The sequence below is a fragment of the Enterococcus cecorum DSM 20682 = ATCC 43198 genome (assembly GCF_000407565.1).
Lineage (GTDB): Bacteria > Bacillota > Bacilli > Lactobacillales > Enterococcaceae > Enterococcus_E > Enterococcus_E cecorum.
This window is the reverse complement of the sequence record NZ_ASWI01000006.1, coordinates 1-86,745: the sequence shown is the minus strand read 5'-3', so window position 1 is coordinate 86,745 and position 86,745 is coordinate 1. Positions and strand designations below refer to the sequence as shown.

General features: G+C 35.8%; 85 protein-coding genes, 6 tRNA genes, 3 pseudogenes and 1 riboswitch. Of the genes and pseudogenes, 16 read left to right on the top strand and 78 right to left on the bottom strand.

Annotation, left to right across the window (positions count from 1 at the left end; genetic code table 11):
• Window positions 1–225: transposase (locus I567_RS12585; protein WP_162138524.1), on the top strand; the 225-nt coding region annotated here is incomplete at its 5' end.
• A 579-nt stretch (window positions 226–804) separates the two neighbouring features.
• Here I567_RS12585 and I567_RS12190 read toward each other — a convergent pair.
• A complete protein-coding gene (locus I567_RS12190) occupies window positions 805–1,170 on the bottom strand; it encodes a hypothetical protein (RefSeq protein WP_010709778.1) in 366 nt (121 codons plus the stop codon).
• 17 nt (window positions 1,171–1,187) lie between these two features.
• Window positions 1,188–1,418 (bottom strand): sporulation initiation factor Spo0A C-terminal domain-containing protein, encoded by a 231-nt coding sequence (locus I567_RS12185; protein WP_010709779.1) that lies wholly within the window; start codon window positions 1,416–1,418, stop codon window positions 1,188–1,190.
• A gap of 147 nt (window positions 1,419–1,565) precedes the next feature.
• Here I567_RS12185 and I567_RS12180 point away from each other — a divergent pair, with 147 nt between their 5' ends.
• Window positions 1,566–1,934 (top strand): helix-turn-helix domain-containing protein, encoded by a 369-nt coding sequence (locus tag I567_RS12180; RefSeq protein WP_010709780.1) that lies wholly within the window; start codon window positions 1,566–1,568, stop codon window positions 1,932–1,934.
• Between the two features lie 37 nt (window positions 1,935–1,971).
• Here I567_RS12180 and I567_RS12175 read toward each other — a convergent pair whose 3' ends face one another.
• From I567_RS12175 to I567_RS12150, 6 genes and pseudogenes are all read right to left on the bottom strand, one after another.
• Window positions 1,972–2,403: a winged helix-turn-helix domain-containing protein gene (locus tag I567_RS12175; RefSeq protein ID WP_010709781.1), complete on the bottom strand. Its 432-nt coding sequence runs from the start codon at window positions 2,401–2,403 to the stop codon at window positions 1,972–1,974.
• A 36-nt stretch (window positions 2,404–2,439) separates the two neighbouring features.
• Window positions 2,440–3,099, bottom strand: coding sequence for an ABC-2 transporter permease (locus tag I567_RS12170; RefSeq protein ID WP_016252505.1), 660 nt, complete (start codon window positions 3,097–3,099; stop codon window positions 2,440–2,442).
• 15 nt (window positions 3,100–3,114) lie between these two features.
• Window positions 3,115–3,960 (bottom strand): ABC transporter ATP-binding protein, encoded by an 846-nt coding sequence (locus tag I567_RS12165; protein ID WP_016252504.1) that lies wholly within the window; start codon window positions 3,958–3,960, stop codon window positions 3,115–3,117.
• Window positions 3,950–4,336 carry a GntR family transcriptional regulator gene (locus I567_RS12160; RefSeq protein WP_010709784.1) on the bottom strand — a complete coding sequence of 129 codons (387 nt, stop codon included), beginning with the start codon at window positions 4,334–4,336 and terminating at the stop codon, window positions 3,950–3,952. Before I567_RS12160 ends, I567_RS12165 begins: the two co-directional genes overlap by 11 nt.
• Window positions 4,337–4,482: 146 nt before the next feature.
• Window positions 4,483–4,797, bottom strand: a pseudogene (locus I567_RS12155) (conjugal transfer protein); the annotation flags it as partial.
• A gap of 24 nt (window positions 4,798–4,821) precedes the next feature.
• A pseudogene (locus I567_RS12150) lies at window positions 4,822–5,292 on the bottom strand (Cys-Gln thioester bond-forming surface protein); the annotation flags it as partial.
• Window positions 5,293–5,402: 110 nt separating this feature from the next.
• Between I567_RS12150 and I567_RS12145 the strand changes: the two are divergent.
• Genes I567_RS12145 through tnpC form a run of 4 tightly spaced genes read left to right on the top strand, consistent with a single transcriptional unit; the run spans window position 5,403 to window position 7,522 of the window.
• Entirely contained in the window at window positions 5,403–5,597 is a 195-nt protein-coding gene (locus I567_RS12145; protein ID WP_016252502.1) for a hypothetical protein, read from the top strand.
• Window positions 5,578–5,928 carry an IS66 family insertion sequence element accessory protein TnpB gene (gene tnpB / locus I567_RS12140; RefSeq protein WP_016252501.1) on the top strand — a complete coding sequence of 117 codons (351 nt, stop codon included), beginning with the start codon at window positions 5,578–5,580 and terminating at the stop codon, window positions 5,926–5,928. Before I567_RS12145 ends, tnpB begins: the two co-directional genes overlap by 20 nt.
• Window positions 5,929–5,982: 54 nt before the next feature.
• Window positions 5,983–6,210, top strand: coding sequence for an IS66 family transposase (locus tag I567_RS12135; protein ID WP_016252500.1), 228 nt, complete (start codon window positions 5,983–5,985; stop codon window positions 6,208–6,210).
• The gene (gene tnpC, locus I567_RS12130) at window positions 6,167–7,522 is read left to right on the top strand and encodes an IS66 family transposase (RefSeq protein WP_016252499.1); all 1,356 of its coding nucleotides are present in this window, start codon (window positions 6,167–6,169) and stop codon (window positions 7,520–7,522) included. Before I567_RS12135 ends, tnpC begins: the two co-directional genes overlap by 44 nt.
• A gap of 253 nt (window positions 7,523–7,775) precedes the next feature.
• Here tnpC and I567_RS12125 read toward each other — a convergent pair whose 3' ends face one another.
• The 24 genes from I567_RS12125 to I567_RS12010 all read right to left on the bottom strand — a co-directional run bounded on the left by I567_RS12125 (window position 7,776) and on the right by I567_RS12010 (window position 37,242).
• Window positions 7,776–9,671, bottom strand: coding sequence for a DUF7657 domain-containing protein (locus I567_RS12125; protein ID WP_231482433.1), 1,896 nt, complete (start codon window positions 9,669–9,671; stop codon window positions 7,776–7,778).
• Window positions 9,649–11,796, bottom strand: coding sequence for a glycosyltransferase family 2 protein (locus I567_RS12120; protein ID WP_016252497.1), 2,148 nt, complete (start codon window positions 11,794–11,796; stop codon window positions 9,649–9,651). Before I567_RS12120 ends, I567_RS12125 begins: the two co-directional genes overlap by 23 nt.
• A gap of 10 nt (window positions 11,797–11,806) precedes the next feature.
• Window positions 11,807–15,070 carry a glycosyltransferase gene (locus I567_RS12115; protein ID WP_016252496.1) on the bottom strand — a complete coding sequence of 1,088 codons (3,264 nt, stop codon included), beginning with the start codon at window positions 15,068–15,070 and terminating at the stop codon, window positions 11,807–11,809.
• A complete protein-coding gene (locus tag I567_RS12110) occupies window positions 15,071–16,276 on the bottom strand; it encodes an ABC transporter ATP-binding protein (RefSeq protein WP_016252495.1) in 1,206 nt (401 codons plus the stop codon).
• Between the two features lie 11 nt (window positions 16,277–16,287).
• Window positions 16,288–17,094 carry an ABC transporter permease gene (locus I567_RS12105; RefSeq protein ID WP_016252494.1) on the bottom strand — a complete coding sequence of 269 codons (807 nt, stop codon included), beginning with the start codon at window positions 17,092–17,094 and terminating at the stop codon, window positions 16,288–16,290.
• A gap of 193 nt (window positions 17,095–17,287) precedes the next feature.
• A complete protein-coding gene (locus I567_RS12100; RefSeq protein ID WP_016252493.1) occupies window positions 17,288–18,223 on the bottom strand; it encodes a glycosyltransferase family 2 protein in 936 nt (311 codons plus the stop codon).
• Window positions 18,224–18,248: 25 nt separating this feature from the next.
• Window positions 18,249–21,242 (bottom strand): GBS Bsp-like repeat-containing protein, encoded by a 2,994-nt coding sequence (locus I567_RS12095; RefSeq protein ID WP_248636738.1) that lies wholly within the window; start codon window positions 21,240–21,242, stop codon window positions 18,249–18,251.
• A gap of 51 nt (window positions 21,243–21,293) precedes the next feature.
• The gene (rfbD, locus tag I567_RS12090; RefSeq protein ID WP_016252491.1) at window positions 21,294–22,142 is read right to left on the bottom strand and encodes a dTDP-4-dehydrorhamnose reductase; all 849 of its coding nucleotides are present in this window, start codon (window positions 22,140–22,142) and stop codon (window positions 21,294–21,296) included.
• 124 nt (window positions 22,143–22,266) lie between these two features.
• Entirely contained in the window at window positions 22,267–23,295 is a 1,029-nt protein-coding gene (gene rfbB, locus I567_RS12085; RefSeq protein WP_016252490.1) for a dTDP-glucose 4,6-dehydratase, read from the bottom strand.
• A gap of 10 nt (window positions 23,296–23,305) precedes the next feature.
• Entirely contained in the window at window positions 23,306–23,878 is a 573-nt protein-coding gene (gene rfbC / locus I567_RS12080; protein ID WP_016252489.1) for a dTDP-4-dehydrorhamnose 3,5-epimerase, read from the bottom strand.
• 11 nt (window positions 23,879–23,889) lie between these two features.
• Complete coding sequence (gene rfbA, locus I567_RS12075; RefSeq protein ID WP_016252488.1) at window positions 23,890–24,759, bottom strand: glucose-1-phosphate thymidylyltransferase RfbA; 870 nt, start codon at window positions 24,757–24,759, stop codon at window positions 23,890–23,892.
• A gap of 103 nt (window positions 24,760–24,862) precedes the next feature.
• The gene (locus I567_RS12070) at window positions 24,863–25,570 is read right to left on the bottom strand and encodes a glycosyltransferase family 2 protein (RefSeq protein ID WP_016252487.1); all 708 of its coding nucleotides are present in this window, start codon (window positions 25,568–25,570) and stop codon (window positions 24,863–24,865) included.
• 2 nt (window positions 25,571–25,572) lie between these two features.
• Window positions 25,573–26,400: a glycosyltransferase gene (locus tag I567_RS12065; protein ID WP_016252486.1), complete on the bottom strand. Its 828-nt coding sequence runs from the start codon at window positions 26,398–26,400 to the stop codon at window positions 25,573–25,575.
• On the bottom strand, window positions 26,391–27,164 hold the full coding sequence (locus I567_RS12060; RefSeq protein WP_016252485.1) for a glycosyltransferase family 2 protein: 774 nt from the start codon (window positions 27,162–27,164) through the stop codon (window positions 26,391–26,393). The genes I567_RS12065 and I567_RS12060 overlap by 10 nt, the downstream gene beginning before the upstream one ends.
• Window positions 27,165–27,173: 9 nt before the next feature.
• Window positions 27,174–28,193, bottom strand: a complete 1,020-nt coding sequence (gene tsaD / locus I567_RS12055) for a tRNA (adenosine(37)-N6)-threonylcarbamoyltransferase complex transferase subunit TsaD (protein ID WP_016252484.1) — start codon at window positions 28,191–28,193, stop codon at window positions 27,174–27,176.
• Window positions 28,194–28,200: 7 nt separating this feature from the next.
• Entirely contained in the window at window positions 28,201–28,677 is a 477-nt protein-coding gene (gene rimI, locus I567_RS12050) for a ribosomal protein S18-alanine N-acetyltransferase (RefSeq protein WP_016252483.1), read from the bottom strand.
• Window positions 28,670–29,212, bottom strand: a complete 543-nt coding sequence (gene rimI, locus I567_RS12045; RefSeq protein WP_016252482.1) for a ribosomal protein S18-alanine N-acetyltransferase — start codon at window positions 29,210–29,212, stop codon at window positions 28,670–28,672. The genes rimI (I567_RS12050) and rimI (I567_RS12045) overlap by 8 nt, the downstream gene beginning before the upstream one ends.
• Window positions 29,196–29,918 carry a tRNA (adenosine(37)-N6)-threonylcarbamoyltransferase complex dimerization subunit type 1 TsaB gene (gene tsaB, locus I567_RS12040; RefSeq protein WP_016252481.1) on the bottom strand — a complete coding sequence of 241 codons (723 nt, stop codon included), beginning with the start codon at window positions 29,916–29,918 and terminating at the stop codon, window positions 29,196–29,198. Before tsaB ends, rimI (I567_RS12045) begins: the two co-directional genes overlap by 17 nt.
• A 195-nt stretch (window positions 29,919–30,113) precedes the next feature.
• On the bottom strand, window positions 30,114–31,664 hold the full coding sequence (locus I567_RS12035; protein ID WP_016252480.1) for a hypothetical protein: 1,551 nt from the start codon (window positions 31,662–31,664) through the stop codon (window positions 30,114–30,116).
• Entirely contained in the window at window positions 31,657–32,397 is a 741-nt protein-coding gene (locus I567_RS12030; RefSeq protein WP_016252479.1) for an ABC transporter ATP-binding protein, read from the bottom strand. Before I567_RS12030 ends, I567_RS12035 begins: the two co-directional genes overlap by 8 nt.
• Window positions 32,398–32,526: 129 nt before the next feature.
• Window positions 32,527–33,510 (bottom strand): LacI family DNA-binding transcriptional regulator, encoded by a 984-nt coding sequence (locus I567_RS12025; protein ID WP_016252478.1) that lies wholly within the window; start codon window positions 33,508–33,510, stop codon window positions 32,527–32,529.
• A gap of 11 nt (window positions 33,511–33,521) precedes the next feature.
• Window positions 33,522–35,003 carry a UDP-glucose--hexose-1-phosphate uridylyltransferase gene (galT, locus tag I567_RS12020; protein ID WP_016252477.1) on the bottom strand — a complete coding sequence of 494 codons (1,482 nt, stop codon included), beginning with the start codon at window positions 35,001–35,003 and terminating at the stop codon, window positions 33,522–33,524.
• Between the two features lie 58 nt (window positions 35,004–35,061).
• The gene (galE, locus tag I567_RS12015; protein ID WP_016252476.1) at window positions 35,062–36,057 is read right to left on the bottom strand and encodes a UDP-glucose 4-epimerase GalE; all 996 of its coding nucleotides are present in this window, start codon (window positions 36,055–36,057) and stop codon (window positions 35,062–35,064) included.
• Between the two features lie 18 nt (window positions 36,058–36,075).
• A complete protein-coding gene (locus I567_RS12010) occupies window positions 36,076–37,242 on the bottom strand; it encodes a galactokinase (RefSeq protein ID WP_016252475.1) in 1,167 nt (388 codons plus the stop codon).
• 182 nt (window positions 37,243–37,424) lie between these two features.
• Between I567_RS12010 and I567_RS12580 the strand changes: the two genes are divergently transcribed.
• Window positions 37,425–37,592 (top strand): DUF3042 family protein, encoded by a 168-nt coding sequence (locus I567_RS12580; protein ID WP_016252474.1) that lies wholly within the window; start codon window positions 37,425–37,427, stop codon window positions 37,590–37,592.
• 323 nt (window positions 37,593–37,915) lie between these two features.
• Here the strand turns inward: I567_RS12580 and I567_RS12005 are convergent, their stop codons facing one another.
• From I567_RS12005 to I567_RS11965, 9 genes are all read right to left on the bottom strand, one after another.
• The gene (locus I567_RS12005; protein ID WP_016252473.1) at window positions 37,916–38,317 is read right to left on the bottom strand and encodes a rhodanese-like domain-containing protein; all 402 of its coding nucleotides are present in this window, start codon (window positions 38,315–38,317) and stop codon (window positions 37,916–37,918) included.
• Window positions 38,318–38,320: 3 nt separating this feature from the next.
• Window positions 38,321–39,301: an ROK family glucokinase gene (locus I567_RS12000; RefSeq protein ID WP_016252472.1), complete on the bottom strand. Its 981-nt coding sequence runs from the start codon at window positions 39,299–39,301 to the stop codon at window positions 38,321–38,323.
• Window positions 39,286–39,510: a YqgQ family protein gene (locus I567_RS11995; protein WP_018345378.1), complete on the bottom strand. Its 225-nt coding sequence runs from the start codon at window positions 39,508–39,510 to the stop codon at window positions 39,286–39,288. The genes I567_RS12000 and I567_RS11995 overlap by 16 nt, the downstream gene beginning before the upstream one ends.
• Before the next feature lie 19 nt (window positions 39,511–39,529).
• Window positions 39,530–40,198 (bottom strand): rhomboid family intramembrane serine protease, encoded by a 669-nt coding sequence (locus tag I567_RS11990; protein WP_016252470.1) that lies wholly within the window; start codon window positions 40,196–40,198, stop codon window positions 39,530–39,532.
• Window positions 40,199–40,209: 11 nt separating this feature from the next.
• Window positions 40,210–40,749: a 5-formyltetrahydrofolate cyclo-ligase gene (locus I567_RS11985; RefSeq protein WP_016252469.1), complete on the bottom strand. Its 540-nt coding sequence runs from the start codon at window positions 40,747–40,749 to the stop codon at window positions 40,210–40,212.
• An 83-nt stretch (window positions 40,750–40,832) separates the two neighbouring features.
• A complete protein-coding gene (rpmG, locus tag I567_RS11980) occupies window positions 40,833–40,982 on the bottom strand; it encodes a 50S ribosomal protein L33 (protein ID WP_002296119.1) in 150 nt (49 codons plus the stop codon).
• A 128-nt stretch (window positions 40,983–41,110) separates the two neighbouring features.
• On the bottom strand, window positions 41,111–41,839 hold the full coding sequence (locus I567_RS11975; RefSeq protein ID WP_016252468.1) for a DNA/RNA non-specific endonuclease: 729 nt from the start codon (window positions 41,837–41,839) through the stop codon (window positions 41,111–41,113).
• A 125-nt stretch (window positions 41,840–41,964) separates the two neighbouring features.
• Complete coding sequence (locus tag I567_RS11970) at window positions 41,965–42,417, bottom strand: hypothetical protein (RefSeq protein ID WP_016252467.1); 453 nt, start codon at window positions 42,415–42,417, stop codon at window positions 41,965–41,967.
• A 237-nt stretch (window positions 42,418–42,654) separates the two neighbouring features.
• Window positions 42,655–43,881: a CCA tRNA nucleotidyltransferase gene (locus I567_RS11965; protein WP_016252466.1), complete on the bottom strand. Its 1,227-nt coding sequence runs from the start codon at window positions 43,879–43,881 to the stop codon at window positions 42,655–42,657.
• A gap of 205 nt (window positions 43,882–44,086) precedes the next feature.
• Here I567_RS11965 and I567_RS11960 point away from each other — a divergent pair, with 205 nt between their 5' ends.
• Entirely contained in the window at window positions 44,087–44,974 is an 888-nt protein-coding gene (locus I567_RS11960; RefSeq protein ID WP_016252465.1) for a YitT family protein, read from the top strand.
• A gap of 41 nt (window positions 44,975–45,015) precedes the next feature.
• Here the strand turns inward: I567_RS11960 and I567_RS11955 are convergent, their stop codons facing one another.
• The 15 genes and pseudogenes from I567_RS11955 to I567_RS11885 all read right to left on the bottom strand — a co-directional run bounded on the left by I567_RS11955 (window position 45,016) and on the right by I567_RS11885 (window position 61,493).
• Entirely contained in the window at window positions 45,016–45,549 is a 534-nt protein-coding gene (locus tag I567_RS11955; RefSeq protein ID WP_016252464.1) for a ReoY family proteolytic degradation factor, read from the bottom strand.
• A 17-nt stretch (window positions 45,550–45,566) separates the two neighbouring features.
• Window positions 45,567–46,838, bottom strand: coding sequence for a tetratricopeptide repeat protein (locus tag I567_RS11950; RefSeq protein WP_016252463.1), 1,272 nt, complete (start codon window positions 46,836–46,838; stop codon window positions 45,567–45,569).
• Window positions 46,839–46,975: 137 nt separating this feature from the next.
• A complete protein-coding gene (gene ilvA / locus I567_RS11945) occupies window positions 46,976–48,232 on the bottom strand; it encodes a threonine ammonia-lyase IlvA (RefSeq protein ID WP_016252462.1) in 1,257 nt (418 codons plus the stop codon).
• A 20-nt stretch (window positions 48,233–48,252) separates the two neighbouring features.
• Window positions 48,253–49,251 (bottom strand): ketol-acid reductoisomerase, encoded by a 999-nt coding sequence (ilvC, locus tag I567_RS11940; protein ID WP_016252461.1) that lies wholly within the window; start codon window positions 49,249–49,251, stop codon window positions 48,253–48,255.
• Window positions 49,252–49,307: 56 nt separating this feature from the next.
• Window positions 49,308–49,784: an acetolactate synthase small subunit gene (ilvN, locus tag I567_RS11935; protein WP_016252460.1), complete on the bottom strand. Its 477-nt coding sequence runs from the start codon at window positions 49,782–49,784 to the stop codon at window positions 49,308–49,310.
• Window positions 49,785–51,470 (bottom strand): biosynthetic-type acetolactate synthase large subunit, encoded by a 1,686-nt coding sequence (gene ilvB / locus I567_RS11930; RefSeq protein WP_016252459.1) that lies wholly within the window; start codon window positions 51,468–51,470, stop codon window positions 49,785–49,787.
• Between the two features lie 22 nt (window positions 51,471–51,492).
• Window positions 51,493–53,172, bottom strand: a complete 1,680-nt coding sequence (gene ilvD, locus I567_RS11925) for a dihydroxy-acid dehydratase (protein WP_016252458.1) — start codon at window positions 53,170–53,172, stop codon at window positions 51,493–51,495.
• 463 nt (window positions 53,173–53,635) lie between these two features.
• Window positions 53,636–54,345, bottom strand: a pseudogene (locus I567_RS11920) (DUF554 domain-containing protein).
• Window positions 54,346–54,413: 68 nt separating this feature from the next.
• Window positions 54,414–54,689 carry an HU family DNA-binding protein gene (locus I567_RS11915; protein ID WP_016252455.1) on the bottom strand — a complete coding sequence of 92 codons (276 nt, stop codon included), beginning with the start codon at window positions 54,687–54,689 and terminating at the stop codon, window positions 54,414–54,416.
• 213 nt (window positions 54,690–54,902) lie between these two features.
• Window positions 54,903–56,213 carry a ribosome biogenesis GTPase Der gene (gene der, locus I567_RS11910; RefSeq protein WP_016252454.1) on the bottom strand — a complete coding sequence of 437 codons (1,311 nt, stop codon included), beginning with the start codon at window positions 56,211–56,213 and terminating at the stop codon, window positions 54,903–54,905.
• A gap of 161 nt (window positions 56,214–56,374) precedes the next feature.
• On the bottom strand, window positions 56,375–57,574 hold the full coding sequence (gene rpsA / locus I567_RS11905) for a 30S ribosomal protein S1 (protein ID WP_016252453.1): 1,200 nt from the start codon (window positions 57,572–57,574) through the stop codon (window positions 56,375–56,377).
• A gap of 99 nt (window positions 57,575–57,673) precedes the next feature.
• A complete protein-coding gene (gene cmk / locus I567_RS11900; protein ID WP_016252452.1) occupies window positions 57,674–58,354 on the bottom strand; it encodes a (d)CMP kinase in 681 nt (226 codons plus the stop codon).
• Between the two features lie 72 nt (window positions 58,355–58,426).
• Window positions 58,427–59,035, bottom strand: coding sequence for a LysM peptidoglycan-binding domain-containing protein (locus tag I567_RS11895; protein WP_016252451.1), 609 nt, complete (start codon window positions 59,033–59,035; stop codon window positions 58,427–58,429).
• Between the two features lie 84 nt (window positions 59,036–59,119).
• Window positions 59,120–60,514, bottom strand: a complete 1,395-nt coding sequence (locus I567_RS11890; RefSeq protein WP_016252450.1) for a RecQ family ATP-dependent DNA helicase — start codon at window positions 60,512–60,514, stop codon at window positions 59,120–59,122.
• On the bottom strand, window positions 60,507–61,493 hold the full coding sequence (locus I567_RS11885) for a helix-turn-helix domain-containing protein (protein ID WP_016252449.1): 987 nt from the start codon (window positions 61,491–61,493) through the stop codon (window positions 60,507–60,509). The genes I567_RS11890 and I567_RS11885 overlap by 8 nt, the downstream gene beginning before the upstream one ends.
• 26 nt (window positions 61,494–61,519) lie before the next feature.
• Between I567_RS11885 and I567_RS11880 the strand changes: the two genes are divergently transcribed.
• A complete protein-coding gene (locus tag I567_RS11880; RefSeq protein ID WP_016252448.1) occupies window positions 61,520–61,738 on the top strand; it encodes a ferredoxin in 219 nt (72 codons plus the stop codon).
• A gap of 74 nt (window positions 61,739–61,812) precedes the next feature.
• Here I567_RS11880 and I567_RS11875 read toward each other — a convergent pair whose 3' ends face one another.
• The 15 genes from I567_RS11875 to I567_RS11800 form a co-directional block, all read right to left on the bottom strand.
• Window positions 61,813–62,817, bottom strand: coding sequence for a helix-turn-helix transcriptional regulator (locus I567_RS11875; protein ID WP_016252447.1), 1,005 nt, complete (start codon window positions 62,815–62,817; stop codon window positions 61,813–61,815).
• Between the two features lie 366 nt (window positions 62,818–63,183).
• A complete protein-coding gene (locus I567_RS11870; RefSeq protein ID WP_016252446.1) occupies window positions 63,184–63,786 on the bottom strand; it encodes an ECF transporter S component in 603 nt (200 codons plus the stop codon).
• Window positions 63,787–64,122: 336 nt separating this feature from the next.
• Window positions 64,123–64,257: riboswitch (FMN riboswitch) on the bottom strand.
• A 96-nt stretch (window positions 64,258–64,353) separates the two neighbouring features.
• On the bottom strand, window positions 64,354–65,070 hold the full coding sequence (locus I567_RS11860; RefSeq protein WP_016252444.1) for a pseudouridine synthase: 717 nt from the start codon (window positions 65,068–65,070) through the stop codon (window positions 64,354–64,356).
• Window positions 65,071–65,087: 17 nt separating this feature from the next.
• On the bottom strand, window positions 65,088–65,687 hold the full coding sequence (gene scpB / locus I567_RS11855) for an SMC-Scp complex subunit ScpB (RefSeq protein ID WP_174362045.1): 600 nt from the start codon (window positions 65,685–65,687) through the stop codon (window positions 65,088–65,090).
• Window positions 65,687–66,427 (bottom strand): segregation/condensation protein A, encoded by a 741-nt coding sequence (locus I567_RS11850; RefSeq protein ID WP_016252442.1) that lies wholly within the window; start codon window positions 66,425–66,427, stop codon window positions 65,687–65,689. The genes scpB and I567_RS11850 overlap by 1 nt, the downstream gene beginning before the upstream one ends.
• A 15-nt stretch (window positions 66,428–66,442) precedes the next feature.
• The gene (gene xerD, locus I567_RS11845; protein WP_016252441.1) at window positions 66,443–67,330 is read right to left on the bottom strand and encodes a site-specific tyrosine recombinase XerD; all 888 of its coding nucleotides are present in this window, start codon (window positions 67,328–67,330) and stop codon (window positions 66,443–66,445) included.
• Window positions 67,331–67,378: 48 nt separating this feature from the next.
• Entirely contained in the window at window positions 67,379–67,846 is a 468-nt protein-coding gene (gene fur / locus I567_RS11840) for a ferric iron uptake transcriptional regulator (protein WP_016252440.1), read from the bottom strand.
• A gap of 44 nt (window positions 67,847–67,890) precedes the next feature.
• Window positions 67,891–68,742: a CvfB family protein gene (locus I567_RS11835; protein WP_016252439.1), complete on the bottom strand. Its 852-nt coding sequence runs from the start codon at window positions 68,740–68,742 to the stop codon at window positions 67,891–67,893.
• Between the two features lie 10 nt (window positions 68,743–68,752).
• The gene (locus tag I567_RS11830) at window positions 68,753–69,073 is read right to left on the bottom strand and encodes an AzlD domain-containing protein (protein ID WP_016252438.1); all 321 of its coding nucleotides are present in this window, start codon (window positions 69,071–69,073) and stop codon (window positions 68,753–68,755) included.
• Complete coding sequence (locus I567_RS11825; RefSeq protein ID WP_016252437.1) at window positions 69,063–69,761, bottom strand: AzlC family ABC transporter permease; 699 nt, start codon at window positions 69,759–69,761, stop codon at window positions 69,063–69,065. Before I567_RS11825 ends, I567_RS11830 begins: the two co-directional genes overlap by 11 nt.
• A gap of 81 nt (window positions 69,762–69,842) precedes the next feature.
• Complete coding sequence (locus I567_RS11820) at window positions 69,843–71,711, bottom strand: cell division site-positioning protein MapZ family protein (RefSeq protein WP_016252436.1); 1,869 nt, start codon at window positions 71,709–71,711, stop codon at window positions 69,843–69,845.
• A 198-nt stretch (window positions 71,712–71,909) separates the two neighbouring features.
• Entirely contained in the window at window positions 71,910–73,022 is a 1,113-nt protein-coding gene (rpoD, locus tag I567_RS11815) for an RNA polymerase sigma factor RpoD (protein WP_018345375.1), read from the bottom strand.
• An 18-nt stretch (window positions 73,023–73,040) separates the two neighbouring features.
• Entirely contained in the window at window positions 73,041–74,891 is a 1,851-nt protein-coding gene (dnaG, locus tag I567_RS11810) for a DNA primase (protein WP_016252434.1), read from the bottom strand.
• A gap of 302 nt (window positions 74,892–75,193) precedes the next feature.
• Window positions 75,194–75,823 (bottom strand): lysozyme family protein, encoded by a 630-nt coding sequence (locus I567_RS11805; RefSeq protein ID WP_016252433.1) that lies wholly within the window; start codon window positions 75,821–75,823, stop codon window positions 75,194–75,196.
• A gap of 37 nt (window positions 75,824–75,860) precedes the next feature.
• Window positions 75,861–76,862, bottom strand: coding sequence for a nucleoid-associated protein (locus I567_RS11800; RefSeq protein WP_016252432.1), 1,002 nt, complete (start codon window positions 76,860–76,862; stop codon window positions 75,861–75,863).
• Window positions 76,863–77,061: 199 nt separating this feature from the next.
• On the opposite strand from I567_RS11800, the gene I567_RS11795 reads away from it, so the two are divergent.
• Window positions 77,062–77,346, top strand: coding sequence for a hypothetical protein (locus I567_RS11795; RefSeq protein ID WP_016252431.1), 285 nt, complete (start codon window positions 77,062–77,064; stop codon window positions 77,344–77,346).
• A gap of 29 nt (window positions 77,347–77,375) precedes the next feature.
• Window positions 77,376–78,083: a hypothetical protein gene (locus I567_RS11790; RefSeq protein WP_016252430.1), complete on the top strand. Its 708-nt coding sequence runs from the start codon at window positions 77,376–77,378 to the stop codon at window positions 78,081–78,083.
• A 49-nt stretch (window positions 78,084–78,132) separates the two neighbouring features.
• On the opposite strand, the gene I567_RS12575 is transcribed toward I567_RS11790, so the two are convergent.
• Window positions 78,133–80,562, bottom strand: coding sequence for a hydroxymethylglutaryl-CoA reductase, degradative (locus I567_RS12575; RefSeq protein ID WP_016252429.1), 2,430 nt, complete (start codon window positions 80,560–80,562; stop codon window positions 78,133–78,135).
• 167 nt (window positions 80,563–80,729) lie between these two features.
• On the opposite strand from I567_RS12575, the gene I567_RS11780 reads away from it, so the two are divergent.
• The 4 genes from I567_RS11780 (at window position 80,730) to I567_RS11765 (ending at window position 84,973) form a co-directional block, all read left to right on the top strand.
• Window positions 80,730–81,881 carry a hydroxymethylglutaryl-CoA synthase gene (locus I567_RS11780; RefSeq protein ID WP_016252428.1) on the top strand — a complete coding sequence of 384 codons (1,152 nt, stop codon included), beginning with the start codon at window positions 80,730–80,732 and terminating at the stop codon, window positions 81,879–81,881.
• 387 nt (window positions 81,882–82,268) lie between these two features.
• Entirely contained in the window at window positions 82,269–83,237 is a 969-nt protein-coding gene (locus I567_RS11775) for an ABC transporter substrate-binding protein (RefSeq protein ID WP_016252427.1), read from the top strand.
• Window positions 83,238–83,252: 15 nt separating this feature from the next.
• The gene (locus I567_RS11770) at window positions 83,253–84,167 is read left to right on the top strand and encodes an ABC transporter permease (protein ID WP_016252426.1); all 915 of its coding nucleotides are present in this window, start codon (window positions 83,253–83,255) and stop codon (window positions 84,165–84,167) included.
• Complete coding sequence (locus I567_RS11765) at window positions 84,167–84,973, top strand: ABC transporter ATP-binding protein (protein WP_016252425.1); 807 nt, start codon at window positions 84,167–84,169, stop codon at window positions 84,971–84,973. The genes I567_RS11770 and I567_RS11765 overlap by 1 nt, the downstream gene beginning before the upstream one ends.
• A gap of 98 nt (window positions 84,974–85,071) precedes the next feature.
• Here I567_RS11765 and I567_RS11760 read toward each other — a convergent pair.
• Window positions 85,072–85,143: transfer RNA gene (locus I567_RS11760), tRNA-Gln, on the bottom strand.
• Window positions 85,144–85,150: 7 nt separating this feature from the next.
• Window positions 85,151–85,223 (bottom strand) — tRNA-His (locus I567_RS11755).
• Window positions 85,224–85,355: 132 nt separating this feature from the next.
• Between I567_RS11755 and I567_RS11750 the strand changes: the two genes are divergently transcribed.
• A complete protein-coding gene (locus tag I567_RS11750; protein ID WP_016252424.1) occupies window positions 85,356–86,162 on the top strand; it encodes a C39 family peptidase in 807 nt (268 codons plus the stop codon).
• Window positions 86,163–86,413: 251 nt separating this feature from the next.
• Here the strand turns inward: I567_RS11750 and I567_RS11745 are convergent.
• The 4 genes from I567_RS11745 to I567_RS11730 form a co-directional block, all read right to left on the bottom strand.
• A tRNA-Leu gene (locus I567_RS11745) sits at window positions 86,414–86,498 on the bottom strand.
• Window positions 86,499–86,503: 5 nt separating this feature from the next.
• Window positions 86,504–86,574 (bottom strand) — tRNA-Cys (locus tag I567_RS11740).
• A gap of 16 nt (window positions 86,575–86,590) precedes the next feature.
• Window positions 86,591–86,662: transfer RNA gene (locus I567_RS11735), tRNA-Gln, on the bottom strand.
• Window positions 86,663–86,669: 7 nt separating this feature from the next.
• A tRNA-His gene (locus I567_RS11730) sits at window positions 86,670–86,742 on the bottom strand.
• Window positions 86,743–86,745: the final 3 nt, after the last annotated feature.

The window sequence follows — 86,745 nt, the reverse complement described above, 5'->3', positions numbered from 1 at the left end:
ACAATTTCATCTACGTTACCTCAGTCGTTTAAAAAGAAATTCACGATCTTCCATCGCTACCAATCGGGTATTTCAAATGCCTTTAAGGTGTCCCACTCAAACGGCGTCACTGAGGGGCTGAATAACAAGATCAAGCTGATTAAACGAATTGCGTTTGGTTATCGCAACTTTTATAACTTTCGGGCACGGATCTATTTACAACAAGGTCTGATCTTTGAAAACTAAAAAAATATGCGGCGCACAGAACGCGCCGCATATCGGACTAAGTTTTATTCAAATTTGTCTTCACCAACACGATTTGACAAAGAGCCAATAAGTTACTATAAAAAAGAAAAGACTGTAGACCTTATCCATAAATTGGATTTTGTCTACAGTCTGTAACGAAGTTCAACTTCGTTCTTTTCTTTTGGATTTTTTATAAGAAAAACAGCTATAACTTTCTGATTTTTATCACATTTACGTTTACATGAAAGCGATGTACATCTCAAAAATCAGATTAAAACTTTGATTAGAAGAGAGTATTTTTTTTTGAATCTTTCCGATAAAATTCTACACGGTTTTTAGTGCAAAGCCCCTTTCTGTGTGGAATGATTTTTTTAACTGTTATGTAGCAATGTTTGTCTTTTGTAATTTCTTCCCATGATATGACCTCCCATGTAGAAAATGCCAGATATGAAAAGGCAATTTTCCACTTCAAAATCATAAAGGAAAAATCCGTCTTAATTCCGTCAATAATATTGTTTTTTAGCAGGATATAGAAAAAGGTTATTGCAGGTCAGCATACGCTGGAGCAATAACCCTTTGTTATCTCAAATCTGTTTGTGCGTTTAATTTATCCCGATAATACTTTTGTTTGTCAGCAGGGATATGGTTGCAGAAGTCATCAATCCATCTCTGGCACTTCTCAAATACCTGTTCGTCAAGGTAGTAATTGGGGTAGTCTGCCAGTATTTCATGCTCCCTGTCAATCTGCTCTGTCAGTTGGATTGTAAAATCCATATACTGCTTGTGCAGGTTGTGTGCATATACGGAAAAACCCAGTGTCATAATAAGATAGGTTATCCGCTCAAAATCCTGCAATGTCATTTCCGCACGTCCTGTCAGCAAATCACGGTCATGCGGACTACATAACGATAAAAACGTGCTTTCCTCTTTTTCCAACAACTCCATATATTGCCTCCGCAATATTATACTTTGCTTTTTAGTTTCTTTGTCACCACATAAATAAATTCTTCTGGGGTAGGTGTCCTGTCCCCAAAGTATCTACTGAACTCTGCCTGTTTTTCTGGGTCTGGATTGCTCCGTGCTTCATCAATGGTTTTCTGCATTTGTGCCCTTACTTCCTTGACGGAAATACCATGTTGACGGGCAATAGTTTTTAACAGGTCTTTTGTATCTCTTTTCTTAAAGCCAATCATATACATACCTCATTTCTTATATACATTTCAGTTATAGCATTCGTCACTATAACTCATGGAATGATTTATTTTATGACACCATTATAATACATTTTTACAAAGGTTACAATATAGAGGAATACTTTTAATGAAAGGAGTGTGCCAGCTATGGAGCTTGACTTTAAAGCCATAGGAAAAAGAATAAAAATAGCGAGAATAAACCAGAACATGACACAGGAAACCGTTGCTGACAAAATAGGTGTCACTCCACAACACGTCAGTAATATCGAAACTGGAAATTCCAGTGTCAGTCTAACAACACTTGTTGCGATTGCAAATCTTCTGAAAGTGTCAGCTGATGAATTGCTATGTGATACAACCTTAATGTCAAAGCCAGTCTTTGAAAAGGAAGCAAAAGAATTGTTCAGCGATTGCAACGAATATGAAATACGTGTTCTGGTGGACGTGATGAAAGCAACAAAGGCTTCCATGCGAACTGTGAAGCTGTTTGAAAACATAATAAACAAGAGCGAATAAAACCGTAGCGTGTAGATCACATGAATGTGAATTACAGCTACGGTTTTTCTTCGTTGAATTTATAGCCCACACCCCAGACAGTTAATATGTACTGCGGATTGTCTGGAAACGGCTCTATCTTCTTTCTTAGTTTCCGTATGAATGATGTGAGATTGCTTCCCTCTGGGGCATTGTGGAAGCCCCAGACATTTTCATATAGTTGGTCTTTCGTAAATACCTGCCCTTTGTGGCAAAAGAGAAAATATAACAGGTCAAATTCTTTTGAAGTTAGATATATAGATTTTCCATGTTCATTTGTAAAAGTACGTGTATACACATCTATATCAAAACCAGTTACTCTTTTCTCAATAAGTATAGGATTACTTTCAAATTTAGAAGATAGCCATTTAACAGTTTGCTGAAACAAGTGTTCTTCATTATCATCAAACGAAACTACTAATAACTTCCCATAAATACCACCGCCTCTCACTATATAAATAATTCTTTTTATATCTTCATAAATAAATCAAAATTCTTTTTTTTGTATTTTTTTTGATAACAGATAAGAACTCATTATCAAGACAAGAGAAAGCGTAAGCACCATTAAAATTAGAACCACTGTATTTGATTGGAAATAACTTATGACTTCCATTACATTCTCATAAAAAACCAGATTTTTCATTAGTTGATTTATAAGAGGAATACCAATGGCAAAGCAAGCAATATACGGTAATATAGCCATAACACTACCTTTAATATAATCAAATTTATAATAAAACGGATATTGAATACTGATAAAAAATATTGCTATAAATATTGAAAGTGATAAATATTGAATGCCATATAACCAATTAATATTTCCTTTAATAAGAATAGAAAGTACAGTAAAGATAATAAAGGACACAATAGCTGTTATCCCTATAATAATAAGAGAAAATAAATATCGACTTAGAATATGAGCTGATTTTTTTATTGGTAAAGTTCCATACAACTTATTAAAATTACTCCGCTCTGTAATTGAAAATAAAACATTCAGCATAAAGGCTACAAAAGTAAGAGTTACCATAATACTTGTTCCTAAGTCTGCTACTATTCCTAAAATAATTGGAACAAGCAAAAACGGAAACATAAATTTGGATAATGGTTTCATTGCGTAAAAATCTAAGTTTATTAATTGTTTTGTCATTTTAATCATACTCCTTTATTTGTTAATATGAATTAGGATTTCATCAAGTGTAGCTTTTTCTACAATCATACTATCGGAAATATATTTCATATTTACCACATTTAATAATGCTGTAAATCCTGTTTTACCTTTTTGAATCCCTATTAATTTTGTTTCTATATTAGGTGTTAAATCCTCAATCCCACCTTTAACTATACAATATTTGTCGAATAGTTCATCTTTCACACCAGTATAAAATATTTTACCGTCATTCATAACAGTAAGATAATCAGCGATTTTATCTAAATCAGAAGTGATATGTGTAGAAAAAAGGATACTATTATTTTCATTTTCTATATACTCTAGTAAAATATCTAGTAATTCATCACGAGCAACAGGGTCTAAACCGCTTGTTGGTTCATCTAAGATTAATAATCTAGCTTGATGGGAAAGTGCTACTGCAAGATTTAATTTCATCTTCATTCCTTTTGATAATTCCTTTATTTTTTTATTCATACTGATATTAAATTTATTTAAATAAGTATGAAAAGATTTTGTGTCCCACTTTGAATAAAAAGGTGAAACTGCTTTTTCTATATCAGAAATTTTCCAATCCTCTACGAAAAATAAATCATCAAACACAACAGCAATATCTTGTTTATAATTATGACCATTTTTAGTATCATTTCCAAATACCTTTACCACACCATTTTCCTTTTCCAATAGGTCAAAAATCAGTTTTATGGTAGTTGTTTTTCCTGCACCATTTTCTCCAACCAGACCCATTATAAAGCCTACTGGTAAAGTAAATGAAACATTATCTAATTTGAAATCTTTAAATGTTTTTGTTAAATTGCAAATTTCTAAAGCTTTAGTTTTCATTATTTAATTCCTCCGTTAAAGTTTTGATAATTTCAAATAATTCTTCATTAGATTTACCCAACATTTTTGCACATTTCCATATTTCCGTGAAATGTTCTTCAATAATTGATAATACTTTTTCCTCAAGTATATCTCGATTAATTTCTTTTACAAAACAGCCTTTACCTTGAACAATCATAATATATCCATCATTCTCCAAATCAGTATAAGCTCTTGTTGTTGTAATCACACTAACCTTTAATTCTTTTGATAATTGTCTTATTGAAGGAAGTATTTCTCCCTGTGCAATCTTACCTGCAAGTATTTCTTCTTTTAATTGTTCATATATTTGTTGATAAATGGGTACTTCAGATGAATTTTGTATAATAATTTTCAATTTACCACCCCCTAACATTCTAGTGTTCATATTCACTATAAACAGTATAATCAATTTTTTTGTATTTGTCAATCATACGTATATGTAATTAGAACTGGCTTGCAAAAATGACAGTTTAATATTTTGCAAGCCTTAATTATCTAAAGTTATCCTATAATCTTCCAATTACTATCTTTATGAAGTACAAGCTCAAACTGTGAAATCTGTGTAGCCTTTGTTTGATTGTCAAGGAATTTCACTGACACGCTCACTTTCACATTTTCCCCATCCTGCGTGAATATAGGGTTTATCAACTCTGAATACAGATAGTCGCCGTTTATCGGTTCAAGGGCATTCCCAGCCACGTAATAGGCAAGTTCCTTTTCCGTAGCGGTTGGATAGAGCTTGAAGAACGTTTCCAGAAATGCCGTTGTGTCTGTCATGGTTTCAGCGTCCACCGTTCCGTCTGCTTCCTGTGCCTTTGCCCCAGCATAGACTTCATCTTACACGGCTTTTGAGATTTCATCATAGGAAGCTCTGACGTTATCACACTGCCAGCCCAGATGAACGCTTAACCTCTGCCACACAACGCATTGTTCCAGCAAGTAAAGCTGTTTATGGTTCAGCCCCTTATGGCCTGCCCCATACTGCTTGACGTATTCAAGGGACAGGGCAACATCCGCTATCTGGTCGGCACTCATGCGTGAGCTTGCGTCAGAACGTGTTTTATAACCATTTTCAAAAGAGGTGTTGATGTCGATACAGTAAGCCGTTTCGCCCTCCACCTGCATAATGCTTTCATGGAATGTAGAACCGATACTGCCGTCATTCATAACCTTTTCTACATATCCTGCCTTTTCCTCTGCGTCCGTCCAGTATTGCTTTTCTGACGCATGGACTGCCGAAGCTGGCAGGGCGGTAAATACGGTTGCAAGGGTAAGCATACCTGTAAGCAATCGCTTTAATTTCTTATTCATATTTCTTAATGCTCCTTTCATTTGGGTAAGCGTCCAATAACAAGGTGTATAGCATCCCTCCAGTCCTCCAGTTATACTGTATTCAAACAGAAGATTGGAGAGGATTTTTTATGACGAAACAACCAATTGTCCCTTTAGAGATCTCCAAAAATGAAAGGAATCACTTCAAGCAACGAAGCAAAAATGAGCTCTTGCTTCGTTGTAAAGTGGGGTCACTTGAACTCAGCTTTTTCTCATCACTTGACGCATCTCAACGAAATGAAATTTTAGAAAAGGTGTTCTCTTATGGGGCTAAACTTGAGTGAGCTGGGTCCTGTCTACATTGTTTGTGGAAAAACGGATTTACGAAAAGGGATCGATTCACTGGCTTACCTTATTCAATCACAATTTGATTTAGACCCTTTTTCAAAATCCGTCTTTCTTTTTTGTGGTGGAAAAAGTGATCGATTTAAAGCCCTCTACTGGGATGGTGAAGGTTTCTGGTTGCTTTATAAACGTTTTGAAAATGGACAGTTAGCTTGGCCAAGAAGTACTACGGAGGTTCAGGCTTTAACGCCTGAACAAGTCGAATGGTTAATGAAAGGATTCTCTATTACACCGAAAATTTTAGAGAGTCAAAGTCGACATTTCTATTGAAATATCGGCTTTTTTTCGCGTATAATAAAGAAAAATCTTGAGGAGTTAACGAAGATGTCATCATCAGAAAAAACGATTGAAAGACTGACAAAAACAATTGAAACACAAGTAAAAATAATTGAAGCAATGTCTAATGAACTTGCGCTTTTGCGCGAACAAGTCGCTTACCTTACCAAAAAACTTTATGGTAAATCCTCTGAAAAGCGTGACTATAATCAGAATCAATTGAGCCTGTTTGATGACATGGAACTTCCTGAAGAAGAAAGTGACTGTCCCAGGTAAATCAGAAGAAGAAACCATTACTTATCGCCGGAAAAAAGCGAAAGGCAAACGGCAAGCCATTTTTCAACAATTTAAACCAGAAGTCATCCACCATGAATTGACGGGAGAAGCTTGTACTTGTCCAGATTGTCATGAAAAGTTAAAAGAGATCGGTTCGTGTGTGCAACGACAAGAATTAGTCTATGTTCCTGCACAGTTAAAACGAGTGGATCATATTCAGCACGCCTATAAATGTGTTGCTTGTAGCAAGAAAAATGCGACAGATAAAATCATCAAGGCCCCTATACCTAAGGCGCCCTTGGCGCATAGTCTGGGTTCAGCTTCTGTTATTGCGCACACCATTCATCAGAAATTCACACTGAAAGTGCCAAACTATCGACAAGAAGCGGATTGGCAGAAAATGGGGCTACCGATTAGTCGTAAAGAGATGGCTAATTGGCATATCAAGTCTAGTCAGTATTATTTCGAACTACTCTATGAATTACTGCGTGAAAAGTTATTAACACAAAGCCTTCTTCATGCGGATGAGACAGCCTATAGAGTTTTAGAGAATGATACCTCTTTGACCTATTACTGGACATTCCTTTCAGGAAAACAAACAGTACAGCCAATTACACTCTATCATCATGATCGGCGCAGAAGCGGTTTGGCTGTTCAAGAATTTCTTGGTGAATATGAAGGCTATGTTCACTGTGATATGTGGTCAGCGTATCGCCAACTACCTAAAGCAAAGTTAGTAGGTTGTTGGGCACATGTACGTCGAAAATTTTTTGAAGCAACGCCGAAACAAGCAGATAAGCAGTCATTGGGACGCAAGGGATTAGATTATTGTGACCAGATGTTTTCACTAGAAGCCTCTTGGGCTGAACTGCCTTCAGATGAAAGATTGAGCAAACGTAAAGAAAGATTAGCCCCTCTAATGATGTCTTTCTTTGATTGGTGTCGCAATCAATCAGTACTCCCAGGATCAAAGTTAGGTAGTGCGATTACCTATGCGTTGAAATATGAGGAAACATTCAAAACAGTTTTAGCGGATGGCTCATTAGTATTATCCAATAATCTAGCTGAGCGTGCGATTAAAGGTTTAGTCCTGGGACGGAAGAATTGGCTTTTCTCTCAAAGCTTTGAAGGAGCCAAGTCTAGTGCAATCATCCTGTCTCTTTTAGAAACTGCCAAACGAAATGGCTTAGACTCAGAGAAATATCTTACCTATCTTTTGGAGAAGTTGCCAAATGAGGAGTCTTTCGCAAAAAAAGCAGTTCTAGAAGCTTATTTGCCATGGTCAGAAACTGTACAAGCAAATTGTAAATAAAGAAAAGAATCTCCAAAGTCGAGTGACTTTGGAGATTTTCAATATACCTCGTTATTGGGCGCTTACTTCTGTTTTAAAATTGAGCAAACAAAAAACTCTGTATAAGGTTGCTTACACAGAGTTTTTAATCATTGTTATTTAATTTTTTGAGAGAATTCCAATTATTAGAAATTTCTAATTTAACGGTTGGCATTCAGGTAAAAATTAGACACTTACACATAATTTTTATTTATATCCAATTTGGCATATAAAATTATTTAAGCTTGTATATCCTAATGCCATTTTTATCTGGGCCATATTCTAACTTAAATTTTTTAGAGATTTTACCTAAATCCTTATCACTCATAACATAATTAATTTTTAATTTTCTCAAATCTTGAATATTCATTTTAATTAATATATTATCCGGAGCAATAAGTTCGAAAACTGTATTTTTTTCTTTTGTAATTTCAATACTTCTTCGATGATATCTATTATATATTTGTTCATCTCTCTGAATATTTTCTGATATCGAATTTAATTCTTTCATATCAGGATAAAATCTAACAGAACTAAATGTATTCGCACCTGAGGCGGTTAATATTCCATCCCCAAAAGTTGTCTCACTTACCCATCTTGCATTTTTATCATGTTTATTTATATTTTTTATTTCTTTAACAATTTTTAGATTATCAATTTGGCCAGTTCCTATTACTATTGGATTAACTATCATTCCAGATATGATAACCAAGCAGAATATCATAGCAATGGCTATTTTCTGATAAGATAAAAGCATATACATAAATACACCTAACAACACTAATAAAATACAAAATAATGATTTACCAAAGTAAGTATTGTATCCAGAAAGAACTGTTAAGGAACCCCAAAATAGTACAAACAATAGGGTGACAACTATCTTATTCCTAGTATCAATATTCTTAAGTATCACTAAATTATTTAACAACATTATTGTACATAGCAATGATACAAAATGAATAATTGTAGCTAATCTTGTATCAATTGTAAAATTCAATAGTAAAATTTTTGATGCAATGTGTGGTAAACCAACAACTAAGAAACAGAACATATATATTAAATAAACATAAAAGATAAAGATATACTTATCTACTTTATCATAATCTCTTTTATTCCAAAGCAGAATTGGTACAAATGGCATTAAACTAAAAAATGCAGCTGACTCACAATTATTTGAAATATTAGAAATAGATTTAACAGGTAATAGAATATTTGAAATTGGGTCCGCAAAATCTATTAAACTAAAAGAACCACCACTATATGTTCTCGCACCAGGATAAATTGTATTTAACAATAGTTTGAGTGCATCAGCAGAAACTACATAAAAATGATAGCAAACCATACTTATAGCAAAAATAGAACCAAGTATTATAGCTAATTTTGTTACACTAAACTTAGGAGTCTCTATAATTACTATTCCTATTAGCCAAAATAAAATAAGATATGCTAAAGGAACTTGAAATGCAGGATAAATTACTAAAATAAACCCTATAGAAAATATTGTTAATCCTATAGCAAGCAAAACATCTTTCCACAACTCTTTATTTACTGCTAAAAAATAATATAACATTGTCATAATACCTAAAGTAAACAGAATTAAGTCGCCCAAATGCTGCATAAACCACCATTGGACACCTGGAGAAAATGTAATAATTAATGCACTAAATAGCGACAATTTTTTGTTCCTTTTGAGAATTATCATACAAAATTCAAAACTTACCAAAAATAGAATCACTAGTTTAGACATCCAATAAAATGAGTATGCCCTATCTTTTGGTAAAAAAAGAAAACCCCAATTGAATGGCTTACCAATAATTGTAATATCCTTAACAGGTGCATTATACATAATTATCGCATTTTCATTTATTTTATCATTTAAAACCTGATAATTATCCTCAGACTGAGAAAAATAAAATGGTGTTTGTACTAACCATTCATCACTTCTTATTTCTCTAGGAACACCAATCATTGTAGTAGATTCATCTGAATCATTGTAGACAGAATTAAAAACTCCAATCGAACTCATATTTATATTAAATAATACACCCAGTACAACAATAATACATCCAATAATATATCTGAATCTATACAGCATTGATTTCTCCTTATTATTCTTCAATTCTAACCCCAAAATGGCCACCTACACGAGATAAATTTGGATTGTAAAATGGGTCGTTTTCTATATATTTCGCCCATCGACTCTCCATAAATTTTGTTTCCTTATTAAATCTTTCTTGTTTTTCAGGTGTATTCTCATACCCTCTAGATTGAGACTCATAATGATATAATTCCACACCATGTAACCAAACATTATCATGACCAGTTTCATATTCACGTAAACATAAATCAACATCATTGAAAGCAACAGTAAGTTCTTCTTCAAATCCGCCTAATAGTTCAAAATCAGCCTTACGAATCATACAGCATGCAGCCGTAACTGCAAGATAATTGACATTAATCTCCAATTTACCAAAATAGCCAAAATCACCCTTGGGATATGTATGATGACAATGTCCTGCAGCTCCTCCTAATCCAACAATGACACCTGCATGTTGAATAGTTTGATTTGGATAATAAAGTTTTGCTCCTACAATTCCAATTCGCTCAAATTGAGCAAATGAGACCATCTTTGTAATCCAATCAGGAGTTATCACCTCTGTATCATTATTTAAGAATAATAAATATTTACCATTTGCTTTTTGAGCTGCTAAATTATTGATTCTAGAGTAGTTAAATGGAATATTAATCGACTCTACTCTGAAGCGTTCACCTAGCTGTCCCTTAAAATTCGCATACAACTTTTCCATCCGTTCATCAGTACTACCGTTATCTGCCACTATAATTTCATAATTTTGATAGCTTGTTTTGGATACAATAGAAGATAAACAACGTAACATATCATCATAACCATCACGTGTCGGAATAATGATACTTACCAAATCTTCACTTAAAATAGCATAATCAACATCATAAAGCCCGTTTCCTGCAGCATGATGAGCAGTACCCTTAATACCACGCCTAACCAGAGCTTCTTGAACAGCTTTCAAACCAGCTTCAAACGCATAACCCTTAGTAGATTGATTGGCCGCGGTTGAGGTTGGTAAAATACGCCAATAATAAAGGATTTTTGTAATATGATGAATTCTTCGAGCTGTTGTTTGTTCTGTAAATCTTAATACTAAATCATAATCTTGTGAACCTTCAAACCCTGGTCTAAAGCCACCAATTTCATTCATGATTGTACGTCGATATACTCCTAAATGAGAAATGTAATTGGTGCCTAATAATAAATCCGGTGACCAATCTGGCTTAAAGGAAGGATCAAATCGATTGCCTTTCGTATCAATTTTATCCTCATCACTATAAATTAAATCTAACTCGGGATTCTCATTTAAGGCTTTCACCACTTCATAAAATGCAATAGGTGCAAGTTCATCGTCATTATCTAATAGTGCCACAAATTCACCCGTAGCAATTTCTAAAGCAGAATTAGTTGCTCTACTAATATGCCCATTTTCATCACGAAATACAACCTTAATTCTTTCATCACTTGCTGCATATTTTTCTAATGTTGACCTAACACTCGAATCCGTCGAACAGTCATCTGCCATACATAATTCCCAATTTGAATAGAACTGATTTTGTACAGATTGAATGCATTTTTCTAACCATTTCTGTTCAACATTATAAACCGGCATTAAAATGGAAATTTTGGGCTGATACTTAAAATTCTGAATTTCTGCCTGAATTGCTTCAACATCCCAGTTCTCATTTTGTGAAATCCAAACTTGATAATCTTGTACACTCTTTCCCGGTGATTGATCCATTTTTAATCTTCGTAGAGTAGACATTAGACCATTCCTACGAAAATAACCCAAACCACATTTAATTTTTTTCAATCCTTGGACTATCTTTCCTTCTGTCCCGGGAACAAGTGGAAATTTTTGGTTCAAATTTACTTCTTTTTTTGTTGTATGATTATTTCCTTCAAAAACTAATTGGATTACATTACTATGATTATGATTTCCGTCTAATTCAACTTGAAAACCTGCAGAAACATTCGAGGCTAACTTGTGTAATGCATTTACATCTCCGCGATAAACATATGAAATTTGGACAATACCATCAAATCCTTCAACATGAATGGAAGGGACGGTTTTCGTTTCTTCATTCAAAGCCCAACCGCTAATGACAATGCTATTATTGTTCCCATTGCGTAAAATACTGTCAATGTAAATTGTATATTGATCTGCCATTTTTTCACTCCTAACCTAGCTTATTGGGATTTTGATAGTAATCTGCTAAAATTTGTGATTGATGCGTATCGATAAAGTTTTCTTTTGCTTTTCTTTCGATTTGACGATTGATATTCGTTTGTTCTACTAATGTTGCATACGGTGTAAAGATGACTTTCTTACCTAAATCCTGTACTTTCAAGCTTAAATCAATCCCCTGAAGCTGATTCGCTAAAGTAAAATCAAAGCCGCCAATTCTTTGATAATCTTCTTTACTAATCATCAAGCAATCCTCAGTTGCTGTATAAATTTCCCGAGGTAAAACTGGGCGGAAATAATAACCAATTGTTTTATTAGAAACCCCAGCTTGTTCGTATTGGATTTCTTTTGCTTGAGCATCCACTACTACACCGATATTCATTACGAAATCATCCTGATTCACAATCTTACCAGTCACTAACCCAGCATGTTTTTGTTTCATGAAGTTCATCATTTCTTCTAACCAACGATAATCAGCCGGTAGTAATCTTGCATCAATGAACACAAAATATTCACCTGTAGCAGCTTCAATCAATTGTTCCACTGAAGTTGCTGATGTTAATGTCAATCGTGGATTTTTAAGGTCAGCTACCTTGGCTGGCAAGAGTAATTCACAATTCGAATAATTAGTCTTTTCCAACAACGCCTTCGCCCAGGTCGCATCCACCAATTCCGGATTGGTAGGAATAATAGAAATCTTAGCCTTATCACCATGATCAAAATCAATCTTGTAAGCCCCATAGTTTTTCGTCATCGTAACTTTGCCACGTTGATTCATTCGTAAAATATGATCTTCTAAGGCTCTTCTACCTGCCACATAAGCATATTCCTTTGTTTGCGGATCAAGTGCCGTAGAAGTCTCAACGGTACGCCAATGATATAAAATCTTGGCAATGTGATGAATTTTTTTGGCTTTTTGGGTTGCACGCAAGACAAAATCGTAATCTTGGCTACCATTATATTCTTTTCTTAAGCCGCCCACTTCACGCAAGACTAGATCATTTTTAACCACAACAAAGTGCGTAATATAATTATGTCCTAGTAACAAAGTCTCATTCCAATTTGGTTTAAAGAATGGATCAAAACGTTTGCCACGGGTCGTAATCTTATCTTCATCCGTATAAATAAATTCGATAGCTCGGTCTTCATTCAAAGCTTTGACCACTTCATATAGGGCATTTGGCGCTAGTTCATCATCATTATCCATGAACCCAATGTAATCTCCAGTACAGATGCCTAAAGCTGAATTGGTGGCTTCGGAAATATGACCATTTTCACTACGGAATACAACTTTAATTCTTTCATCTTCCGCCATCATCCCTTCAAGTAGCGGACGAATATAACTTTGTGTTGAAGCATCATCTGCGATACACAATTCCCAGTTCGAATAGTATTGATTTTTAAGGGAATCTACACAAGCTCTTAGCCATTTTTCTTCTACGTTGTACACTGGCACCGCAATTGAGATTTTTGGTTGATAACTAAATGTAGCAATTTCCTGCTTGATTTGATTGATATCATACGACTCATTTTCTTCAATCCAACGATCATAGGCATCTTGATTATTCTTACGTTGTTTAATGTGCTGAATCGTTCCTTTAATTCCTAAATGGCGCATCATACCAAGTAAATAGCGCACACGTCGATACACAGAAGCATTGGATAAATTATGACGATCAATTAAGACTGGAATCTGCTCCCCATTAATTGTTTGCACGTAGAGATGTACATTGCCTTGATTTTCAAAATGTTCTACTTCGATAATAAAACCATATTTTTTCTTATCAGGTAGTTTTAAAGCATCATTGACGTCTTTACGATATAAGGGGGTCACTTTATAAAAGCAGCCTTCGTCGTACTGTAATTGATAATTCAGCGGCTCGTGGTCTACTTTGGAATATCCCCACCCTTTAATAATCGTAGTGTGTAATTCACTGTCTACTTCCACTGATTCGATATTTAGATGAATCAGCTCATCGCGTAATTTTTTATGACTGCGATTGGCAAATAATTGATCACGAAACTGTTTGAACTTTCGATGACGTTGCCATGCTTTGGATTCTACCACTTGATTATAGCGTAAAGCCATTGATTCATAGCGAGCTTGTACTTGTTTTTCATATTCAGCTCGTTGTTGTTCGATACGCATTTTTTCCAAGCGATGACGTTTAAAATCATTCAAAATGACATGCTGAATTTCACTGAATTCTCCGTCAAATAAATATTCCAATTCAATACTCAATGTCTTGTTTGCGACCCCTTTGCCAGAAAAAACAAAATGATTTTCTGACTCGGTATTTGAAAATAGATAGATACCATCTTTATTCCACATGGCTTTTTGCGTAAAGCGTCGATAAGGTTGGTTATTGATGTAGGCTTTAAAACTCACAATGCCATCCCCACGTAATGGCTCGACATACACATTTTGCACATCTTCTGCCACTTGTAGGTCATAGCGACGATTTTCACCTGTACGATTATTCATCGTGTAAGTAAGCGAAGTAATGCCTGAAGGTGTCTCAAAATATATATTCACATGTTTCACAAAGCTTGAATTCTCTGGCTGTTCCAAAATTGGCTGTGCAACCGGAGATTTTTGTAAAGCAAAGAAATACTGATAGACCTCACCAAATAAGCGATTTTTAAAAGCAAATTGAACATCTAAAGGTAAGTCTTCGTAATGTGAATCAATTTCATTTTGCCCAACTTGTGAATAAGTAAAGTCCTCAATTGCGACATTTAAGCCCACCCGTTGAAATAAATCTAAAAACCCTTTTTCTGTAAAGAAGCTGTGGTGAGTGGCATCTAATAATCCATACTGATTCCAATTTAGTTGATTATTAAATAAATCTATCAATACCGAATTATGTGCCAGATTAGGAAAAGTAATTAAAACCTGTCCATCCTCTTTTAAGAAAGGCACGACTTGCTTTAACACTTCTTCAGGATTGGTTAAATGTTCTAAAACATCAGCAAAAACAACTGCATCATATTTTTGACCTTTAAACTTTTCAACCCAATGATAATCTTCAATATTGCCATAAACACCATCTTTAGCAAAAGTCATGACAAAATCAAATAACTCTTTGTCAAACTCAACAATAGAAACTTCACAATGTAACACATCTATTAGATATCTCGTCATTCTCCCATTGCCGGGACCAAATTCCAAGACATTACTATGAGGTTTAATCTGTTTAACTATTTTTCCTAAACTTGTGTGCTCATCTAAAGAAAGCTCAAAATCGTATTTCATCTAAATCGATTCCTTCCATTCATGATCAAGGACCACAATTCCTTCACCAACATATTTCCCTGTAATAAACATGGTGACGTATTTGGTTTTATAAACAAATGGGACGGTGGCATTTTCCTCAAAGAAGGCCACATCAAAGTAATATTCACCACTTAGTAAAGACATATTTGGATATTTGATGTAAAAAACATTTTTCCCTTTTTTCCATGGAATAACCGTTTTATCTAGCAGCGTATTTAAGCCACAGACATAATGATTTTGCACTGTACGAATGGCCACACCTAATACGGGATTTTTCGGACTTTCATCTTTAACCGTATATTCAACTTTGACATAAACGGTCGAATTTTGTTCCACAATATCTACTGGTTCAAGATTTCCATCTAAAAGTGTTGCTGAATCAACCGTTACGATTTCTGGTGCACTATGTTCTTCTACTACACTCTTTTCACGATCGACCGTTTTTAATGATTTACGTTTTAAGAAGTTCTCATATTCTTCAGTCACTTCCATTGTTTCGCCTTCATTTTCAACAACGCCATTTTTCAACCAATACACCCGGTCACAAAAACGACGAACCGCATTTACATCATGAGAAACAAAGAGAATCGTCTTACCTGCATTTCGAAACTCAGTAAATTTCTCCATACATTTTAACTGAAACTCTAAATCGCCCACCGCTAAGGCCTCATCGACAATTAAGATTTCCGGATCAACATTAATCGCCACTGCAAAAGCTAGACGGACAAACATCCCACTTGAGTAGGTTTTCACTGGTTGGTATAGATGATCGCCAATATCAGCAAAACTAATGATATCATCTACCATTCCATCCACTTGTTCTTTGGTAAATCCAAGTACCATCCCGTTTAGATAAATATTATCATAACCGGAATATTCAGGATTAAAACCAGAACCTAATTCTAGTAAGGCAGCAATATTCCCATTAATTTGCATTTCACCACTTGTTGGCGTCAAAACACCCGTAATAATCTTTAACAAAGTTGATTTGCCAGATCCATTTTCACCGATGAAGCCAATCATTTCGCCTTTTTTGATATGAATATTCACATCATTTAAGGCATAGAAAATGTCATGATAAGATCTACGACGAAAATCAAGTGCCTCTTTTAATCGGTCAGTTGGCTTTGCATACATCGCATAGGTTTTTGTTATATGTTTTAATTCAATTGCATATTCACTCATAGAAACTCTCCTTATAATACATCAGAAAAATGTGGTTTCAAGCGTTTAAAGACGACACTACCAATTAACAGTAACGCAAGTGTCCAAACCCAAAAATAAATGCTTAAAGCGGGATGTTGCCAGAACCAACCTTCACTAAAGAATGCATTACGGTATCCTTGAATCACATAAAATAGTGGATTTAATTTTAAAATAGTTTGAACAACTGGTGGAAAAGCACTCACACTCCAAAGTACCGGACTTCCCCACATCAAAGTTTGCATGATGACACCAATAAATTGATTGATATCAGGGAAAAATGGTTGAATAGAGGCTGTAATCCAAGTCAAGCCAGTTAAGAACATCATCATACAAAAGCCATAATAGATTACTTGAATCGTTTGGATACTAGGAATAAAGCCATTCAAAATCGTTACTAGAAATGCAATTGCCAAGAAAAAAATGTGCATATATAAATTAGAAATCAGCTTTGAAGTCGGCAAAATTCGAATATTAAAGACAACTTTTTTAACTAAATAACTGTATTCTCTAAAAACATTGGTTGCTGAACCCAAGACATCAGAAAAATAAAACCATGGGACAATCCCTGTCAGTAAGTAACAGATAAACGGATATTTTCCATCTGTTAATCCTGATTTCAAACCAACATCAAAAACAAACCAATAAGTCAACACCGTTACGATTGGATTGACAAATGCCCAAAAAATACCTAACGTAGAACTCGCATATCTCGAACGAAAATCATTATACGAAAATTGCATTAATAATTTTTTGTTAGTCAAAACATCTTTAAAAATAGAAAACAAATCTTTTATCATCCTTATATTCCTTTCGAAGTCATTCAGTATATTAAAAAAAAGTAAGATAATTAACAGTCCTATTTTACATAATGAAAATACTAATAGCAAGGTAATTAGCAAAAATGTAACCAAGTTTAAATAATACGCAACAATTTAAGAAAAAATGCCTAAGAATAATAATTTGTTAAACAAATATTCTTAGGCGATAATATTATTTTTTATAATTAGCGTAAAAACCTTGTAGTTGTAACTCGTAGTCTTTTTTTTGATTCATTACTACAGTATCAAGTATTAAACCAGTAAATAATGATAAAAAAGATATTATCATTAATCCAGTTGCCAATAGTGCAGAAGGAACCTTAGTTATAAATCCTGTTTCCATAAACTCATAAATTACTGGCCCCCCAATAAATAAACCTAAAATGAAAAACAATAGGAAAAAAAATCCAAAAAATAATAGCGGTTTGTAATCTTTAAACATTTTTAAGATTGTAAAGACTACTTTTAATCCATCTGAGTAAGTATTTAGTTTCGACTCACTTCCTTCCGGCCGATCCCTATACTCTATCGGAATCTCTAGAAGTTTAAATCTCTTATCCAATGCATGAATTGTGAATTCTGTCTCAATTTGAAAACCAGAACTCATTACTGGAAATGATTTCACAAAAATTTTATTAAATGCTCGATATCCAGTCATAACATCTTTAATACTACTTTTGTATAAACTATTAATAGAATCTCTTACAAAATTATTTCCTAAATCATGAAAAGCTCGTTTATTCTCAGAATAATATGTGCCATTAGATAACCTATCTCCAATTACCATATCATATCCTTCTTTTAATCCTTCAATTAATGAATGACAAGCTTCTGCTGGATAAGTATCATCTCCATCAACCATTATATAATAATCAGCCTCAATATCAAAAAACATCTGTCGAATAACATTTCCCTTACCTTGACGGGGCTCCTTTTTTACAATCGCACCTTCTTCTACAGCAATTGAGTAAGTTGCATCTGTAGAATTGTTGTCATAAACATAAATACTCGCCTGAGGAAGTTCTCTTTGAAAATCGTTTATTACTTTTTTAATCGTTAATTCCTCATTAAAACACGGAATCATTATAGCAATCTTATTATCTTCCATTAACTTTTTCCTTTCTGTCCTATAACTAAAAGAAGTAATCAAAATTTTTATTAACTAATCTTGAAATATCTAAATTATATCCATAGCCATTTATTTTACCGTTAGAAGTGTATTGATGTAAGTCATATACGTTTGTACTGGTAGGATTATACCCTTGATAGAGACCGTTATCTAATCCATAAGTTGGAATCCAAATACCTTGAAATTTGCTTGTATCCACATTGTATAATTTATACTTATCATTACCGATATATAAACCTATTTTTTTAGCACCCAAGTTCGATAACGTTGACCTATATAACTCAACGCCACTTCTAACATTATTATTAGCTTGAGTCATTAACCCTGGTTCCTCCACGTCTAACCACCAAAAAGAAGGATTAAACTCCTTTGCTCTGTTATAAAACAATTTTGCTTCATTGACCATTTGATTATAGTCCTGACCCCTAACCCAAGCATATACTGCTACTGGAATATTACGTTTCTTTAATTCTGTAATATGTTTCTTATAATGCATATCAACATAATTTTGACCATATTGAATACGAACGATAACTCCTCTAATATGCTTTGCTAATTCATCGTAATTGATTAAATCAGGTTTTTGATGTTCAGAAATATCTATTATCTTATATGGTTTCGATAGATTAATACTCCCTGCAGGTAAACCAATTGGGTTCTTTACTCCGAACTGATAAATATATACATCAGATTTATATATTCCTGATAGAAGCTGATGATCCATGACAGAAATATGAGCTTTATAATAGCCATTTCCAATGTTTTTCGCTTCATGCCATATAATATCTGATTGATCAATACTTGACCACGTTGGAACCAAGATTTTACTCACATTTAACTTATTATCAACTTTTACTAATACATCATAATTTCCATTATCGAAGTCTACATTAACAATTCGCGCAGAATTCCCACTTGATTTTGAAATATCACTTAGTACGGTTTGCCCTAAATTCAAAAACTCAAATTTGCCATTATTCATATACATATAAACATGTGTATAAAATGCCCCGGAATTAAAATTATGATTTGCAGCTTGCATGTGAACATGCCATTTTCCATCTGCACCCTCTTCAGCTTTGTACCACTTTATATCACTTTGATCATTTCTAGACCAAATTGGAATTAAAATTTCACGAATACCAGAATTTGAAAAAGCATCGATGACAACATCATAACTACTATTTGTTTGATTAACATTTATTATTTTCCCACTTAATGTATTAGGTATATTTTTTATTTCAACATTGCCAACCACAATACCATGTTGTTTTCCGTTGTTACTATACATGTAAACATGTGTTGTATACGTCCCGCGATTATATTTATGGTTCGCAATATTCATATGCACAACATAACTACCATCAACCTGTTTTTCAGCTTTGTACCATTTGATATCATTTTGGTCTTTTGCCGACCAAATTGGTACTAATATTTCTTTAATACCTGAATCTATTTGGCCATTAATAACTACGTCATAGCTACCTTCAGCTTGATTGACATTCTTAATTTCAGCCTCTAATTTTGAATGAACATCAGGTAAAATTGTATTTCCTACAACCATTCCATGTTGCTTTCCGTTATTACCATACATATATACATGTGTCGTATAAGTGCCACGATTGTATTTATGGTTCGCAATATTCATATGCACAATATAGCTATCATCAGCTTGTTTACTTGCTTTGTACCATTTGATATCTTTTTGATTTTTATCAGACCAAATTGGTACCAGGATTTCTCTTACGCCAGAATCAATCTGACCTTTGATGACAACGTCATAACTACCCTTGTCTTTATTAACATGTTTAATTTCGGCATCCAATTTCGTATTAACATCTGGTAGAGCTGTATTACCTACAACCATTCCGTGTTGTTTTCCATTATTACCATACATATATACATGTGTTGTATAGGTGCCACGATTATATTTATGATTGGCAATATTCATGTGCACAACATAAGATCCATCAGATTGCTTACTTGCTTTGTACCACTTGATATCCTTCTGATTTTCATCAGACCAGATTGGTACTAAAATTTCTCTTACACCTGAATCAATTTGCCCCTTAATTATTACATCGTATGAGCCATTTGAAATATTTACATTCGTAATTCTCGCATCTAATTTCGTATTATTGGTTTCTGGCAAATTAGTATCATTAACTACAATCGCTCTGCCTGAATGGTCATTATTATACATATATACATGGGTATGATAAACTCCATGATGATATTTATGATTAGCAATATTCATATGAACTAAATAACTACCATCAGGTTGTTTAACTGCATCATACCATTTAATGTCACTCTGATCTTTTGAAGACCAAATTGGAACTTTTACATGATGAATGCCCGAACTACTACTTCCATAAATGACAACATCATAACTTCCTTTTGATGTATTTACATTCTGAATTTTAGCACTCAGTTTTGTTTCACGAGATTCAATAGTAGTATCATTTAAAACAGTGCCAATATTATGCTTGTTATCGTTTGAGTACACATAGACATGGGTATGAAAAGTTGCTCGATGATACTGATGTTCAGAAAAATTCATATGAACAATCCACGTACCATCATCTTGTAATTTTGCTTCATACCATTTGATATCTTTTTGTTGTGCATCTGACCAGATTGGAACTAATACTTGTTTAATACCTGACTGCACATTTTCATTCACTTTTACAACAACATCATAGGTACCATTTTCTTGGTTCACATTCTTGATAGTACCTTCGATTGGTTTAACTGACTGAACAGCGGCTTGGACGGCTACCTCAGAAGTCGTATTGGCAGTGTTTGGCGTAATAGAAATTGTTTCCTCAGATTTGGTAACTGAGGTTGTGGAAGTTGTAGTCGAAGTTTCATTTAATGTATTCGTTGTGCTCGTTGATTGCGTATCATCGGCATGTACAGATTGAAAAGTCGGATATATCCCTGTTAGCATTGAAAGTGTTGTGACACAAACGCCTAAAGTCATCCATTTTTTCATTTTCATAAGCCCTTTTCTCCTCCCAATATCATTTTCCCATTCTCGAATTTTTTATTCGCCTTGTGCAACTGCTGCTAGCATGCCTTGAAGTGCTTCTTGCCATGTAGGAATATGGAATCCAAGTGCTTTAGTTTTAGATAAGTCCATAACTGAATATTGTGGGCGAGTTGCTTTTTGTGGAAATTGTTCTGAAGTGACTGGTGAAACTTTAACATCCGTATCTTTCAAAATTTCCTTAGCAAACTCATACCATGAACAAGCGTTGTCATTTGATAAGTGATAAATGCCAAATGGCGCTTTTTGATCAATCACAAAATACATAAATTCAGCTAATGTACGTGTCCAAGTTGGGCGGCCGAATTGGTCATTAACGATTGTGAGTTCATCACGCGTTTCAGCCAATTTTTGCATCGTAAAGACAAAATTGTGACCATACTTACCAAATACCCAAGAAGTGCGGATAATGTAGTAATCATCCATTATTTCTTGAACCGCTTTTTCTCCTAAAGCTTTGGTACGTCCATATTCATTTAATGGATTGATTGGGGCATCTACTGCATATTCGCCATCCTTTAATTTTCCGTCAAATACATAGTCCGTACTGATATAAACTAATGTAGCACCTACTTCTTTAGCTGCTAGTGCAACATTACGTGTACCATCCACATTGATTTTTTCATCTAATGCTTTTCCTTCATCTTCTGCCTTATCTACTGCAGTATAAGCAGCACAATGATAGATAACAGTTGGTTTTAGATTAGTGATATAATCCATTGTCGCTTGAGCATCCGTAATATCCATTTCCTTGGCATCAGTAGAGACATACTTCACTCCTTTTTCATCAAGTAAATGACGTAATTCGGTACCTAATTGACCAGTTCCACCAGTTAATAAAATCATATTTTTCTCTCCTTTAAAAATCTTTTAAATGACTTTATGCTTTAAATCGTTGAAAAAGGCTGCTCAGAATGATTCGAGCGAGCCTTTTAAAAGTTTTTATTGAGTTTTTTATCAGTCAGATTGCTTATTGGCCGTTTTTTGCATAGTTTGCTTCCACAGCTTGTTTTTCAGCTTCCCACCAACCGCGATTTTCTTGATACCATTTAATTGTATCAGCTAAACCATCTTTGAAGTTAGTGAATTGTGGTTGCCAACCTAATTCTTCACGAAGTTTGGTTGAATCGATGGCATAACGTAAATCATGCCCTGGACGATCATTGACGTGGTCATAATCTTTTGAATCTTGACCCATCAATTCAAGAATCAATTCGATAACTTCTTTATTATTCTTCTCACCATCAGCTCCAATTAAGTAAGTTTCACCAATACGGCCTTTGGTAAGAATCGCCCATACAGCTGATGAATGATCATTGGTATGAATCCAGTCACGTACATTTTTACCATCACCATATAATTTTGGACGAATGCCACTTAAAATATTGGTAATTTGACGTGGAATGAATTTTTCAATATGTTGGTAAGGACCATAGTTATTTGAGCAGTTTGAGATTGTTGCTTGTAAACCAAAAGAACGAACCCAAGCTTTTACTAAAAGGTCTGAACCAGCTTTAGTTGAAGAATATGGGCTTGAAGGATTATAAGGTGTTTTATCAGTGAATTTTTCGCCCTCTCCTTCACCATGACCTGGTAAATCTTCGCGCAATGGTAAATCACCATATACTTCATCAGTTGAAACATGATGGAAACGTACATTGTGTTTGCGACATGCTTCAATCAAAGTATACGTACCGATTAAGTTGGTTTGCACAAATGGGAATGGATCTTTTAAGGAATTATCATTATGTGATTCAGCAGCATAATGAACAACTGCATCTGTATCCTTCACCAATTCATCGACTAATTTCGCATCCGCAATATCACCAACTACCAATTGTACACGGTCTTCAGGTAGTCCTGCTAAGTTTGCTTTATTCCCAGCATAGGTTAATTTATCCAAAACAGTGACATGCACTTCTGGATGATTATTGACAACATAATGTACAAAGTTTGAACCGATAAATCCGGCTCCTCCAGTTACGATAATTTTTTTCATAAGTCTCTCCTTAAATTTCACCATATACAAATGGGTTTTCTGCTTCAAATTCTTTCAAAGTAGGATGTTTTTTGTCCTTATCAGATAGAATCGCTTTAGAAATATCGATTGGCCAGTTAATTGCTAAATCTGGATCATCAAAAGCAATTCCACCATCTGCAGGGGCATTATAATAATTATCACATTTATATAAGAAATTCACATTATCAGTTAAAGTCACGAAACCATGCGCAAAGCCTTTTGGTACAAGTAATTGACGATGGTTGTGTTCTGAAAGGATATAACCTTCCCATTGTCCATAAGTTGGGCTACCTTTACGAATATCCACAATCACATCTAATACAGCACCAGTGACGACACGAATTAATTTAGTTTGTGCTGCTTCTCCTTTTTGGAAATGTAGGCCACGTAAGACACCCGCTTGTGAAGATAAGGAATGATTATCTTGCACAAAATCATAGTCTAAACCATGTTCTAAAAATTTGGCTCTTGAATAACTTTCTGTAAAGAAACCACGATGATCTCCAAAGACGTCCATTTCAATGATTTTTACGTCTTGTAGCTTTGTATCATAAACTTTCACAACAAATCCTCCTAGTTTTGCGCAGCTAATCGTAATAAATATTGTCCATATTGATTTTTTTTCAACGGTTGTGCTAATTCAACCAATTGTTCTTTTCCGATATACCCCATACGATAAGCAATTTCTTCTAAACATGCGACTTTTAAGTTTTGACGTTTTTCAATGGTTTCGATAAAGGTAGAAGCTTCTAATAAAGATTCGTGTGTGCCTGTATCTAACCATGCAAAACCACGACCCATCACTTCAACAGATAATTTACCGCGTTCTAGATATACTTTATTGACATCAGTAATTTCTAGTTCACCACGCGCAGATGGTTTAATATTTTTAGCAATTTCAACCACATCATTATCGTAGAAGTAAAGACCTGTTACTGCATAATTTGATTTTGGATGTTCTGGTTTTTCTTCAATTGAGATAGCTGTCATATTTTCGTCAAATTCAACCACACCAAAACGTTCTGGATCGTTGACATGATAGCCAAAGACCGTCGCACCTTCTGTTTTGCTAGCAGCACGTTGCAACATTTTTGATAAACCGCCACCATAATAAATATTATCTCCTAAAACAAGGCAGACACTATCATCACCGATAAATTCTTCACCGATAATGAAGGCTTGTGCTAATCCATCTGGACTTGGTTGTACAGCATATTCAATATGAATTCCTAGCTCATGACCGTCACCGAATAATTCTTCAAATCGTGGTGTATCTTGAGGGGTAGAAATAATCAAGATTTCCTTAATTCCTGCCAACATCAAAGTAGACATTGGATAATAAATCATTGGTTTGTCATAAATTGGCATTAATTGTTTTGAAGTTGCACGAGTTAATGGATATAGACGTGTGCCACTTCCGCCAGCTAGAATAATTCCTTTCATAAGTAAAAATCTCCTTCAACTTTTATTTACTATCTGATTATCTCATTTTACCAAACATTTGTCACAAGTTTCTAGATTTTGATAAAAAAATGTAAAAAAATTTTTATTTTCTAATGAATTTCTTGTAAATAATGGCCCAAATCAGATTCACACGCCAGATAAGTTGCTGTAATTTGGACGATTTGGTTTGTAATTGGCTCGCATTGTCCTCGTGACGACGATAATCGGTCAAAACTTCTGGTAAAAGCGCAACATTTGGTTCAGCCATAATTCCGATAAACATATCATGCATCGGTACATGTTTAGGAATGGGTAGAATTTCGTGCTTTAAGTCTGCGCGAAAGGCCATCCCTGCACCGATATAGCGATTGCGAATAATATTGGCAATCGTTCCTGTTTTAACCTTTTTATACTTAAAATAAGAAGCATGCACAAGTTTTAAATCAGAATCGACAATGGCTAAATCACTTAAAATCAACTTGGTTTGTGGATGCAGTTGAAATAAAGCTAATATTTTTTCTACCTTATCTGCATGCCAGACATCATCTTGATCCGCTAAAAAGATAAAATCTCCTTTACTTTGAGAGATGCAGTAGTTGAAATTAGCAATAACGCCTTTTCTTGGCCCCTGTAACAAGCGAATTTGTGGGTATTTATTTTGAAATTCTTGAATAATTGCAATCGTGTAATCAGTGGAGCCATCATCAGAGATTAAACACTCATCATCATAAGAAAGCTGACTGAGGATACTTGATAACTGTGCTTTTAAATATTTTTCTCCATTATAAGTCGTCATACAGACCGAAATCATAGTTACTTCCCTCGTTTCAACTCAAAATAACTTCGTAAAGTCATCTTCCAAATTTGGCGATTTTTAACCTTCACCCATTGTTTGAGTGTTCGTTTTAATAATTGTTTGCGATGATTGTCAAGTTGTTGTGTTTCATAATTTTGATAATAATTTTTTTCTGCTTGTAAAATAGATTGGTAGCGTTTGGTTGTCATGCTTTCATAATGCATGACTGATAATTCATGCTGTAGTTTAGATTCAAGGACATAAACTGATTTTTGTTGCTGAAAAATTTCGAAAAATAGCCAATGATCCAAAAAATCTAGTGGAAATAGTGTATTAAATCCCCCGAGTTGCAAAAGAAAAGACTTACGAAAAACAGTCGCAGAATTAACAGCCATAACTCTTTGCTGATATAGTCCGGGAGTTAATGTTTGAAAATGGCGATTAATATATTGATTTGCTTGAATGGGTGAGATTTGACGCTTTTCTTCAAAGACTTGTGGACAAAGCGCGACACAATCTTGTGGTACGTGTTGGCTTTGTTGAAAAACTTCTTGAAAATAGTCACTTGTAATCGCGGTATCATGATCTAGTAAGATAAGCCATTGCGCATCCCCCATCCTCTCAAGGGCTATATTATATGCTTGGGCTAATCCGGTATTTTCAGGGCGATGAATATACGTAATCGGTAAATCAGCCGGTATTTTTTGCGCAACTGAACTATGATCAATCAATAAATAGCCGCTAATCGTTTGACCGACTTGTTGGGCTGTTTCTTTGATATTTGGTATGTCTTGCCAATTTTTTTCGTAACAAACTTGCACCAGATAAGGTAATGTTAAAACCATCGCCATCCCCACTTATTGAAAAATTTTGCCATTGATTGCATAAAGACCATAAATAATTTTCGACTACGATGTGCACCCTTACCATATAAATGAATCACCGTATCAAATGGTGAATACAAAATATGATTGCCCGTTTGATTCAGGCGTAAACAAAAATCATTATCTTCAAAATACATAAAGAAGCGTTCATCATAGCCTTGAATTTGTTTAAATACATCGACATCTATTAGCATGAAGCAGCCCGAGCCCATTGTAATAATACTACTTCTATCATCAGGTAAATTGCGACACTCATAATCCGCTAGCCGCGCGTCAAATAGCTTTTTGACAAATTGAAAAGGCACAAAGCGTAAAAAATAATCGAAAACCGTTAACTTATGCCGTACCAAATGTTGGGTCGTACCATCTTCATTTAAGACTTTTGGACTCACGGCAGCAATTTTATCTCTTTGAATCAACGTCAACATATGTGTCAATACTTCTTTTGTCACAATGATATCTGGATTGCAGATAAACGCATATTTACTTGAGGTATTTAGCAAGACTTGGTTATGTCCGTGACCAAAACCTAGATTTTCCGATGCTTCAATTAAGCGGATAAACGGATATTTTCGTAATTTTTCACGATAGCTTTCCTCTGAGGCATTATCATAAACGACCACTTCAAACCGCTCATCTTGACCCACTTCTCTTTGTAGACAATCAAGCGTCCGAAATATATCGCTACTATTATGACTGACAATGCTTATCAATACTTTTTCCATAAATTCTTCCTATTCTTCTCTTTCAAAAGCCAATGATGGTTTCGCATTAAGACTTAAATCAGCAAAATCGCCTTTTTTCATAGCAGTAAAAGCGTAACTAGCCACCATCGCAGCATTATCTCCACATAATTTTAATGGTGGAATTAATAAGGTCACTTCTGGTAATGCTTCGGTCATGGCTTCTCGTAGTGCTTCTCTTAGTCCTTGATTAGCAGCCACACCTCCTGCAACGATTAATTGTTTCACAGGATATTCTTGGCAAGCACGAATGGTCTTCGTTACTAGTACTTCGACGACACTTGCTTGAAAACTTGCGGCTAAATCTTCTTGAATAAGGCTTTCATTACGCTGTTTGGCATTATGTACCAAATTGATAAAGGCACTCTTTAAGCCACTAAAACTAAAATCAAAATTATCTTCATGAATCATCGCTCTTGGAAAATGATAAGTATCTTTCCCACGATGAGCTAATTCATCAATTTCCTTCCCACTTGGATAGCTTAAGCCCATCACACGACCGACTTTATCATAGGCTTCTCCAGCGGCATCATCACGGGTTTCGCCAATAATCTCAAATTCACCATCTGCTTGCATATAGACTAATTCTGTATGACCGCCACTAACCAATAAAGCCATTAAGGGAAACTCTAGTGGTTGCACAAACTTGGCGGCATAAATATGTCCTGCCATGTGATTGACTGGAATTAAAGGTAGTCCATGCGCCCAGGCAAAAGCTTTAGCCGCTGACAAACCAATGAGTAACGAACCTACTAAGCCTGGTCCAAACGTTACGGCCACCGCTTTTAACTCACTGGGTTTCACGTTTGCCTCACTTAATGCTTCATTGATACATAAGGTGATTTGCTCGACGTGATGGCGACTGGCTACTTCAGGCACAACCCCTCCAAAACGACGATGACTTTTTATCTGAGAAGCAATCACATTACTTAATATTTCATCCTCACTAGAAACCACAGCCACTGAAGTTTCGTCACAAGAACTTTCAATAGCTAAGATTAATTCTTTCATGTTGTTACTAATCCTCTCTTTGATATTGATAAATCCAAGCATCTTCTACTGGATGTTGATAATAATTTTTACGTTTAGCTATTTGTTTAAACCCACATTTTTCATATAGCGCAATGGCTGGCAGATTACTTTGACGGACTTCTAAAAAAATAGTTTGCCCTTGTTTTTCAAAAGACTCTTGTAGAAATTTTTGCATCAATTGATAGCCAAAGCCCAGATGTTGAAACTCTTTGAAAATTAGGACTTCATCAATTTCGATTTCATCAAGAATTTGACGATAACTAACAAAGCCAACCAATTTTGCTTGTATTTCCAAAAACAAATAATTGGTCTCTGTACTATTCAAATCAGCCATAAACTGTTCCAACGTCCAAGGTGCCCCATGCGTAAAGGCTTGATTCATTTTTTGATAGATTTGAATGATTTGTTCTTCTAAAAATTGTATCTTGCTAACTGTATTTTTTTCATCAATTTTGCTAATCATCTAACATTTTCACCATTTCTAAGGCATCTTCATGATTTTTATCATAATAACGTGGTAAGCGCCGTCTGGAAATAAATCCAAATTTGCGATATAAGCGTTGGGCATCTAAGTTGGTCACACGAACTTCTAAACTCATTTGCATACAGACATTTTTCCGGGCAAATTTCTCCACTTCTCCTAATAAAAAAGAAGCAATCCCCTGTTTTTGATATTGTGGTAAAACCGCTAAATTGGTCACATGTCCATCATAAATATCTACACGCATCCCGATAAAAGCGACTAATTGACGCTTATCAAACACGCCAAGATATAAGTGTGGCTTTTTCGAATAGAGCTCAGACAAGAAAATACTTCTCGTCCATGGTAAATCACCTTCATACACCACACGTTCAATCCGTAATAATTCTTTCATATCTGTTGGGAAAATTTCGCGCACCAAATAATCAAGTGCATTAAAGCGTACGAGTTTGGCGTGATATTTGCGTTTTCTACGAGTAATGAATGAAAAGATGAAATTTTTAGATTTTTTCCACATATTCCTGATCGCTCTTTTCTTGTGCGTGGGTCTGCAACCACTTCTCCTCAGCTTCTACTAACTTCAAATATGTTGGTAAAAAGCTAGCTACATCCGCTACTGGTGTTTGAGTACAACCTAATTGTGCTAATATACTTGCACTGGGATATTGCCAGTTTTCGATGGTATTCACTTTCGCTTGTGGTGCATACTGCGCAATTTCATCAGTGAACTTTGCTACATCTTTGCCGACCAAATAAATGGCTTGATCTTTAAAATGCGCTAACACTTCAACGATTGGATAGTGTCCGGCTGGCATGACTTCTACTAGCTGATCATCTTGCCAAATAAAAGCTTGAGCATATACATTTTTACGACGTGCATCAAAGATCGGTACAATAATTTCTGAAATATTGACACAATTTGCAGCGAGCACTTTCAAACTGGATACGCCCACCAAATCAATATTTAAGGTATCCGCTAATGTTTTGGCCGTCGTCACTCCAATGCGTAGACCGGTATATGAACCTGGTCCTTGTGCCACAACAATGCGATCAAGATCGGTCGGTTTTATATTGACCATTTGCATTAATTGATCAATTGCTGGCATTAATGAGATGCTGTGATTTTTATTTACTGTGGTCTGAATTTGACCGAGTAGTTGATGATCTTCATGTACAGCCACTGCCAAGGTTGCATTTGAAGTATCCATCGCTAAAATTTTCATGTTTTTTCCCTACCTTTTCAATGTCTTTTCTATTATAACAGAAAACTGTGACCATGACTAACTTTCATTAAAGGATTTCAAATTCTTACATTATTCAATAAAGTAAACATACAACAATCTTTCATCAACAAAAAAAGAACCGAACATCTGCTGTATACAAATTCACATACAGTTTGGATGTTCGGTTTGAATTGATTAGATTTTTTGCCATTTTAGAATCTGCCAAATATACATTGCAAGAATTCCTCCAACGACTAGTAATGACAAGAGCATATTGGGCCAAAAAGCACCAAAAAGCGCAACTAAAACAACCGCAACCACCACTGCGATAATTGTCACAATCCATTTAGCAAACATAATTAAAACCATCTTGGCATTACTTCGACCACGATTAATTAACTGGATATAATCACTCCACTCAAAGAACGGTTGACGATAATCTTTTAGTAAATAATTGGCTGTTGCTGGAATCGTATATAAAACACCGCCTAAAACAAATACGGTTGCACTTAATAACGTAAATTTACCAACCAATGCAATTCCAAGTAGAATAAGAAGTGTTAGCGCTCCTTGAATAATTAAGATAAATTGGAATTTCAAGCGCAAATATTTTTTTATATCTTGTGGTGTAGTAGCCAAAAAGTGAAAATTTTGCCGTTCAAGCGAAACTAAGATGGCCGGTAAACTATTTGGTGTAACAATTAAGCTAGCCAATAATACACCTACCAATAAAAAGATGCCATAATACTCAGTGCCAGCTTTTAATTCTGCTATTACCTGCATAAAACTAAAGCCAAAAAATAATGGTAATAAAATTGTCGCACTAAAAATTTGAAATAATAAAGTACTTTCTCCTATTAATCGCCATTGATAGCGCCAAAGAATAGAATGGGCGTTATCTTTTTGACCAACTGCTTTTTTCGTCGCTTTGGTTACGACATTGACTTCATTTTGGCTCAATAATGGATAGATTTTGCTGCGTGTAAGAATAACCATCAATGCAACCACCATCACAAGGCCAAGCAGACTGCTCACTCCTGGAATGGCAAAAGGTTGTGCTAGTGCAAATAACAATGGACGGATAAAGAAAACTGGTGCAGCTTCTAAATTTTGCGCTGTGTAACTATTCATTAAGATGGCAATTACAACTAATACTGAGGTAAGAATCATCATAACCTTTGCTACTTGTTTGAGGCGATGCTTGAAAGCCGGAATCAAACTCAAACCAAAAAGCAGCAATAATGAAAGCAAGAATATAAAAACGATAAGTACAATCCATAAAAAGATGGAAAGAATGATAGCAAGTACAGGATTCGTCCCTGAGTGTAGACTGTAGTTTATAAAGGCAGCTAAACAAGGGAACAGATAGATGATTATCGTAAAGACTGTAATAAAAGACTTGCTCCATATCACTAAATTTAGCGGAATGGGCAAGGTTTTATAATGGTCAAAATCATTATTATCAAAGAAAGTATTGTAAATAAGCGAAATGCCTTGAGATAGCGAAATGCCTACTAAAACCAAAAACAAACCATTAAATTGTCCGGGATATTGGTAGAGATTTTGTACCATGAATATACCGCCATACAAAATAACAATAAAAATCGGGAATATCAGGTTTTGTAACAACAAACCTTTGATTAAATCATCGCCATACTTTCCTTTACTACGGAGACGATTGGTCATTTGGGGATTGCTTTGGATTAATCCCAGTTTGAGTAACGCAACAAATTGTTGTTTATTCATGTGCCTCACCTACTTTTTCTTCACCAGTCATCGATAAGTAGATTTCTTCTAATGTTTTTCCTGGTTGACTAGCTAATAAATCCTCCACAGTTCCGGCATAAATGACTTCTCCTTTTTTCAGGATAGCCAATTCATCACAAACTTCTTGGGCAATGGCTAAGATATGTGTTGAAAAAATAACTGTATTACCATTTTCTACATGTTTTTTAATCAATTCTTTTAATTCGAATGCTGACTGAGGATCTAATCCTGTCAACGGTTCGTCTAATATCCAAATATCAGGATCCAATGTCAAGGCACCAATTAAAATTACCTTTTGGCGCATTCCGTGAGACATACTAGAAATTAACGTATTTTGGTCGGCTTCCATTGAAAAAAGTTGGATATATTCCTGCATTTTGGCCGCCACATCTTGGTAATTGAGGCGATATATATCAATCATTAACCGCCAATATTCCATCGCTGTTAATTGTAAAAAGAGGTCAGGACTATCAGGTACATAGCCAATTTTTTGCTTAATTTCTTGGCGATGTGTCGTTAATTCTTGGCCATCTACCTTAATTTTGCCATTCGTTAAATCATGGGCACTGACTAAACTCTTAATTAGTGTGGATTTTCCCGCACCATTATGCCCCAACAAACCAAACACCGTACCATTTTTAATTGTAAGGTTCACATCTTTGAGCGCTCGTTTTTGGTCATAAAACTTATCCGCATGAATCACTTCAATCATTTTTCATCACTCCTTGTCAATATAGAATAATTGTACCATATATCACAAACATTAGTCATCAAACCTAAGAACTAGATTTTGCAATAAAATAGAAAAACACGCACTTGATGAAAAGCACGTGTTTATTTTTTATTTTGTTGAATCGCGTAAAATTAATTTTGTTGCGATAGTAATCTTTCGCGGAAATGGGGCATTCTCTTTTGCTAACTGAACCATCGTATCCAGTGCTAATTCTCCCATCCATTCGGTAGGCACTTGGATGGTACTTAAGCTAGGACTGACATATTTAGCCACAGAGATATCATTAAATCCTATCACAGCAACATCCTCTGGTACCTTTAACCCGTGTTCTTGAATTGCTTGCATCGCACCAATTGCCAAGGCATCACTAGCAGCAAAAAACACATCTGGTAACACATCAGGCTGTTTGGCTAAAAATTTTCGCATCGCTTGTTTGCCACCCTCTACTGTGAAAGGTGCAAACAAATAGTTTTCCTGACGTGAGAGTTTTAAACGTTCTAAATTTGCTTTAAAATATTGATATCGTTTGTCTGCTACTTGATGGTGATTGGATTTCGTATATTCTACTCCGCTGAGCATACCAATATTTTCATAACCAGATTTCACGATATAATCCACCACTTGGGCCACACTTTGTTCAAAATCGATGACTAAAGAATTATACCCAGATATCAGTTCATCTGAATCGACAAATAAAATCGGTTCATTGGTTTGTGCAAGTAGTTTGATTTCTTGAGATTCAAATTTTCCTAAAGCGATAATGCCATCGGTGGTTTGCTCTGATAAATGATGTAAAGATTCTTTTAACAAACCGATATTTAGTTCTTCAGCTTTTTTCTCAATACCCAATCGAATCGCTAAATAATAAAGATCGGCAAGTTCTTCTTCGCTGTCATACCATTGCACTAAGCGAAAGGTCATGACTTCTTTTTTCTTATTCTTATGTTTGGTATAGTTGAGCTGTTCGGCAACCTCAAAGATTTTTTTACGTGTTTCTTGGCTCACCGAAAGCTCCATATCATAATTAAGTACTCTAGACACCGTGGCTGGTGAGACTTGGGCAAGATTTGCAATATCCTTGATTGTTGCCATAGTTTCCCCTCCTAAAGAGTTTGAATGAAGCGCATGAAGGCTGCTTGACCTTGTTCATTACGTTTAAACACACCAGCATCTGCTAAAACTTGTGAGAAAATTTGTCCTACTTCTTGGCGGATGATTTCCGTTGCATTATCTTTGGTGAATGAATATTTCTTCTTCATTTCATCTACCCAAGGACGATGATAATCAGCTAGCTCATTTTCTTGATTTAACACATATTTTTCAACTTCGACTAATTCTGCTTTTAGTCTTGGTGGTAAGACTGCCAAGCCCATCACTTCAATTAAGCCAATATTTTCTTTTTTGATATGATGAACTTCTTTGTGTGGATGGAAAATACCGTCTGGATGTTCTTCAGAGACGTTATTATCGCGCAATACTAAATCCAATTCAAACAAGCCTTCTCGTTTTCTAGCTATCGGTGTAATGGTATGATGTGGCGTACCATCTGGCGTAACTGCTACAACTTGCACACTTTCATCACTATATTCACGCCATTTGCCTAATATTTCATTCGCAGCTTGCACGAGAGGTTCTTTTTCCAAACCTTGCAAACGAATCACTGACATTGGCCATTTCACGATACCCGCTTTGATTTGCGGAAATTTCTCTAATTTGATTTCTTTTTCAATGGGAGCTTTGGCCATTGGAAACTCATGGCGGCCTCCTTGATAATGGTCATGCGTTAAAATCGAACCACCCACAATTGGCAAATCTGCATTCGAACCGACAAAATAATGCGGCAATACTTCAACGATGCGCAATAGTCTTTCAAACGTTGCCTCATTAATTTGCATTGGGCGATGTTCTTCAGAAAGGATGATGCAATGTTCATTATAATAAGCATATGGCGAGTATTGGAATCCCCAACTTTGGCCATCTAAATTCATACGGATAATGCGATGATTGGCTCTAGCTGGGTAATTACTGCGACCTTGATATCCCTCATTTTCCATACAAAGCATACATTTCGGATAGCTCACAGACTGAACTTCACGCGCCTTCGCAATGTCTTTAGGATCTTTTTCTGGTTTAGATAAATTAATCGTAATCTCTAAATTCCCATATTCTGTAGGTGCGGTGTAAACAATATTTTTAGCAATATCACGCGTTTTAATATAATCGTTTTGCTTAGATAATTGATAAAAATAATCCGTTGCCGCTTCTGGTGACTTAGAATAATGTTGTGCAAAAAAGGCGTTCACAACAGATGGCGGTGGCGTTAAAAAGTCCATTATCTGTGCTGTTAACTGTTCTTTTTCGCTTTGGCTATTTTCAATGACCTGATTTGTTAAAGCTCGTTCTAATAATTGATCCAATAACTCCAAAGAAGATTGTGTTACCGGGCGCACTTGGGTATTTTCTAACGCGTCTTCACCGATTAAATGCAATAATCGGTTTTGTACATAAATTCTGTCCATTTCCATCCAGCCACCTGCTTGAATGGCAATTGTTGTAAAATCAGTAATCACTTGACTAATTGACATCTTTTCACCTTCTATTTAGTAAAGCGATAACCTAAAATAGATTATCGCTTAACACTCGTTATTTTTTGTCGTCGTAACCATGTGGATGGGAAACATGCCAATTCCACGCAGTCTCAATAATTTTTTCGATATCTGTGTATTGTGGTTGCCAGCCTAAAATTTTCTTTGCTTTTTCACTTGATGCTACTAAAGTGCTTGGATCACCCGCTCTTCTTGGGGCAATCGTAGCAGGAATTTCTTTCCCCGTTACCTTGCGAGCAGCTTCTAACATCTCTTTTACTGAATATCCTTGATTACTACCAAGGTTAAAGAAGTTGCTTTCATTACCAGCATTTAGGTATTCAAGCGCTAAAATATGGGCCGCGATTAAATCTTCCACTTGTACATAATCACGAATACAAGTACCATCTGGTGTTGGATAATCATCACCAAAGATTTTTAATTCTTTGCGTTGACCTAAAGCGACTTGTAAAATGATAGGTACCAAATGTGTTTCTGGCGTATGATCTTCACCAATACTTGCATCACTTTTAGCCCCAGCGACATTAAAGTAGCGCAAAGCAACATATTTCATGCCATAAGCGTTATCGGCCCATTTCATCATTTTTTCCATCATTAACTTACTTTCACCATATGGATTTTTCGGATTGGTTGGTGTTTCTTCAGTAATCGGACTTTCTTTAGGCTCACCATATGTAGCTGCTGTTGAAGAGAAGACGATTTTCTTCACATCATGTGCTTCCATCACTTCAAGTAAAATTTGCATACCGTAAACATTGTTATTAAAGTATTTTAATGGATTTTCAACCGATTCACCAACTAAAGAACTAGCTGCAAAGTGCACGACTGCATCAATACTTTCTTTTTCAAACACTTGATTTAAAAATGCTTTATCACGGATATCGCCTTCATAAAAAGTAGCATCTTTGTGTACAGCTTGACGGTGACCAGTTAATAAATTATCAACAACCACCACTTGATAACCCTTATTTATTAATTGATCTACAGCATGTGAACCGATATAGCCTGCCCCACCTAAAACTAAAATTGACATGATTCTTTCACCCTTAACTTATTTACTTAATTTACGTGCACCATCATCAATCTTCGCTAAATAAATATCGGCATCATAACCAACGACTTCACGATATTTATGTTTGACTTCTTCGGCAAAGGAATCAAACGCACTTTGTTTCACTAAAGCAATCGCGCAACCACCGAAACCAGCACCTGTCATACGCGCGCCTAAAACATCAGGATTTGCTTGAGCCGCAGCGACTAAAGTATCTAATTCAACCCCAGTTACTTCATAATCATATTGCAAAGATTCATGTGATTGGTTTAATAATAACCCAAATTTTACTAAATCTCCAGTTTGTAATGCATTTTTTGCTTTTAATGTTCTTTGATTTTCAGTTACTGCATGTTTTGCTCGTTTGATTAAGGTTTCATCCCCAATTAAATCTGTATTGGCATTAAAGGTTGCCTCATCTAAATCACCCAATGATTGAATATCTAATTTCTTTTGTAGACGGGATAAAGCTTCTTCACATTCAGCGCGACGTTCATTATATTTAGAGTCTGCTAATTCTCGACGTTTATTCGTGTTCATAATCGCTACTACATATTCACCGAACGCTGCTGGAATCACTTCATATTCTAAAGTATTGGTATCTAGTAATAAGGCATGATCTTTTTTGCCCATACCAATAGCGAACTGATCCATAATACCTGAATTCACACCGATAAATTTATTTTCAACTTTTTTACCAATTTTTACTAAATCTATCATTTCAAATGGCAAATCAAATAAATCACGTAAAATGACTCCGGTTAATAACTCAATCGATGCAGAGGAAGAAAGCCCCGCACCGTTTGGAATATTTCCGTTATAGGCAATTTCAAAACCTGAGTCAATGTTACCGCCAGCTTCGATTAAGAACTTCACTACCCCTTTAGGATAATTAGCCCAATCATGCACTTTTTGATAGCTTAAATCTGCTAATTCAAATTCAATAATCCCTTTTTCTGGGAAGTTGGCAGAATATAAGCGGATTTTTTGATCGTCTCGTTTGCGCGCTTGACCATATGTTCCGATTGTAATAGAAGCTGGAAAAACATGTCCACCATTATAGTCCGTATGCTCACCAATCAAATTAATTCGACCTGGTGCAAAGTAACTTCCAGTTGGTGCAACGCCAAATTGTTCAGTAAAGATTGCTTTTAATTCATTTTCCATTATGAACGCCTCACTTATAAAAGTTTTAGTAAATTTATTATAGTTTATTTACTAAATATTTTCAATAGCTTTCTATCAAAAAAATTAAAGGCTTTCATTTTTTGTTAAATTCATGAGATATAAATGGAGTTATATATTATCTTTTGTTATAATAGAGCTAGGAAATAAATGAGGTGATTGCAATGAAAAAATTTTTTAGTGGATTTTTAACAGGTACTGCAGCAACTGTTTTAGCTGCATTAGGTACTGCGAAATTGGTGAAAAAAGTTTATATTGAACCAATGGAAGAAAAGGAAAAAGAATTAGAAGAAAAACGACGTCGCGCACACCGAAAAAGCTTTGCACGATAAAGGTTGTAAGAAGGGGCGACCAGCTACAAGCAAAAGGTTATCAATCAACTTGGTCAAATACGAGAAAATTCATGTGTTACCTACTGCTAAGAAAATCGGATGAAAGGAGATTTTCTTAAGCAGGAGGGTGAATTTTCCGAGTATTTAGTTGATTGATACCGAGAAAGCTAAATTTATCCGGAATGGCAGGAAAATCCATCATGTTTAAAGATTTTCCTAGACAGGCCGGCTTAGATGCGAGGTAGCTATCCTTCGAACACCGTCTGAGGCGATCGATAATCTCTAAAAAAAGCGGTTTGTCATTTACGACAAACCGTCTTTTTTTATTCGTATTTCTTTCCTTTAGTTTTGCCTGTCCAGCCTTCAAAACCGTCTTTTAAAATAAAGATATTGTTGTAGCCGTTTTTGCGTAATTTTTTAGCAGCTCGGGTACTTAAAGCTGTACGGGTGTCATAAAGATATACAGGTTGGTCTTTACGAATGCTAGCCAAAGATTGCATCAACATTGGATAAGGAATACTACGCGCACCTAAAATATGTCCGCTATCAAATTCATTTTTTTCGCGTACATCAATAATTTGTGCTTTACGCATTCCTTCTTTAAATTCATCTTCTTCTAATACTGTTGCGAATCGACGTGCCATATATTTATAGTACGCCCAATTCAAAATCAACGCTATTAAGATAGCAAGTAATATGATATTTACCCAAAATAAAACTGACATTGATTAGACCTCTTTCACACTTTCAATAAATTGTAAGGCTAAAGATGCAGCGCCAATTACACCAGCATCATTACCCAATTGCGCTAATTTAATTTCTGTACTTTGACGTACTTGTGGGAAAGAAAATTCACGGAAGTATTTTTCAACACGACTGCGTAAAAATTCACCAGCTGCTGAAACGCCGCCGCCAATCACGATGCTTGCTGGATTAAGTGTATTTCCGATATTACCCAAAGCTAAACCAAGATAGTAACAAACTTGGTCCACTACTTTTAAGGCTAATGGATCATTATCGTTGGCTAATTCAAAGACATCCTTACTTGTGATATCTTGGCCATCATCCAAGCGACGTTTTAATTCTGAATCACCAGCATATTCTTCAGCTAATTTACGTGCAACACGAACAACACCTGTAGCAGATGAAACTGTTTCTAGACAACCTTTCTTACCACAAGTACATTCAAAGCCGTGTGGATCAACTGTTACGTGGCCGATTTCGCCAGCACAACCAGCTTTTCCGTGTAATAGATTGCCATCCATAATCACACCGCCGCCAACACCTGTTCCTAGTGTGACGAACACAACATCTGGATTATTATCACCGGCACCTTGCCAACGTTCACCTAAAGCCGCAACATTGGCATCATTATCTAAAGTAAACTTAATGCCAGTTCCTTTTTCGATTTGTTCACGAACTGGTTGTAATGCTTTCCAGTTTAAGTTGTAAGCACCGATGACCGTACCAGCTTCACGATCAACGCTACCTGGAGTCCCCATACCGATACCGATAAAGTCACTTGGTTTTAAGTCATATAAAGATAAATGATGATTAATTGATTCAATAATATCTGGTACGATATGGCTACCTTCGTCCAAGATATTCGTTGGGATACTCCATTTTTGTTGGATTTCCCCTGTTAATGTTAAAATTGCAAATTTAACCGTGGTACCACCTAGGTCAATCCCGATTATTTTTTTGGCCATTTAAATTCATCTCCTCTACTTTCCTCAAGTGTGTGTTCGCGTTTTAATATCGCCCATGCAGTCAGATAAGTTTCCTTGTCAATCAGATGGCTGTCAAATAACTGTTTCACTTCCATGCTCATTAACTCGATATCATAAATCCGCTTACCTACATAGACATAAATGCCAAACTGTTTAAGCAACTGTTGCACATCATACAAAGTTTTCACCTGACACACTACCTTTCCATTATACTAGCAATTGATATTTTTTGAAACCATATAATAAGCAAAAAATGCATAAAAAGACAAAAATTAAACCAAATAATACTTGTATAGATTTTCGATAGCTGTCTTTTTGATAAGGCACCGCAATCGTTTGCCCTAAAACGAAGCCTCCTAGCACCCCGCCAATGTGTCCAAAGATATCAATGCCGTTTCCTACTAAGCCAAATGCAAGATTGATTCCGATTAAAATTAAATATTGTTGCGTTAGTTCTTTAAAGCCAGGATAGTGCTTAAAGTGCATGCCCATCGCCACAAATGCCCCAAATACCCCAAATAAAGCAGTAGAAGCCCCAGCAGATGAGACGTTTACCTGATTAAAGGCAAAACTCGTCATATTACCTAAAATCCCGCTCAATAAATAAATGGCTAGGAAACGCCAATGCCCATAAATCGCTTCAAGCTGTTGTCCCATATAATATAAAACCACTGAATTAAAGACAATGTGCATCAAGCCATAGTGAATAAAAATTGGGGTAACAAAACGCCAATATTCATGTAAGTAGGCAACAAGTGGACCATACATGCTACCTAATTGCTTCACTGGTAAAAGGTACTCCAATAAGAATACGACTACTTGAATCGCAAATAAGGTGTAAGTAATAAAAGGACCGTTTTTATATTTTTCTAACATTTCTTCACCTCTCAACCTATAATGAGTTCACTAACTGGCACATCATAATCATCTGCCTGCCAATTTTCATTAAGCTGCTCTTTAAATACTAAGCTCAATGTATCATGAGGGTAATTTGCTAAGTAACAATCAAAATAACCTCCACCATAGCCAATCCGATAACCATCTTTACGAAAGACGACTCCCGGTACAATTAATAAATCAATTTGTTCAGCTGTAACTTCATGACTACTATGCGGTTCTTCTACCCCAAATTTTGTCACGTAGTAGTCTGTCTTTTCAGTTACTTGATAAAAAATCATTTGGTGATTTGCCAAACTTTTTGGTACGACTACTTTTTTTCCTTCTAGAAAAGCTTGTTGCATGATAGGTTTGGTATCTAATTCTAAATCCGTTGAGCGAATCATGCCAATACAAGTAGCTGCTTGCCATTTAGGATGAGCAAATAGTTCTTGATAAATCGCTGCTTGACGTTGTTTTTTTTCAGTCGTGCACTCCCTTAATTGACTTAAACGCTGCAATACTTGTTGTCTTAAGGCTTTCTTTTCCATTTGTTCACCAACCTTTTGTGCTTATCATACCCTTAAAAAAGAAAAAAAGCTAGAATGGTTTAACCCATCCCAGCTTACTTCAATTATTTTGTTTCACGGTGTAAAGTAACTTTTCTTTCACGTGGGCAATATTTTTGCTTTTCTAAACGATCTGGATTGTTACGTTTATTTTTGCTTGTTAAGTAGTTACGTTCTTTACATGAAGTACATTCTAAAGTAATGTTTACGCGCATGTTATTCCCTCCTCGTACTTGAATACTCTAAGAAATCTCTCAGACTGAATTATCATACCATGTTTAAAGAAAGAATGCTAGTCTTTTTCTAAAAAAATGTTAAGTAATTTTACTTGACGCTCGAAATTTTAAGAGGCTTTCTTAGCCACGCCGGTCAAATAATTAATTTCATAGCCTTTTTCAGCATTATAGATAAAGACATGATAGCTAATTTCATCTGTTTCAATGCTCTTCGCTTGCATTTCTACGCCTCGACAAACAAGTTCATCGCCAACAAAAATAGGCTTCACTTGATAGCGAACATGATTGCCAGTATTCTTCACATAGCTGGCTACCTGCTGTTCATAAATCGTCATATACTCTTGATTCATTAACTCTGTGCCAGTAAATAAATTCTTCCAGTTGGCATCCTCACCCGTTAATTGATGGGCGATTAAATGGGAGCGATTATAAAGAAACTCACCATTACTCATTTTCTTTTGCTTCCAACCGGTTGGATACACTTTTGAGATGTCGCCACGTTTTTCATGAGGCAGTAAATCTTTTCCTAACATCGCATTGGCCACACCAACACGATTTAACCGGTCCAAATCACTAAAAGTTTGCCAACTCCCATTTTTTAAGGACAAGTCTGCTTTGCTAAAAGTCGGCTGATTGTGATTGACTTGCAGTACCATTTCCCCACTAAAGATAGGAATTTGATCCGTATTATCAATATTTTGGGCTTTGGTCGTTTGCGTAACTTCCACTTGATGATTATTAGATGTGGTTTGACTTGGTTGGTCAAAAAAGACATACCATATTCCTACAATAATGATTAGAAGAATCGTTGCACCTAGACTGTGTTTTTTCTTCAAATGCTTCATCCTTTCTAAAAGAAGTAACGATTCCATTTAACCAATTTTTTATTGAATTGTCTAGTCCAAGAATCCTTGTTCGCACAAAAAAAAGAGGAGTACTTGCCCCCTCTTTTAAAAAACTATTAGAAGTTTGCGCCATAAACGTCATCAACATTTTTAGTTGGATCAATAACAATATATAGACAACCATTCTTTTCACTAACTTTTGTTGATTGATGTACGTTATCTAAACCGTCGCCATCTTTATCTTCATATGGGAAGTAAACAATATCTGGCGTACCAGCACGATAGATAATTTCCATTCTTTCAATATCTTCATATTTTAAAGCGCGATCAAACATACCAAGTTCAAGACCGCCTAAGTTGATATCCGTTGTTGCCACATTATCAGCTTCAGGATAGATTTCAATCTTGAAACCGGCACATGGATGGATTTCTACAAATTCACTACCATTGATACGACCATAGCTTGTAGTGATTTGTTTAATCCACAAATCGCCAATATGACGGCGTTCAATCGTCCATGTTTCACCATTTCTAAATAAAAATTTTAGTGCTTTCATTTCTCTTGCCATAAAAAGGTCACTCCTTCAATTAAAAGACAGCACCAAAAAAGCGCTATCTGAAAGTTCTTACACTGTTAGTTTAGCATAGGTTTTAGAAAACGTAAACAACGTGCAATCTTCACAAAAAAACGATTTTTAGAAAATAATTTTTATTTAAAATAAATAAAGATTACAAATGTGATAATTCGGTATTTTTTATCTTTTTATAGTCATTGATAGATAACAAAGCAAAATATAAGAAAATTCTTAGTCAGCAGTCTTATTACGCAAATTCACAAACTCTTGGGCATAATTTAGCAATGCCTCACGTTCATTAGCCACTTCTTTTAATAGGACGGCTCGCTCACAGTGTGCAAGGGTTTCTTTTAACCATAAGCCACCACGTCGGTTCAAAGCTCGCATTAAATCATTCCCATTAATTGCTAAATCTTTGAGCGAATGAATGACAAGCAAACGATATTGATTCAGCAAACTTTCTTTTGATAAGGCTAAATCATAAAACGGAGCAATATAGAAAAGTTGAGTCAAACAAGTTTCATTCAATTGATAATAATCCAAGACATCCAATGGTCGTTGTTTGATTATTTCTAGCGCCTCACGTAAAAGTAGTACTTCATGTATTCTCTGATTGGATAGCTTCCATTCTTTTAAAAATGCTTTTTGATGTTTGCTGTCAATGGCTATTTGATCGATTAATAACCCCCAAGCCACCGATAAATCCTCAATTGGAAAACGTAAAATTTCACTCATTTGTCGTAAAAGATGCCGTTTATCTGACAGTTCTGGACAGTATTTAAAACAATCCGTGGCAATAAATAATTGGAAAGCTTGTTGTACATTTTGGCCTAATAATAATTTTTCAAACTCAATACAAATTCGTTCAACTGAAATTTTACTTAATAATGGGGCATGCGTCGTAATAGCTGCTTGCGTCTTTTCTTCTAAATCAAAGCCTAATTGCGAAACAAATCGTAAGCCACGCATCATCCGCAAAGCATCTTCTTGAAAGCGTTCAGCAGCAATCCCCACTGCTTTTAATCTTTTATTTTGTAAATCTTCTAGTCCATGGAACAAATCAATAATCTGGCCTTGGGCATTTAGGGCTAATGCATTAATCGTAAAATCACGTCGTTTTAAATCTTCTTCTAAACTACGAACAAAATCCACATGATCTGGTCGACGATAATCTTGATAGGTCGATTCTGTACGAAAAGTGGTAATTTCATAGCTTTCATCTTGATGCAAAACTAAAACCGTACCATGCTCAATGCCAACATCAATTGTTTTTTCAAAGACCTCTTTAATTTCAGCCGGAAAAGCACTAGTGGCGATATCAACATCATGAATCGGTAAGTTTAAGATGCAATCACGGACACTGCCGCCAACAAAATATGCCTCATAGCCTGCTTGATTCAGTTTGTCAATAACTGGTAATGCTTTTTTAAACTCTTGAGGTAAGTTATTTATTCGCATTGCTACTTCCTTTCTATTCGTTTCATACGTTTTTCAGTAAGTCCGTAATCATTATAACATAAGTTTACATTTTGACTAGCAACAATCAAAAACTAGAAAATGAGAGATTTACTTATTTTTCAGTATTTTTTAACACATTTATTGTATTTCATGGTTGTTTCTGCTACATTAATATCGTTGAGTAAATTTTAGGGGAGGTATTCGAATGCAAAAGAATTTATCTTGGAAAGTGTTTTTTGATATCTTTGTCATTATTTTAGGAACAGCTATTTTTAGTTTTGGTCTTGTTTTTTTTAACATTCCTAACAAATTAGCTGAAGGTGGTATCGCAGGGATTACCTTGATTTTAAAAGCTTTATTTAATTATAATCCTGCTATCACAAACTTGTTATTAAATATTCCTATTGTATTGTTAGGTGGCAAGATTCTAGGACGTCAAACATTAATTTATACAATTTTTGGTATTTTTGGTGTTTCTTTCTGGTTAGATTTCTGGCAAAAAATTCCAATTGTAATTGATTTAGATCATGACTTATTAATTGTCGCACTCGTTGCTGGGATTGTAATGGGTTTTGGTAGCGGGATTATCTATCGCGTGGGTGGAACCACTGGTGGTAGTGATATCGTTGCGAGAATTTTAGATAAAAACTTTGGGATTCCCTTAGGACGTGGGCTTTTTGGATTTGATGTGGTAGTCTTAGTTGCTTCCTTGACTTATGTTGATTTACACCGCATGATTTATACTTTGATTTTTAGCTTCGTCTTCTCTCGTGTCGTTGAAGCAGTCATCAATGGTGGTTATTCTGAAAAAGGAATTTTAGTCGTTTCAGATAAAAGCAATGAAATCACTGAATATTTGATGGCTAACGTGATGCGCGGAATTACTTATATTAAAGGAGAAGGAGCTTACTCGAAAGTCCAAAAAGATATCATTTATATGGTAGTCGGCGTTAGAGAATTACCTGCCATTAAGCGAATGATTCATGAAGTGGATGAAAAAGCCTTTATTTCTATTATCAATGTTCATGAAGTGATTGGCGAAGGATTTACTTATCTTAGACCGAAAAAAACCGTGCTAAAGAAAAATAAATAAAAATAAGGCCACAGCTCAAAACAAATGCTGTGGCCTTTTTGTTAACTTAATGCTTTTAATTCAGAAGATAATTGAGCAAAGGTTGCTTGATCATTTTCTTCCAATGCTAAATTGATTCGTAACAATAACTCCTTCTTCTGACTTTCCCTTGCTAATTCATTAAAGTAATCTTCTACTTGGCGATCAAATTGTGGATCTAAGGTTTCGTTCCAACTAGCATAGGGATTATCTTCCAAAACACCCAGATAAATGGCTTCTTGCCAGGCATCTTTAAACCGACATTCTAAATACAAATCCTCTTGCCAATGGAAACGAATCTCATGGAAAATCTGATCCACATCTGCAAATTCAATCTTTTCCTTATATAAAAGAATGGGCGTATCAGAATAATCCGCTGTTTGAATGACTAATCCTCTTGGTGTTACCTCTGCTTTTTCAACGAAGTGGACGTTTTCTAAAATGGCTTCGTGACTAATTAAATAATTGACTAACCATGAAACTTCGCGACGTGTAAATGATTGACTCGTAACAAACCAAGCCAGAAAATTCTTCTTTTGTGCCAATGTGATTGCCATTTGCTTCACCTTCTTTATTAGTAATCCCAATCGCTTTGTTTTAATTCATCATAGAGTTGGTGTAAAGATTCATCATGTATTTCTTTGGCTAAATGACTCTCAAGTAATGCCAATGCCTCTTTTAAGCGACCTTCATCACGTAAAAAGTAACAATAATCGCGAATAAATTCAGGAACTTCTTGCATTTCTTCTAAAGCCATTTCATAGTAATGGGCTGCCTTTTCGAACTCTTCCTCTTCATTATAGATTCGAGCAACCATCCAAAGTAATTCGCCTTGATAGGCATTTTCGATTCGTTCAAAATAGTGCAATGTTTGCTCATATTCTCCTTGATAAAAGGCGTTTTTAGCTAGAGCAGTCAGCACACTATCTTCCTCTTCATCTAATAAGAGCGCTTGATTCAGATAAAGGTTGGCTTTTTGATAGTCTTCCAACTCTTCTAGCACTTCAGCCAAATGTAAGTAAAAATGCACATAATACGGATTCTCTTTAATCGCTTGTTCCAATAATTGCGCTGCTTTTACTGGCTGTTGTTCATGAACATAGATATCCGCTAACTCTAGATAAGCCTCTTTAATATTCGGATTTTCTTTGATTAGCTCTTCATAATAGATAATCGCTTCATCCATTTCATGCATTTGTTGATTCAAACGAGCTAAGTTTAATAGGATTTGATCATTCTTCTTGTGGCGATAAGCTTCTTTATAGTAGTCTAAAGCCTCTTCAAACTTCCCTTGATGTGCAAGTGTGGTCGCTAAACGCTCTAAAATTGACACATTAGAAAATTCCGTATAGCCAGCATCTAATAAAAGTTCATACATATTTTGCGCTAGCGTCAATTTATTGGCTAACAAAGCAATTTCTGCATAGGCAAATTGAACGGTTTCATCATCAGGCAATAAAGCAAGCAACTCTTGTAATTTAGCCAGACTTACTTCGATAAATCCAATCGCTTGGTAAGCATCGGCCATCATAAAGAGTGCGCGTGGATAATATTCGCTCGTCTCTTTGATTTGGTCTAAGTATTCAAAGGCGCTTTCGTAATCATCTTCTTCAATTGCAATTTCAGCCAAATAGGTTAATACCAAATCTTTTTCAGGTATTTGACGCTCCACTAAATCTAAAAAGACTTCCTTAGCCTCAATCAAGAATCCTTTTTCAATTAATACTTCACCCAACTCAATTAATACAGGTAATTCATCATGGGTTAAGGCTTGTTGTAATAATAAATCAGCGCCGTCTAAATCACCATCAGACAACGACTGTAACATTTTTTCACTAAAAGACATCGTATATCTCCTTTAATCTAGTCTAGCTTTATTTTACCACAATTTGACTGGCAATGCTCTTATTTATTATTTTTAGATTATCGTAAAAAAAGCATAAACCAAGAGAATCGTTTCTTCTCTTAGTTTATGCATTATCATTATACTAACAAGGTGTGCAAAGTTGGATGCTCACTTAATTTCAAGAAGTTTGGATCAAATTGTTCGATTCTAACCAATAAACCGGGAACATCTTCTTTTTGTTTAGATAAAACGCCCAAGACAACCGGTCCTGTTCCGCGATTGACTTTTTTCGTGTACTCAAACAAGGTAATATCATCATTTGGACCTAAAACTTCGGTAACAAACTCTTTTAAAGCACCTGGTCGTTGTGGGAAGTTTACCACAAAATAATTGATTAATCCTTGGTACATCAAAGCTCGCTCTTCAATTTCAGCCATACGATTAATATCATTATTACCACCACTGATGACACAAATGACCGTTTTGCCTTTTATTTCATCTTTCAACAATTCCAAAGCAGCTACACTCAATGCGCCGGCTGGTTCTGCTACGATAGCTTGTTTACTATAAAGATCTAAAATAGTGGAACAAACCAAGCCTTCATCCACACTAATTAGGCGATCAACAAAAAGTTTAGCAATTTCAAAGGTATGTTGGCCAACTTCTTGAACAGCTGCCCCATCAACGAATTTATCGATACGTGGCAATCTCACCGGATGTCCCGTTGCAAAAGCCGCTTGCATACTAGGCGCTCCCGTTGGCTCAACACCAATGACTTTTGTATCCGGACTGACTGATTTTACATAAGTACTCACACCACTAATTAAGCCGCCACCACCAATAGCTGCTAAGACATAATCAGCTGTTAGATTTTTATCAGCCAAATCATTCATCATTTCTAAAGCCAATGTCCCTTGTCCAGCAATGATATCTACATCATCAAACGGATCAATAAAGGCCATTTGATTTTCTTTTGCATAATCTTTGGCTGCTTGAGCGGAGGCATCAAAAGTATCCCCCACTAGTTTAATTTCAACATAGTCGCCACCGAAAAAGGAGACTTGGGAAATTTTTTGTGCTGGTGTTGTTGTTGGCATAAAAATGACTGCTCGAACTTTGATTTCGTTACAAGTATAAGCCACGCCTTGTGCATGATTACCCGCACTCGCACAAACAACGCCATTTGCTAATTCAGCTTGAGGTCGATTTTTGATTGCGTAATAAGCCCCTCGTAATTTGAAGGAACGGACCTTTTGTAAATCTTCTCTTTTTAGATAGACATTTGCTTGATATTTTTCTGAAAGGTAGCGATCATGTTGCAAAGGGGTATGACTAACCGCCTCTTTTAGTACCTCGTAGGCTTGTTCTACCGATTCTTTGGTTATTAGCGTCAACTTCTCTCACTTCCTACTTTCTAGTCGTTTGGATTTTGCACAAATGGCATCATCTTACGTAGTTTCGCGCCCACTTCTTCAATTGGATGACCTGCATTTTTCGCGCGCATTTCTTTAAATTTAGGTAAACCAGCTTTGTTATCTTCAACAAAACCTTTGGCAAAGGAACCATTTTGGATATCTGCTAAAACAGCTTTCATATTCGCTTTTGTTTGTTCTGTAATGACGCGTGGACCTGATACATAGTCCCCATATTCTGCTGTATTTGAAATAGATTGACGCATTTTATCAAAGCCACCTTCATAGATAAGGTCTACAATCAATTTCATTTCATGACACACTTCAAAGTAAGCTAGTTCTGGTTGATAGCCTGCTTCCACTAAGGTTTCAAAACCAGCTTCAATCATGCTTGTTAAACCACCACATAGGACAGCTTGTTCACCAAATAGGTCGGTTTCTGTTTCTTCTTTAAAGGTCGTTTCTAACACCCCAACACGTGTTGAACCGATTCCTTTAGCATAAGATAAGGCAATATCACGCGCATTGCCGGTAGCATCTTGTTGGACCGCAAATAATGAAGGAACAGCAAAGCCATCCACAAAAGTACGACGAACAAGATGACCTGGTCCTTTAGGGGCAACTAAGAAGACATCCACATCTTTTGGTGGGTGAACAACATCAAAATGAATATTAAAGCCATGTGCAAAAGCTAGGGCATTTCCCGCTTCTAAGTTTGGCGCAATTTCATTTTCATAAAGGGCTCCTTGTATTTCATCTGGTGCTAAAATCATGATTACATCCGCTTTTTTCGTTGCTTCTGATACTGGAAAGACTTCAAAACCATCTTCGCGGGCTTTTTGCGCTGATTTTCCTTCACGTACACCGATAACGACTTTGTTCCCATTATCGCGTAAGTTTTGTGCATGGGCATGACCTTGTGAGCCGTAACCTACAACCGCAATTGTTTTTCCTTCCAATGCATTTTTTTCTACTGAATCATCATAATAAACTTTAACCATTTGAATACCTCCAATAATATTCCTTTTTATTTTTTATATTAAAAGCAAAGTTGCTTCTAACCACGAATTAAACTTGTGACTCCTGTTCTTGCCATCCGCTTAATGCCATAAGGTTTTAATATTTCAATACAAGCTTCTACTTTATCGGGATGTCCGACTACTTGAATCGTAATCGTTGAAGCAGCCACATCCACGATATCTGCTCTAAAAGGAGAAACCATTGCTTGAATTTCTAATCTTGTATTTGCTGGTGCATTGACTTTAATTAAGGCCAATTCTCTTTCAACATGTGGCGTATGTGTTAAATCAGTCACTTTCAGCACTTCTATTTGTTTATTTAACTGTTTGATGACTTGTTCGGCATCAGCTTCTGATTCGACATTAAAAGAGATTGTCATGCGTGAAATGTCTTTTCGTTCCACAGTACCAACAGAAATACTTTCAATATTGACTTGGCGACGATTTAAGGTACTAGTAATGCGACTTAAAACCCCCGCTTGATTATAGACAACTGCTGTAACGGTTCTTCTCATTTACTTCACCCCAATCATCTTATGGTTCGGTGCTCCGGCGGCAACCATTGGTAATACATGTTCTTGAGCTGGAATTTCGACTTCAATTAAGACTGGTCCTTCTAAGGCAAAGGCAGCTTTTAAGTCTTCTTCAATCGTTTTCGGATTACTTAAACGTACGCCTTTGACATGATAGGCCTCAGCAAGCTTCATAAAATCTGGCTGAGTCTTAAATTCAGAGGATGAAAAACGTGCGCCATGGAATTTTTCTTGCCATTGATGCACCATGCCCAGCACATGATTGTTCATTAACACAAATTTGATATCTAAGTTATGTTCATTTAAAATCGCAAATTCTTGGTTCGTCATTTGGAAACCACCATCGCCTACAAATACGACGACTTGGCTTTCTGGATGAGCAAATTTCACCCCAATCCCTGCAGGAATACCATACCCCATCGTTCCCAAGCCACCAGAAGTAATCATTTGTCTAGGGAAACTAAATGGATAAAATTGGGATACCCACATTTGATGCTGACCAACATCGGTAACAACATAAGCTTTAGAATCGGTAATATCACCCACGATTTCAACCACTCGTTGGGGCTTAATTTCTTCATCTGTCTCATCATAATATAATGGATGTTTCGCTTCTCTTTCTTGACATTCTGCAATCCATCCACTGTAATCACCTGGTTTTGTATCAAGAGCGAGCATTTTTTCTAGCGCATCTTTGGCATCGGCTACTACAGGAATATCGGTACGAATGACTTTACCAATTTCTGCTGGATCAATATCAATATGGGCGATTTTCGCATTTGGGGCAAAACTATTTGGCGAAGTAGCTAAACGGTCTGCAAATCGTGAGCCAATATTTATCAAGTAATCACAAGTTGATAAAGCCATATTTGCTGCATAAGTTCCGTGCATACCACCCATTCCTAAATTGAGTGGATGTTTGCTTGGTACTGTTCCTAGAGCCATCATGGTTTCAACGACTGGAATTTGATACTTATCGACAAAGGTACGTAATTCCTCGGTTGCATTGGCATAACTAACACCAGCTCCCACTAAAAGTAATGGCTTTTTCGCACGTTTTAATTGTTTCATGGCTTTTTCAATTTGTGGCAGTGAAGCTGAAGTATTTGGTTGATAACTTGGAATATCCACTTCAAAATGTTCAAGAAATCCCCCCATCGATTGACTGATATCTTTTGGTAAGTCAATCACTACTGGACCAGGACGCCCCGTAGAAGCAATATGAAAAGCTTCATGAACAATTCGTTGTAAATCATTAACATCGCGCACTTGGAAGTTATGCTTGGTTATCGGTAAAGTAATCCCTAAAATATCAGCTTCTTGAAAGGCATCGGTACCAATTCCACCTGTGCCAACTTGACCCGTAATCACGACTAAAGGTAGCGAATCACTCATCGCATCAGCAATTCCGGTAATCGCATTGGTTGCTCCAGGACCAGATGTAACAACCACGACACCAGGTTTGCCCGTTACTTTGGCATACCCTTCTGCTGCATGTACGGCTCCTTGTTCATGTCTGGTTAATACATTTGAAATTTCAAAATCATACATGGCATCATATAATGGTAAGACCGCACCGCCAGGATAACCAAAAATCAATTCAACCTTTTCTTTTTTCAAACATTCTAACAAAAGCTCGGAACCATTTAGCTTTGTTTGATTCTCCATATAATCCCCTCTATTCTTTTATTTACTCCGTTACTCTCATAATTCCGCCAGTATTTGCTGAAGTAACTAAGGCTGTATATCGTGCTAACCAACCTTTTTTAACTTTAAATTCAAATTTTGGTAAGTTTTCGCGACGTTTGGCTAACTCTTCTTCGCTAACCAATAAATTCAAGGTACGATTCGTTAAATCAATGGTAATTTCATCGCCATCTTCTACTAAAGCTAATGGACCCCCCGCAGCGGCTTCTGGTGAAATGTGACCAACCGCAATGCCGCGTGTTGCTCCTGAGAAACGACCATCCGTAATCAAGGCCACGTCACGACCTAGACTACGACCAACAATACTTGAAGTTGGAGCTAACATTTCTGGCATTCCTGGTCCGCCTTTTGGTCCTTCATAGCGAATAACCACGACATGACCTTTTTGTACGCGACCGTCATCAATGGCTGCCACGGCTTCATCATGAGAATTAAAGCAAATTGCCTTACCAGTAAAGCTCTTAATATCTGGATCTACGCCACCCACTTTAATCACTGAACCATCTGGCGCGATATTTCCATAAAGGATAGACAAACCACCAACTGGACTATAAGGATTTTCTTTGCTACGGATCACTTCTGGATTATTGATTTTAGCATCCTTAACATTTTCACGAATCGTTTTACCTGTGACGGTGATACGATCTGGATGGATAGCACCAGGTACATCAATTAATTCACGAATAATCGCACTCACCCCACCCGCTTCATGAACATCATGCATCGAATAAGCTGAAGAAGGTGCAATTTTTGATAAGTAAGGTACCCGTTTGGCAATTTCATTAATATCTTCTAAGTTGTAATCAATTTCGGCTTCATTCGCAATGGCCAGTGTGTGTAGCACTGTATTGGTAGAACCACCCATCGCCATATCTAAGGCAAAGGCATCACCAATGGCCTCTTTCGTGACGATATCACGTGGTTTGATTTGCTTTTTCACTAAATCCATTAAATGAAAGGCTGCTTGACGAACTAAATCACGACGGTCTTGTGAAACAGCTAAAGTCGTGCCATTACCTGGTAAAGCAAGTCCTAAAATTTCTAATAAACAGTTCATTGAATTTGCTGTGAACATGCCCGCACAAGAACCACAAGTTGGGCAAGCATTTTGTTCCATAAATTGAAATTCATCATTCGTTAAGTTACCAGCTTTATAGGCACCAACTGCTTCAAACATCGTTGATAAAGTCATTTGATGTCCTCGAGGATCAACACCGGCTTTCATTGGACCACCCGAACAAAAGATAGCTGGTACATTGGTTCGCATGGCTGCCATAATCATTCCAGGAGTGATTTTGTCACAATTAGGAATATAAAATACGCCGTCAAACCAGTGCGCATTTATGACAGTTTCGGCAGCATCGGCAATTAATTCACGACTTGGTAGTGAATAGCGCATCCCAATATGGCCCATTGCGATTCCATCATCGACACCAATTGTATTAAACTCAAAAGGAATGCCACCTGCCTCACGAATCGCTTCTTTGGCAATTTCAGCTAATTCTCTTAAATGAACATGTCCGGGAACAGTATCAATATAAGAATTACAAATAGCAATAAATGGTTTTTCCATATCTCTTGCGCTTTTTACTTGTCCTGTCGCATATAGCAAACTTCTTGCTGGTGCGGCATCAATACCTTTTTTGATTTGATCACTTCTCAATTGCATTTCCTCCGTTTATCAAAATTTTGATTTCAAAGCTAAAATCATTATTACAGCTTGTGTTTCATTTTGAAGTACTTTTTAGTTCTCAAGATTTTTCTTAAAAACAAAGAAAAATCCCACCCAAAGATTTATCAGTGAGTGGGATGCTTAGTAAGAATCCCATTCACAATGCACAAATAGGACTCAAACATGTGGGTAATTTTTCCATGTTCTAAGTCCTCTAGGTAATAATGACAATTAATAATAATCCTGTTAATTTTTGTTGCATATGAATCGTCTCCTTACAATTCAATGTATTTTTTAATTTTTTTACAATATACTTCTAATTTAATTAAATGTCAATATCTTTTCTAAATATTTTTTAATTTTTCGGTTAATTTTCTGAATTTTTTTATTATTTTCCTTATTTCTTTCAAAACAAAAAAATGCCCCTTCGATAACCCTCGAAAGCACATTTCTTTTACCATTGCCAAAGTAGTGCCAATATCAAACTCGGCAGTAGATTCGCAACCTTTATTTTCGGTCCAAAAAACAAATTGACACCGACACAAAAGATTAAGATGGAGCCGATGAATGATAATTGACTCAAGCCTTGATTACTGATAAGTGGGGCTAAATAATGGGCAAGTAAAGTCAAACTCCCTTGGAAAATTCCCACAGGTATGAATGAAAATAAACTTCCTTTTCCCATTGAACTCGCCATAATCAAGATAATAATGAAATCAAGAATCGCTTTAGCAAACAAAATGGCATAATTATGGTGTAATCCATCTTCAAAAGCCCCGACAACCGCCATAGCCCCGATACAAACAGTTAAAGAACTAGTCACAAAGGCTTCTAAAAATTGAGAATCGTTTTCGGAATGACTTTTCTGCTTTAAAAATGTCCCAAATTGAACCAATCGCTTTTCTATATCAAGCCATTCTCCAACCATTGCGCCGATTGTCAGGCAAAATATCAACATCATACTGCCTTTACTACTTAAGCCAGTTTTGGTTACTTGTAGCATTTTTTCCATTGTCCCCCTAAACCTAACATCAACACGGCTAAACCAGCTGTTTTCGTTAAAGTTTCCTGCATAGAGGCTTTTAATCGTTTGCCAAAAAATAAACCAAAAATTCCGCCGAAAATAATTGCGAATACATTTACAATTGTTCCTAAACCAATCATCATCTAACCTCGAAAAAAGTATAAAAAAGGAGCCCCTGAATCATCAAGAGCTCCATAGATAGAACACCTTATTTAACGGCTTCCTTCAAAGCTTTACCTGGTTTGAATGCAGGAACTTTGCTTGCTGGAATAATAATTTCTTCGTTCGTTTGAGGGTTACGTCCTTTACGTTCTGCACGATTGCGAACTTCAAAGTTACCAAAACCGATTAATTGAACTTTTTCACCGTTAGCTAAAGCGTCTTGGATTGCTGAAAATACAGCGTCTACTGCAGCAGTAGCGTCTTTTTTGGATAAATCTGTAGCCGCTGCAACTTTTTCGATTAATTCTGCTTTATTTGCCATGGATGATTCACCTCCTGATTTTTGATGTGATGTTAAACACCATTCACCATCCTTGAGTGGTCCAAGGTTAGTGAGAAATATTGAATAATGAATCAATATCCTGTTACTAAGTTATCATAAGAAGCCTTTAATATCAAGACTTTTCGTTGTACTTTCGTGGGTTGTTTGTTTCATTTTGATTACAAACTAAGAAAATAATTGAAAGTATTCCCGTCATTTTCTTTTTCGTGCAATAATTCTTATCGGTGTACCTTCAAAAGTAAATGCTTTGCGAATCTGATTTTCTAAAAAGCGTGCATATGAGAAATGCATTAATTCTTCCTCATTTACGAATATGACAAAGGTTGGTGGTTTCACACTAACTTGAGTCGCATAAAAGATTTTGAGACGTTTACCTTTATCTGTTGGTGTTGGATTAATAGCCACAGCATCCATAATAATATCATTAAGGACTGCAGAAGGTACGCGTAAGTTTTGATTTGCACTTACTTCTTCAATCATTGCTGGCAACTTATTCAAGCGTTGTTTTGTTTTCGCTGATACAAAAATAATCGGTGCATAATCTAAATATTGAAATTCTTCTCTAATTTCTAATTCAAAATCGCGCATCGTATTCGTATCTTTTTCGACAAGATCCCACTTGTTCACCACGATAATGACACCTTTTCCTGCTTCGTGTGCAAAACCAGCAACTTTCTTATCTTGTTCACGAATGCCTTCTTCTGCATTAATGACAAATAATACCACATCCGAACGGTCAATTGCTCGCATCGCCCGCATGACACTGTATTTTTCTGTTGATTCATAGACCTTGCCTCGTTTGCGCATTCCGGCTGTATCGATCATGGTAAATTTTTGACCATTTTCACTGATAAAATGTGTATCAATGGCATCACGGGTTGTTCCTTCGATATCAGAAACGATGACCCGTTCTTCCCCTAAAATTGCATTAATGAGCGATGATTTGCCGACATTTGGACGTCCAATCAAGCTAAATTTGATAACACTATCATCTTCAGGTTCGATTTCAGTGCTAAAGTGTTTGACAGCTTCATCTAAGACATCCCCTATTCCTAAACCATGACTCCCTGAAATCGGAAATGGTTCGCCTAAACCTAGCGCATAAAATTCAAAGATATCATTTCTTAATTCAGGATTATCTACTTTATTTATTGCTAATATCACAGGTTTTTTACTTTTATAAAGCATGCGTGCAACCATTTCATCCGCATCCGTAATCCCTTCACGAACACTGGAAATAAAAATAATTACATCTGCTTCTTCAATCGCAATTTGGGCCTGGGCTTTAATTTGCTCCATAAATGGTTCGTCACCTAGGTCAATCCCACCAGTATCAATAATACTAAACTCACGACCTAGCCATTCGCCTGTTGCATAAATACGATCTCGCGTCACTCCAGGAGTATCTTCAACAATTGAAATACGTTCTCCGGCAATTCGGTTAAAGATGGTTGATTTACCGACATTTGGACGACCGACAATTGCAATAGTTGGATTTGCCATTTTCTTCCCTCCATTTTTTTCAATCTCAATTAGTTTACCGAAACTTTCATCATCTTGCAAGTAAAAAAAGGCGCAATACCTTGAAAAATGGATAAATTGCGCCTTTACTATTCTTTTTGGTATACAGAACAAGAAAATTTAGTTGGTTTTTATCTAAAGAATTATTCTTCAGTTTTTAAAGCTTCTCCTAAAATATCACCCATAGTAAAACCAGTTGATTCTTCTGGTAGTTCATAGCTTTCTTCTTCAGCGACTACTTCTTCAACTTTTGGTTCTGGTTTTTCTTCAAGTGCTTTAATACTTAAAGCAATACGTTGATTTTCTGGAGATACTTCCAAGACTTTAACTTTAACTTCTTCGCCTTCTTTTAAGACTTCATGTGGTGTAGCAATGTGTTTGTGCGCAATTTGTGAAATATGCACAAGACCTTCTACACCAGGGAATAATTCCACAAAAGCGCCAAAACTTGTCAAGCGTTTCACTGTCCCTGTTAACACACTGTCAACGGGGGCTTTATCTTCAATATCATCCCATGGTCCAGGTAGAGTATCTTTAATAGATAATGAAATACGATTGCTAGCTGGATCAACAGATAAAACTAAAACATTTACCTTTTCACCGACTTTTAAGACATCACTTGGTTTGGCTACATGTGTATGAGAAATTTCAGAAACATGAACAAGTCCATCAACACCACCTAAATCAATGAATGCGCCAAAGTTCGTTAATCGAGCGACAGTCCCTTCAATTTGATCTCCTTTATGAATTGAAGCAAATACCGCTTCTTTTTGTTTTTGCTTTTCTTCTTCAGCAACAACTTTATGTGATAAAATTAAGCGATTTTCGCTTGGTTCGATTTCAACAATCTTACACTTTAAGGGTTGTCCTTTATATTTACTAAAGTCCTTAACAAAATGGTCTTCAACCATTGAAGCAGGAATGAATGCACGAATACCCAAATCTGCAACTAAACCACCTTTAACCACGTTGGTAATAGTTGCATCAACGACTTCACCTGCAGCATATTTTGCTTCGATTTCTTCCCATAATTTTTTAGCATCCAAGCGACGTTTAGATAATAAGTAGCTACCATTTTCTTTATCATTACCGATTCTTGAAATCACTACTAAATCTAATTCATCACCGACTTTTACTAATGACTCTAAATCATCAGTTGGTGTTGTAGATAATTCTTTTGCTGGGATCACACCTTCTAAGCCTGTTCCCAAAATCGCAACAATGACTTGCTTATCTTCAATAGCTAACACTTCACCTTTAACAATATCGCCAACATGAATTTCTTGTACGCTATTTAAAGCCTCTTCCATTGTTTCTGTTACTTGTCCTTCAAATTCCGTCATACCTAATTTCCTCCTGACCAACATTTGTTCATGTATACACTACAATATCTAGTTTATTGCAATTTCACAAAAAAATAAAGCGATTTCCAATAATTTCTTTTATTTTTTTGCTGAATTTTCGTCATTTACTAAATTAATGATAGCTTGAACGACTTCATCGATGCTCATTCCCGTTGTATCAATACTTACCGCATCTACAGCTTGCACAAGTGGCGAATTTTCGCGATGAGAGTCATAATAATCTCTTTTTTCAATGGCAACTTTTAATTCTTCAAAATCACTTGGAATGCCTTTTTCTAGATTTTCTTTATGACGTCTTCTCGCACGTTCTTCAACACTAGCGACCAAAAAGATCTTCACTTGCGCATCAGGTAAAACCACGGTCCCAATATCACGGCCATCCATGACGACCCCACCATCTTTAGCAATGGCTTGTTGTTGTTTCACTAATTGCTCACGGACTAACTTGTAAGCAGCCACTTTGGAGACATTTTTGGTTACCTCTGGCATCCTAATCTCCTTAGTCACATCCTGATCATCCACAAAAACAAGTTGTTGTTCACTTCCTTGTTTAAAAGTGATAGGAAAGCGTAAAATAAGTGAAACTAGAGCTTGCTCATCATCCAAACTGACTTGATGTTTTAAAGCTAGATAGGTCACTGAACGATACATCGCTCCTGTATCGGTATAAATAAATCCTAATTTTTTGGCAATTATTTTCGCAACGGTACTTTTCCCAGATGAAGCCGGACCATCGATTGCAATATTTATTTTTTTCATTCCATTACCCCTAACTAAATCACTATTTACACAAAAAGAGACTGAGGAGACACGCCCCCAGTATCTCTATTTTTATTTAATTCGAATTTGTTGTCCTGGTGTTAAATGGAAGTTATCAGCAGTCATTCCATTTAAACGATAAATATCTTCTACGCTGACACCTGTTCGACTAGCAACTGTTGCCGGACCTTCACCAGCTTGAACAGTTGTATATTCTGCGCCATTTTCAGTAGTTGTTTCACCATTTTGGCTATTTTGGCCCTCTTGATTTTCTTGGGTATTTTGTTCAGCAGCATTTTCAGTTGCTTCTTGGTTTTCTGCAATGGTTGCTTCACTTGAACTTGTTTGGGTTTCTTCAGTTTGAGTGGTTGATTCACTCGTAGTTGCTGAACTTTCTTTTGTTTGTGAGGTACTTGATTTTTTCGTGCTTGATTTGGTTGTTTGCGTTTGTTTGGGTTGATTATCTACATAATGTTTCCAAATGCCAAATGCGGCTGGACATGCAGCAATTAAGAATAACAAAAGTAAGACAATCGTTAAAAATTTGCTATTCCCGCGTTTTCTTCTGCCTTGTTGTATGCGACTAGGCATTTGATCTTCTTGACCTTCTACATTGTAAATAGGTTGTTCCCATGGTTCATTTAGATTTTCTGTTTCTTTTTTCTTATCTTTATTTCGCAAAATAATCCCTCCTACAGTCTTTCCGTCTCATTATATCATAGCAAAGATTACTTGTGTTCAAAAAATTTAGAAGAATCGATTAACTTAAAAAATTTTTAGCAAAACCTCTTGCCAATTCGCTATTTTTTCATTTTGAATGTTTGAATTCACCAGTAATTGATAATCAAACGGGCCATGATTATCACAACATAGCGCTTGTTTATCTGGCAATGGGTTTTCAAAATACTGAGCAATAAAATCACGCCGGCATTGATTCGTATGGATATAGCTTAACATCGTCTGTAACTGTGCTTGCTTTACCTTTTCATTGGCTTTAATTTCTTCCATAAATAAATGATAATCTTCACGCTGAATTTGGCGAAACCATTTTTGCTGTAATTCGCTAAAATATTTTTGTGCGCCATTTTTAGGTACATCTAATAATTCAAAGACTTCGCGTTCATTTCTTGTTTGATTTTGCATATAATAATGAATTTGTTCATCATGATTTTGATAAAGTAAAATCGCAATACTCGGCTCGCCATCTCGTCCGGCCCGACCAATTTCTTGTACATAGCTTTCCAAATTATCCGGCAAATCATAATGAATCACAAAACGAATATCTGGCTTATTGATTCCCATTCCAAATGCATTCGTCGCTACCAATAGTTGCAATTGATTTTTTTGAAATTGAGTTTGCAGCAAGCGTCGTTGATTACTAGAAAGGCCTCCATGATAATAACCAATCGAATAATCTTTTTTTAAACGTTCATACAATTCTTCCACTTGCACACGGGTAGCGCAATAGATAATCCCTGTCCCCGATAATTCTTTTAAATATTTCAACAATACGGCTTCTTTATCATTTGTTTTTTCAACTTGTAAATAGATATTTGGACGGTTCACTGGCAATTCAAATACTTGAGCATCAGGATATAGCAACAACTCTTGAATTTCCGCTTTAACTTTTGGGGGTGCACTTGCGGTTAAAGCTAAAGTGGTCGGATCATGTAATTGCTTTTTCACCCATTTTAAATTGCGATACTCCGGTCGAAAATCCACACCCCACTGAGAAAGACAATGGGCTTCATCAATAACAAAAAGGGCTATCTTTTGTCTGCTAAGTGCTTGAATACACTCAGGCTGTGAGAGCATCTCGGGGCTTAAATAAATATATTGATACTCCGATAAATGAGTGAGAACATATTCTCTTTCAGATTTCGTTAATAAACTATTGATTGCCACTGCCGAAAACTTTTTCATTTGTAGTAAACCATTCACTTGATCTTCCATTAAAGATAATAGCGGTGAAACTATGATAACCATTCCCTCGAGCAATACACCTGGTAATTGATAACATAAGCTTTTTCCAGTCCCTGTTGGTAATATTGCTAAACAGTCCTGATGATTTAGTACCGTTTGAATAATCTCTTCTTGTAGACCTCTGAACGAATCATATCCAAAATTTTCTTCTAATACTTGCTGTATATGCTCATTCATAGTTATCTCTTCCCTTCAATATTGCGATTTGACTTAAACGATACTGTAAAAATGAAATTTCAGGGTTTTCTTCTACAAGGTCTTTATATCGATAATCTAACAATGTTTCCTCTTGTGTCAGTAATTGAAAATCTTCAAATGGAAATCTATCATCCAAAATTGCCCATTCAATTAAATGGTCTATTATTGTTCCTTCTTTCAAGCCTCGTATTTGTGCAATCTTCTCTACGTCATAACCAAATTTATAATATTGACGCGTAACAAGCATACTTTGTTTATAATTTTCTAAAATAAAAGGTTTGAATAATTGAAATAATACTAGCTCCGTATGTGTCATCAAATAAGACCAAAATCTTTCCACACATGCCAAGGTGTAACAAATATCAAAGGGCGAATGCAAATCTTCAGGTAATACTTGATAGAAAGTTTTTCCAGAAATTTGTTTTCCAGAAAAAGTATTTGCTAAAAAATCAGCCTGGTCTTGCGGCATCTGCGAGAAAACATGACTCAGCTCTTCATGAATTTTTTGTTTTTGCTCTTCATCCATTTGCGCTATCATTTGATCCACATTTAGCAAATAAAATGGACTGTTCTCTAATACTGGTCCTTGATAATCTGCTGGCCAATAAGAAAGACGACAAAGAAATAATTGCAGCATGCGCCATAATGTAAGACTATTTTTGAGACGAAAATGATTCAGATGGCAATAAGGCTCTTGTGTGAATAAAGATGGGATGATTTTTACACGTACAAGCTCATTTTCAAGAATGACTACTGCTTTTTGATTGACCAAGCGTTGGATTATTTTTTCATATTCTGCTTTTGATAAATGTGGAAAAATACCTACAATATTTAATAATTGATGACCATAAGCATAGTACAACATCGAGGCAGATTTTTTTCCTACTAAGATTTGATATAAAGTATTCATCCTTAACTTGTCATTTTCACCAAACAAAGCTAAAATAAATTCATCCATAATAACCTCCAGAAAGTAGTGAGAAAATGCGTACCAAACGCTGCGAAATTATTCCAGAACAATGTATTGCCTGTGGACTCTGTGCGCTTTATGCCCCAGATATTTTTGATTATGATGAGGAAGGAATCGTTCTTTTCAAGCAAGAAAAAGAGGCCAATCATCAATATATTCCAAATGAGGCGTATTCATCTGTATTACAAGCTTACCAAAAATGTCCAGTGCGAGCAATTTTACTAGAAAAATAATCGCTCTATCATATAAATACGCAAAAAAATAAAAAAAGCGCGAAAAATCTGTCAAGAAAATTCCTGACAGATTTTTATTTATCGACTTTTTTTACGAGTTCATAGCCATATAAGTTTACGATTTGATTTAATATTTGAATGATTGATGCACGCATATAGTTAGGCTTATTGACTTTCATAGAATTAGATTGACTTAAAATCCACATTTTCGTTCCATACCCATCATTTGTTGGAATCACCATCTTGGCCACTTTCTTTTCTGGATCTTGAGAAATAATCCTTGACTCTGGGAATCTATCTAAAATATAAGCTGGATCAAATAAACATTCTACTTCTAATTCAATGGGTTTACCTAAAAATGCCCAGCGACCCGTTTGATTTCTAAGTTCACCTAACTTAGGAAATTGTGAATATTGCAATCGAGGAACTGATACACTTTCATCAATTCGTAAATTGGACATATTATTAATTCTAAATTTATTGGCATGTTCGAAATCTAAAAAGTCTTCAGAAGTGTGTGAAGCAGAAATCATATAAAAATAAATATCAATAAATACCACACCTAATGGAATCCGATTATATTCAAAAGTCTGAAAGTTCTTTTGATAGGTAAAAGAAACCGGAATTTGATGTTCCGTGGCATATTGAATTAATTTAATCCGTTCAAGCATATCCACACTTTTTGGTACGCCATTATAGGTGAATTTTTCACTTTTTACCATACCTTCTAAGCGTTTGGGTTCACTTGATTGTTTAATTAATTTATCCACAATCGGCAACATTTCTTCACGATGTAAGGCACGGCTTGAAAGCAATACCTTAATCATCGCTATTCTTTCATCATCAGTTAAGGTAAAAGAGCGGTCTAGAAAAAAACCAATTCCATGCTGATATTCCATCTGACCAAATAATCCACGATCTAAATCTTTTTCAGCTAAAAATTCACGAATCGAATCTTTGTCTTTGCGAATCGTATCTTCTGTCCCATATTTTTTCTCAACTAATTCACTAATTTTAATGGCTTTTCCTTCCAATAATTGTGTAAATATATCTAATAATCGCCATCGGTTGTCTTTCATTTTATCCATCCCCAAACAATTAAATGATATAACTTCCCCACCTCTAAAGTTGTTAATTAAATAATATAATTAATTATTTAATTTAATAATATTTTACCATAGTTTACTTAAAAAAACTATGTAGACAAACTGACTTATTAAAAGAAAATGCAGCATAAAAAAACCACAAAATAGAAGGAAAATTCTATTTCGTGGCCATGTAAGGAAATAAATAAAGTACGAAATCATCCTGTTGATTTTCTGTACTTTGATAGAGATTTAGTCAAGTAAAAATTGACTAATTAGATATGAAAAATATCTAGTGAGTAACGCTCACAATTTGAGTATACAAAAAAGCCCCCCTAAAAACAGAGGGCTTCAGCTTAATCAATGAATATTTACGCTAGTTTTTCGAACGGTTTTACGTGAAAGCCAAGGCAATAATTTCGCATGTAAAACGACAAACACTACGGAAACTAAAGCCCCTTTAATAATATTAAAAGGGATAATTCCTATAGCAATATACTTACTTAATGCCATGCCTAACATTTGATTAGCAGATAGTGAGTAGAAATGTAAATAAAGTGGTGTAATGACAAAATAATTTGCCACGCTCATAAAGATCGTCAATGAGCAAATTCCTACAAATAAACCTAAATAACGATTTGATTTTTTTGCTGCATCTTTGAAAAACATGTAGATTGGTAAGGCAAAAACCATACTAGCTAAAAAACTAGCTACATCACCAACCATATTGGCTGGATCAGCAATCCCTGTCGTTAATAGATGCAAGAACGAACGAATAAATGCTGTACTTACACCCGCTAAAGGACCGAATAAAAACATGCTCAATAAGACTGGAATATCGCTAAAATCAATCTTAAGAAAACTAAAGGCTGGAAGTATTGGAAAAGCTAAATATTGTAATACTAACGCCATCGCAGCTAAAACAGCTACCCCCACTAATTTTTGAACTCTACTATTCTTCATAAAATTAATCCTCCTTACAAGGATTCATCTCCATGAATGAACCTATCTAACTACCTTTTTGTGTAAATAAGAAATCGTTTACTTCATTAAAAATAGCTGCACAGCTAACATAACTGCTTCACACCCATAATGTAATCTGTGTTCAGCGACTAGCCACTTCGACGTATAAGCCACCCTGTCTGGAAAAGTCTTATCTTTTTCGACTTTCCCGACGTGTTGGAAAACCTTATCCGCTCGTGACTGAATAAGTCGCTTCACATCCATAAAATAAATACCCTATTTTTCCAGGGGAAAAATAGGGTACATCATTACACAAAAATAGAGTAAATCAAATACGCCAATCTTCTTTATCCAGACTATACTGTCGGTCCTGGAATTTCACCAGATCAGCCATCCAATAAACAAACTCACTGAACAGGTCGTGGACTATCACCACCGGTCGGGAATTACACCCTGCCCCTGAAGACGAACCTTATGCTATATTTTTTCAAGTTCAGCTACATTATACACCTATTCAGAAATAAAACAACCTTTTTGCTCAATTTATGTGAAATAAATTACAAATGGTTATTTTGATAAATGTAGTAAATGTTTGACTTCTTTATTAGTTAATGGGCGATATTGTCCTGGACGAAGATTACCTAATGTTAAATCACCATAGCCTTCACGTTTTAATTTCATCACTGGTAAATCTAAAGCCTTGAACATATTTTTGACTTGGTGATTTTTTCCTTCATGAATCATTAATTTCACAATACTTGTTCCATTGCTTTGATTGGTCGATAAAATTTCATAGCGAGCCGGTGCATAGGTCACTTTTTCATAGCGTAAACCTTTTGTTAAAGGATAAAGCTTTTTAGAATCAGCTAAACCTTTGACTTTGGCAACATATGTTTTTTCCACTTCATGCTTAGGATGTGTTAGACGTTGGGCAAATTGACCATCATTCGTTAATAAAAGCAATCCAGATGTATCGTAATCTAATCGTCCTACTGGATAAATTCTTTGTGCCACATCCGTAAAATAATCTGTTACAACGGCACGACCCTTATCGTCTTCAACAGCTGTTATCACTCCACGTGGTTTATAAAACATGTAGTATACTGGTTCTTCTTGATAAATCGGGACATCATCGACACTTACTTCATCTGTAGCACTGACCTTGACGCCAAGTGTTGTCACAGTCTGACCATTGACTTTTACTTTACCATCTAAAATTAGTTGCTCAGCTTTACGTCTAGAAGCCACCCCGGCGTGAGCAATTACTTTTTGTAGTCTTTCCATCATTTTCCTCTTTTCCATTATTCTTGTTCTAAGTTTTCAGGATTTTCTTCTTCCTCTTCGGCCAATCCTTTAAATAATAACTGCGTTTGATTTTGAGCTAAATCAGCTTCCATTTCAGAAATATCTGGTAACTCTTCTATATTTTTCAAACCAAAATAATCCATAAAATAAGCGGTTGTTCCATAGATTCTAGGACGACCTGGTGCTTCTAAGCGACCTTTTTCTTCAATTAGCTGAAAGTTTAGTAATTTTTGGATAGATGCGCTGGAATTAACCCCTCGAATTTGATCTACTTCCATACGCGTTAAAGGCTGTTTATACGCGATTACAGCCAAAGTTTCTAACGCAGCTTGAGATAAGCGAGCGGCCATTGGTGACTGACTATATTTTTGTAAAAGGTTTTGATACTTTCCTTTGGTAGTCATCATATATCGATTGGCATACTCTTTCAGTTCAATGGCACATGTTTCATCTTCTTTATACTTTTGATTTAATTGTACTAAGCCTTCAAATACTTGTTCAGCCGATAAAGAAAGAACATAGCTAAGTTCATTGATGCTCATCCCTTCATCGCCTGCTACAAATAATAAAGCTTCCAATTGACTAATATCCAAAATTACACTTCCTCTACTCGGTACAAATATAATGGCTCATAACTTGCTGCTTGTTGTACTTTAATTTGTTGGTGTTTTAATAATTCTAACAATGCCATAAAAGTAATCACGATTTCGCTACGATTATACGTTGTTAATAAACTATCTAGTGTGACGCCTTGCTTTATTGGGACTTTTAACAATCTTTCTTGAATTTCGACCATCTTATCTTCAATACTAAACTCATCTGCCACCACAGTAGCTTCGACATTCATTTTACGTTTTTGTTTTTCCAAAATATGATGAAAAGCTAAAAATAAATCAATCGTATTGGCCTGATTTAAATCTAGGCGTACCTCTTGCTGATACTCTTGTAAATCAGAGGGACGCTTCGTATAATATTGGCTCCGTTCTTCGGCTTTTTTAGATAATTCTTTGGCCGCATATTTATATTTACGATACTCCAATAATTGTTCCACTAAAGCTTCTCTGGGGTCTTCTTCATATTGCGAATCTTCATCAAAATCCACTTGTTGCGTTGGTAATAACATTTTGCTTTTCATTGCCATTAAGGTTGCCGCCATCACAATATATTCACCAGCAATTTCTAGTTCAAAAGTCTGCATGGCATGTAGATATTCTAAATATTGCTCCGTGATTTCAGCAATCGGAATATCATATATATCAATTTCTAACTTGTTTATCAAATGTAATAATAAGTCTAAAGGTCCCTCAAAACCTTCAAGCTTAAATTGTAATTCCAAATGGATACCTCATTTCTATGCTCTCGGGAAAAATTGTTGATAAGACTCACTTAATCGGCGTTTTGTTGCTTGCACATACATTTGAGTCGTTGATAAATCCACATGTCCTAGTAATTCTTGCACGCTGGCTAAATCAGCGCCATTTTGTAAAAGATGGATGGCTAAACTATGCCGTAAAGTCTGTGGGGTCACAACCTTTTGAATACCTGATTGCGCGACATATTTTTTTAGATTTTTCCACAGGCCTTGTCTTGTAAATGCTTTTCCTTGTTGGGTTAAAAAAAGAATCTGATTTTCTTGATGATTCATTAAAGATGGCCGTACATGGGATAGATACGTTCTCAACCATTTGACACATTCGCTGCCCAAGGGTAATATACGCACCTTTTGTCCTTTTCCTTCAAATTCAAGATAAGCTAACTCTAAATGTACATTTTCAACCTTTAAAGCGATACACTCACTGACCCTTATTCCCGTAGCATACAACAGCTCTAAAATAGCCCGATCACGAACACCTCGCAAACTTTTGGTGTCTGGCAATTGCAATAATTGATTCACTTCTTCAATTGTCAAATACTCGGGAACTTTAGGCGCAAGTTTTGCCATCTCGATGCTACTTGCAGGATTATGTGTAGTGATTTGTTGGAGTTGTAAATATAAATGAAAATTTTTGATACTACTTAACATCCGCATAATAGAAGAAGTCGCACGCTTATCCTCTTGTAATTTGCGTAAAAATTGCTGTACATGGGCTTTTTGCACTTGTTCGAAATTGGTTATGTTTTTCTCTTTTAAAAATGCAAAATAATGCTTTAAATCCCGCTCATAACTCACTAATGAATTTTGAGCTAAATGTTTTTCTGTCGTTAAATAATGAAGATATGCACGCAATTGAGTTTCCATCTTATAAACCCCTATCCTGAAAAAAGGGCAGAAGTAAGGAAAATTCCTTTAACTTCTCCCTTCCAATTGATGTTTTTCTTGACAGTTTTTACAGATGCCATGAAAAGTTAAGCGATGATCTTTTACTAGAAAATGATATCTTTTTTCCACAACTTTCTCAACGCTTCCTAATAAGTCCTCTTCAATCTCTTCAATATTACCACATTCCAAGCAAAGAAGATGATGATGGAAACGTTTGGCACCTTCTTTTCTCAAATCATAACGTGCGACACCATCATTAAAGCTAACTTTGTCCACCACTTTTAATTCAGTTAAGATTTCTAACGTACGATATACAGTAGCTAAGCCGATATCAGGATTTTTACGTTTGACAAAAAAGTAGATTTCTTCTGCTGAGAGATGATCTTTCTCATTTTCAAGCAAAACTAATAACGTTGCCTCACGCTGGGGTGTTAACTTAAAACCCGCATCATGCAACATTTTCTTTATTTTATTTAAGGTTGCCATTGTATTCATGACATGTACCCCCTACCATTTACACAAAATGCTCAATAAAAATTTTATAGTAGATTTGTCTTGCCGTCAACTTGTTCAATTAATTTTTGTTTCATTAAATGGCCTAACGCGCGTTTAAATTGTCCCTTGCTGATACCAAATAATTGTTTAATTTCTTCTGGTGAACTCTTATCTGTATAAGGCATAGATTTAGTCCCAGATTGGTTTAGATAAGCTAGAATCATTTGGGCATCATCAGAAATGGCTTCATAACTTCTTGGCTTCATGGATAAATATAACACACCATCTTCACGTAAACCAATGATCCGTGCATCGACTAATTCTCCTAAGCGAGGTTCTGCATAACGTTCACTCGGATGAATAAAGCCTAAATAATAATCTTGTGTTAAAACATAAGTACCAGCCATTTTTAGACGATAAACCCGTGCTTTTACATCTTGGTTATGCATTTGCTCGGTTGCTTTTCTACTCATAGCTTTAAAGATTTTTTCATCTGCCAAGGTAGCCCAAATACGATTTTTATCATCAATACGTAAACCAACTAAGAGTTCATCATCTACTTTTGGCCAGAGACTGGTTAAGGTTGGTAGTTCATCTAAGGATAATACTACCTCTTTATCCGGTAAACCAATATCTAAAAATACACCTAAGTCTTTACGCACTTCAGTTACTTTACTAAAGGCATAATGACCTTGACGTACCTTAGGAATCTTAGTTGTCATCGCTAATTGTTGTTTTTGATTCACATAAGTAAACCCTTCTACCATCTGACCAAGAGAGGTTTGTAATTCCTCTTTATGTAGACGAAAAGTTTGACCCTCTTTTTGAACAAAATAATAATTTTCATTTTCATCAATCACTAAACCACTGATGATAGTTGCTAATAAATGATTCATAAACTCTCCTTTATAAAAATAATCTAATCAAAGCAATCGATATAATACCCGTCACAACAATTTTCATTAAATCCTTACTATAGTATCCTACAAAAAGCGTGGGAATACAAGCAATCAATTCAGGAATTTTCAGCTCTGGCCACTGATTTTCATGAAAGGTAAATAAACTTTGGAAGAAAAGGGCAGCTAAAATACTTAAAGGTAAATAACTCATAAACAGTTCTATCTTTTTAGGAAAATGAATTTTATTAGAAAATACAAATGGTAAAATTCTTGGTAGCCAAGTGACTAAACCACATAAAGCCATCAGTACTAGAAAATCAAGACTCATGCAACATCACCCCCACAAAGCAACCAATTAATGTAGAAGCTAATACAGCCACCTCAGCTGAGAAAAAGCGCATCAAGATGATTAATGAGCAAAATATACTTAAAAGCAAAATACTTGTTTGGATTGTTTTTTGCTTGAATGGTCGTTCTACCTGGAATAAAAATAAACCTAAAAACATCGCAACGAGTGCAAAATCTAAACCAAATGTTTTAGGATTATGGATAAATCCACCAAATAATGCCCCTGCCATCGTCGCAAAAATCCAACTCAGATAGGCCGTTAGATTAAGTCCATGCAGCCATTGACTCGTCACACTTTTATTTTTTAATAATTCGACAGTTAAGACACCATAGGATTCATCTGTTAATAACGTTCCTAAACCGATGCGATTGAATAAATTTACCTGTTTAAAATGTTGGGCTACGGATAAACTCATCAAAAAATGACGGAAATTAACCATAAAGACAGTTAATACGATACTAGATATTGGCGCATTTAAAGCTAACAGACCACAAATAATAAATTGAGCACTACCAGCATAGACTAGAATAGACATCATTGCTACTTGTATCACTGATAGACCTACACCTTTCCCTACTACTCCCATAGCAAAACCAATACCAATATAACCTAGTACAGTAGGTAAACAATCTTTCACACCTTGTCTAAATGTTAAACCTGACTGCATAAAAAACTCCCTTTTTCAAATATGATGTTTTTATCATATCGAAAAAAGAGAGTTCTGGCAATATGAAATTATTGATCACGACTAGCGAATCGTGTGGTCGTTCCCATTTCCTTTATAAAATCCAGTTTTATCATTAATTGTTACGACATAGACTGGATTTTTAGCACTTGCATAGCTAAATCTTTGACTAGGCGCCACTGCATATAAATTATAGTAGCCTTCTTTGTTTTCGATGCGGGCACGTTCTAGCACATAGCCGCCATCGACAATATAGCCACGAGATAAACAAGCTTGTAAGACTTGATTTTTAACCTCTGGATTCCACTGCCAAGCCTGATTATTCACATCTTGTAAATCCGAAAGTCGAGTTGAGATTAATGCTTGATTATCTCCTTGATGTACACTTTTTGGGGATAATACTTCACTTTGCTCACTTGTTCTAGTTGTATAAATCGGCTGTGTATTTACAGGATTGGCTTCTACAGGTTTTTCTGCCACAGCTTCTGTTTGGTTCGAAGTTTTAGTATTGGCTGCTTTAGCTTGTTTTTCTTCTTGTTCTTTTTTAGTTAATGCTTGATCAATTGTTGCTAATTGTTTACTAAGAGATTCTTTTTGCTTGCTTTTTGCTAATTGATCCACCATTTTTTTTGCATTTTGGTATTTTTCTCTAGTAACTGAACTTGCTAATAATTGGTTCTTATAGCCATCCATCAATTCTTTGGTAGCAGATTGGGCTTTTTCATATTGTTCATACGCCTTTTGCCCAATTGCCACCGCTTCGTTTACCAATTTTTCATATGGTTCTTGCGGATTGGCAATCGCTTTGACAGCAAACTTTTGTGAATAATCTAAAGTAGCTTGCTCCTTAAGCTGTCCATTTTCAATAATTGGCGAAGTAAAGTAACCGTTGACTTCAGATACTTTTTGCCATTGTTGTTTTGCACTAGCTAATTGTTGATGTAATTTGGTATACCCTTTATCATCTTTATACTTTTCCAATTGATTACTTAAATCATCTATTTGCGCAAGCGTCACCGTAGCTTTTAAAAATTCCACTTTGTTTGTGGTAAATAATTGCGTCACTTTAACAGATAATTTACTTAACTGACTGTCCGCTTTTTGCGTTACTTGGGATTTGTTCGTATCTTGACGCTGCACATGTGCATAATAAAAACCGCCCCCAACAACTAAAAGCGCTGCGCCGGCCAATGCTAAATGACGCCATTTTTTTGATGGTTTCGCTTGTTCTTCATCCGCTTCTTGATTATCAACTGAATCTTGTAAGATATGATTACTTGCAGCAGTATATACATTTTTTTCTGCTTCAGTGACCTCATCGTCTAAAGCATTGGTTGATTTTTCTGTATCTGACAGCTGGTTACTTTTTTCTTGTGACGCTACTTCTTGTGGCTCTTGGACATTTGACTCGGCCTGTTGGTTTTCAGCTTGTTCTGCCAAACGTTGGGCTTCTTTTTGAGCATTATGCATTTCAATATAGTTCGCTAAAATTGGATTTTCTTCAAGGGCAGCATCCTCAGCTTCTTTTTGCTTTTCTTGTTGTTCTTGAACAAGGTCAGCCAATTGAGCGGATTGATTATCTTCAGAATTGTCTTGCTCCTCTTCAGATAGCGTTATATTAATTGCTGCTAAATCAGCTTTAGACAAAGGGACATCATGTTCTTTAGCTAACTCTTTCATGACCTCTCCGATGGGTTGCTCTTGTAAGTCAGACCAGACAATATCATCATTTACTTCATCCGTATCCTCAAATGTAATCACTTCTACGGTAGAATCATCCACTTTGTTTTCAACTGAAGATAAATCCGTTTGCAGGTTTTCTTCATGCTGTAGTTTTTCGGTGACATTTTCGACTATTTCTGCACCACAATTTGGACAGATAAGTGATTGATCAACCGGTTCATAGCCACAGCTTGGACATCGATGAATCAAAAAAATCGCTCCTTATTTATAAAATCATTTATTAGTTCAAAATGATACTTTTTTTAAACTTTCACTCTTTAATTTATCACAACTTATAAGTAAAAACCAATGCATTTTATAAAAAATTATATTTCAAATTGATTAAAAATGCGTCAAATCAAAAGGACTTACCTTCCAACAATAAGGGAATTGGTAAGTCCTTAAATATTATTCTAAGAAATCTTTCAATTGTTTTGAACGTGAAGGATGGCGTAATTTACGTAAGGCTTTTGCTTCAATTTGACGAATTCGTTCGCGCGTTACCCCAAATACTTTTCCTACTTCTTCTAGGGTACGTGTACGCCCATCATCAATACCAAAGCGCAAACGTAAGACATTTTCTTCACGATCAGTCAACGTATCAAGTACATCTTCTAATTGCTCTTTTAAGAGTTCATAAGCCGCGTGTTCAGCTGGTGAAGTGGCTTCTTGGTCTTCAATAAAGTCACCTAAATGCGAGTCATCTTCTTCACCAATTGGCGTTTCCAATGAGACTGGCTCTTGCGCAATTTTTAGAATTTCACGTACTTTTTCTGTTGGCATTTCCATTTTTTCGGCAATTTGTTCTGGCGTAGGTTCTTTACCTAATTCTTGTAACAATTGACGTTGGATACGAATTAATTTATTAATTGTTTCAACCATATGCACTGGAATACGGATGGTTCTCGCTTGGTCAGCAATCGCGCGCGTAATTGCCTGACGAATCCACCAAGTAGCATAGGTAGAAAATTTGAATCCTTTACGGTAATCAAATTTTTCAACGGCCTTCATTAAGCCCATATTTCCTTCTTGAATTAAATCAAGAAACTGCATACCACGCCCAACATAGCGTTTAGCAATACTTACTACTAATCGTAAATTGGCTTCAGCTAGACGTTGTTTTGCTTCTTGATCTCCTTGTTCAATCTTTAAGGCTAAGGAAACTTCTTCATCTGCTGTTAATAATGGTACACGACCAATTTCCTTTAAATACATTCTTACAGGGTCATTAATTTTTACTCCTGTAGGTGCAGATAAATCACGGTCATCTACTTTCTCTTCTTCTGCATGTTTTTGATTGCTTTTTAGTGAGTGAATAGATGGTTCGCCATTTTCATCGACTACACTTATTCCAGAGTCTTCCACTTTTTGAATTAATTGATCCATCGCATCAGCATCTAAAGAATAAGGTACGACTAATTGATTTGATAAGTCATCATACAAAACTTGACCTTTATAGCGATTTTCACGAATAAATTGGTCAACGGCTTGTTCATATGATTTTTGTGGTTTTTCAGACATTGAGAAGTCCCCTTTCATCTATTGACTCATTTGTTTCAATTGTTTCGTTAATTGAATAATCTCAACAGCTAACTTTAATTCTAAATCTGTTTGATGCTGTTGTCTAGCTAATTGCTGTTCATTTTTCTTGGTAATCAGTAGTTCTTGAATGCGATGTTCCTTAATTAGTGTGATAACATCATGCCATTCTTGGTCACTCATCTCTTTAGGAACATTCATACTGGCAATTTCAACAACTTTTCCGCGCAAATGATTTTCCTGTAAGACATCCAAAAATTGTTGGATGGTAAAAGAACCCTGACCCTCAAGAATACTATCAAATAAGACATATATTTCTTGATAAATCTCATCAATAAAAAATACTTCATCGGCTTTTAAACGTTTATTTAGACTAGGATCATTGAACAGTCGGTAAAGCAAGAGTTCTTGTGCTTTTTGTAATTGTGTTTTTTTCACAACTACTTGAACCGAAATCTTTGGCACTTGCGCAACGGATGCGTCAGGTTCGACTGGTAAATCATACTGTACCGTTGCAACAGGGCTAGGTAATTGAATCTGAGACAGTTGTTGCTGTAAGGCATCGCGACTAACATTAAATTCGAGTGCTAACTGATTTAAATATTTATCCTGTTCAATCACCGAATCGACTTTTTTCAACTCAATTAACAATTCATTTAAATAGGTAATTTGCTCTTGATCATTTTCTAAATTCCGGCCAGTTCTTTTGTATTGTCTCATGAATTGAAAAACTGATTGCCGTGAATGTTGCGCTAATTGTACAAAAGATTCCGCTCCATATTTTTTGACGTACTCATCTGGGTCCAAACGTTCAGGTAGGCTGACAATCGACATTTTTAACTGACTTTGTTCTTCAAACAGAGAAACGGCACGATAAATCGCATGTTGCCCAGCCTGATCGCCATCATAGCAAAGAACGACCTGATGGACTAATTTATCAATACGTCGAATTTGTTGTTCAGTTAAACTAGTACCCATTGATGCCAAACCATTGGGAATGCCACTTTTATACGCTGCAATCACATCCATAAAGCCTTCAAATAAATAGGCTTCCTGATTTTTACGCATGGTACCCTTTGCTCGATGTAAATTAAATAGCACTTCACGCTTATTAAATATCTCGCCTTCAGGACTATTCAAATACTTAGGTTGACGCTTATCATCGGCCTCATTATCTGTTGGTAAATAGCGGCCAGAAAAAGCAATGATTCGGCCATGTTCATCTTGAATTGGAAACATGACGCGCGAATAAAAACGATCCATAAAGTTACCGTTTTCAAGCTGTACAAAAAGACCTGAAGCGGCCATCTGCTCTTTGGTATAACCTCTTTGCTCAAAAACTTTAACCAAGAAATCTCGACGATCTGGAGCAAATCCAATTTGAAATTCTTCTAATAATTCACTATCCAACTGCCTTTTTTCTAGATAATTTCGAGCTGCTTGGCCAATTTGGGTATTTTTCAAAATATGTTGATAGACTTCGCAAGCTTGTTGGTTCATTTGATATAAGGAATCATTTTTATTATGACCGACTTGCTTTGATGCAGTCATATACTGGCTACTTAACGGAATTCCTTCCATTTCAGCTACCCTTACAACCGCCTCTTGAAAACTAAGTCCTTCTAATTCTTGAATAAAGTTAAAAACATTACCGCCACGTCCACAGCCAAAACAGTGATAAAATTGACGGTCACTTGCTACAGAAAAAGAAGGTGTGCGCTCTTCATGAAAAGGACATAATCCTGTGTAGTTTTTCCCGGACTTTTTCAACTGAACATACTGCCCAATAATGTTTACAATATCCGTTTTTTCACGAATTTCATCGATAACTTGCTGTGGTATTCTTGCCATTTCGTCACCTTCAATCATTATTTGTAGATTGCTAATGATTAGGTCTCACGAGAAGGAAATACGCCAAATATGTACGAATAAATGATAAAAAATGCGCTAAACCTATCATGAATTTTCATTAACCTAGAATATAAATCTCATAAAAATCACGCCCTAGACGAAATTTTTCTCAAATTTGTACTAGGACGCGAATTTGTCATCTTAGACAAGTTGGTGTCACTTTTATATGATTTCATTTTCAAAATCTAGACAATATACCATGCTATTCATTATAAGCGCGTTTTTGCTATTTTTCAAGCAATTCACTCAATTAAATGAATTATTTTTTCATAACTTTCATATTGATATTGGTTCCACTTGACGATTTTGGCATAATAGTAGTTCCCACCGTTATGATAGAGATACCCCCCATTGTGAAAAATTGAAAAAATATGAAGATATCGATAACGTTTTCCCTCAGTATTTCCTAACGCTGGCGCCAAAACCTCTTTTGAATATTTTTCTGCCAATTCTTGCGTATGGTGCTTGCCGTGATTGGCCACATAGTCAATATAATCCATCCCATAATTATATGCCTGAAGTACCGTAGAATAATCACAGCCACGAACTTGCGCATAATCTAATAATTCTTTGAAATGCTTGGTCCCTTGTTTAATACTTTGCTCCTGATTTTTTAATTGTCCGACTTGTTTTGTGAGACTTTCAGAACTTTGCATCACATCCTGACCAGTTCCTTTACTTTCAGTCATCATTATCGCTAAAATGGTCGATTGATATTTTTCAATGCCTGCTTCTTTGGTAATTTTTGCGACAAGTCCTTGATAAGTGCGCACATGCTTAATCACTTGTACGCGTTGATAAATAATAAATCCCCCTAAAAAAATGAAAGATACAAGCACAAGCAGCATGAACTTTTTAACTATTTTTTTCATCGTATAATTGCTCGCTTCTTTTATTTCCCAAATACAACTATAATTTTGTTGATATATCTTCTACATTTTTAATCATCACTGAAATCGTGCCATCTGGCTGATTGACAAACTCCAATAAATTAGGATCTTGATAAACATCCATTGGAATAATCATTTCAATACCGTTTGATAGTTTTAGCTTTTGTTTATTGTATTTCTTTTCACTGACCTCTTTGACATTAGCAATTAAAGGCGCAGTGGCACTAACTCCTTTTTCAGCAACCTTTTCTTGAAAGGCTAACTGCGCAGTAATGTTTTCTTTAAACACAGATTCAGCAATTTCTTTTGGTTCAATATAGCCATTTTGATCAATGGATTCAACGATTGCTTGTTTGACCTTTGCCACAACTTGATAATCATCATCCGCAAACTCACTGCCGATTTTACTAGCTACTTTTTTGATTGCTTTGACATTTTCCTCCAAAGAAAGGCTTGGTACTTGAGCAATAAATTCAGTAGAGAAATACGCTTTTTTCTCACCTGAAAACTGATAGCGTTTCTCTAATAATTGAAAATCAAAGCTCAGCAAATTTATAATGACGCCTTCATCAACTTTTTGCGTTTTATTTGGCAAAATCGCTTGGTGCAAAATAAATTGATTGTATAAACCTTCTTCTGTTTGATCTAGAAAATGCGTATACCCTTGTGAATAATTCAATTTCAAAAAAGCTAAATAAGGTATCGTATCTAACTCATATTTAGCTACGATAATATCACAAGACGGGGCATCCGTGCTTTGCTGATAGCTTTGATACCAGAGATTAACTAATTGCTGACTCATCATTTTTAGTTCCGTTTGTTGTGTTAGAATTTTCCCGATGTCACTAGCTAAATCAATCTGACCAGCTTTAGATTGCGGAGAATACATTTTTGCGATTTTCTTTTCAATATATTCACGTAAATAATCTTTACTTAAATCTAGGGGTAACTCCGATAACACTGGATCTCCCGCCTGACGATCGGCAATATGTAAATATGCTTCTTTTAAATAAATATCCATTTGTTTAACCTTTCTTTTTTATCATTTAACTAGTTTACCTAAAAATTCATTGCTTGAAAAGAAAAATCCACAGACTTAATGAAGTTTTAAAAAGAGAGACTGCAATGAAAAGTCAAAGAAAATATTTGTCTTTTTACCTATTTATTGATAAACTATTGTGTGATGTGCTTTATTTTTTGTGGAAAGAAGTGGATGGTCCATGTATACAAGACTTGAAGAATTACCAGAATATATCAAAAAAGCCTTCTCAGCTGATTTTGTCTTTTTGATTTATCCTGAAAAAATTCAACATTTTCCTGCTAGAAACTATTCCAAGCAACAATTTATCAATGAATTAAATCAACGCTTAGGAAAGTATGAATTATTCACTTGGGAAAACATGGCTGTAGCATACCAAAAAGAGATGGATTGCTATGCTATTATTCCTAAATTTTCTGATTTAACGATTGAAACATCTAACCAAACATCTTTGTCTGATGAATAATTATTTATGAACGATTGAAAGGAGTTTTTATGAAAAAGAAAAACTTAAAAAAATTACTGAAAAATTTTCGACCATCAATGGAACAAGCCAAAAATCGATTATTCCGTGAATTAGAAAATAAAGCATTAAACCAATATCAAATGCCGATTAAAGTGTACACTTATAAAAATCGGAAAAACGAACTTTTTATCGAATTTCTTGGCCAAACAACAAAGGATAAATTATTGACTGTGCCGCTTGATAAAACGTTTGACACCATCATTAAACGTATTCAAAATGAAGAACCAGGCTTATTTGAGCAATTTAGTTCAAATTTAGTAGAAGAAATCGTTACATATTGGTATCAAGCACCAAAACGTCCAAATACAGAAAATCAACAAGCATCAACTGAAGTAGCCCAAGAAGTAACACCAGTGCAAGAAGAAGTAAAAGAAGAAAAAATAGCTGAAGTAGCACCAACAACTGATACTACTGATGAAAAAGAAAAAGCGGCTCACAGTGGTTACGATGAATTTGTTGAAAAAATCACTGCTTTTCCAAAATTTACTGTCAAAAAATTAGCAGATGAAATTCAAGTGATTGAACAAGCTGCGAACGAACGTCTATTAGCAACGATTTCAACTTCACAAGTCGGACAATTCACTATTGAATCAGCTTTAGAGCGTAAATACAAATTAAAACTTGAAGTCATTCCTGTTATTGAAGACTTTGCGAACACACCACTTGAAAATCGATAATCATCATAAAAACGAGTGAAATCCACAAAAGCTGATTTCACTCGTTTTTTTACTTACTTTTTCTTATTTGGGTTAAGATTTGACGGGCATTTTCTTGATTCATCGTCGTTTGCAATAATGCCTCAACCACACTAGCTATTTCATGTTCATTAGCACCAACACTCATTGCTATACTACGTGCCTGCATTTTCATATGTCCTTTTTGAATTCCTTCGCTAACTAAGGCTCTTAAGGCTGCCAAATTTTGGGCCAATCCCACACTCGCTAGTAGCATCGATAATGTTTTTGCATCGCTATTTTGCAATAATTGATGGAAACTAGCCGCTTTAGGTAATACATGAGTCGCCCCCCCTACACTAGCAATCATCAATGGTAGTTGAATTTTACCAACCAACTGATTCTCAACAATTTCCCAAGTACTTAAGCTTTTGTATTGACCGTCTTGACTGGCAAAAGCATGAATATTAGCAGATAAGGCGCGGGTATCATTTCCAAGAGCCAAACATAGTGCTTCTATCCCATTCATAATGCCTTTGTTATGAGTGACTGCACGAAATGGATCAAGCTGTGCATAACGACTCGCCTGAACAATTCTTTGAGCTACTTGTCGCCCATTGCCCAACTTATCTAATTGATTAAAATCAACTGCCACTTTTGCTGTCACTAAAGAATCAGGGGTATAATTCGTTAAAATGGCCATTAATACATCCACAGATAGTTGACGCCTTAATTCAGTGGCCATTGCTTCCAATACCGTATTTAACATATTGGCACCCATAGCTTCTTTGGTGTCCATCCAAACATCCACACATAAAAATGCTTCACTATTAAAGGTACGTGTCGCAAGCTTCACAACACCACCGCCTCTTTTGACAATAGACGGATAAGCTTGTTGTGCCACCTCTTTTAATTTTGGCAATAACGCCTCTACTTTCCTAGCAATCGCCTGAACATCAGCAATATTTTGTAATACAATTTGTCCTTGCGCCAAACGATTTTGAACTTCTGCTTGAAAGCCCCCGGTTTGTTTAGTCATTTTTGCTGCATAGCTACAAGCTGCAACAACAGATGGTTCTTCTGTTGCAAACGGTAGATAATAAGTTTTTTCATTCATAATAAATTCAGGGACAATCCCTACTGGCAAAGCAAAATCAGTGACAACATTTTCAATTAAATGCGTCATTACTTTTTCATCTAAACTATGATTTTGCCATTGAGCAATGACCGTCTCATCAATTAGACCACTTTCACGCAAGAAATCTTGACGTTGATCAATGGTTAGTTGTTGAAACTTTTTTTTTTCGTTATTTGCCTGTTCCTGAGAGTTTTCAATTAACATAGCTAAACCTAAGCCACCGCCAATACACAAAGAGGCAATCCCATAGCGTTTATTGGTTCTTTTTAGTTGATGCGCAAGAGTAGTGACAATTCTAGCCCCACTCGCACCAATTGGATGACCTAAACTAATAGCTCCACCGGCAATATTGATTTTTTCATCGGGAATCTGTAGTTGCTCTTTAACGACGATTGATGAGGCCGCAAAAGCTTCATTAATTTCAAACAAATCAATCTCATCCAAGGTTAAATCAACTTGTTTCATTAACTGTTGAATGGCTTCAATAGGAGAAATTCCCATAAATTGTGGATCAATACCTACTTCACTGGTTGCCTTAATTTTTGCTAAGATAGGCAATTGATGCGCCTTTGCATAACTTTCACTTGCTAAAAGTACTGCGCTGGCCCCATCATTTAACGGCGAGGCATTTCCAGCAGTTACAGTCCCATCTGCTTTAAAGACAGTTTTCAATGAAGCTAATTTATCCAAAGAAGTATCTGGACGCACCGATTCATCACAAGTAATCACTGTACCTTCAACTTCTACAGGGACAATCTCACTTTCAAAATAGCCCTTTCTCCTTGCCGTGGCAGCCTTTTGATGAGACCGTAAAGCATAAGTATCTTGCATTTGACGGGTGATTTGATATTTCTCTGCTACATTTTCAGCGGTTAAGCCCATGTGTTTGCCACTTAATGCATCTGTCAAACCATCGACAATCATCACTGGCTGTGGCGTAGAGTAGCTATCGGCTTGTTTATCATATTCACTAATATATGGCGCACGTGTCATATTTTCACAACCACCTGCTAAAACAACTTGGGCTTTTCCTAATTGAATCTGCTCCATCCCTAAAATCAACGCTTTGAGACCTGAACCACAAACTTCATTTACTGTCATTGCCGGAACAGTTTGTGACAAGCCGCTTTCTAAAGCAATTTGCCGGGCAATATTTTGGCCACTTCCTGCTTGTAATACTTGTCCAAAAATGGCTTGATTGACAGCACCTTTTATTTTAGGGTGGCGATTAAATAACTCAGTTACAACATTTACTGCTAATTTTTTGGCACTAATATTTTTATACATCCCTCGATATTTACCAATCGGGCTTCTTAATGCGTCAATGATTACTACTTGTTCCACATCAACACCTCCAATGGAAATATATCATTTATTGACAAAAAATAAAATATAAATGAATCAAAATGCTAGTTATTCTAAAAAAATCTTAACAAAACATGCAATTATTTTCTTTTTTTCTTCAAAATGTGCTATTTTATTATAGTAGAACGTTGAAAGGGGATAAACAAATGAACGTTGGTATTGATCAAATCAGTTTTTACGTACCTCAAATGTATTTAGACATGATTGATTTAGCCCAAGCACGTAATGTCGATCCAAATAAATATTTAATCGGAATTGGTCAAGAAAAGATGGCCATCAATCCACAAAGCCAAGATATCATTACTCTAGGTGCCAATGCGGCTGAAAAAATTTTAACCGCCCAAGACAAAGAGCAAATTGATTTAGTGATTGTTGGTACGGAATCTAGCATTGATGAATCAAAAGCAAGTGCTGTCATCTTACATCGTCTTTTAGGTATTCAACCTTATGCTAGAGCCATCGAAGTGAAAGAAGCTTGCTATGCCGGCACTGCTGCATTACAAATGGCAGTCAACCATGTCCGCTTACATCCAGAAAGTAAAGCTTTAGTCATTGCTACTGACATCGCGCGTTATGGTTTAAATTCTGGTGGTGAACCTACGCAAGGAGCGGGGGCTGTTGCAATGTTAATTACCAAAGAGCCTCGTATTCTTGTAATTGAAGAAAAAACACTCGCATTAACCAAAGATGTCTATGATTTCTGGCGACCAACTAATCAAAAATATCCGCTTGTAGATGGCCCATTATCCAATAGTACCTATATCAACGCCTTTAGTGATGTATTTACAGCGTATAATCAAAAGTATCAACAAAGCCTGACAGATTACAAAGCCTTGTTATTCCATATCCCTTATACAAAAATGGGTAGAAAAGCTTTGAATCACCTATTGGAAAATGTCGATGAAGCTATAGCAAAAGAATTTATTGACAACTATGAGCTAAGTATTCGTTATAGTCGTCAAATTGGTAATCTATACACCGGTTCACTTTATCTAGGGCTCATTTCTTATCTAGACCATGTCGCAACATTAAAACCTGAAGACACAATTGGTTTATTTAGCTATGGTTCAGGAATGGTTGGAGAATTTTTCCAAGCACATGTCGTGGAAGGCTATCAAAAACACTTACACACCACGCAAAATCAAGAAACTTTAAACAAGCGTCATCGCCTCACTTTTGCTGAATACGAAACCTGTCTTAATGAACATTTAGATCCAAGCATTGACCAAGTATTTACGGATGAAACACGCTTTAGTATTGAAAAAGTGGAAAATCATATCCGTTATTATAAAAAATGACAAATATAGAGTTCTCTTATTTAGTTAATCTATTTAAGAGAATTCTTTTTTATTTTTAAATTATCTTAATATTTATCATTGACTTTTAATAAAAATTTAACTATAATTCAATTAATTCCAAAAGGAGAGGAACATTTCTATGAAGACGCAATTGAAAAACATTAGTCAGTTGAATCGTTTCTACTTTAGCTATTTTAGATAGACTTGTATTCATAACACATTATGGATACAAGAAAAAGTATCTATAATGGCTAAGGATTTTTTGATTGCATTTAGCCATTTAACCTGAATGGCTGAATGAATATTGAATTTTCAACCATTTAGGCTATTCCTAGATGGTTTTTTTATTTAGAAAATTGCTCTTTGAATCATGAAAGGATTGAAAAAATGAAAAAGAAAAAAATAATGACTACCCTACTTGTGATGAGTGCGGCTTTATTATTAGCTGCCTGTGGGAACAAAGAAAGCAAAAAAGATACCCAAAAAACTGTTGGTGTCTTACAAATCGTGCAACACCCGTCTTTAGATGCAGCTTATGAAGGCTTTAAAGAAGGCTTAAAGGAAGGCGGGTATACAGAAGGTAAAAATGTGAAATTTGACTATCAAAATGCGCAAAATAACCAAGATAATCTAAAAAGTATGAGTGAAAAATTAGTCAAAGAAAAAGCCGATTTATTACTAGGTATCGCTACTCCATCTGCTCAATCTTTGGCCAATGAAACACAGGATATTCCAATTGTGATTACTGCGGTGACCGATCCTGTTGCTGCCAAATTGGCCAAATCATTGAAAAAACCTGGTACAAATGTAACTGGTACAACTGATATGGTACCGATTGATAAACAAATCGAATTATTATTAAGTATTGTCAAAGATGCTAAAACAATCGGTATTATGTATAACTCAGGAGAAGCAAACTCAAAAATTCAAGCAGACTTAGCTGAAAAAGCCTTGAAAAAAGCTAATGTGAAAGTTAAAGTCCTAACTGCCAATACTACCAACGACGTACAACAAGTAACAACTAGTCTTGCCAAAGATGTGGATGGTATTTACATTCCAACAGATAATACTTTCGCCTCAGCAGCTGCCGTAATTGGTGAAGTTGCCAAACAAACCAAAACCCCTATCGTTGCTGGATCAGTAGAACAAGTAGAAACAGGTGGTTTAGCAACTTACGGAATTGATTATAAAGAATTAGGAAAACAAACTGGCTTAATGGCCGCTAAAATTTTGGATGGTAAAGAAAAACCTGCAACAACTGCAATCGAATCAGCAAAAAACCTAAAACTTGTTGTCAATGAAGATATGGCTAAAGCATTAGGTATTGATCCAGCAAGTATTGTTGCCCCTAAATAGATTGGAGATTATTTCATGAGTATTATTTCAAACTTACCCCTTCTCTTACAATCAGCAGCTTCTCAAGGTGTCTTATGGTCGCTTTTAGCAATTGGGGTATTTATTACATTTAGAATTCTAGATATTGCTGACTTAACCGCAGAAGGAAGTTTTCCTTTAGGTAGCGGGATTGCAGCAATTAGCATCGTTCACGGCCTTTCACCAGTTGTTGCTACCCTCTTAGGATTTTTAGGAGGCGTACTTGCTGGCTTAGTATCGGGTATCTTGCATACAAAATTAAAAATACCTGCCCTGCTTGCCGGAATTATTACGATGACCGGCCTTTACTCGGTGACTTCACGTGTGATGGGTGCACCTAACATTGCGCTTTTAGGAGAAGATACATTATTTTCTTGGCTACAAAACATGGGACTAACAAAAGTCAATGCCGCAGTCATTATGGGCTTAATCATTAGTTTATTAGTGATTTTACTATTGCACCTTTTCTTTCGTACTGAAATAGGCTTAGCGATTCGTGCTACCGGGGATAATATTGATATGAGTCAGGCCAATGGTATTCATACTGATTCGATGAAATTGATTGGTTATATGATTTCTAACGGCTGTATCTCCCTTTCAGGTGCATTAATTGCCCAAAATAATGGCTTTGCAGACTTAAACTCAGGTGTTGGAACCATCGTTATTGGATTAGCTTCAATCATTATTGCAGAGGTATTATTTGCTAACAAACCTCTATGGATACGCTTTTTAACAATTATCGCTGGTACAATTATTTATCGTTTCATCTTAGCCTTAGTCTTTGAATTTAATGTCGAACCAAGTGACTCAAAACTAGCATCTGCCATTGTTTTAGTGGTTTGTCTATCTTTACCACAATTAAGACAAAAATTATGGCTAAACACGCTTTTCAAAAAAGGAGGTAAAAAATAATGAGTACTGTACTTAAAATTACGAATCTCCATCAAATTTTTGAAAAAGGAACCATTAATGAAAATCATGTGTTAAAAGGTATTGACTTAGAAATTGAATCAGGAGACTTTATCACCATTATCGGTGGTAATGGTGCAGGGAAATCAACTTTACTAAATAGTATTGCCGGTGCTATTCCTACTGAAACAGGTAAGATTGAATTAAATGGTCAAGACATCACGAAACAATCCGTTGTTAAGCGTTCCAGACAAATCAGTCGTGTCTTTCAAGATCCAAAACTTGGCACGGCAGTACGATTGACGGTTGAAGAAAATATGGCTATTGCATTAAAACGCGGACAAAAACGCGGCTTTAGTTCAGGTGTGAAAGCCAAAAATCGCGAATTTTTCCGTGAACAACTTCAAAGCTTAAATTTAGGCTTAGAGAATCGCCTAACTGCAGAAATTGGTTTACTTTCGGGTGGGCAGCGACAAGCAATTACGCTATTGATGGCGACTTTAGTAAGACCTGAGTTAATTTTGCTTGATGAACACACTGCAGCACTTGATCCAAAAACATCAGCTACAGTAATGGAACTAACCAATAAATTAATTCAAGAGCATCAATTAACTGCCTTCATGGTAACACACGATATGAACGATGCAATTAAATATGGTAATCGACTAATCATGCTCCATCAAGGACAAATTGTTGTAGATGTTAAAGGAAAAGCCAAAGAAAAGCTAACTGTTCCTGAATTGATGGAAATGTTCCAAAAAAATAGCGGTTCACAATTAGATGACGATAAGCTACTATTAACGAAGTAAAAAAACGAGCCCACTTATCCTAACATATAAGTGGGCTCGTTATATATTTATAAATAAAATAGCAATAAAAAAAGACAGCCTTCATGAAAGCTGTCAAACTGGGGTAGCTGGACTCGAACCAACGCATGAGGGAGTCAAAGTCCCTTGCCTTACCGCTTGGCTATACCCCAATAAAAGGGCGAATGATGAGAATCGAACTCACGAATGCCGGAGCCACAATCCGGTGCGTTAACCACTTCGCCACATTCGCCATATTAATAACTAATTCGTTAACCGAACAATAGATAGTATAACATCAATTTCTATTTATGTCTATAAAAAAATTGCAATTTCTTTTAAAATATGTAAAAATCATATTAACAATTTATATGGGAGGAATCATGTGGAAAAGCAAACGAAGCCTTTACCAAAAGGAAAAAATATAGGGCCTAAAAAACCGAAGAAAAAACGGCGGAAACTTAAGAAAAAAGTGAAAAGAGTCTTATTACTGATTCTTGCATGTATCTGTTTATTGATTGGTTTTTCAGTAAAAAATCATTTACATCAAAGACAAATTGAGGCACAACAACAAGAAAAAATCTTAAAGAAAAAAGCCAAAGCAAAACAAGAAAAAGCAAAACAATTAGCTTTCGAAAAAAAGAACCCACAAAGAACATATGGTGAAAAGACACGCAAAAAATTAGCCAAGGAAAGCTTAAATTCTTACCTTATTCTTCAAACAGATGAACGATGGGCCAAGAAAAAATATGGTTGGGGAGAAGATACGACTTTTGCTAAAAATGGCTGTGCAATTGCTTCTTTAGCAATGATTGAATCTTATTGGCAAAAAAAACTAATAAATCCAACTACTGTACTTTCCTGGGCGAAAGATGATTACTACACTGATCAAGGTACTTCTTGGGCAATATTTCCGCAATATGCCCAACAAAACAACTACCAATATCTTGATTTAAGCGACAGAATTCAAAATGCCCTCCCTTATCTGAAAAAAGGAATTCCAGTACTTATTTCCGTTAATCCAGGAAAATTTACACCAAATGGTCATATCATGGTTTTATCCGCCTACAATGGCAAAAAAATTCGGCTATTGGATCCCAATGATGACGCCAAGAAAAAACATTCTCTCACCTGGTTTACACCTGAAGAATTGCAAAACGAAGCTGCACATCTATGGGTTTTATACAAATGATACATAGACGAGATATTTTCTTTATAGAGAATATCCGTCTATTTTTTTCCACTGAACATGCTAAGTTGATTTAAAAAGAAAATATACCTAATCGTATCTGTAGCTACATACCTTTTCCTTTCTGTTTCGCAGTACGCACTCTCTTATCTTCTGAAACTGTTAGTAACCCTCAATAAGGTTTCTTGACAAAAAATCGCATAAACGTATAAATTAGAGCAAAAAAAAAGACAAGCATTTAATCTTGTCTCTAATACCGGCGGCCGGGGTCGAACCGGCACGCCCTCAACGGGCACTGGATTTTGAGTCCAGCGCGTCTGCCAATTCCGCCACGCCGGCATATAAGGCGGTAACCGGATTTGAACCGGTGATGAAGGTTTTGCAGACCTCTGCCTTACCACTTGGCTATACCGCCATATATGTTTTACTAACTGGGGTAGCTGGATTCGAACCAACGCATGAGGGAGTCAAAGTCCCTTGCCTTACCGCTTGGCTATACCCCAATAAAAGGGCGAATGATGAGAATCGAACTCACGAATGCCGGAGCCACAATCCGGTGCGTTAACCACTTCGCCACATTCGCCAT

What these genes read in the sequence shown, in the direction of transcription:
- galE (WP_016252476.1), bottom strand. Translation starts at nt 36,057, where the DNA reads ATGTCAATTTTAGTTTTAGGTGGGGCAGGCTATATCGGTTCACATGCT.
- rimI (WP_016252483.1), bottom strand. Translation starts at nt 28,677, where the DNA reads ATGATTAGCAAAATTGATGAAAAAAATACAGTTAGCAAGATACAATTT.
- I567_RS11805 (WP_016252433.1), bottom strand. Translation starts at nt 75,823, where the DNA reads ATGAAAAAAATAGTTAAAAAGTTCATGCTGCTTGTGCTTGTATCTTTC.
- ilvB (WP_016252459.1), bottom strand. Translation starts at nt 51,470, where the DNA reads ATGGAGAATCAAACAAAGCTAAATGGTTCCGAGCTTTTGTTAGAATGT.
- dnaG (WP_016252434.1), bottom strand. Translation starts at nt 74,891, where the DNA reads ATGGCAAGAATACCACAGCAAGTTATCGATGAAATTCGTGAAAAAACG.
- rimI (WP_016252482.1), bottom strand. Translation starts at nt 29,212, where the DNA reads ATGTGGAAAAAATCTAAAAATTTCATCTTTTCATTCATTACTCGTAGA.
- I567_RS11765 (WP_016252425.1), top strand. Translation starts at nt 84,167, where the DNA reads ATGAGTACTGTACTTAAAATTACGAATCTCCATCAAATTTTTGAAAAA.
- der (WP_016252454.1), bottom strand. Translation starts at nt 56,213, where the DNA reads ATGGCAAATCCAACTATTGCAATTGTCGGTCGTCCAAATGTCGGTAAA.
- tnpB (WP_016252501.1), top strand. Translation starts at nt 5,578, where the DNA reads ATGGGGCTAAACTTGAGTGAGCTGGGTCCTGTCTACATTGTTTGTGGA.
- I567_RS12165 (WP_016252504.1), bottom strand. Translation starts at nt 3,960, where the DNA reads ATGAAAACTAAAGCTTTAGAAATTTGCAATTTAACAAAAACATTTAAA.
- I567_RS12145 (WP_016252502.1), top strand. Translation starts at nt 5,403, where the DNA reads ATGACGAAACAACCAATTGTCCCTTTAGAGATCTCCAAAAATGAAAGG.
- rpmG (WP_002296119.1), bottom strand. Translation starts at nt 40,982, where the DNA reads ATGCGCGTAAACATTACTTTAGAATGTACTTCATGTAAAGAACGTAAC.
- I567_RS11800 (WP_016252432.1), bottom strand. Translation starts at nt 76,862, where the DNA reads ATGGATATTTATTTAAAAGAAGCATATTTACATATTGCCGATCGTCAG.
- I567_RS11985 (WP_016252469.1), bottom strand. Translation starts at nt 40,749, where the DNA reads ATGGAAAAGAAAGCCTTAAGACAACAAGTATTGCAGCGTTTAAGTCAA.
- I567_RS12000 (WP_016252472.1), bottom strand. Translation starts at nt 39,301, where the DNA reads ATGGCCAAAAAAATAATCGGGATTGACCTAGGTGGTACCACGGTTAAA.
- I567_RS11880 (WP_016252448.1), top strand. Translation starts at nt 61,520, where the DNA reads ATGCGTACCAAACGCTGCGAAATTATTCCAGAACAATGTATTGCCTGT.
- I567_RS12105 (WP_016252494.1), bottom strand. Translation starts at nt 17,094, where the DNA reads ATGATAAAAGATTTGTTTTCTATTTTTAAAGATGTTTTGACTAACAAA.
- I567_RS12120 (WP_016252497.1), bottom strand. Translation starts at nt 11,796, where the DNA reads ATGGCAGATCAATATACAATTTACATTGACAGTATTTTACGCAATGGG.
- I567_RS12110 (WP_016252495.1), bottom strand. Translation starts at nt 16,276, where the DNA reads ATGAGTGAATATGCAATTGAATTAAAACATATAACAAAAACCTATGCG.
- I567_RS12100 (WP_016252493.1), bottom strand. Translation starts at nt 18,223, where the DNA reads ATGGAAGATAATAAGATTGCTATAATGATTCCGTGTTTTAATGAGGAA.
- tnpC (WP_016252499.1), top strand. Translation starts at nt 6,167, where the DNA reads ATGACATGGAACTTCCTGAAGAAGAAAGTGACTGTCCCAGGTAAATCA.
- I567_RS12180 (WP_010709780.1), top strand. Translation starts at nt 1,566, where the DNA reads ATGGAGCTTGACTTTAAAGCCATAGGAAAAAGAATAAAAATAGCGAGA.
- I567_RS11830 (WP_016252438.1), bottom strand. Translation starts at nt 69,073, where the DNA reads ATGAGTCTTGATTTTCTAGTACTGATGGCTTTATGTGGTTTAGTCACT.
- I567_RS11825 (WP_016252437.1), bottom strand. Translation starts at nt 69,761, where the DNA reads ATGCAGTCAGGTTTAACATTTAGACAAGGTGTGAAAGATTGTTTACCT.
- I567_RS12185 (WP_010709779.1), bottom strand. Translation starts at nt 1,418, where the DNA reads ATGATTGGCTTTAAGAAAAGAGATACAAAAGACCTGTTAAAAACTATT.
- I567_RS12065 (WP_016252486.1), bottom strand. Translation starts at nt 26,400, where the DNA reads ATGGTTTTAACATTACCTTATCTGGTGCAAGTTTGTTACGAAAAAAAT.
- rpsA (WP_016252453.1), bottom strand. Translation starts at nt 57,574, where the DNA reads ATGACGGAATTTGAAGGACAAGTAACAGAAACAATGGAAGAGGCTTTA.
- I567_RS11870 (WP_016252446.1), bottom strand. Translation starts at nt 63,786, where the DNA reads ATGAAGAATAGTAGAGTTCAAAAATTAGTGGGGGTAGCTGTTTTAGCT.
- I567_RS11875 (WP_016252447.1), bottom strand. Translation starts at nt 62,817, where the DNA reads ATGAAAGACAACCGATGGCGATTATTAGATATATTTACACAATTATTG.
- I567_RS12190 (WP_010709778.1), bottom strand. Translation starts at nt 1,170, where the DNA reads ATGGAGTTGTTGGAAAAAGAGGAAAGCACGTTTTTATCGTTATGTAGT.
- fur (WP_016252440.1), bottom strand. Translation starts at nt 67,846, where the DNA reads ATGAATACAATGGCAACCTTAAATAAAATAAAGAAAATGTTGCATGAT.
- tsaB (WP_016252481.1), bottom strand. Translation starts at nt 29,918, where the DNA reads ATGAAAATTTTAGCGATGGATACTTCAAATGCAACCTTGGCAGTGGCT.
- I567_RS12060 (WP_016252485.1), bottom strand. Translation starts at nt 27,164, where the DNA reads ATGGAAAAAGTATTGATAAGCATTGTCAGTCATAATAGTAGCGATATA.
- I567_RS11950 (WP_016252463.1), bottom strand. Translation starts at nt 46,838, where the DNA reads ATGTCTTTTAGTGAAAAAATGTTACAGTCGTTGTCTGATGGTGATTTA.
- I567_RS11915 (WP_016252455.1), bottom strand. Translation starts at nt 54,689, where the DNA reads ATGGCAAATAAAGCAGAATTAATCGAAAAAGTTGCAGCGGCTACAGAT.
- I567_RS11885 (WP_016252449.1), bottom strand. Translation starts at nt 61,493, where the DNA reads ATGGATGAATTTATTTTAGCTTTGTTTGGTGAAAATGACAAGTTAAGG.
- I567_RS11890 (WP_016252450.1), bottom strand. Translation starts at nt 60,514, where the DNA reads ATGAATGAGCATATACAGCAAGTATTAGAAGAAAATTTTGGATATGAT.
- ilvC (WP_016252461.1), bottom strand. Translation starts at nt 49,251, where the DNA reads ATGGTTAAAGTTTATTATGATGATTCAGTAGAAAAAAATGCATTGGAA.
- I567_RS12010 (WP_016252475.1), bottom strand. Translation starts at nt 37,242, where the DNA reads ATGGAAAATGAATTAAAAGCAATCTTTACTGAACAATTTGGCGTTGCA.
- I567_RS11960 (WP_016252465.1), top strand. Translation starts at nt 44,087, where the DNA reads ATGCAAAAGAATTTATCTTGGAAAGTGTTTTTTGATATCTTTGTCATT.
- I567_RS11990 (WP_016252470.1), bottom strand. Translation starts at nt 40,198, where the DNA reads ATGTTAGAAAAATATAAAAACGGTCCTTTTATTACTTACACCTTATTT.
- I567_RS12025 (WP_016252478.1), bottom strand. Translation starts at nt 33,510, where the DNA reads ATGGCAACAATCAAGGATATTGCAAATCTTGCCCAAGTCTCACCAGCC.
- tsaD (WP_016252484.1), bottom strand. Translation starts at nt 28,193, where the DNA reads ATGAAAGAATTAATCTTAGCTATTGAAAGTTCTTGTGACGAAACTTCA.
- rfbD (WP_016252491.1), bottom strand. Translation starts at nt 22,142, where the DNA reads ATGATTTTATTAACTGGTGGAACTGGTCAATTAGGTACCGAATTACGT.
- xerD (WP_016252441.1), bottom strand. Translation starts at nt 67,330, where the DNA reads ATGGAAACTCAATTGCGTGCATATCTTCATTATTTAACGACAGAAAAA.
- I567_RS12070 (WP_016252487.1), bottom strand. Translation starts at nt 25,570, where the DNA reads ATGATTTCGGTCTGTATGACGACTTATAATGGAGAAAAATATTTAAAA.
- I567_RS11795 (WP_016252431.1), top strand. Translation starts at nt 77,062, where the DNA reads ATGTATACAAGACTTGAAGAATTACCAGAATATATCAAAAAAGCCTTC.
- I567_RS12035 (WP_016252480.1), bottom strand. Translation starts at nt 31,664, where the DNA reads ATGAATAAACAACAATTTGTTGCGTTACTCAAACTGGGATTAATCCAA.
- I567_RS12030 (WP_016252479.1), bottom strand. Translation starts at nt 32,397, where the DNA reads ATGATTGAAGTGATTCATGCGGATAAGTTTTATGACCAAAAACGAGCG.
- rpoD (WP_018345375.1), bottom strand. Translation starts at nt 73,022, where the DNA reads ATGTCTGAAAAACCACAAAAATCATATGAACAAGCCGTTGACCAATTT.
- I567_RS11860 (WP_016252444.1), bottom strand. Translation starts at nt 65,070, where the DNA reads ATGGAAAGACTACAAAAAGTAATTGCTCACGCCGGGGTGGCTTCTAGA.
- cmk (WP_016252452.1), bottom strand. Translation starts at nt 58,354, where the DNA reads ATGAAAAAAATAAATATTGCAATCGATGGTCCGGCTTCATCTGGGAAA.
- I567_RS12135 (WP_016252500.1), top strand. Translation starts at nt 5,983, where the DNA reads ATGTCATCATCAGAAAAAACGATTGAAAGACTGACAAAAACAATTGAA.
- I567_RS12170 (WP_016252505.1), bottom strand. Translation starts at nt 3,099, where the DNA reads ATGACAAAACAATTAATAAACTTAGATTTTTACGCAATGAAACCATTA.
- rfbA (WP_016252488.1), bottom strand. Translation starts at nt 24,759, where the DNA reads ATGAAAGGAATTATTCTAGCTGGCGGAAGTGGCACACGTCTATATCCA.
- galT (WP_016252477.1), bottom strand. Translation starts at nt 35,003, where the DNA reads ATGTCAATTAGTCAAGTGATTACTGATTTTACAACAATTGCCATTCAA.
- I567_RS11790 (WP_016252430.1), top strand. Translation starts at nt 77,376, where the DNA reads ATGAAAAAGAAAAACTTAAAAAAATTACTGAAAAATTTTCGACCATCA.
- I567_RS11955 (WP_016252464.1), bottom strand. Translation starts at nt 45,549, where the DNA reads ATGGCAATCACATTGGCACAAAAGAAGAATTTTCTGGCTTGGTTTGTT.
- rfbB (WP_016252490.1), bottom strand. Translation starts at nt 23,295, where the DNA reads ATGAAAAAAATTATCGTAACTGGAGGAGCCGGATTTATCGGTTCAAAC.
- I567_RS12580 (WP_016252474.1), top strand. Translation starts at nt 37,425, where the DNA reads ATGAAAAAATTTTTTAGTGGATTTTTAACAGGTACTGCAGCAACTGTT.
- I567_RS12005 (WP_016252473.1), bottom strand. Translation starts at nt 38,317, where the DNA reads ATGTCAGTTTTATTTTGGGTAAATATCATATTACTTGCTATCTTAATA.
- I567_RS11770 (WP_016252426.1), top strand. Translation starts at nt 83,253, where the DNA reads ATGAGTATTATTTCAAACTTACCCCTTCTCTTACAATCAGCAGCTTCT.
- ilvN (WP_016252460.1), bottom strand. Translation starts at nt 49,784, where the DNA reads ATGAGAAGAACCGTTACAGCAGTTGTCTATAATCAAGCGGGGGTTTTA.
- I567_RS12095 (WP_248636738.1), bottom strand. Translation starts at nt 21,242, where the DNA reads ATGAAAAAATGGATGACTTTAGGCGTTTGTGTCACAACACTTTCAATG.
- I567_RS11835 (WP_016252439.1), bottom strand. Translation starts at nt 68,742, where the DNA reads ATGAATCATTTATTAGCAACTATCATCAGTGGTTTAGTGATTGATGAA.
- I567_RS12115 (WP_016252496.1), bottom strand. Translation starts at nt 15,070, where the DNA reads ATGAAATACGATTTTGAGCTTTCTTTAGATGAGCACACAAGTTTAGGA.
- I567_RS11780 (WP_016252428.1), top strand. Translation starts at nt 80,730, where the DNA reads ATGAACGTTGGTATTGATCAAATCAGTTTTTACGTACCTCAAATGTAT.
- I567_RS11775 (WP_016252427.1), top strand. Translation starts at nt 82,269, where the DNA reads ATGAAAAAGAAAAAAATAATGACTACCCTACTTGTGATGAGTGCGGCT.
- I567_RS11970 (WP_016252467.1), bottom strand. Translation starts at nt 42,417, where the DNA reads ATGGCAAGAGAAATGAAAGCACTAAAATTTTTATTTAGAAATGGTGAA.
- I567_RS11965 (WP_016252466.1), bottom strand. Translation starts at nt 43,881, where the DNA reads ATGCGAATAAATAACTTACCTCAAGAGTTTAAAAAAGCATTACCAGTT.